Annotated in this window: 95 protein-coding genes and 1 pseudogene; 38 read left to right on the top strand and 58 right to left on the bottom strand. The window is 64.8% G+C overall.

Annotated elements, in window-relative coordinates; all coding sequences use genetic code 11:
• Positions 1-50: 50 nt before the first annotated feature.
• Together AC56KZ_RS17715 and AC56KZ_RS17710 are read left to right on the top strand one after the other, a co-directional pair.
• Positions 51-503, top strand: a complete 453-nt coding sequence (locus tag AC56KZ_RS17715) for a hypothetical protein (RefSeq protein ID WP_497163506.1) — start codon at positions 51-53, stop codon at positions 501-503.
• 86 nt (positions 504-589) lie between these two features.
• On the top strand, positions 590-1,069 hold the full coding sequence (locus tag AC56KZ_RS17710) for a hypothetical protein (RefSeq protein WP_497163505.1): 480 nt from the start codon (positions 590-592) through the stop codon (positions 1,067-1,069).
• 80 nt (positions 1,070-1,149) lie between these two features.
• Here the strand turns inward: AC56KZ_RS17710 and AC56KZ_RS17705 are convergent, their stop codons facing one another.
• Positions 1,150-2,241 carry an alkene reductase gene (locus AC56KZ_RS17705; protein ID WP_497163504.1) on the bottom strand — a complete coding sequence of 364 codons (1,092 nt, stop codon included), beginning with the start codon at positions 2,239-2,241 and terminating at the stop codon, positions 1,150-1,152.
• Positions 2,242-2,414: 173 nt separating this feature from the next.
• Here AC56KZ_RS17705 and AC56KZ_RS17700 point away from each other — a divergent pair, with 173 nt between their 5' ends.
• Complete coding sequence (locus AC56KZ_RS17700) at positions 2,415-3,368, top strand: LysR family transcriptional regulator (RefSeq protein WP_497163503.1); 954 nt, start codon at positions 2,415-2,417, stop codon at positions 3,366-3,368.
• 85 nt (positions 3,369-3,453) lie between these two features.
• A complete protein-coding gene (locus tag AC56KZ_RS17695; RefSeq protein ID WP_497163502.1) occupies positions 3,454-4,305 on the top strand; it encodes a CAP domain-containing protein in 852 nt (283 codons plus the stop codon).
• Between the two features lie 15 nt (positions 4,306-4,320).
• Here AC56KZ_RS17695 and AC56KZ_RS17690 read toward each other — a convergent pair whose 3' ends face one another.
• A complete protein-coding gene (locus AC56KZ_RS17690) occupies positions 4,321-6,357 on the bottom strand; it encodes a M13 family metallopeptidase (protein ID WP_497163501.1) in 2,037 nt (678 codons plus the stop codon).
• Positions 6,358-6,657: 300 nt separating this feature from the next.
• Here AC56KZ_RS17690 and AC56KZ_RS17685 point away from each other — a divergent pair, with 300 nt between their 5' ends.
• The 3 genes and pseudogenes from AC56KZ_RS17685 to AC56KZ_RS17675 all read left to right on the top strand — a co-directional run.
• Entirely contained in the window at positions 6,658-7,182 is a 525-nt protein-coding gene (locus tag AC56KZ_RS17685) for a host attachment protein (RefSeq protein WP_497163500.1), read from the top strand.
• 218 nt (positions 7,183-7,400) lie between these two features.
• On the top strand, positions 7,401-9,032 hold the full coding sequence (locus tag AC56KZ_RS17680; RefSeq protein WP_497163499.1) for a methyl-accepting chemotaxis protein: 1,632 nt from the start codon (positions 7,401-7,403) through the stop codon (positions 9,030-9,032).
• A pseudogene (locus AC56KZ_RS17675) lies at positions 9,029-9,192 on the top strand (alkylphosphonate utilization protein); the annotation flags it as partial. The gene AC56KZ_RS17680 and the pseudogene AC56KZ_RS17675, both read left to right, overlap by 4 nt.
• Before the next feature lie 60 nt (positions 9,193-9,252).
• On the opposite strand, the gene AC56KZ_RS17670 reads toward AC56KZ_RS17675, so the two are convergent.
• Together AC56KZ_RS17670 and AC56KZ_RS17665 are read right to left on the bottom strand one after the other, a co-directional pair.
• Positions 9,253-9,918, bottom strand: coding sequence for a hypothetical protein (locus AC56KZ_RS17670; RefSeq protein ID WP_497163498.1), 666 nt, complete (start codon positions 9,916-9,918; stop codon positions 9,253-9,255).
• A gap of 126 nt (positions 9,919-10,044) precedes the next feature.
• Positions 10,045-11,259: a serine hydrolase domain-containing protein gene (locus AC56KZ_RS17665; RefSeq protein WP_497163497.1), complete on the bottom strand. Its 1,215-nt coding sequence runs from the start codon at positions 11,257-11,259 to the stop codon at positions 10,045-10,047.
• A 124-nt stretch (positions 11,260-11,383) separates the two neighbouring features.
• Between AC56KZ_RS17665 and AC56KZ_RS17660 the strand changes: the two genes are divergently transcribed.
• From AC56KZ_RS17660 to AC56KZ_RS17620, 9 genes are all read left to right on the top strand, one after another.
• Positions 11,384-12,370, top strand: a complete 987-nt coding sequence (locus AC56KZ_RS17660) for an LLM class flavin-dependent oxidoreductase (protein WP_497163564.1) — start codon at positions 11,384-11,386, stop codon at positions 12,368-12,370.
• Positions 12,371-12,608: 238 nt separating this feature from the next.
• Positions 12,609-13,142 (top strand): peptidoglycan L,D-endopeptidase MepK, encoded by a 534-nt coding sequence (mepK, locus tag AC56KZ_RS17655; protein WP_497163496.1) that lies wholly within the window; start codon positions 12,609-12,611, stop codon positions 13,140-13,142.
• Between the two features lie 5 nt (positions 13,143-13,147).
• Positions 13,148-13,978, top strand: a complete 831-nt coding sequence (locus AC56KZ_RS17650; protein WP_497163495.1) for a hypothetical protein — start codon at positions 13,148-13,150, stop codon at positions 13,976-13,978.
• Positions 13,975-14,277: a hypothetical protein gene (locus AC56KZ_RS17645; RefSeq protein WP_497163494.1), complete on the top strand. Its 303-nt coding sequence runs from the start codon at positions 13,975-13,977 to the stop codon at positions 14,275-14,277. The genes AC56KZ_RS17650 and AC56KZ_RS17645 overlap by 4 nt, the downstream gene beginning before the upstream one ends.
• Positions 14,278-14,378: 101 nt before the next feature.
• Entirely contained in the window at positions 14,379-15,830 is a 1,452-nt protein-coding gene (locus AC56KZ_RS17640) for a PQQ-dependent sugar dehydrogenase (protein WP_497163493.1), read from the top strand.
• Between the two features lie 47 nt (positions 15,831-15,877).
• Complete coding sequence (locus tag AC56KZ_RS17635; RefSeq protein ID WP_497163492.1) at positions 15,878-16,321, top strand: thioesterase family protein; 444 nt, start codon at positions 15,878-15,880, stop codon at positions 16,319-16,321.
• Positions 16,322-16,377: 56 nt separating this feature from the next.
• Positions 16,378-16,962 carry an RNA polymerase sigma factor gene (locus tag AC56KZ_RS17630; protein ID WP_497163491.1) on the top strand — a complete coding sequence of 195 codons (585 nt, stop codon included), beginning with the start codon at positions 16,378-16,380 and terminating at the stop codon, positions 16,960-16,962.
• 12 nt (positions 16,963-16,974) lie between these two features.
• Entirely contained in the window at positions 16,975-17,466 is a 492-nt protein-coding gene (locus tag AC56KZ_RS17625; RefSeq protein ID WP_497163490.1) for a hypothetical protein, read from the top strand.
• Between the two features lie 35 nt (positions 17,467-17,501).
• Complete coding sequence (locus tag AC56KZ_RS17620; RefSeq protein ID WP_497163489.1) at positions 17,502-18,608, top strand: hypothetical protein; 1,107 nt, start codon at positions 17,502-17,504, stop codon at positions 18,606-18,608.
• Positions 18,609-18,648: 40 nt separating this feature from the next.
• Here the strand turns inward: AC56KZ_RS17620 and AC56KZ_RS17615 are convergent, their stop codons facing one another.
• Entirely contained in the window at positions 18,649-19,146 is a 498-nt protein-coding gene (locus tag AC56KZ_RS17615) for a DUF3016 domain-containing protein (protein ID WP_497163488.1), read from the bottom strand.
• Positions 19,147-19,346: 200 nt separating this feature from the next.
• On the opposite strand from AC56KZ_RS17615, the gene AC56KZ_RS17610 reads away from it, so the two are divergent.
• The 3 genes from AC56KZ_RS17610 (at position 19,347) to AC56KZ_RS17600 (ending at position 22,188) form a co-directional block, all read left to right on the top strand.
• Positions 19,347-20,069 carry an endonuclease gene (locus tag AC56KZ_RS17610; RefSeq protein WP_497163487.1) on the top strand — a complete coding sequence of 241 codons (723 nt, stop codon included), beginning with the start codon at positions 19,347-19,349 and terminating at the stop codon, positions 20,067-20,069.
• 138 nt (positions 20,070-20,207) lie between these two features.
• Entirely contained in the window at positions 20,208-21,716 is a 1,509-nt protein-coding gene (locus AC56KZ_RS17605; protein WP_497163486.1) for an HD domain-containing phosphohydrolase, read from the top strand.
• Between the two features lie 7 nt (positions 21,717-21,723).
• Positions 21,724-22,188, top strand: a complete 465-nt coding sequence (locus AC56KZ_RS17600) for a DUF4124 domain-containing protein (RefSeq protein ID WP_497163485.1) — start codon at positions 21,724-21,726, stop codon at positions 22,186-22,188.
• A 159-nt stretch (positions 22,189-22,347) separates the two neighbouring features.
• Here the strand turns inward: AC56KZ_RS17600 and AC56KZ_RS17595 are convergent, their stop codons facing one another.
• From AC56KZ_RS17595 to AC56KZ_RS17585, 3 genes are all read right to left on the bottom strand, one after another.
• A complete protein-coding gene (locus AC56KZ_RS17595) occupies positions 22,348-23,730 on the bottom strand; it encodes a GAF domain-containing sensor histidine kinase (RefSeq protein ID WP_497163484.1) in 1,383 nt (460 codons plus the stop codon).
• A gap of 121 nt (positions 23,731-23,851) precedes the next feature.
• Positions 23,852-24,358: a hypothetical protein gene (locus AC56KZ_RS17590; RefSeq protein ID WP_497163483.1), complete on the bottom strand. Its 507-nt coding sequence runs from the start codon at positions 24,356-24,358 to the stop codon at positions 23,852-23,854.
• Between the two features lie 107 nt (positions 24,359-24,465).
• On the bottom strand, positions 24,466-24,651 hold the full coding sequence (locus AC56KZ_RS17585) for a hypothetical protein (RefSeq protein ID WP_497163482.1): 186 nt from the start codon (positions 24,649-24,651) through the stop codon (positions 24,466-24,468).
• 217 nt (positions 24,652-24,868) lie between these two features.
• Between AC56KZ_RS17585 and AC56KZ_RS17580 the strand changes: the two genes are divergently transcribed.
• Positions 24,869-25,246 (top strand): hypothetical protein, encoded by a 378-nt coding sequence (locus AC56KZ_RS17580; protein ID WP_497163481.1) that lies wholly within the window; start codon positions 24,869-24,871, stop codon positions 25,244-25,246.
• On the opposite strand, the gene queC is transcribed toward AC56KZ_RS17580, so the two are convergent.
• A complete protein-coding gene (queC, locus tag AC56KZ_RS17575) occupies positions 25,227-25,943 on the bottom strand; it encodes a 7-cyano-7-deazaguanine synthase QueC (RefSeq protein ID WP_497163480.1) in 717 nt (238 codons plus the stop codon). The two genes, AC56KZ_RS17580 and queC, sit on opposite strands and share 20 nt — an antisense overlap.
• 158 nt (positions 25,944-26,101) lie before the next feature.
• Between queC and AC56KZ_RS17570 the strand changes: the two genes are divergently transcribed.
• Positions 26,102-28,090, top strand: coding sequence for an autotransporter assembly complex protein TamA (locus tag AC56KZ_RS17570; protein WP_497163479.1), 1,989 nt, complete (start codon positions 26,102-26,104; stop codon positions 28,088-28,090).
• A complete protein-coding gene (locus tag AC56KZ_RS17565; RefSeq protein WP_497163478.1) occupies positions 28,090-32,526 on the top strand; it encodes a translocation/assembly module TamB domain-containing protein in 4,437 nt (1,478 codons plus the stop codon). The genes AC56KZ_RS17570 and AC56KZ_RS17565 overlap by 1 nt, the downstream gene beginning before the upstream one ends.
• Positions 32,527-32,679: 153 nt before the next feature.
• On the opposite strand, the gene AC56KZ_RS17560 is transcribed toward AC56KZ_RS17565, so the two are convergent.
• The gene (locus AC56KZ_RS17560) at positions 32,680-32,847 is read right to left on the bottom strand and encodes a hypothetical protein (protein ID WP_497163477.1); all 168 of its coding nucleotides are present in this window, start codon (positions 32,845-32,847) and stop codon (positions 32,680-32,682) included.
• A 107-nt stretch (positions 32,848-32,954) separates the two neighbouring features.
• On the opposite strand from AC56KZ_RS17560, the gene AC56KZ_RS17555 reads away from it, so the two are divergent.
• Complete coding sequence (locus AC56KZ_RS17555) at positions 32,955-33,467, top strand: CcdC protein domain-containing protein (RefSeq protein ID WP_497163476.1); 513 nt, start codon at positions 32,955-32,957, stop codon at positions 33,465-33,467.
• A gap of 189 nt (positions 33,468-33,656) precedes the next feature.
• Here the strand turns inward: AC56KZ_RS17555 and AC56KZ_RS17550 are convergent, their stop codons facing one another.
• The 5 genes from AC56KZ_RS17550 to AC56KZ_RS17530 form a co-directional block, all read right to left on the bottom strand.
• Positions 33,657-36,470 (bottom strand): ATP-binding protein, encoded by a 2,814-nt coding sequence (locus AC56KZ_RS17550; protein ID WP_497163475.1) that lies wholly within the window; start codon positions 36,468-36,470, stop codon positions 33,657-33,659.
• 6 nt (positions 36,471-36,476) lie between these two features.
• Positions 36,477-37,187, bottom strand: coding sequence for a hypothetical protein (locus AC56KZ_RS17545; RefSeq protein ID WP_497163474.1), 711 nt, complete (start codon positions 37,185-37,187; stop codon positions 36,477-36,479).
• Positions 37,180-38,547, bottom strand: a complete 1,368-nt coding sequence (locus tag AC56KZ_RS17540) for a hypothetical protein (protein ID WP_497163473.1) — start codon at positions 38,545-38,547, stop codon at positions 37,180-37,182. Before AC56KZ_RS17540 ends, AC56KZ_RS17545 begins: the two co-directional genes overlap by 8 nt.
• A 124-nt stretch (positions 38,548-38,671) precedes the next feature.
• Positions 38,672-39,415, bottom strand: a complete 744-nt coding sequence (locus AC56KZ_RS17535) for a DUF3108 domain-containing protein (protein ID WP_497163472.1) — start codon at positions 39,413-39,415, stop codon at positions 38,672-38,674.
• Between the two features lies 1 nt (position 39,416).
• Positions 39,417-40,559 (bottom strand): DUF3108 domain-containing protein, encoded by a 1,143-nt coding sequence (locus tag AC56KZ_RS17530; RefSeq protein ID WP_497163471.1) that lies wholly within the window; start codon positions 40,557-40,559, stop codon positions 39,417-39,419.
• A gap of 120 nt (positions 40,560-40,679) precedes the next feature.
• Between AC56KZ_RS17530 and AC56KZ_RS17525 the strand changes: the two genes are divergently transcribed.
• Positions 40,680-41,375: a PhaM family polyhydroxyalkanoate granule multifunctional regulatory protein gene (locus tag AC56KZ_RS17525; protein WP_497163470.1), complete on the top strand. Its 696-nt coding sequence runs from the start codon at positions 40,680-40,682 to the stop codon at positions 41,373-41,375.
• Positions 41,376-41,517: 142 nt separating this feature from the next.
• A complete protein-coding gene (locus tag AC56KZ_RS17520) occupies positions 41,518-44,814 on the top strand; it encodes a patatin-like phospholipase family protein (protein ID WP_497163469.1) in 3,297 nt (1,098 codons plus the stop codon).
• On the opposite strand, the gene AC56KZ_RS17515 is transcribed toward AC56KZ_RS17520, so the two are convergent.
• From AC56KZ_RS17515 to AC56KZ_RS17495, 5 genes are all read right to left on the bottom strand, one after another.
• Positions 44,779-46,500 (bottom strand): tetratricopeptide repeat protein, encoded by a 1,722-nt coding sequence (locus tag AC56KZ_RS17515; RefSeq protein ID WP_497163468.1) that lies wholly within the window; start codon positions 46,498-46,500, stop codon positions 44,779-44,781. The two genes, AC56KZ_RS17520 and AC56KZ_RS17515, sit on opposite strands and share 36 nt — an antisense overlap.
• A complete protein-coding gene (locus tag AC56KZ_RS17510; protein WP_497163467.1) occupies positions 46,497-47,195 on the bottom strand; it encodes a sensor histidine kinase in 699 nt (232 codons plus the stop codon). Before AC56KZ_RS17510 ends, AC56KZ_RS17515 begins: the two co-directional genes overlap by 4 nt.
• Positions 47,196-47,239: 44 nt before the next feature.
• Complete coding sequence (mnmC1, locus tag AC56KZ_RS17505) at positions 47,240-48,913, bottom strand: FAD-dependent 5-carboxymethylaminomethyl-2-thiouridine(34) oxidoreductase MnmC1 (RefSeq protein ID WP_497163466.1); 1,674 nt, start codon at positions 48,911-48,913, stop codon at positions 47,240-47,242.
• A complete protein-coding gene (locus AC56KZ_RS17500) occupies positions 48,910-49,476 on the bottom strand; it encodes a DNA-3-methyladenine glycosylase I (RefSeq protein ID WP_497163465.1) in 567 nt (188 codons plus the stop codon). Before AC56KZ_RS17500 ends, mnmC1 begins: the two co-directional genes overlap by 4 nt.
• A 93-nt stretch (positions 49,477-49,569) precedes the next feature.
• Entirely contained in the window at positions 49,570-50,301 is a 732-nt protein-coding gene (locus AC56KZ_RS17495; RefSeq protein ID WP_497163464.1) for a DUF4142 domain-containing protein, read from the bottom strand.
• Positions 50,302-50,546: 245 nt separating this feature from the next.
• On the opposite strand from AC56KZ_RS17495, the gene AC56KZ_RS17490 reads away from it, so the two are divergent.
• The gene (locus AC56KZ_RS17490; protein WP_497163463.1) at positions 50,547-50,825 is read left to right on the top strand and encodes a hypothetical protein; all 279 of its coding nucleotides are present in this window, start codon (positions 50,547-50,549) and stop codon (positions 50,823-50,825) included.
• Here the strand turns inward: AC56KZ_RS17490 and AC56KZ_RS17485 are convergent.
• Positions 50,822-53,227: a sensor domain-containing protein gene (locus tag AC56KZ_RS17485; RefSeq protein WP_497163462.1), complete on the bottom strand. Its 2,406-nt coding sequence runs from the start codon at positions 53,225-53,227 to the stop codon at positions 50,822-50,824. The genes AC56KZ_RS17490 and AC56KZ_RS17485 overlap by 4 nt on opposite strands.
• A 262-nt stretch (positions 53,228-53,489) precedes the next feature.
• Between AC56KZ_RS17485 and AC56KZ_RS17480 the strand changes: the two genes are divergently transcribed.
• From AC56KZ_RS17480 to AC56KZ_RS17470, 3 genes are all read left to right on the top strand, one after another.
• A complete protein-coding gene (locus tag AC56KZ_RS17480) occupies positions 53,490-53,885 on the top strand; it encodes a hypothetical protein (RefSeq protein ID WP_497163461.1) in 396 nt (131 codons plus the stop codon).
• A gap of 137 nt (positions 53,886-54,022) precedes the next feature.
• Positions 54,023-56,026: an MHYT domain-containing protein gene (locus AC56KZ_RS17475; protein ID WP_497163460.1), complete on the top strand. Its 2,004-nt coding sequence runs from the start codon at positions 54,023-54,025 to the stop codon at positions 56,024-56,026.
• 290 nt (positions 56,027-56,316) lie between these two features.
• Positions 56,317-57,807 carry a PKD domain-containing protein gene (locus AC56KZ_RS17470; RefSeq protein WP_497163459.1) on the top strand — a complete coding sequence of 497 codons (1,491 nt, stop codon included), beginning with the start codon at positions 56,317-56,319 and terminating at the stop codon, positions 57,805-57,807.
• Between the two features lie 51 nt (positions 57,808-57,858).
• Here AC56KZ_RS17470 and AC56KZ_RS17465 read toward each other — a convergent pair whose 3' ends face one another.
• From AC56KZ_RS17465 to ubiE, 19 genes are all read right to left on the bottom strand, one after another.
• Positions 57,859-58,632, bottom strand: coding sequence for an enoyl-CoA hydratase (locus tag AC56KZ_RS17465; RefSeq protein WP_497163458.1), 774 nt, complete (start codon positions 58,630-58,632; stop codon positions 57,859-57,861).
• Positions 58,633-58,807: 175 nt separating this feature from the next.
• Positions 58,808-60,004: an acetyl-CoA C-acyltransferase gene (locus AC56KZ_RS17460; protein WP_497163457.1), complete on the bottom strand. Its 1,197-nt coding sequence runs from the start codon at positions 60,002-60,004 to the stop codon at positions 58,808-58,810.
• Positions 60,005-60,034: 30 nt separating this feature from the next.
• Positions 60,035-62,431: a 3-hydroxyacyl-CoA dehydrogenase/enoyl-CoA hydratase family protein gene (locus AC56KZ_RS17455; RefSeq protein ID WP_497163456.1), complete on the bottom strand. Its 2,397-nt coding sequence runs from the start codon at positions 62,429-62,431 to the stop codon at positions 60,035-60,037.
• Between the two features lie 19 nt (positions 62,432-62,450).
• Positions 62,451-64,241, bottom strand: coding sequence for an acyl-CoA dehydrogenase C-terminal domain-containing protein (locus AC56KZ_RS17450; protein WP_497163455.1), 1,791 nt, complete (start codon positions 64,239-64,241; stop codon positions 62,451-62,453).
• 60 nt (positions 64,242-64,301) lie between these two features.
• Entirely contained in the window at positions 64,302-64,916 is a 615-nt protein-coding gene (locus AC56KZ_RS17445; RefSeq protein WP_497163454.1) for a TetR/AcrR family transcriptional regulator, read from the bottom strand.
• Between the two features lie 174 nt (positions 64,917-65,090).
• Positions 65,091-65,477 carry an RNA-binding S4 domain-containing protein gene (locus AC56KZ_RS17440; protein WP_497163453.1) on the bottom strand — a complete coding sequence of 129 codons (387 nt, stop codon included), beginning with the start codon at positions 65,475-65,477 and terminating at the stop codon, positions 65,091-65,093.
• Positions 65,478-65,490: 13 nt separating this feature from the next.
• A complete protein-coding gene (gene clsB, locus AC56KZ_RS17435; RefSeq protein WP_497163452.1) occupies positions 65,491-66,675 on the bottom strand; it encodes a cardiolipin synthase ClsB in 1,185 nt (394 codons plus the stop codon).
• A 12-nt stretch (positions 66,676-66,687) separates the two neighbouring features.
• Positions 66,688-67,500, bottom strand: coding sequence for an endonuclease/exonuclease/phosphatase family protein (locus AC56KZ_RS17430; protein ID WP_497163451.1), 813 nt, complete (start codon positions 67,498-67,500; stop codon positions 66,688-66,690).
• Positions 67,501-67,600: 100 nt separating this feature from the next.
• Positions 67,601-67,801: a hypothetical protein gene (locus tag AC56KZ_RS17425; RefSeq protein WP_497163450.1), complete on the bottom strand. Its 201-nt coding sequence runs from the start codon at positions 67,799-67,801 to the stop codon at positions 67,601-67,603.
• A 500-nt stretch (positions 67,802-68,301) separates the two neighbouring features.
• Complete coding sequence (epsC, locus tag AC56KZ_RS17420) at positions 68,302-69,219, bottom strand: serine O-acetyltransferase EpsC (RefSeq protein WP_497163449.1); 918 nt, start codon at positions 69,217-69,219, stop codon at positions 68,302-68,304.
• A 52-nt stretch (positions 69,220-69,271) separates the two neighbouring features.
• A complete protein-coding gene (gene nudB / locus AC56KZ_RS17415; protein WP_497163448.1) occupies positions 69,272-69,727 on the bottom strand; it encodes a dihydroneopterin triphosphate diphosphatase in 456 nt (151 codons plus the stop codon).
• A 95-nt stretch (positions 69,728-69,822) separates the two neighbouring features.
• Entirely contained in the window at positions 69,823-71,616 is a 1,794-nt protein-coding gene (gene aspS, locus AC56KZ_RS17410) for an aspartate--tRNA ligase (protein ID WP_497163447.1), read from the bottom strand.
• A 90-nt stretch (positions 71,617-71,706) separates the two neighbouring features.
• Positions 71,707-72,351 (bottom strand): DUF502 domain-containing protein, encoded by a 645-nt coding sequence (locus AC56KZ_RS17405; RefSeq protein ID WP_497163446.1) that lies wholly within the window; start codon positions 72,349-72,351, stop codon positions 71,707-71,709.
• 54 nt (positions 72,352-72,405) lie between these two features.
• On the bottom strand, positions 72,406-72,762 hold the full coding sequence (locus AC56KZ_RS17400; protein WP_497163445.1) for an FmdB family zinc ribbon protein: 357 nt from the start codon (positions 72,760-72,762) through the stop codon (positions 72,406-72,408).
• Between the two features lie 365 nt (positions 72,763-73,127).
• Positions 73,128-73,733 (bottom strand): methyltransferase, encoded by a 606-nt coding sequence (locus AC56KZ_RS17395; protein WP_497163444.1) that lies wholly within the window; start codon positions 73,731-73,733, stop codon positions 73,128-73,130.
• A gap of 2 nt (positions 73,734-73,735) precedes the next feature.
• Positions 73,736-75,304, bottom strand: coding sequence for a ubiquinone biosynthesis regulatory protein kinase UbiB (gene ubiB / locus AC56KZ_RS17390; protein ID WP_497163443.1), 1,569 nt, complete (start codon positions 75,302-75,304; stop codon positions 73,736-73,738).
• Positions 75,304-75,933, bottom strand: a complete 630-nt coding sequence (locus AC56KZ_RS17385; protein WP_497163442.1) for a ubiquinone biosynthesis accessory factor UbiJ — start codon at positions 75,931-75,933, stop codon at positions 75,304-75,306. Before AC56KZ_RS17385 ends, ubiB begins: the two co-directional genes overlap by 1 nt.
• 121 nt (positions 75,934-76,054) lie before the next feature.
• Positions 76,055-77,029, bottom strand: a complete 975-nt coding sequence (locus tag AC56KZ_RS17380; protein ID WP_497163441.1) for a Tim44 domain-containing protein — start codon at positions 77,027-77,029, stop codon at positions 76,055-76,057.
• Positions 77,030-77,065: 36 nt separating this feature from the next.
• Complete coding sequence (gene ubiE, locus AC56KZ_RS17375; RefSeq protein ID WP_497163440.1) at positions 77,066-77,800, bottom strand: bifunctional demethylmenaquinone methyltransferase/2-methoxy-6-polyprenyl-1,4-benzoquinol methylase UbiE; 735 nt, start codon at positions 77,798-77,800, stop codon at positions 77,066-77,068.
• A gap of 172 nt (positions 77,801-77,972) precedes the next feature.
• On the opposite strand from ubiE, the gene AC56KZ_RS17370 reads away from it, so the two are divergent.
• Together AC56KZ_RS17370 and AC56KZ_RS17365 are read left to right on the top strand one after the other, a co-directional pair.
• Positions 77,973-80,210, top strand: a complete 2,238-nt coding sequence (locus AC56KZ_RS17370; RefSeq protein WP_497163439.1) for a hybrid sensor histidine kinase/response regulator — start codon at positions 77,973-77,975, stop codon at positions 80,208-80,210.
• Between the two features lie 244 nt (positions 80,211-80,454).
• A complete protein-coding gene (locus tag AC56KZ_RS17365; protein ID WP_497163438.1) occupies positions 80,455-80,658 on the top strand; it encodes a cold-shock protein in 204 nt (67 codons plus the stop codon).
• 77 nt (positions 80,659-80,735) lie between these two features.
• Here AC56KZ_RS17365 and AC56KZ_RS17360 read toward each other — a convergent pair whose 3' ends face one another.
• From AC56KZ_RS17360 to AC56KZ_RS17345, 4 genes are all read right to left on the bottom strand, one after another.
• On the bottom strand, positions 80,736-81,158 hold the full coding sequence (locus AC56KZ_RS17360; RefSeq protein WP_497163437.1) for a gamma-butyrobetaine hydroxylase family protein: 423 nt from the start codon (positions 81,156-81,158) through the stop codon (positions 80,736-80,738).
• A complete protein-coding gene (locus AC56KZ_RS17355; protein ID WP_497163436.1) occupies positions 81,142-81,609 on the bottom strand; it encodes an HIT family protein in 468 nt (155 codons plus the stop codon). The genes AC56KZ_RS17360 and AC56KZ_RS17355 overlap by 17 nt, the downstream gene beginning before the upstream one ends.
• A complete protein-coding gene (locus tag AC56KZ_RS17350; RefSeq protein ID WP_497163435.1) occupies positions 81,606-85,613 on the bottom strand; it encodes a DUF3683 domain-containing protein in 4,008 nt (1,335 codons plus the stop codon). The genes AC56KZ_RS17355 and AC56KZ_RS17350 overlap by 4 nt, the downstream gene beginning before the upstream one ends.
• A gap of 181 nt (positions 85,614-85,794) precedes the next feature.
• Positions 85,795-86,298 carry a YqaA family protein gene (locus AC56KZ_RS17345; protein WP_497163434.1) on the bottom strand — a complete coding sequence of 168 codons (504 nt, stop codon included), beginning with the start codon at positions 86,296-86,298 and terminating at the stop codon, positions 85,795-85,797.
• Between the two features lie 298 nt (positions 86,299-86,596).
• Between AC56KZ_RS17345 and ilvA the strand changes: the two genes are divergently transcribed.
• The 5 genes from ilvA (at position 86,597) to rapZ (ending at position 91,911) form a co-directional block, all read left to right on the top strand.
• Complete coding sequence (gene ilvA / locus AC56KZ_RS17340) at positions 86,597-88,129, top strand: threonine ammonia-lyase, biosynthetic (RefSeq protein WP_497163433.1); 1,533 nt, start codon at positions 86,597-86,599, stop codon at positions 88,127-88,129.
• A 102-nt stretch (positions 88,130-88,231) separates the two neighbouring features.
• Positions 88,232-89,062, top strand: coding sequence for an NADPH-dependent 7-cyano-7-deazaguanine reductase QueF (gene queF, locus AC56KZ_RS17335; RefSeq protein WP_497163432.1), 831 nt, complete (start codon positions 88,232-88,234; stop codon positions 89,060-89,062).
• 365 nt (positions 89,063-89,427) lie between these two features.
• Entirely contained in the window at positions 89,428-89,910 is a 483-nt protein-coding gene (locus tag AC56KZ_RS17330; protein WP_497163431.1) for a PTS sugar transporter subunit IIA, read from the top strand.
• A 9-nt stretch (positions 89,911-89,919) separates the two neighbouring features.
• Entirely contained in the window at positions 89,920-90,855 is a 936-nt protein-coding gene (hprK, locus tag AC56KZ_RS17325) for an HPr(Ser) kinase/phosphatase (protein ID WP_497163430.1), read from the top strand.
• A 192-nt stretch (positions 90,856-91,047) separates the two neighbouring features.
• Positions 91,048-91,911, top strand: coding sequence for an RNase adapter RapZ (rapZ, locus tag AC56KZ_RS17320; protein WP_497163429.1), 864 nt, complete (start codon positions 91,048-91,050; stop codon positions 91,909-91,911).
• 12 nt (positions 91,912-91,923) lie between these two features.
• On the opposite strand, the gene AC56KZ_RS17315 is transcribed toward rapZ, so the two are convergent.
• The 8 genes from AC56KZ_RS17315 to AC56KZ_RS17280 form a co-directional block, all read right to left on the bottom strand.
• Positions 91,924-93,009, bottom strand: coding sequence for an enoyl-CoA hydratase/isomerase family protein (locus AC56KZ_RS17315; protein ID WP_497163428.1), 1,086 nt, complete (start codon positions 93,007-93,009; stop codon positions 91,924-91,926).
• 87 nt (positions 93,010-93,096) lie between these two features.
• On the bottom strand, positions 93,097-93,450 hold the full coding sequence (gene hpf, locus AC56KZ_RS17310) for a ribosome hibernation-promoting factor, HPF/YfiA family (RefSeq protein WP_497163427.1): 354 nt from the start codon (positions 93,448-93,450) through the stop codon (positions 93,097-93,099).
• 64 nt (positions 93,451-93,514) lie between these two features.
• Positions 93,515-94,987 (bottom strand): RNA polymerase factor sigma-54, encoded by a 1,473-nt coding sequence (locus AC56KZ_RS17305; RefSeq protein ID WP_497163426.1) that lies wholly within the window; start codon positions 94,985-94,987, stop codon positions 93,515-93,517.
• 5 nt (positions 94,988-94,992) lie between these two features.
• Entirely contained in the window at positions 94,993-95,754 is a 762-nt protein-coding gene (lptB, locus tag AC56KZ_RS17300) for an LPS export ABC transporter ATP-binding protein (protein WP_497163425.1), read from the bottom strand.
• On the bottom strand, positions 95,754-96,326 hold the full coding sequence (lptA, locus tag AC56KZ_RS17295) for a lipopolysaccharide transport periplasmic protein LptA (RefSeq protein ID WP_497163424.1): 573 nt from the start codon (positions 96,324-96,326) through the stop codon (positions 95,754-95,756). Before lptA ends, lptB begins: the two co-directional genes overlap by 1 nt.
• Before the next feature lie 15 nt (positions 96,327-96,341).
• Positions 96,342-96,956: an LPS export ABC transporter periplasmic protein LptC gene (gene lptC / locus AC56KZ_RS17290; protein ID WP_497163423.1), complete on the bottom strand. Its 615-nt coding sequence runs from the start codon at positions 96,954-96,956 to the stop codon at positions 96,342-96,344.
• 30 nt (positions 96,957-96,986) lie between these two features.
• Complete coding sequence (locus AC56KZ_RS17285) at positions 96,987-97,472, bottom strand: KdsC family phosphatase (RefSeq protein ID WP_497163422.1); 486 nt, start codon at positions 97,470-97,472, stop codon at positions 96,987-96,989.
• 56 nt (positions 97,473-97,528) lie between these two features.
• On the bottom strand, positions 97,529-98,527 hold the full coding sequence (locus AC56KZ_RS17280) for a KpsF/GutQ family sugar-phosphate isomerase (RefSeq protein ID WP_497163563.1): 999 nt from the start codon (positions 98,525-98,527) through the stop codon (positions 97,529-97,531).
• A gap of 113 nt (positions 98,528-98,640) precedes the next feature.
• Here AC56KZ_RS17280 and AC56KZ_RS17275 point away from each other — a divergent pair, with 113 nt between their 5' ends.
• On the top strand, positions 98,641-100,620 hold the full coding sequence (locus AC56KZ_RS17275) for a monovalent cation:proton antiporter family protein (protein ID WP_497163421.1): 1,980 nt from the start codon (positions 98,641-98,643) through the stop codon (positions 100,618-100,620).
• A 140-nt stretch (positions 100,621-100,760) separates the two neighbouring features.
• Here the strand turns inward: AC56KZ_RS17275 and AC56KZ_RS17270 are convergent, their stop codons facing one another.
• The 3 genes from AC56KZ_RS17270 to AC56KZ_RS17260 all read right to left on the bottom strand — a co-directional run bounded on the left by AC56KZ_RS17270 (position 100,761) and on the right by AC56KZ_RS17260 (position 104,841).
• On the bottom strand, positions 100,761-101,888 hold the full coding sequence (locus tag AC56KZ_RS17270; protein ID WP_497163420.1) for a GGDEF domain-containing protein: 1,128 nt from the start codon (positions 101,886-101,888) through the stop codon (positions 100,761-100,763).
• 78 nt (positions 101,889-101,966) lie between these two features.
• Complete coding sequence (locus tag AC56KZ_RS17265) at positions 101,967-102,809, bottom strand: MOSC domain-containing protein (protein ID WP_497163419.1); 843 nt, start codon at positions 102,807-102,809, stop codon at positions 101,967-101,969.
• 49 nt (positions 102,810-102,858) lie between these two features.
• A complete protein-coding gene (locus AC56KZ_RS17260) occupies positions 102,859-104,841 on the bottom strand; it encodes a PhoX family protein (RefSeq protein WP_497163418.1) in 1,983 nt (660 codons plus the stop codon).
• A 174-nt stretch (positions 104,842-105,015) separates the two neighbouring features.
• On the opposite strand from AC56KZ_RS17260, the gene AC56KZ_RS17255 reads away from it, so the two are divergent.
• Positions 105,016-107,166: a hybrid sensor histidine kinase/response regulator gene (locus AC56KZ_RS17255; RefSeq protein WP_497163417.1), complete on the top strand. Its 2,151-nt coding sequence runs from the start codon at positions 105,016-105,018 to the stop codon at positions 107,164-107,166.
• 85 nt (positions 107,167-107,251) lie between these two features.
• Here the strand turns inward: AC56KZ_RS17255 and AC56KZ_RS17250 are convergent, their stop codons facing one another.
• The 3 genes from AC56KZ_RS17250 to AC56KZ_RS17240 all read right to left on the bottom strand — a co-directional run bounded on the left by AC56KZ_RS17250 (position 107,252) and on the right by AC56KZ_RS17240 (position 114,676).
• Complete coding sequence (locus AC56KZ_RS17250) at positions 107,252-108,607, bottom strand: TolC family outer membrane protein (protein WP_497163416.1); 1,356 nt, start codon at positions 108,605-108,607, stop codon at positions 107,252-107,254.
• Positions 108,608-108,690: 83 nt separating this feature from the next.
• Entirely contained in the window at positions 108,691-109,131 is a 441-nt protein-coding gene (locus AC56KZ_RS17245; protein WP_497163415.1) for a response regulator, read from the bottom strand.
• 97 nt (positions 109,132-109,228) lie between these two features.
• The gene (locus tag AC56KZ_RS17240) at positions 109,229-114,676 is read right to left on the bottom strand and encodes a beta strand repeat-containing protein (RefSeq protein ID WP_497163414.1); all 5,448 of its coding nucleotides are present in this window, start codon (positions 114,674-114,676) and stop codon (positions 109,229-109,231) included.
• Positions 114,677-114,689: the final 13 nt, after the last annotated feature.

Here is a 114,689-nt window from a genome sequence, read left to right as displayed (position 1 = left end):
CCGATTAATGTTATATTTCGGACAATAATTTTCAGCAACTAGGATAGTCGATGAATACCAGGAACATCATGTGCATGGCCAGCCGCCTGGGGAGTGTGCTCATACTGGCCGCCATGGGCGGCTGCGCGTCCATGACTTCCGGCGACGACCAGGTAGTCTCGGTGGAAACCTATTCCGCGGCCGGCCCCGTGACCGGCGCCAACTGCAAACTGCAGAACAAGAAGGGTTTTTATTACCTGACCACGCCCGGCAGCCTGCGCGTGATGCGTGCCGATGGCGACCTGACCGTCACCTGCGACAAAGCGGGCTTGGCGACCAGCATCGTGCGGGTCAAATCGACACTGGGCTACACGGTGGCCGGCAACATCCTGTTTCCGATCGGCGCCATGGTCGATGTCGCCAGCGGCGCCGCTTATGGCTATCCCGCCCTGGTGCGCGTCATGATGAATGCGCCCGGGGCACAGGCGACGGCGATGGCGCCGGCAAAGGCTGGCATAAACTAAATATTTGCAACTATTGGTATTCTTTTGTGCAATAATTTTCCCATAAGAATTAGCCGGCAAAGTCTGGCATTACTAGGGAGATGGAAATGAGCACGAAGAAAATGATCCGTACGAGCGCCTGCCTTGGTGCCATGCTGGCTTTTGCCGGCCTGACCGGCTGTGCATCGATCGTGAACGGCACCAACCAGGTCGTCTCGGTGGAAACCCGCGCGGCGGCAGGCAGCGTCAGCGGCGCCAGCTGCAAGCTGCAGAACGACAAGGGCGTGTACTACGTCACCACGCCGGGCACCGTCACCGTGCACCGCGCCTACGGCGACATGGTCGTCACCTGCGACAAGTCGGGCCTGCCGACCACGAGCGCGACCTTCAAATCCTCGACCAAGGCGATGCTGGCCGGGAATATCATCTTCGGCGGCGCGATCGGCGCCGGTGTCGACATGGCCTCCGGCGCGGCCTACGATTACCCTGCCCTGCTGCAGATCATCATGAAAGACGGCATCAACGACGCGACCGCCACTACCTTGCCTGCGCCGGCCGCAACCGCGCCCGTGGGCGGTTCGAACTAAGGCAAGCAACACCGCGCGACGGCGGTAGCCAAAAAAAATGCCAACCCTCGGGTTGGCATTTTGCGTTCTCGACCGGGCGCTTATGCCGCCTGGTCCAGCGTCGGGTAGTCGGTGTAGCCGACTTCGCCCGGCGTATAAAAAGTCTGCGGGTTCGGCTGGTTCAGCGGCGCATCCTGCTGCAGGCGCTGCACCAGGTCCGGGTTGGCGATGTAGAGGCGGCCGAAGGCCACCGCATCGACCTGACCGGATTCGACCGCGTCGATCGCCATCTCACGCGTGTACCCATTGTTGGCGATGTAGGTACCCTTGAAGGCCTGGCGTGCCCATGCGAAATCGAAACCCGGCACGTCGCGCGGGCCGCCGGTGGCGCCTTCGATGAAGTGGATGAAGGCGATGCCGCGCTTGTTCAATTCCTCGACCAGGTAGGCGAACACGGCTTGCGGATTGCTGTCCGACAGGTCGTTGGCCGGCGTCACCGGCGACAGGCGGATACCGACGCGTCCGGCGCCAATCTCCGCCACTACGGCGTCGACGACTTCCAGGGCGAAGCGGCAGCGGTTTTCGATCGAACCGCCGTATTCGTCGGTGCGCCGGTTGGCGCCGTCGCGCAGGAACTGGTCGATCAGGTAGCCATTCGCGCCATGCAATTCGATGCCGTCGAAACCGGCGCGGATCGCGTTCGCGGCGCCACGGCGAAATTCCTCGACGATGTCCTTGATTTCATCGAGCGCCAGCGCGCGCGGCTCGACCACGTCGACCTTGCCGGCGCGGGTATAGGCGGTCACGTTCGGCGCCACCGCCGACGGGGCGATCGGCTGCGCGCCGCCGGTCAGGTGCGGGTGGGTCACACGGCCGACGTGCCAGATCTGGGCGACGATTTTCGAACCCGCGTCGTGCACGGCCTGGGTGATCGGCTTCCAGCCTTCGACCTGGGCATCCGAATAAATACCGGGCGTGGCCATATAGCCCTTGCCGATTGGCGACACCTGCGTGCCTTCGCTGATGATCAGGCCGGCGTTGCTGCGCTGGCGATAGTATTCGACGTTCATGGGGCTGCCCGGCACGTCGCCGGCCGGCTCGTCGGCGCGGCTGCGCGTCAGGGGAGCCATCACGACACGGTTCGCCACATGGATATCGCCGATACGGGTGGGTTGAAAGAGTTTCTGGGTCATGTGCTGCTCCATTTCCATAAAGTTGCCTGATTCGGGGGCCGCCGGTCGCACAACCCTCTTGGGGGCAAGCGCCGGCGGCCACTACAATGAACAGTATGAGTATTCCTGAGGCAGATAGGTAGGCCGCACGAATGATATGATCTATTCCTGACAGGAATAGATGGAGGCGCTGCATGGATCGGCTGCAACTGATGGAAACTTTCGTGCGGGTCGTCGAAACCGGGAATTTCTCGGCCGTCGCGCGCGAGGGCCGCAGCACCCAGTCCAGCATCAGCAAGCAGGTGCAGGCACTGGAAACCATGCTCGGGGCCAAGCTGCTGGTGCGCTCGACGCGCAGCCACGCCCTGACCGAAGCGGGCAAGCGTTACTACGAGCGCTGCCGCCAGGTGCTCGACACGCTCGAAGAAGCACGGGTCGAGATCCAGCGCACCGAAAACGAGATTTCGGGGGTGCTGCGGGTAGCGGCGCCGGTCTCCTTCGGGCGCCTGCACATCGTGCCGCGCCTGGGCAGCTTTTTTGCGCGCTACCCGAAACTGAAGGTCGACCTGCAGCTGGACGACAGTTTCGTCGACCTGGTCGTCGGCGGCATCGACGTGGCGTTTCGGGTCGGTGAACTGAAGGACAGCCGGCTGATCGCGCGCCGCATCGGCACCGCCCACCGCGCCGCCCTCGCCTCGCCCGCCTATCTTGCGCAGCACGGCGAACCGCAGCATCCGCATGAGCTGCGCGAGCACCAGTGCATCGTCTACACCGGACTGGCCAACCTGAACGAATGGCGTTTCCAGGATGAGGCGGGTAACCAGCACACGGTGCATGTCGCCGGCCACCTGCAGTCGAACAGTTCGGAAGCGATCCGCCAGGCCGTGGTCGAGGGTCTCGGCATCTGCTACACGCCGCAATGGGTATATGGCGACGACATCCGCGCCGGGCGCGTCAAACCGATCCTGACGCGCTACCGGCTGCCGCCGCTGCCGCTGAACGTGGTGTTCCAGCCGGCGCGCCGGCCCTCGCTCAAGATCGGCCACTTCGTTTCCTTCTTTGCCGACGCCTTCTCGCGCGATCCGGACATTTCGCCGATGCTGGCCGGCCAGGAGGGCGACGCACTCGGCGGCTTTGGAGAAGCTTAAGGGGCGCTTGCGCCGATTGTCGGGCACGCCACAGCGCGGTATGCTGGCGGCCAGACCCACTTGCGCCCGCCGATTCGCGATGCCGATGTTCCGCTCGATTTGCACCTCCATGATGGCGCTTGGCGTCCTGGCGCCCGGCATGGCCCACGCCCAGCCCGATGCCGGCCTCGTCGCCCTGATCAACGACTACCGCGCCGCGCCCGCGCGCTGCGAAGGACGGCGCCTGGCGCCGGCGCCGCCCCTGCGTGCGAACGCCGCGCTGGCGCGGGTGCGCATCGGCGCCGGCAGCTTTCCCGAATCGGCCCTCTCGGACCTCGGTTATCATGCGGCCCGTTCCGAGGTGATCCATGTCGGCGGAACGCTCGACCCGGCTGCCGTGATGGACGTGATCCGCCAGCCCTATTGCCGTGCGCTGCTCAATCCCGACGTCAGCGAAATCGGCGCCACCCGCCGCGGCGACCAATGGACGATCGTGCTGGCGCGGCCGATGTCGCCGCTGGCCCTGCCCGGCCAGGAAGCCATGGGCCTGCAGATCCTCGACGCCGTGAACCAGGCACGCGCTGTTCCGCGCAGCTGCGGCGCACGCACCTACGGCGCGGCCCCGCCATTGGCCTGGAACGGCGCACTGGCCGCCGCAGCGATCACGCACAGCCGCGACATGGCGGCGCACCGCCATTTCAGGCACACCGGAACGGATGGCAGCGAAGTCGGTACGCGCGCCGAGCGCGCCGGCTACCGGTGGCGCCTGATCGGAGAAAACATCGCGGCCGGGCAGGTCTCAGGCCAGGAGGCGGTGGCCGGCTGGCTCGACAGCCCGGGCCACTGCGCCAACCTGATGAACCCGGCCTTCGTCGAGATGGGCGCGGGTTACGACATTCGCCGGGCGAAGATGCCCGGGTTTGCCTACTGGACCCAGGTGTTCGGGGTACCGAGGTAAACCCGCGATTTCCCCTTACCAGAAAATGACGCGCTGGTCCGGCGCCAGGTACATCTTGTCGCCCGGTTTCACGTCGTAGACTTCGTAGAAGCCCGGGTGGTTGCGCATGCTGCCGTTGACGCGGAATTCCGACGGCGAGTGCGGATCGGACTTCACTTGCGAGATCAGGGCGGCGTCGCGCGCCTTGCCGCGCCGGGCCTGGGCCAGGCCCATGAACAGGCGCTGCTCGGCCGTGAAGCCGTCGATGACCGGCGCTGGTTTGCCGGCCAGGTAGATTTTATAGGCGCGGCTGGCCATGATGGCGCCGGCGTTGTCGGCGATGTTTTCGCCCAGCGTCAGTTCGCCATTCACCTTGTAGCCGGCCAGCGGGCTGTAGGCGCCGTACTGGGCCACCAGCACCTTGCCGCGCGCCGCGAATTTTTCCGCGTCTTCCTTGGTCCACCAGTTGCGCAGGTTGCCGTCGCCGTCGAACTGCGAACCCTTGTCGTCGAAAGCGTGGCTGATCTCGTGGCCGATCGAGATACCGACCGAGCCGTAGTTGACGGCCGGTTCGGCATCGGCGTCGTACAGCGGATACTGCAGGCGCGCGGCCGGGAACACGACTTCGTTCAGGGTCGGGCTGTAATAGGCGTTGACGGTCTGCGGCGACATGCTCCAGGCGGCGCGGTCGACCGGTTTGCCCAGCTTGGCGATGCTGTACTGGTGGCCGAATTCGCGCGCGCGCAGCACGTTGCCGACCAGGTCGCCCTTGTCGATTGCCAAGCTCGAGTAATCGCGCCACTTGTCCGGGTAGCCGATCTTCGCCTTCATCTTCGACAGTTTCAACTGCGCCTGCTTCTTGGTGTCCTCGCTCATCCAGTCAAGGGTCTGGATGCCTTCGCGGAAGGCGATCACGAAATTCTTCACCATCGCTTCGACCTGCTGCTTGCGCTCCGCCGGGAAGTGCTTCTCGACATAGACCTTGCCGACGATTTCGGCGAGGTCGCGGTTGACCTGGGCAATGGCGAGTTTTTCGATCGTGCGGTTTTCCCTGGCGCCCGACAGCACGGCGCCGCGGAAGGCGAAGCTCTCGTCCACAAAAGGCTGCGACAGGTAGGACGCATAGCTGCTGAGCAGGCGGAATTCGAAATACGGTTTCCACACCTCGAGCGGCGTGCTGGCGATCAGCTTGTCCAGGCCGGCCAGGTAGCTCGGCTGGTTGACGATCAGCGAGTCAACCTTGCCGTGCACGCCCGTTCCCCTGGCAAAGGCAGTCCAGTCGAAATTCGGCATCAAGGCCTTCAACTGCGCGTACGACAGCTTGTTGTAGCGCTTGACCGGGTCGCGGTTTTCGACGGCGCTCCACTGGATGCGCGCGATCTCCGTTTCCAGGGCGACGACCTGCGCAGCCTTGGCAGCAGCATCCGTGTGGCCGGCCAGCGCCAGCATCTTTTCGATGTGGGCCTGGTACTTGCCGGCGATGTCTTTCAGGCGCGCGTCGTCCTGCAGGTAGTAATCGCGGTTCGGCAGGCCCAGGCCCGACTGGCCGATGCCCACGATCAGGCGGGTCGAATCGCGGTTGTCCTGGCCCACATACATGTCGAGCGGCGCGCCGGCGCCGATGCGCGCGAAGTGCGCGCTCAAGGCGGCGATGCCCTGCTTGTCCTTCAGCGCATTCACGCGCGCCAGTTCCTTCTTCAAAGGCGCCAGGCCCAGCGCATCGCGGCGCGCCTGGTCGATGTAGCTGCTGTAGTAGTCGCCCATCTTCTGCGCCTGAGATCCAGGCTTGGCGCCCTTCGCCGCCGCGGCGCCTTCGATGATGGCGCGGACCTGGCCCTCGACCTTGTCCTGGGCGACGTTGAAGGCGCCCCAGCTCGAACGGTCGGACGGGATGTCGACGTCTTTCAGCCATTTGCCCTGGCTGTAACGGAAGAAGTCGTCCTGTGCGCGCACGCCGGTATCGACCGCCGCGACGTCGACGCCGGAGACGGCAGTGGCGGGAGGTGCGGCGACCGCGTGGGAGGCGACGGCGAACAGCCCGGCGATCAGGGTGCTGCACAAAGTGGGCTTCATGGTGTCTCCGGCTTGGAATGGTTGTGAACCGGAGGATGCTAATCCAAATGGCAGAGCCTGCCAAGAGCGGCCGGCGCCGGCGCCGCTTCCCGCGTGCGTCGGGGTTCGATACCCCGATGCTATACTCAAATCACGCGACGATCGGCATGCAGATGCACCGAGGCGCACAGCCGGGTCGCGCTGGTGGAAGCTCGATTCATCCGTATGCGATCGCCGGTCGATATCTGTTGCGCTCGATCTCCAGCCTGTTCGGGCGGGATCGAACATCATTCACGATTCATACTATTGACAGGGGGTAGCATGCCAACAACCTGGATTATCACGGCCAACGCCGGCCGGGCACGATTCTTTTCCGAGAACGATCCAGCAGAACCACTCAAGGAACTGCAAGATATGGTGAACAGCGGCGCGCGCACGCGCACCCAGGAAACCGAGACCGACAGGCTGGGACCGAAGGCGGCGGGCAGTAGCAGCCACAGCATCGGCAGCGCCCAGAGCGGCGCGGCGGTTCACAACAATGCCCCGAGCGGTGGCGCTTCCGGCGCCCCGACCTCGATGTACGAGCCGAACCAGACGCCTGCCGAACACGAAACCGAGCTGTTCGCGAAAGACATCTCGAAATTCCTGATGAAATCCCATCAGGAAGGACTGTTCGACCGCATCGTGCTGTCGGCCTCGCCGCAATTTCTCGGCTCGCTGCGCGCCAACTTCGATCCGCACCTGAAGCCGCTGATCAAGACGGAATTCAACAAGGACTACACGCACGTCGCTCCCCACCAGCTGCGCGACCAGCTACAGGCACAACAGGCCAAGTCGGAAGGCTGACGCCCGGCCAGGCTGTTGTCCATGACGCCAACCGCTGCCGGTTGGCGTTTTTTTTCGCCCGCTTGTTCCGTTGTCCTACCGCCACGTTGAAAACTAAATGCTGGCCAATTGTGTAATTTTTCGCGACCGCGTTCACATTAAATGCAAGAATCAGTGAGATTTCCACACGGAAATACCATTCATTCATTCATCCCATTCCAGGGATTGCAAGGTCGTCCATGAACCTGAACAACTATAAAATCCGCACCCTCCTCATTGCCGGCTTCGGCACGGTCCTGGCATTGATGCTGGTGCTGGTCGGCGTCAGCCTGGCGCAGAACCATAAAATCGGTGCCCTGAATACGCGCCTCCTCGGCGAAAGCACGGCCCATACCGACCGCCTGGATGAGTGGCTGTCGATTATCGAAGTCAATGCCACGCGCACGCTGGCGGTCGCCAAACTGGCCGACCCGGAAACCGAAAAATTATTCATGGATGCAATGGCGGCCTCGTCGAAACGGGCCGACGTGCTGCAGGCGGCCACCAAGGAAACGGTTGCCGGCGACCCGGCCGCCAACGCCTTGTTTGCGGAAATCCTCACCACGCGTGAAGCCTATCGCGACGCGCGCAAGAAGGCATTCAAGCACAAGGCCGATGGCGAGGTCGAGGCCGCCGCGAAGTTCTTCGAGGCGGACATGGTGCCGAAAGTACGCAATTACGTCGACAGCGTGCGCCGCCTGGTGGCTTACCAGAAGACGGCGATGAGCGCCGACGGCGCGGCGATTACCGGCGCCTTCGAGTCGGCGCGCCATATCCAGCTTGGCTTGTCGGCAGTTGCGCTGCTGGCCGGAATTGCGTTCGCCACCTTCATCGGCCGTGCGATTGCGCTGCCGGTGCGCGCGGCACTGGTAGTGGCGCAGACGGTCGCCAAAGGCGACCTGAGCAGCCACATCGAAGCCGGGGGCGCCAGCGAGACCGGCGCACTGATGGGTGCGCTCAAGGAAATGAACGAGAATCTGGTCGGCATCGTCGGCCAGGTCCGCAGCGGCACCGAAACGATCGCCAGGGCGGCCGACGAAATCTCGGCCGGCAATTTGGAACTGTCGGCGCGTACCGAGCAGCAGGCCAGTTCGCTGGAAGAGACCGCTTCCTCGATGGAAGAGCTGACCTCGACCGTCCGCCAGAATGCCGACAATGCCCGCGAGGCCAATGCACTGGCGCAATCGGCGTCCAGCGTGGCCGGCCGCGGCGGCGCCACCGTCGAGCGCGTGGTGCAGACGATGGACGCGATCACCACGTCCTCGAAGAAAATCGTCGACATCATCGCCGTCATCGACGGCATTGCTTTCCAGACGAATATCCTGGCCCTGAATGCGGCCGTCGAAGCGGCGCGCGCCGGCGAGCAGGGCCGCGGCTTTGCCGTCGTCGCCTCCGAAGTGCGCACCCTGGCCGGACGGTCGGCCAGCGCCGCCAAGGAAATCAAGTCCCTGATCGGCGACTCGGTCGACAAGGTGGAAGAAGGCAGCCGCCTCGTGTCGGAAGCCGGCGCGACGATGCAGGAAATCGTCGCGAGCATCAGCCGCGTGACCACGATCATGTCGGACATCGCCTTGGCCAGCCAGGAACAATCGGTCGGCATCGAGCAGGTGAACGAGGCGATCACGCAGATGGACCAGGTCACGCAGCAGAATGCGGCGCTGGTGGAGGAAGCGGCCGCCGCATCGGAAGCGATGCGCGAGCAGGCATATGCACTGTCGCAGGTGGTCTCGACCTTCCGCTTCGACAAACTTGACGCCAGCCCGGCCGCTGCGGGGGCCGGAAAAGCAAGGACCGGCGAACGCGAGAGCCTGGCCCTGCGCTACGCGGCATGACCGTGATCAAGGACCTGAAACCGAAGGCTCCGGCGGCGTCATCAAGCAGGGAACGAAGGTCAGGAATATCCGCCTGGTCGACGGCGACCACGATATCGACTGCAGGATCGACGGCTTCGGGGCGATGAGCCTGAAATCGGAATTCGTTCGCAAGGTGTGAACGGCGGCCTGAGCGAACAAAAACACCAGCCCTCGGCCGGTGTTTTTTTTCCGCGCCGGTTCAGTAGCTGCGGCCGGTAGTGCCGGTGCTGGTGCCGGTGGTGCCGGTGGTGCCCGAGGTGCCGCTGGTGCCAGTAGTGCCGCTGGTGCCGCTGGTGCCAGTCGTGCCCGAGGTGCCGCTGGTGCCAGTCGTGCCCGAGGTGCCGCTGGTGCCGACGCCCTTGGCGCCGCCGCCCGTCCCCGTTGCGCCGCTGCCGCCTGTCTCGGTGCTCGTGCCGGAACTGCCTTCCATGCCGGAGGCGCCGCTGGTGCTGCCGCCCGTGCCTACGCCCTTGGCGCCGCCGGCCGTGCCCATCGCACCGCTACTGCCCATCTCGCCGCTCGTCGCCGCGCCGCCGCTTGTGCCAGTTGTGCCGCTTGTGCCGCTTGTGCCGCTTGTACCACTGGTGCTGCTGTCGGCGCCGCTGGTGGCGCCGGTGCCCGCTGCGCCGCTCGCGCTGCCGGCCGTACCGCTGGAGCCGGTCGCACTGCTGCTGCTCGAGCCGCTCTGGCCGGACTTGCTCTTCTTCTGCTTCTTCTTGCTCTTGCTGGTGTCGCTGGTCCTACTCTGATCGCTTGCCTGCGCACCTGCGCTGCCACTCGTCTGGGCGCTGGCGTTGAACGACAGGCTCAGCGCGGCCGCGACCGAGGCGCCAAGCAGTGTTTTAACTAGTTTATGCATTTTCATGTCTTTCTCCTAATATCCTGGGGGCTAAAAAACTCAACAATATCAATGACATGCGAGACAGGCGAGTGTAGGGAGGTCGACACGGGGGCAGCGCACGCTAGCCCTCTGGAAAGTAAAAACCGGCGTTCAGGGACGCGTTACCGCCTGCGCCGCGAGGGTGCCGAGCTGCGTGTAGAGCGGCAAGACATTGCCCTTGTCGTCAGGATAAACACGGTTCGACAGGAAGACATAAAAGCTGCCCGAGGCGGGATCGATCCACAGCACGCAGCCGGTAAAACCCATGTGGCCGTAACTGCCCAGCGGGAACAGGGTTCCGCGCGGACGCTGTGCGAACGGGGAATCGATGTCCATGCCCATGCCACGCAAGGCGCTCATGCCAGGCGGAGTCTGCCTTGTGGCCAGCAGGCGCACGCTTGCCTGCGACAGCACCCTGACGCCATCGAGCTCGCCCCCTTGCACCAGCATGCGCGCATAGCGGGCAATGTCGTGCACGGTGCTGAACACGCCGGCCGACCCGGCCACGCCGCCCATCCGGCGCACCGTCGGGTCGTGCACCACGCCTTGCAGGGTGGCGCCCGCGGGCACGTCGCCGTGCGGCGCGGCCGGGCCGCCGGCCGGCGCCTGGTGCGTCGGCGCGATGCGCTGCGCGGGCAGGCGCCTTAGCGGCAGGTAACCGGTGTGCGTCATGCCAAGGGGCAGGAAGATACGCTGCCGGGCGAACTCGTCGATCGGCATGCCGGACACACGCCGCACCAGCTCGCCGAGCAGCACGTAATTGACGTCGGAATAGGTAAACAAGCTGCCCGGCGCCTGCTTCAGGGGCTGGGCACAGGCCAGCGCCACGGCGGCGGCAGCGCCGCTCCAGGGCGGGCCATTCGGCTCGATGCTGGCGCGCAGCCCGGCGGGCAGGCCGGAAGTATGCGTCAGCAGGTGGCGGATCGTGATCGCGTCGCGGCCAGCCCCGGCGCACTCGGGGATATACCGGACGACGCTCGCCTCCAGATCGAGCTTGCCGTCCTCGTGCAGCAGCAGGATGGCCGGCGCCGTGGCCAGCACCTTCGACAGCGAGGCCGCATCGAAGACGGTATCGACCATGGTGCGCGGCGCATCGGGCGCATGGGTGAGGCGACCGTAGGCCCGTTGATAGATGGCGCCGCCGCGCTCGAGGTAGAACACGGCGCCCGGGGTCTGGCGATCGGCGATGGCGGCTGCGACGGCGGCGTCGATGCGCGCGAACTGGCTGCCGTCGAGTTTCGCAGGCGGGCTGGCGCAGCCGGTGGCAAGCAGCGCCAGACCGGCGCCGGCGCCGGCGAGAATAAGCTTCCTTGTTTGACGACGCATGGGGAACCCTGGAACGAGCAGACGCCCATCATAGGCAAGCGATTGCCGGTGGTCAATGGTGTGGCCAAGCCGCTTTTTGCGAGCCGGGCAGCGGGAAAAAACCCTTCGGCGTATCATGCGGTTCATGATTCCCTTCTCCATACTCGACCTCTCGCCGATCGCCGAAGGCAGCGATGCGCGCACTTCTTTCCAGCGTTCACTCGACCTTGCCCAGCATGGCGAACGCTGGGGCTATAACCGTTTCTGGCTGGCAGAGCACCATGGCATGCCGGGCATCGCCAGCGCCGCCACCTCGGTCCTGATGGGCTATGTGGCGGCCGGCACCGAGCGTATCCGCGTCGGCGCCGGCGGCATCATGCTGCCGAACCACTCGCCGCTGGTGATCGCCGAGCAGTTCGGCACCCTCGAATCGCTGTTTCCGGGGCGCATAGACCTGGGCCTCGGCCGCGCCCCGGGTTCCGATCACGTCACCGCGCGCGCCCTGCGCCGCAACCTGTCCTCGGACGCCGACGAATTCCCGCAGGACGTCCTCGAGCTGATGGATTATTTTGCCGAATCTCCGCGGCGCCAGGTGACGGCCGTGCCGGGCGCGGGTTTGAACGTGCCGCTGTGGATCCTCGGTTCCAGCCTGTTCGGCGCCCAGCTCGCCGCCCACCTCGGCCTGCCCTACGCTTTTGCCTCGCATTTCGCGCCGCAGATGATGATGCAGGCGGTCGAGATGTACCGCGCCAACTTCAAGCCTTCGAGCCAGCTCGACAAGCCCTATGTCATGCTCGGTTTTAACGTCTTCGCGGCCGACACGGATGAGGAAGCGCAGTTCCAGGCGACCTCGATGCAGCAGGCCTTTGTCAATCTGCGCAGCGGCCGCCCGGCGCGGCTGCAGCCGCCGGTGCGCGGCTATCTCGACATCCTTGCACCGGAAGAACGGGCGATGCTCGACAGCGTGCTGTCGTGCTCGGCAATCGGCGCCCCGGCAACCGTGGCGGCGCAGATGAAAGCCTTCATCGCCCACACCCGGCCCGACGAGCTGATGATCACCTCCCAGATCTTCGACCACGCCGCGCGCCTGCGTTCCTACGAAATCACGGCCCAGCTGCGCGAGCCGGCCTGAGGTGGAGTCGGGACTCCGCCCTGCGAGTGGGCCAGGGCGGGGAATGCCGCGCAGGCGAGCATGGACGAGGTAGCGAAGGAACGGGCGACACATCGGGCGAGCTGGCTGAATTGCATGCAAAGCTCCCTTAAAAGTTGTTAATCTTCCGTCATTGTGGCGCAAAAGCCGTGCATCCACTGCAAAGATGCCGAAATCAGGGTATCATCGATGTTCTTGAACCTGCGTAAGGATGCTCTCAATGAACCAGCGACGCTCTTTCCTCAAAAGCACTGTTGCACTCGCTTCCGTGGTTGCCGTTCCCGGCCTGGCAAATGCTGCCCAGCCCGCGCGAGGCGAACGTATCCTGCGTCTGTACAACACGCATACTGGTGAAAGCCTGAAGAGCGTTTTTTGGGCCGAGGGCCAGTTCATTCCTGACGCACTGCAAGACATCAACAAAGTGCTGCGCGATCATCGCAACAATAAAATCGCGCCCATCGATCCTCAACTGCTGGTGCTGCTCGACGACGTCAGCGGCAAGTTCGGCGACGTCCAGCTGCATGTCATTTCGGGCTACCGCTCGCCGGAATCGAACAGCAAAATGTCGTTCAAGGGCAGCGGTGTTGCCAAGCACAGCATGCACATGGACGGCAAGGCCATCGACATCCGCGTGCCGGGCAAGAACCTGGTGCACGTGCACAAGGCAGCCATGGCCGCGCGCGGCGGCGGCGTCGGGTATTACGCCGACTCGCAGTTCGTGCACATGGACACCGGCCGGGTCCGCTACTGGTGAGCGCCATGCGCTCGCTGCTGCGCGGCTCCCTACTCAGTTTCACCTGCGCCATGGCCGCCGTTTCAACGGCCGCGATGGCGCAGCCGTCTCCGATCGCCACCGTCAAGGTGACCAGCACACGCGACCCGGTTGACAAATCCTACCGCAAGATGATCCAGGGCATGGAACGCTTCGAACGCGAGCGTGCGCTGGCGCCTGGCGCCAGCCTGCGCTTCCGCGTGCTGCCGCGTACCCCGGAGGTCAGGATGGAAGGCATTACCCTGCGCGTGGCCGGGGACACGGTCACGCTGCCGGTGCCCGTTGCCGCCGACAACAGCTTCGTGCTTCCGCGCGACGAGCTGGCGCTGCGCGAAGACGCGGCCGTGCTCGCGAACCGCAAAACCACCAGCATGACCTGGCGCGCCGCCGTCACCACGCCCGGCTTGCAGCCCGGCACTAGGCGCCTGGGCGACCTGCGCCTGGAATGCCGGGTCGGCGTCGAGGCGGGACTGGTGTCGAACAGTTCGCCCCTGCTCAGCTGGATCTCGGATGCCTTGACCAGTCCCGAGCAGGTCTGCACCAGCCCGAATGGCAACTACCTGTTCTTCGCCGAGCGCCCGATTTTCTCGGTGCGCCTGCGCTCCGGCAGCCGGGTCGAGGAACTGCCGTTCAAGATGCTCTGGCACGGCGGCGAAAAAACCCCGGCCGACCTGCCCTTCTGCGATTGCCAGGTACTGCTCGACCGCACCTACTTCGCGCCGCTCTGGGATACCAGCTGGCCCGACGACACGATCCTCGAGTTCGAGTACATGACCGATCCGCCCGCAGCCGCGCCCGCGCCGGAGCTGACTTCATGAAAACTTCCGCCTTCTTGCTGGCCGCCCTGCTGCTCGCCGGCTGCGCCACCGGTCCGGCCCCGCTCGGCACCCAGGTCGCGGCCGAACGGCTTGCCGCCACGGTGCTGACCGGCCGCACCACCAAGGCCGAGTTGCTGGCCGCTTTCGGCCCCACCAAATCGGTCGTCTTCGACAGCCGCTTCGAGGTCTGGGTCTACCAGACGCCCGTGGGCGGCGGCCGTTTTGCCGAGTACGTGGTCCTGATCGATCCCCAGGGCGTGGTCACCAAGACCCGCCAGCGCGCCCCGAGCGCTCCGTAAGCGCAGGCTGCGGCGCTCTTGCCGCGCCGAAGCGTGCGCGGCTCGTTCAAGATCGCTGGCAGTATCGCCACAGGGAGTCTCGAATCCTGTGGAGGCCTGACATGCTGGTCGATCGCGCAAGGATGTTCTTGCTGTCGCTATTGTTTCTGCTCGTCAGTTGCGGCGGCGGAGGCGGCGATCCGGGCAGCCCGGCACCGCCGGCGCCGCCGGGCGCCACTACCGGCTCCCTGCAAATCGTCGTCAGTGCGCTGCCGGCCGGTACGAATGGCGCCGTGCGCGTCACTGGTCCGAACAATTTCGCGCAGGATGTCACCGCCACCCAAGTCCTGAACAACCTGGCGCCCGGCTCCTACAGTGTAGCGGCCACCAGCGTCAGCGTCGGCAACGCCGTCTACACCCCCGCCCCGGCCACCCAGAGCGTCCTCGTCAGCGCCGGCGCCACGGCCAGCGCCACCGTCGCCTACGGCGCCCCGGCCCTGACCCTGGCCTTGCAGGATATCGGCCCTGCCTTCACCAACCCGACTTTCGTCACCGCCCCGCCGGGCGACGAGCGCCTGTTCGTCGTCGAGCGGCGCGGCGCGATTCGCATCGTGCGCGGCGGCGCCACCCTCACCCAGCCCTGGCTCGACATCAGCGCGAATGTCTTCACCGGGGGCGAAGGCGGCCTGCTGTCGATGGCCTTCGATCCGAATTTCGCCAGCAACGGTTATTTCTATGTGTATTACACGGACCTGGCCCAGAATATCGTGGTCGAGCGCTACGGCGCGTCGCCGTCGCCGAACCTGGCCGACCCGACTTCAGGCTTGACCATCCTGCGCATTCCGCACCCGCAGTTCCAGAACCATTTCGGCGGCCTGGTCAGCTTCGGGCCCGACGGCTTGCTGTACGCCGCGACGGGCGACGGCGGCGGCGCGGGCGACCCCTTCAACAACGCCCAGAACCCCGCTTCGCTGCTCGGCAAGATGCTGCGGGTCGACGTGCGCGGCGCCACCCTGGCCCGGCCCTACACCATCCCGCCCGATAATCCCTTCGTGAACCAGGCCGGACGGCGCGCCGAGATCTGGGCTGCCGGCCTGCGCAACCCCTGGCGTTTCGCCTTCGACGGCGAGCAACTGTATCTGGCAGACGTTGGCCAGGACGCACGCGAGGAAGTGAACATCGCCGCGCTGTCCCAGGGCGGCCTGAACTACGGCTGGGACATCATGGAAGGCACAACCTGTTTCGGCGCCGCCACCTGCGACCGCACCGGCTTGACCCTGCCCGCGTTCGAGTACGAGCATGGCGCGAATGAGGTCAACGGTTGCTCGATTACCGGCGGCTATGTGTACCGCGGCACGGCCATCCCCGAACTAACGGGACGCTATTTCTATTCCGATTTTTGCCGCGGGTTCATCAAGAGTTTCCTGGCCACCGGCGCCGGCGTCGTCGAACAGCGCGACTGGGGCTTGAGCGGAGCCGGCCAGGTGGTCTCGTTCGGGCGCGACGGCGCGGGTGAATTGCTGGTGGTAAGCGCGGGTGGCCAGGTTTTCCGGATTGTGCGCGGCGCCCGATAGCGGCGCCCGTTAGCGGTGCGGGGCCCCAAGCTTGGTAGAATTGGCGCATGGCCCGCCTACACCTCGACTTCCCCGAAGACCAGTACTGCTACTCCACGCCGCTGACGGTGCGCGTGACCGACATCAACGCCGCCAACCACCTCGGCAACGACTCGATGATCTCGATGATCTCCGAGGCGCGCGCGCTGTTCCTGTTCGAGTTCGGCGTCGCCGAAACCGAGCGCGACGGCACCGGCATCATCGTCACCGATCTGGCCACCACCTATCGCGCCGAGGCGCACGCACGCGACGAGCTGCTGTTCGAAGTCGGCGTGATGGACTTCAACAAGTACGGCGGCGACATTACCTTCCGCGTCACCCGCCCGCGCGACAAGACCCTGGTCGCCATGGCCAAGTCCGGCTTCGTGTTTTACAACTACAAGAGCAGCCAGGTGGTCGCGATGCCGGAGGACTTCCGTGGGAAGTTTGAACGCGTCAACTGGATCGACTGAGAGCGCCTAAAAAAATAGCTGGAACTTAATCGTCATCTCGGCGGAATATGCTTGAGATGACGACCATGACCCTCACGCCGACCACCCCTGACGACGAACTGCTGCGCCTGATGCGCAGCGGCGATGCGCACGCCTTTGCCGCGCTCTACCGGCGCCACCAGGGACCGCTCTACCGCTTCGCCCTGCTGCGCTGCGGTTCCGGCGACACGGCCGCTGACATCGTGCAGGAAGCGTTCATGGGCCTGCTGAGCGGGCGCCTTGCCTTCGACCCCTTGCGCGGCTCCCTGCCGAATTTCCTGTTCGGTGTGGCGCGCCTCCTGATCCTCAAGCACGAAGCGCCGCGGCGGCGCGAAACCGCACTGCCCGACCCGGACGAAGACGGCGAACTGGACGAGCCCGATCTTGACGCCTGTCCACTGGCGCAGGTGTTGGCCGACGAGACGGCCGAAGCGGTCCGGCGCGCGCTGGCACGCCTGGCGCCGCATTACCGCGACGCCGTCATCCTCTACGAAATGCAGGGCCTGTCCTATCTCGAGATCGCCGCGATCTGCGCGGTCGACATCGGCACCGTGCGCTCGCGCCTGGCGCGCGGCCGCGCCCTGCTCGCAAAAATCCTGCATGCCCACGCCTCGGCTGCCTGACAAGGAATGACCATGACCACCGATTATCCCGACCTCGATGCCCGCCTGGGCGCCCTGCGCAGTGCGCTCGCCGGCCTCGACACCCCGCGCTGCGTCGAAAAGGAACTGATGCAGGCCTTTGCCGCCAGCAAGGCACGCAAGCCCTGGTACCGGCGCCTGAACCTGCCGGAGTGGCTGGCCGCCGGGGCCGGCTCTTTCGCCGCCGCCGCCGTGCTGGGGCTGCTGCTGTTGCCGCCACGCCTGGCCGGCGACCTGAACGGGGCGCAGCCTCTGCTGCGTTTCGACGACGGCGCCGCCTTTGTCGCGCTCGACGGGCTTGACGGATTTGACCGCCTTGACCGTGAAGCCGAGCCACGCCTGGTCGAAGCCGAAGTGCCGCGCACGATGCTGGCCGCGCTCGGGGTGCCGGTGACGCCGGAAAACGCCGGCGAGCGGGTGCTTGCCGAAATACTGGTCGGCGCCAGCGGGGAACCGCTTGCACTGCGCCTGAGTTCGACCGATTGATTCATCCAGACCACTGTCACCCTAACGAGGACCACATGAAAACCAACCATTTGCTGCTGACCGCCCTGCTTGCCTGCTTCCTGTCGCCGGCGCTTGCCGGGGACGAATTCGCCGCACCGGAAGCGGCGGCGCGTGCCGGCCTGGAAGCCGATGCGCCCCATCCGCGCGAAGGTTTGCGCATCATGCACCGTCGTCATGCCCAGCCGGTCAAGAACGCGCCCTACAGCGCCCAGGCCGTGTCCGAGCGCCTGCAGCAACTGCCCGACGGTAACCAGATCGAGCGTCGCACCAGCAGCGCCAGCTTCCGCGACAGCGCGGGCCGCACCCGTACCGAAGTGCGCAGCACGAGCGGCGAGGTGCAGCTGGTGACGATCAACGACCCGGTGGCGAACTCGACCTGGATCCTGACGCCGCGCACCCGCAGCGCGCAAAAGCTGCCGTCGCACGCCGACATCGCACGCACCGCCGACATGGCGCGCAGCGCAGGCGCCGCCGCGCGCGTGCGGGTCGAAGAACTGCGCAAGGAAGGCCGCCTGCCGCGCCTCGAGCGCGAGCTCATCGTCGAACGCAAGGCGCGCGAGCAGGCCGACGTCCATGTCGAACGCGACAGCGACGGCCGCCACGAAACCGTGCGCGTGATCCGCCTCCCGCGCGGCGCCGGACCCGGTGCAGCCGGGCCCGGCGTGCACCCGGCGCCGCATGCCGGTCCCCACATCGGAGCGCATTTTGGCCCGCAGCTGGGCGCCATCGTTGCAAATGCGGTGGGCGACTTGAAATGGGCGGCCAAGGCGGTCAAGCGCGACCTGGGCACGCGCGACTTCGATGGCGTGCGCGCCGAGGGCAAGATGCGCAGCTACGAAATCCCGGCCGGCGAAGTCGGCAACCGCAATCCGATCGTGGTCGCGGACGAGAGCTGGTACTCGCCGGAACTGCAGGTGACCGTGTATTCGAAGCACAGCGACCCGCGCAGCGGCGACTATGTCTACCGCCTCGAAGGCCTGAAGCGCGGCGAACCCGACGCCGCGCTGTTCAAGGTGCCGTCGGATTACAAGGTCAACGAGATTGGTGCAATGCGGGGCGAAATGCGCCGTGAACTGCGCCGCGAATTGGGCGCGCCCGGCAAGAACGACGAGCAGAAATAAACCATGCCGCCCTCGGGCGGCATGGTATTAGCGCTGCTTGCTAGCGCCGCGCGGCGCGCTCGCGCGGCAGGATCGCCGAATAGAACCAGTCGTCGATCATGCGTTTTTCGTGACGCAGCGAATCGCTGTCGGTATGGCGGCTGATGCGGTCCAGGAAGCCCATGTCGCTCAGCTGCACCTCACCGCTGCGCAACACCTGGCCGTTCTGTTCGACGGCGAAGCGCAGGTCGACGCGCGGCCAGTCGACGCCATTGCTCTTGATGATGCGCAGGTCGCGCGGCCCACCCGGATACTCGCGCCCGGCAAGGTCGACGTCCAGCACCTCGATGCGCAGATTCTGGCCTGGCGGCAATTGCGCGCCCAGCTTGGCGAAGTGCCTGGTCAAATCCTTCAGTACATCTTCCCGGTCCCAGGTTGCGAACGGCAAGTCCGAGAAACGTTCGGGCTGGACATAATTCACGGTCACATCGGCCGAGGCGGCGCCCGCCGCCAGTGCCAGCAGGCCACCCAGGGCCAGTTTTTGAAGCACGTTGTTCATGGCGATTCCTTCTCTCTGGCTATCCATCTCTGCGTCGAACATGGTGTCCACGCCCATGTGGTGAATATACGCGCGTTTACAAGGTGCTGCTGTCTCCGCCAGGTAAATCCTGTATCGCTTTGTTAGTCCTCGCACAGCCGCGCTCACCCGCTCAGCCCAGAATGGCGGAAAGGAGGTGTCTCGTGCCAGAAGGACCGTCGTTGTTTATCTTGAAGGAAGAAACCGCCCGCTTTGTCGGCCAGCAGATCGTCGAAGCCGGTGGCAACACAGGCACGCTCGACCCGACGCGCCTGCTGGGCCAGAGCATCGTTTCGCTGCGCACCTGGGGCAAGCATTTCCTCATCGAATTGCCGAACATGGCGATCCGCATCCATTTTTTACTCTTCGGCACCTACCGCATCAACGAGCAGCGCGATGGCAAGCCGCCGCGTCTCTACCTGCGCACCGCCGAAGGCGACGAGCTGAATTTCTATGCCTGCTCGGTGCGCGAAGTGGAAGGCGATCTCGACATCGTGTACGACTTCAGCGCCGACGTCATGAGCGAGACCTGGGATCCGGTGCGCGCGCGCAAGAAACTGCGCGCCCAGCCTGACTTGCTGGCCTGCGACGCCCTGCTCGACCAGAACATTTTTTCCGGCGTGGGCAACATCATCAAGAACGAGGTGCTGTTCCGGATCCGCGTGCACCCCGCCTCGACGATGGGCGCGCTGCCGGCGCCGAAACTGCGGGCACTGGTCGACGAGGCACGCCAGTACAGCTTCGACTTCCTGAAATGGAAAAGGCAGTACGTGCTCAAGCAGCATTGGCTGGCCCATGCAAAGAAAATCTGTCCGCGCTGCGACCTCCCTTTCAGTAAAGCCCACCTGGGCCATACCAATCGCCGCAGTTTTTTCTGCGAAAACTGCCAGAAACGCTACGATTGAGTCATTCCCCCAACACTTATTTAACAGTTGCTGGATGAGGGGCTCTGTTGCTTGTTGTTAATGCAGGGATGCCGTACTACAATGAATTTTCCTACAGGAATCGTAGGAATTTTCCTCTTTTACGGTAACGGAAACAACATGTCCTTCCTGTCCCCTGCCACGCCCAAGCTCGCTCCATGGAAAGTCCTACTTGTCGACGACGAGCCGGACATCCACCACATCACGAAGCTGACGCTGACCCGCTTCCGCCTCGATGGCCGCGCGCTGAGCTTCCTGCATGCCTACAGCGGGGCCGAGGCAAAGGAAATCCTGAGCCGCGAGAGCGACATCGCACTGGTATTCCTGGACGTGGTGATGGAACGCGAAGACAGTGGCCTGGAAGTGGCGCGCTGGATGCGCCAGGAGCTGGGCAACAGCGTGAGCCGCATCGTGCTGCGTACCGGGCAGCCGGGCCAGGCGCCGGAAGAGCGCGTGATCGTCGACTACGACATCAACGATTACAAGGAAAAGACCGAACTCGACCGTACCAAGCTGTTCACCACCACCTTCGCCGCGCTGCGCGCCTACCGCGACATCATGAAGGTCGAGGAAGCCCGCCGCGTCCAGCAGAACTACCGCGAAGGCCTCGAGCGCGTGCTGGCCGCCTCCTCGCACCTGTTCAAGCAGCGCAACCTGAAGGACTTCGCCAGCGGCCTGCTGCAGCAAGTCGTGGCCCTGCTGCGCCTCGAGCAAAGCATGCTGCTGCGCCTGAAAGGCGCAAGCATGATCACCGGCGAGAGCCAGTACGAAGTGCTGGCAAAGATCGGCGACTTCGGCGGCCAGGGCATCGAGGCCGGCCTGTTGGCGCAGCTGGACGAAGCGCGCCATAACCGCATCTCCAAGCTCTACGGCGACACCTATGTCGGCTATTTCCCGAACAACCACAGCGGCAAGGCCTCGCTGCTGGTGCTGCAGGGTGTCGAGGAAATCTCCGACATCGATGCGCAACTGCTGGAAGTGTTCTGTTCGGGCGTGGCGATCGCTTTCGATAACATCCTGCTGAACCAGGAAATCACCGACACCCAGGCCGAACTGATCCTGCGCCTGGGCGATGTGGTCGAATCGCGCTCGAACGAAGCGGGCAACCACGTGCGCCGCATGTCCCAGGTCTGCCACCTGCTGGCCGAGGCCTCCGGCATGCCGGAATGCGAAACCGCGACCCTGGTGCACGCCGCGCCGATGCACGACATCGGCAAGATCGCCACCCCCGACGCCGTGCTCCTGAAACCGGGCCGCCTGACGCCCGAGGAATGGGAAATCATGAAGCAGCACCCGACGGTGGGCCTGCAGATCCTGGACGGCTCGAGCCGCCCGATTCTGAAAGCCGCCGCCGTGATCGCGCACCAGCACCACGAAAAATACGACGGCACCGGCTATCCGCAAGGGCTGAAGGGCGAAGCGATCCACCCGTATGCGCGCATCGTCGCCGTCGCGGACGTGTTCGACGCCCTCAGCCACGCCCGCTGCTACAAGGAAGCCTGGCCGGTGGACCAGGTCACCGACTACATGCGCGAAATCGCCGGCCACCACCTCGACCCGCTCTACGTCAACCTGCTCATCCAGAACATGGACAAGGCGCTGGAGATCAACCGGCAATGGCCGGACTGAACCGGTCATGCGGCACATCGCGCTTTTCGCTACGCTGATCGCGTGCGCGGTGCCTGCTCTTGGGCAACAGCTCCCCGTGCCCTCCCGCACGATGTACAAGTGCACGAATGGCAAGCTTGTCTCTTACTCGGACAAGCCTTGCCTGGGTGCGGAGCGACTGGTTGTGGTACCGACACGTGGGGTCAGCAAGCTGAGTGGTCAGGACCGGATCGGGCGCGACGTGCGCGAAGAGTATCGGCCGGAGGGCTTTGCCGAGGCGCTCAGGCCGATCAGCGGCATGAGCAACGCGCAGTTCGAAGTCTATCGCCGCCGGAGCCGTCTCAGTTCGGGCTCCCAAAGCGAATGCCGTCAGCTCGATCCGATGCTGCTACAGACCGAGGCAATAGAAGCGGCGGCAGACAAAACCAGCAAGCCAGCGGTTCAGCAACACTTGTTCATGCTGCGCAAACGCTACGTCGAGCTGGGCTGTTAAGAGCGTTTAACACCCTTTTGACGACCTCCGACCGGTGACGGTAGAAATGGTATCGCGTCCGCTTCGGACCGGCCGGAAGCGGACGATTAGAATAGTTCAGCGTACGAGCTTGTTACTTCTAAAAAAAGTAAGAGTTTTCAAGCGTTCTAAGCCCGGGGATTACGCCGCCGCCTTTTCCGGCCGCCGGCTGCGCGGGAAGCTCAGGTCGTAGCGTAGTCCCTGCCCCGGCGCACTGGTGGCGCGCACCGTGCCGCCCAGCGCTCCGGTCACCAGGTTGTAGAGGATGTGCGCCCCCAGCCCGCTGCCGCCGCTGCCGCGCTTGGTCGTGAAGAAGGGGTCGAACAGTTTCTCCAGGGTGTCCTGGTCCATGCCGGCGCCATCGTCGGCGTAGGTCAGCGTCACGATCTCGTTCGCCACCTCAGCCCGGATCGTGATCCTGCCCGCCTGCTCGTGCTCGAAGCCGTGCACCAGCGAGTTCATCACCATGTTGGTGACGATCTGCGATAAGGCGCCCGGATAGCTTTCCATCTGCACGTCCACCCCGCAATCGACCTCGACCTTCACCGGGCGGCCCTTGAGTTTCGGCTGCAGCGACAGCAGCACTTCCTTCAGGTAGCCGCACAGGTCGAAGCGGCGGATGTCGTCCGAGGACTGGTCCACCGCCACCTGCTTGAAGCTGCGTACCAGGGCCGCGGCGCGCTGGGTATTCGTGGTCATGATGCGCAGCGACTGGTCGACGATGTCGAGGAAACTGTCGAGGCTATCCTGGGTCATCTCGCCAGCAGCGAGCTCGGCGCGGGTCAGGCGCAGCTCTTCCACCAGGTGGCTGGTGGCGGTCACGCAGATGCCGAGCGGGGTGTTGATTTCGTGGGCGACGCCGGCCACCAGGCGGCCGAGCGAGGCCAGCTTTTCCTGGCGCACCAGTTCGCCCTGGGCCTGTTGCAGCTGGGTCAGCGCGCTGTTCAGGGCCGTGTTCTGCTGCTCCAGGCGCACGGTCCGCTCCTGCACCGCGCGTTCCAGGCGGTCCATGCTCTGCAGGCTTTGCAGCGCCACCGAGACGTGGTTGGCAATGACCGAGAACAGCGCCTGGTCTTCGTCGCTGTAGGTATGTTCGGGGGTGTAGCTCTGGATCACGATCGCGCCCAGCGGCAGGTGCTGCTGGTCGAGCAGCGGGCAACCCATCCAGTGCTCGGCCGCGCTGCCGGTACCGAAATTGCTATTCGCCGCGAAATCGGCGGCGGTCACGACCAGCGACCGGCGGTTGTGCAGGACCCAGGCCGTGGGCGATTGTTCGGGGGCGCCGAGATGCACCGGCTGGTTCAGGGCCGGGCTCTCATCGGATTCGTCGACGAAATACACGAAGCGCACCGCACCGGCGTCGCGGTCCCACAGCACTACGAAAAAATTCGCCGCATACATGATGCGGCCGAGCGCGCGGTGCACGGCGCGGATGAATTCGGTGATGTCGCTGCAGCTGGTCGAGGTCTGCCCGATTTCGAGCAGCAGCGACTGGACGGCTTCCAGCCGGTCGAGACGTTCCATGATTTCCCCAAGCATTAAATGCTAATTTAATTCCAAGGGGAAATACTAGCAGGCTAATTGCCGGAAAGCACGTGCCGTGCATGGGATTGTGGCGCGGGCGTCGCACCATGGTTGTGAAGGCTCAGCGCGGCGCCTTGAAACCGTTCTCGACCCAGGTCTCGGCCGAGCCGGGTGTCAGCTTGAAGGTCGGCGCCACGCGCACCTGGGCCAATTGCTCGCCCATCTGGTCGATCGCGGTCAACAGCGCATACGGATCGTCGTCATCGGGAACGATGTCGAGCGTCACTTTCAGTTCGCCTTCCTCGGTCGACACCACCGTGCTTTTATGCAGCATCGCGTGCAGGTGCTGCTCATGGCGGCGGATCACTTCCGAAGCCGTCTTGATCAGCGTATTGAAAGCGTTGACGTCGAGCGGTTTCGGGTTCTTCTTGTCGCGGCCCATGGTCCACGGACCGACCAGGGCCGGTTCCGCATGGCCGGCCTTGTACATCGCGACCGCCCAGCCCTCGTCGTCGTCGTTCTTGATCACGCGTGCGGTCCAGCCATTGCCTTGCCACAAGCGTGGTTCCTGGACCTCGGTGTCTGCAGCATCGTCACCCGTATCCAGGTCACCTGTTTCTTCGTTCATCGCTCGCTTCTTTTATCCGCCGGGCTTGCCGCCCAAAGAACAGATGATATTTGAAATTGCGCGTGCAAAGCGATAGCAAACAAATAATAAAATGAATTCGGCCGGCCTTACACCCGCATGTTGGGCATCCCCGGCGGAAGCACGGGCGGCGGCAAGGGCGTGCGCAGCGGATCGATGTTCGACTGCCTTGGCGCCTGGCGATTGAACGGATTGATGATGATCGGCGGAATGGTTGGCGGCGCCGATGGCGGACCCTTCGGGCCACCGCCGGCCAGGGACGATGATCCATGCATGGGAAGCCTCCTGATGACAGAGCAGGCTGTCAGTATAGGCGGCGAACTGCGCATTACAAGGTCGAAAACACAGCAGTGAGGGGCCACATCCGGCGCGCATTCGTCGGCCCCGGCTCCACTCCGGCCCGCCAAACACGCCGCCCGTCGCATGCGGCTGGCCCGGCGCAATGCTGCGGCCTACAGTGGCGGCATCCACCCACCACCTTCGGAACCTGCCATGAAAAAGATCGCGCCCTACCTCATCCTGATCCTCTGCGCCCTGCTGCTGTGGGACATGCTGTTCACCTTCGGCGACGCCAGCTTCCACGTCGATGGCGAAGAGTTCGACGGCCCGTTCGGGGCCATGCTGGGCCTGCTGTTAGGGGGCGGCGGCCTGCTGATCGGCCTCCTGGTGACGATCGTGGTGGGGGCGGTGCTGGCGGTGGTGTTCGCGGGCGTCGGTATCGTCGTGATCGGCGCGCTGGGCATTGCCGCGTTGGCGGTGGCAGCGGCGCTGGTGCCGATCCTGTTGCCGCTGCTGCTGCCGCTGGCGCTGGTGTGGTACCTGGTCAGCCGCTCGCGCAGGAATCGGGTGGTCAGCCAGCAGGCCGTTTAAGCGCCGCGAACTGCGCATACCCGCGGGCGCGCAGTTCGCAGGCCGGGCAGCTGCCGCAGCCATAGCCCCAGTCGTGGCGGGCGCCGCGTTCGCCCAGGTAGCAGGTATGGGTCTCGAAGCGCACCAGGTCGACCAGCGCCTCGCCGCCCGTTGCCTGCGCCAGTTCCCAGGTCTGCTTCTTGTCGATCCACATCAGCGGCGTCTCGACCTTCAGGCGCGTCGCCATGCCCAGGTTCAGGGCCACCTGCAAGGCCTTCATCGTGTCGTCGCGGCAATCGGGATAGCCCGAGAAATCGGTTTCGCACATCCCGCCCACCAGCACCGTCAGGCCACGCCGGTAGGCCACGGTAGCGGCCACGGTCATGAACAGCAGGTTACGGCCGGGTACGAAGGTATTCGGCAAGCCGTTCGACTGCATTTCGATGGCAACATTGCTGGTAAGCGCCGTATCGGAAATGCGGGCGATCAGCGACAGGTCGACCATGTGGTCTTCCCCAAGGCGCGCATCCCACCGTGGGGACAGCGCGCGCAGCCTGTCCAGCACCGTCGGGCGCACTTCCAGCTCGATCGCATGGCGCTGGCCATAGTCGAACCCGATCGTTTCCACACGCTCGTAACGCTCCAGGGCCCAGGCCAGGCAAGTGGTCGAATCTTGTCCGCCACTGAAGAGGACGAGGGCGGTATCGGGAGCGTACATGTGTTGTTTTCCAAAGTTAATCGTTCGCCATCAATTTTGCAGTTCCGCTAAGATGCGCTCAGCATTTACATCTGATACTGAGACGGAGAGACATGGTTCGCGCGACACCACACCAGACCGCAAGGGCGGCAAGCCAATTGCGGATTTTGGCACAAATCATGTTGTCCGTGTATGCGGCGCTGGGCGCACAAGCGGCCCATGCCCAGGCGACAAGCGAACCGGCGCCGGGCGCGCCGGCGGTCCAGACGCCGGCCGAGCCAGTGCCGACGCCGCAAGCGCCGGCCGCGCCATTGCCGATGGAGCGCGCCCCGAACGGGCAGGTACTGAACTACACCGTGCGCATCGACGCGCCCGGGCGGCTCGACAATCTGCTGGAAGATAACCTGGAGCTGCTGCGCTGGCGCGGCAACCCGCGGATCGACCTCGACCAGCTGCAACGCCTGATCAAGGACACCCCCGAAGAAGCGAAAACCCTGATCGCCACCGAAGGCTATTATTCGCCGACGGTCACGGCCACCCTCGACACCAGCGGCGCCACGCCGGTCGCGCGCGTGGCCGTCGATCCGGGAACGCCGACCCTGGTCAGCGATCTCGACCTGGTGCTGCAGGGCTTCGTGATCTTCGAGGGCGGCGGCACACCCTACGATGCGGGCGCACTGCGCAACCGCTGGGCGCTGCCGGTGGGCGCGCGTTTCCGCATGGCCGACTGGGAAGGCGCCAAGCGCGATTTGCTGCGCGAAGTGACGCGCTCGCGCTTCCCGCGCGCGCAGCTGGTCGAAACGGCGGCAACCGTCGACCCCGATGCCTACAAGGCGTCCCTGCGCGTGGTCATCGACAGCGGTCCGGAAATGCGTTTCGGCGCACTGCGTATTCGCGGCCTGAAGCGCTATCCGGAAACCATCGTCACCAACCTCAACAAGATCCAGCCAGGCGACATGTACAGCGAAGTGGCCTTGCAGGCCCTCCAGTCGCGCCTGCAGGAGACCGGCTATTTCGCCAGCGTCGAGGTCAGCGCCGACATGCGCGCCGTGCTCAACGCCGAACTCAAGGATTTGAAGGAAGACGGCGACCTCGACGGCGCCTCGCCCGCACCCGCACCGGCCCAGGCCGATCCGGATGCACCCGCGGTGCCGCAGCCGGCGCCGGGCCAGGCCGCGAGCGGCATCACACCCCCTGCCGCCACCGGCCCGACCGTGCTGCCGGTGCTGGTGCGCGTGACCGAAAACAAGCAGAAGAACATCGAAGTCGGCGTCGGCATCTCGAGCAATACCGGCGCCCGCGCCCAGCTCAGCTACGACGACCTGAACGTGTTCGGCAAGCGCATGAAGAGCGACCTGATCTACGAACAGAAGCGCCAGACGGCGCGCGTCGACTTTTATTGGCCGACCACGCCCAAGGGCTACAACGACAGCGTCGGCGCCGGCATCGAACGCACCGACGTGCGCGGCGAACTGCTCACCGTCGGCACCGTGGCCGGGCGCCGTGCCTGGGGCACGCCGGAACTGGAACGCAGCCTGACACTCGAGGCACTGTACGAGCAGCGCGAAATCCCCGGCCGCGAAGCCACGCGCAGCCGCAGCGTTCCGCTTACCTATGCCGTCACCCAACGCAAGCTCGACAACCTGCTGCAGCCGACCGTCGGCTACGCCCTCAACTGGCAACTGAGCGTAGCGCCGCTGCCGCTATTTACCGACGAAAAATTCGTCCGCGGCTATACGCGCGGCGTCATGTATCGCCCAATGGGCCCGACCGGCACCCTGATCCTGCGCGGCGAGCTCGGCGCCGTGGTATCGAAGGAAAAACTGGGCGTGCCGAGCACCCTGCTGTTCCGCGCCGGCGGCGACCAGTCGGTGCGCGGCTACGGCTACCAGGAACTCGGGGTGCGCGAAAACGGGGCCGTCGTCGGCGGGCGCTACCTGCTCACGGCGGGCGCCGAATACCAGTACTGGTTCCGTCCACCATGGGGCGTGGCCTTCTTCGTCGATGCGGGTAACGCCGCCGACAAATTCGGCGACCTGAAACCCGAAGTCGGCGTCGGCGTCGGTGCGCGCTGGCGCAGCCCGGTCGGTCCGATCAATGTCGATCTCGCCTATGGCGAGGCCGTGAAAAAAGCACGTCTGCACTTCTCACTTGGATTCACGTTCTGATGAACGAGCACACTACCACCCCACCCTCCCCCGATTCCCCGGCTGCGGTGAAGAAGCGGCGCTGGCCGCGCCGCGTCGCCATCGGCGTCGCCATCACCGGCGTCATCGTCGGCGGTACGCTCTGGTACCTGGGGCGTGAAACGACGCTGCAGATGGTTGCCGAGCGTGTTTCGCGTTCCACTGGCGGCAAGCTGACCATGCAGGGCGTCAGCGGCTCGCTGTATGGCGCGATGCACATCGACCGCATCGTCTGGCGCACCGAGGCGCAGCTGGCGATCGCCACGAATATCGACCTGCAATGGTCGCCGCGCCAGCTGCTCTCGCGCGGCATCGAGATCAACAAGCTGCATGCGGCCGACGTGCGCATGGAGACCCTGAAGGAGACCGAGGAGGTCTCGACAATGCCGGCCTCGCTGGCAGCGCCCTACAAGATCATGCTCGATGACGCGCGCGTGAAGAAGCTCACCTTCGTGAACAAGGGCGCCAGTACCGAAATCACGGACGTGCGCATGCGCCTGTACGGCGACAAGACCGAATGGCAGCTGCGCGACGCCGCCGCCAGTACGCCCTGGGGCCAGCTGGCGGCCACTGGCAAAATTGCCGCCAGCCGCCCGTTCAAGCTCGATGCGAACGCCAGCCTGTCCGGATCGCAGGTCGGCGTCGGGAAAACCCCGGCAGCCCTGAAACTGCGCGCCACCGGCGACCTGAACCTGACCACGCTCGACATCAACGGCCAGGCCGGCCGCGCCGGGGGCGAAGCGCGCATGGGGATTTCACCGTTCGCCGAGATCCCGCTGCGCACGATGACTCTCAACGCGCGCAACATCGACCCCGGTTTCTTCAATCCCTCGCTGCCGACCGCCGACCTGACGCTGGCGATCGCGGCCAAGCTGGACGACAAGCGCGCCATCTCCGGCAGCCTCGATCTCGTCAACGACGGCCCGGCCGGCACCATCGACCAGCAGCGCCTGCCGCTGCGCGCCTTCCGCGGCCAGCTCGGCGGCGACCTGGCGGCGATGCGCCTGTCCGACGTGCTGCTCGATTTCGGCACGGCCGGGCGCTTTACGGGCAGTGGCACGGTCGAGCGCGGCGAAAAGGAAGAAGGTCCCGGCACCGCCAGATTCGCGCTGCACACCGACCGCTTCGATTTGAAGGGCATCCACGGCAGCATGAAGCCGACCAGGATCGCCGGCGACATCGCCGTGGCCAACGTCGGCAAGGTGCAGACGCTCGACATCGACCTGCTTGACAACGGCCTGCGCCTGGCCGCCCGTGCCCGACTCGAAAACAATGTCGTCGATGTGCCCGAGGCGCGCCTGTCGGCCGGCAAGGGCAGGATCGCCCTCACCGGCCGCGCCAACCTGCTGGAAGACAAGGCGTTCAAAGTCACCGCCAACGCCAGCCGCTTCAATCCGGCCGACCTCGGCGACTATCCGGTGGCGGACATCAACGCCGTGGTGAATGCCACGGGCGTGATGGCGCCGGCGTGGAAAGTCACGACCGACTTCGCGCTGCGCCCAAGCCGCCTGTTCGACCAGCCGCTGTCGGGCAAGGGCAAGCTGACCGCCGACGCGAAACACGTCACGGGCGTGGACGCCAGCGTCGCCCTCGGCCAGAACTCGGTGAAGCTGAACGGAAGCTTCGGCGCGCCCGGCGAACGCATGAACTGGCGCCTCGACGGCCGCCAGCTGGCCAGCCTGCGCAGCGACCTGTACGGCGCGATTGCCGCCAGCGGCGTCATCACCGGCAGCATGGCCAATCCGCGCACCAGCTTTGTCGCCGACGCCAATGGCCTCGGCTGGGTTGCGGCGCAGCGCAAAGCAAACACCAGCAACCTGCACGTCAGCGGCGACGCCTGGCTGGCCGGCAAGGAAGGCGCACGGTTCGTCGAGGCCAAGGGAAGCGGCAACATGGCGCGCTTCAATCCCGCCGCTTTTGGCAGCCCGCTGCCGGGCAGCATCAACGGCGTTTTTGATGCCAGCGGCCGTTCCGGCGACAACTGGCGCGGCGCCCTGAACCTGAAACTGCAGGACTCGACCCTGTCGAAATCGCCGCTCTGGGGCCATGCGCGCCTGGCGGCGGACGCCCGCCACGTCTCCGGCGCCGACGTCGACCTGCATGTCGGCGCCAACCTGCTGACGGCAAAAGGCAGCTTCGGCGCCGGCGGCGACCGTCTCGACTGGCGCATCGACGCGCCCCAGCTGGCGGCCGTCGGTCCCGACTTCAGCGGCGTCCTGCGCGGCAGCGGCACGGTCAGCGGCACCATGGACACGCCATCGCTCACCGCCAGCCTCGAAGGCCAGAACCTGCGCCTGCTGACCCACAACCTGAAGTCGCTGCGCGCGACCGCCAACCTCGGCTCCGGCCGCGGCGGCGCCGACCCGCTGGTGAGCGACATCCAGGTGCTCGACTACAGCAGCGGCGATACCCGTGTCGCCGCCGCCAGCCTGCAGACCAGCGGCACCCGCGCCGCGCACACAGTGAGGGCAAGCGGTCGCGGCCAGGACTTCGACGCCCTGCTCGACGTGCGCGGCGGCTGGAGCGGCAATGCCTGGGCCGGCACCCTGGCAACCCTGCAGAACAAGGGCCGCTTTGCGATGACGCTGGCCCAGCCGGTGCCCTTGAGGATCGGTGTCGCGCCCGGCGCCGGCATCGCCGGCCTGGCCAAGCCGCAGTCGCTTGCCTTCAACGGCGCCCTGATCCGCCTGCCGGCCGGCAGCGTGCGTATCGACACGCTCAGCAAGACCGGCTCGCGCTGGAACAGTACTGGCGCGGCCGCCGGCGTACCGCTGAATTACCTGGCCCAGTTCTCGGAGGCGCTGCGCGAAAACGTGCGCGGCAACCTGACGCTCGGTGCAAACTGGGCGCTGGACCTGCGCACCGCCACGGCCACCGGCGGCGCCCCTGTCCTGGCGGGCAATGCGCGCGTGTTCCGCGAAAGCGGCGATGCGGCCGTTGGCGGCAACATGCCGGTGCCGCTCGGCCTGCGCACCTTCGAGGCGCGCGCCGACGTGCAGGGCAGCGCCCTGCGCACCCAGCTGACGATCGACGGCGCCCGCACCGGCACCGTGCGCGCCGACGGCACCGTGCAGATGATCCGTGGACGCGTCGACCGCGACAGCCCGCTGCGCATGACGGCCAACGCCGACATGCCTTCGATTGCCTGGATCGCGCCCTTCGCCGGCCAGCGTGACCTCGAGCTCGACGGCAGCGTCAAGCTGGCGGTCACGGCCGGCGGCACGATCGGCACCCCGGTCCTGAACGGCAGCATCAATGGCGACGCCATGGCGGTGCGCTGGCCCGAGCAGGGCGTACGCCTGCGTAACGGCCAGCTGCGTTCGCAACTGGCGGGCGACCGCCTGGTGCTGCAGCGCCTCTACCTGGAAGGCATGAGCGGCAACGCCACGGCCGACGGCTCGATCCGCTTCGGCGCTGGCGACCCGGCAATGACGCTGAAGCTGGTCGCCAACAAGCTCGAAGTCCTGTCGCGGCCCGACCGCACCGTCGTCGTTTCCGGCGATGCCGCGCTGGTACGCGACGCGACTACCTTCACGCTCGACGGCAACTTCAAGGCCGACCGCGCGCTGATCGAATTCGCGCCGGCGGGCCGGCCGACGATTTCGAACGACGTCATCGTGCTGGGCCGCGGCAAGCCGGTGCCGCCGGCCCCGAAGGAAACCGAGGTGCCGCTGAGCGTCAACCTGTCGGCCGACCTGGGCGACAACTTCCACATGCGCGGCCTGGGCCTGGACGCCATGCTCGAAGGACGAGTCAGGGTGCGCAAGACCGGCGCCCGCCCGCCTCGCGTCAACGGCAACATCCGCGTCGCCAGCGGCAGGTATGCCGCCTACGGCCAGAAGCTGGAGATCGAGCGCGGCGTGATCACCTTCAGCGGAGCGATGGACAACCCGGCGCTGGACGTGCTGGCGGTGCGCAAGCGTCCGGAAGGCGAGCAGCTCAGCGAAACCAACGTCGAAGCCGGCGTGCAGGTGCGCGGCACCGCCCAGTCGCCGCAGGCGCGGCTGGTGTCGACGCCGAACGTGCCCGACAGCGAAAAGCTGGCCTGGCTGGTGCTGGGACATGGCATGGAAGGCACCAGCGGCAACGAGAAGGACGTGCTGAGCGCAGCTGCGGGCGCCCTGCTGGGCGGCAAAGGCGGCACCGGCGGCTTCCAGAGCAAGATGGCGAATGCCCTCGGCGTGGACGAACTCGGTATCGGCCAGGGCCGCAACGGCGACGCCGAGGGACTGGCGAATACCGTGGTCACGGTCGGCAAGCGCATTTCCTCGCGTGCCTACCTGAGCTTCGAGCAGGGTGCGACAACGGCTTCGAGCCTGGTGCGCCTGCGCTACAAGCTGACGCCGAAGGTGTCGCTGCAGTTCCAGACCGGTACGAATACGGCGCTCGATGTGCTGTACGCCTGGGCGTTTGACTAAGAGCGCCTAACAAAACCTCCATAGCTGCGTTGCAGCTCCTCGCCGTACAGTCGTACTGTCTTCGTCGCCGCGCCTTGCTCTGAAGGTTTTGTTAGACGCTCTAAAGCGATCGATCCGATTCCGGATTATTTTTACTCCGGAGTCGGATCGTTTTTAATGCAGGCTTGGCTTCGGATCCGGGACCGGATCGTCGTCGTGTGGGGTATGGACGGGGGTGTGGTGCGGATGCGGCGTGTCGAAAGGGTCGGGCATCGGCTCTTCCATCGGGACGGGGTCCGGCGCGCGGTGAAAGCGCAGCGGCACGGGCGAAATGGGGATCATGTTGCGGCTCTCCTGATTCTGGTGAGTTAACACCTTATCATGGCCGGCACAGCGCCAAGCGCTCGATTACAATGCGCCTTCGGCTCAACCTTGGCACCAGAAACCGCATGAACATCACCACCCTCGCCCTGCTCGCCCTGACGCCCATCCTGGTCTGGCGCATCTACACCCGCCTGAAAACCCAGATGGCGCGCCAGCGCTCGATCGTGTCGCGCCACTACACGGGCGTGCTGGTGTTTGGCGGGATGATCCTGGTGTCGCTGTCGGCCACCCTGGCGCGGCCGATGGAACTCGGTGCGCTGGCCGCCGGCAGCGCGCTCGGTATTTTCTGGGGCGTGTTCGGCCTGCGCCGCACCGTCTACGAAGATACCCAAGGCGGTTATTTCTTCACGCCGCCGATGCGCCTCGGGATCGTCATCGCGATGATCCTGGTCGCGCGCCTGCTCTACATCGGCTTCGAGATCTACGCCAACCAGGGCAGCGGCCAGCCGGCGCCCCGCTTGAGCGAAAGCCCCCTGACCATGCTGTGCGTGGGCCTCACGGCCGGGTATTTCGCGGCCTACTCGGTTGGCTTGCTGCTGTGGCGGCGCAAGCTGCGCCAAGTGCTCGACAAGGTTTGATCGGATTTCGATCACGCATATGATTCGAACGGAGGGACGTAGGGTGGGCCTAGGCGGCCCCGCGGTATGCCGCTCACGCGTTCAAATCACGTTCGAACGGCCTGCTCGATTGCGCTTGCGCTGGTTGAACGCGTGAGCGGCGAAGCCGCCCGCCCTACGTAAAAGGGGCCCAGCGGGCCCCTTCACTTATCACGCGGCTTCCTTCCTTCGCTGCAGCACGAAAATCGGCTGCGCCCACTGGGCATCCTTCTTCTTCTTGCTCGTGATGAGCGTCAGTTCGGACGGGTCGTAGACGTCGGTGTTGTGCGTCAGCGGCGTCGTCATCAGGTACTGGGCGTCGGTGTTTTTCAGGAACTCGCCGACCAGCTGGATGTTGCGGATGTCGAGGTGGGCGAAGGGCTCGTCGATGAAGACGAAGCCGCCGGAACCTTCTTCCGACTTCAACAGGCCGATCAGGAGCACCAGCGACTTCATCACCTGCTGGCCGCCGGAGGCTTCGCCGTCGTTCATCCCGATCTGGTCCTTGCCGTCGAATTTGAAGCGCACGTGCAGGCCCGCTTGCGCCAGTTGCACGTCGTCGTTCTCGAGGCGCACCGGGTCGGCCTGGACGTCGATGCCGGCCAGCGAACCGAGTTCCTTGATGTTCTTCGAATAGGCCTTGATCGTGTAGCGCAGGCGCTCGATATAGGCGCCCCTGGCATTGCCGGTCGCTTCGATCGCGCGGTTGTTCTGGTAGCGGCGTTCCTCGGTCTCGACCTGGCGTCCCTGCAACTGGTCGTTCAGGCGCGCGTACTGGTCGATCACGGTGGCGTCGAGTTCCCAGTCGTCCCGGGCCAGCGCGTGTTCCAGCGTCGACACACGCAAGTTGACCTGGTGCGCGTTCTGGTGCTGCGCGACCAGGGCGGCGCGGCGCGCTGGGCGGCGCCAACTCTGCGGGATGCTGCGCCAGCCGCGGCGCAGGGCCAGCAGCGCCTTGGCGTGTTCGGCGCGCTGCTCGATCTGGCGCCGGCTGTTCAGGCGCAAGCCCGCTTCCGCTTCCGACAGCGCCATGCGGGCGTTCTGCCAGACGGTGTCGGCACGGGTGCGCGCCACGGTCGCGTTCTTGGTCAGGGTTTGCAGTTCGCCCAGGCGCGCGCCCACTTCCAGGCGTTCGGTCTTGATCGGAGCGATGGAACGCGCCGCTTCCTCGAACTCGGCCTGGCGCGCGGCCAGTTCCTTGGCGGCGTCGACGCCGGCGATGCGCGCCTTCAAGCCGCCCACTTCGGCGGCCAGCTTGCTGATCGCCAGCGTGAGCGCGTCTTCTTTTGCCTCCAGGCCTGGCAAGGACTTCTGGATCGCTTCCAGGCGCTGGGTCTTGCCGGCGGCGCCGAACCGATAACGCGAGGGCTCCACGAACAGGGAGCGCCCGCCGCGGCGTTCGCGGTGGTAGGCGTCGGGCGTGATCCATTCTTCGGTGCTCGACTTGAAACCGGCGTCGACCGATTCGACGCGGTCGATGCGCGCCAGCTGGTCGATCAGCCAGCCGGGGGCCGGCGCCGAGAAATTCACCACCGACAGCAGGCTGGCGTCCTTCTTTTTTGGCGCCTCGATGCAGTCGGGGACGATGAAATGGCGGTAGCGTTCCTTCTCCGCCAGGCGGTAGGCCGCCGGCGCATCTTTCGCACGTTCGAGCAGCACCACCGAGGCGTAACCGCCGAGCACACCTTCCACTGCTCCCTGCCATTTCGGGTCCGTCACTTCGACGATATCCGACAGCATCGCGTGTGCGATGCCTTCGTCGCGCAGGGCGCGCCGCATCTGGCGCTGGGCTTCCGGTTCCGGCATCGCGCTCTTGCCCTGCAAGGCCGAGATGGTGGCCATTTCGCCGGCGATTTTGGCGGCGATCGATTCGCGCGCGGCGCGCTGGCGCGCCAGCTCCGCTTCCTTCTCTTCCAGCTGCGCCGCCACTTCGGCCAGGTCGGCGCCGGCTTCCGCCGCCAGCTTTTGCAGGCGTTCCTTCTGTTCGAGCAGGTTCTCGATCGGCTTGATGCGGCCATTGAGTTGCGTCAGGCGGCTGGCCAGGGCCGTGCCTTCCTGCTCGAGCAGGGTTTCCTGCTGCTGGGCCTCGCTCAATGCGCGCTGCTGGGCGGCCAGCGCCTGGCGTTTTTCCAGCAGGATGGCGTCGACCTGGGCCAGGGGTTTCCTCTGCTCGTGCAGCGTGCGGCTGATGGCGCCGGCCTTTTCGCGCGCTTCGTGGTACTCCAGGCTCGGCAGCACTTCTTCCTTCAGGTCGCGCCGCTCCTTGTGCAGGTCTTCCCACTGGTGGAAGTTGGCCACGCGCAGACGCAGGCCTTCGAGGTTGATGCGCGAAGTTTCCAGTTCGGCCTCGAAACGCTTGAGTTCCGTTTCGGTGTCGCGCTGGTGGCGCTTGGCTTCGTCGTAGGCATCCAGCACTTCCTTGTCGCCGAAGACCTGGAACACCAGGTCCAGCAGCTGGCGCGGCGCGTATTCGCACAATTTATCGGTCTCGCCCTGCTCGAGCGCCAGCACTTTCGACATCGCCGGCGACAAGCCGGCCGCGCTCAGGCGTTTGCGGTAGTTCTCGACGCCCATCCAGTCGGTCGCTTCCGTCACTTCCTCGATGTCGACATTCCCGGGGCGCATCAGGTACTGGCGCTTCCAGTCGCCGCCGTTCTTCTGCACCTGGCAAAACAGCGTGACTTCGTCGTCGCTGAAGAAACCCGACTGGCGGAACGGCCGGTTCGACAGCTGGCGCCCGACCGGCTTGTTATCGACCACGGCGCGGATCCAGGCGCTTTGCTGGCCGGAGTGGCGCGCATAGTGTTTATAGGTGCGGCCCATCGAGCAATCGAGGCCGAACAGGGTGCGCAGCGCGTCGAGCAGGGTCGTCTTGCCGGAGCCGTTCTGGCCGGCGATGGTGATGATCTTGGCGTCGAGCGGGATGTTCTTGATCCGCTGCCAGTAATCCCAGTGGACCAGTTCGAGTGATTTAATGTGGAACATGCTGTCTCAATTCGGGGTGTCTAAAGGCTCGACGGTGTCGGCGTCGTTCGCGGCGTCGCTGGAGGCCGCCGCGCGGCGCGGCGCGGCTGCCAGCGGTGCGCGCTTGAACACGTCGGTCAGGGCGCCGTTGATGATGCGTTCCTTGAGCACGTCGGTGTCCATCATCAGGTCGAGCAGCGGGCCTTCCAGGATCACGTCGCCGCGCCGTTCGATGAAGCCGAGCTTGGAGAGCACGCCGAGGTTCATATCCATGCGCGTCTTCTTGCCCAGCTTGTCGCCGAAGTCCGACAGCAGCGCCGTGTAGGAGATGCCGATCGAGGTATCCTCGGCGCGCGGGATCGGGCTGTCCTTGTCGAACAGGTCGTTCTGGTCGTCGTTCACCGTGACATGGGTTTCCTGGCGCTCGCGCTTCGGCAGGATGATCTGCGCCCACAGCACCACCAGCAGGGCCACGCCGTCGCGCGTCAGGCCGAAATTATTGTTTTGCCAGATGTCCTTGGCGCCGAAAATCTTCGGCTCGACATTGCGGTGCAGGGCGATCGTCACGTGGTCGGCATACACGTTATCGAGCAGTTTCATGCCGCATTCCAGCAGCCGCTTGTCGACTTCGATGCGGAACTGCTCGTCCGACAGCGCGCGCTTGACCAGCTTGTCGTCGCGGCGCAGCGTCTGGTGCGTCAGCAGGCGGGCGATCAGGATTTGTGCGTCGTCATTCATTATCCGGGGTGCTTTCTGGATTCAGTGAGAGGGTGGCAAACGACATGGCGGCCACTTCCGGGTCGTCAAGCTGGACCATTTCATCGGTCGGTTCGAAGCGGATCGGCAGGCGCGCCAGTTCGGCCGTCGCGCCCTGCAGGCTCGCTTCGGCGGCGTCGCCCAGCAGCGGCAGCAGCGAGGCGCGGTAGGAGGCCAGGGCAAATCCCGCCGGCAGCAGCGACTCGAGCAGCTGCACTTTCTTGGGACCGGTCTCGGAAAACTCGGGGAAGTTGCCGAGGTTGGCGAAGTCGGCCAGCTTGTTGATCCAGTCGTTCAGTTCGGCCTGCATCGCCGGGTTGTCGTTGATGGTGAGCGGCGCGTCAGTACCGGACGGCAGGCCGCGCGGGACGACGACCGTGCGCTCGGCCAGCAATTCGGTTTCGGCGACGTCGATCATCTCGGCCGGCGTGCCGAACAGCGGCACCACCGGACGGTCGATCGCGTTTTCGGCCAGGCTGGCCAGGTCCTCGTGCGCCAGCAGCCAGCGTTTCACGTCGGTGGTGGACAGGCCGGACTGGCCCAGGTGCACGCGCTGGCGCTCGATTTGATTCAAGGCTCTGGAGAACATGCCCTGCATATTCAGCAAGGCGCTCTGCGCCCTGCCGATCGCCTGCGCCGCCTTGTGGGTGGCGGCGTCGGCGCGTTCGTCGGCGGTGATCGCGCGCAGGATCACGGAACCCTTTTCGACCCAGTCGCAGGCCATGTGCCACTTCGCCTGCGAGGTGCGCAGCTTGAATTCGGAACCCGAGGCGATCGCATCGCGGAACTCTTCGGTCAACTCGACCAGGCGCCCCAGCAGGTGGCGCAGCTGTTCGACGGTGATGCCGCCGACCGCCTGGGCGCCGGCCACCTGCGACAGCAGGTAGCCCATCTCGGCGTCGTCGTCCTCGGGCTTGCCGAGCGCGAGCAAGGCGTCGAGGGCGGACAGGACGTTGCGCGCCAGCGGCGTGATGCGGTAGACGGCGCCCGGCGCGTCCCAGGCCAGCAGGCCGTGCGTGCGCAGGCGGTTGAGCACCGTTTCCAGGCTCTCCGGAATCAGGTAGGCGAGTTTGGTGTTGATGTCGGCGCGCGAGAAGGCCGAACTGGCGGTGTCGGCGGCCAGTTCGCGCAGCACCAGCAGGCGCACCAGCACGCCGTCCTGGCCGCCGTGGAACAGGGCCGTGAACGCGGACAGCATCGGCTGCGCACGCTTGAGGTGGAAGACCTGCTCGATTTCGTCGGGCGCGACGCCGTGCTGGAAATGCGCGGCGAGCGGATCGTCCTCGAGGGCCATGCCATGGGGTTCGGCGGCGAGGGCCGCGCCTGCCTGTATGTCGATCATGTGGGATACCAGTTTGCGAGCGCGGAATGTGAGAGCTTGTTGCCAGCCCTGCTTTTCCGCGGGGCGACAAGTATAACAGTTAAGCGTGGGCAACTAGGAGGGGAAAGGGTATCCCCGCCAACGCTTATTTGCGCGTGATGCGCGTCACGGTCTGCTCGATCGTGTCGCGCTCGCCGTCCCGGAAACGCAGCTTGACCGGATACCATTCCTGGCCGGGCGCGAGCCAGATGTCGACGCCCTCGTTCTTGCCGCCTGCACGCGGCTCGCGGCTCACGAGCAGGGTATCGAGCTGGCCCACGCCGGTCTGGATCTTTTCGCGCTTGATTACCTTGAAGGTCCAGGGCTCGACGTCGCGCCGGCCGGCGACCAGGAAACGCCATTCGCTGCCCGGTTTGAAGCGGGCTTCCCCTGCCGCCCTGGCGACGGAGGCCAGCTGCCAGGTCACCGAGGCGCGGTCCTGCTCGCCGCCCTTGAGCGCCACCGGCGCCTCGGCCTCGGGCAGGGTCACCGTTTTGGCCTTGTGGTCGAAGACGGTCGTGGTGGGATCCTTGCGGTAGCGCTTTTCGTAGAATTCGGCCGGGGCCAGCCCAATGCCGTCGACCGCGCCCTGGCTGCGGTATTCGGTGAGCTTGCCGATCAGCGGCACGCGCGCTTCGACGCTGAGCTCGTATGTGCCGTCGCCAGCGCGCCAGGCGATGCTCGCCTCGCCCTTCAGGCCGAAGCCGCGCTGCTCGGTGGCCAGGCCGTAGGCCAGGTCGGCCGAGGGCGGCAGCGCGACCGCGGGTTTTGCCGGCGCGGCGGCCTGGGCGGCCACGCCGTGGCCAAGCAGGGCGGCCAGGATGGCGGTCTCGATGAACTTGCTTCGCATATCATTTTCCTGTCGCGGTAAGGGCTATATTATTCACGGTTTGGGTGGTCACCGCACCGTTGGCTTCCGTCGTACGAAGCTGGACCGGATACCAACCGCGCGCCGGCGCCAGCCAGATATCGAGCCGTGTGCGGTAGGAACCCTCTTTCGGCGGGCGCGACAGGTGCACGGCCTGCAGCTTGCCCAGTTTCGTGTCGATCTCTTCCTGCCCCACCACCACGAAACGGTAGACGGTGGCGTCGCGCTCGTCGCCGACCTGGATGTCGATCTCGCCGGTCAGCTGGGCCGGGTCGCCCCGCGCAATCGCTGTCAGCTGCAGCGGCACGCTGGCCTTGTCCTGGGCGCCCGCCAGCAGCGCGACCTTCTTTTGCGAGGCGGAGAAGGTAATTTGTTTGTTATCGCTGTCGAAATGGGTCGCCGTCAAGGCGCGGCCGCGGCGCTTTTCCGTCATTTTCACGGGCGCGAAGCCGGTGCCGGCGACCCGGCCTTCGCTGGTGAGCACGGCCAGGTTGACGCGGGTGAAGACGACGCGGATGCCGGCTTCGAAGTCGATCCGGTAGCTGTCGCCCGTCTGCTGCCACGACAACTGCGCTTCGCCGCTCCAGCGCGTGCCGTCGGCATCGACCCGGGCGACATCCATCGTCATCGCGCCCGGCGGCGGCAGGCTGACCTTGTACTGGCGCTGCTCGGGCTGCGGCGGCGCCGGCTCCGGGGCCGGCTCCGGGGTCGCCGCGGGCGCCGGCTGGGGCACGGCCTTGCCCGACAGGATAGCCGTGGCGTCGCGCAGGACCGTCATGTCGCCCATGTCCTCATCGCCGCCCCCGCTGCCCGGATCGGCCTCGGGACCGACGGCGTCTTCGGCCAGCACCGGCGCCGGTTCCGGCACCGGCGCGGGCGCAAACGCGGGCAAGGGCGGCGGCGGCAAGGGCGCGGGCGCCGGGATGGGCTGGGGCGGCGCCAGCTCCGGCGCGGGCGCCGATAGCAGCTCGGCCTGGACGAAACGCGTGTCAGCCAGAGCGCCAGGCAGGCGCGGCAAGGCAACGCTGCTTCCGACCAGGGAAAACAGCGCGAGGTGCAACAGGACGATCAGCGTGCCCAGCACCACGGCGCGGCGCTGGTTTCGGATGGCGGAAAAAAGACCCATGTCCTAGTGTACCTGCCCACGTCGGTGCTTGCTGTACGGCAGTACCGCGCCGGGCCGCGCCGCCTTTGTACGCTTGTTATTTATCTGCTACGCTAGAACTCCAACTAACGGAGACCAAACATGCTCAAACCTCCCGCGCAGACCATGCCCGGCATGACGGATACGCTCGAGTTCGTGAAGAATTTGTGGGGCGGCATGGGCGTGCCCGGCGTCGGCATGCCCGGACTCGGCGCACCCCAGATGTCGACCGAAGATCTCGACAAGCGCATCACCGACCTGAAAGCCGTCGAAAGCTGGCTCAACCTGAACCTGACGATGCTGCGCACCTCGATCCAGGCGCTGGAAGTGCAGCGCGGCACCCTGGCCGCCCTGAAATCGATGACCGAAAGCATGACCCAGGCCATGGGCAAGGCTGGCGACCAGACCGCCTCGCTGCCGCCCTTCGCCTCCTTCTTCACGGCGGCCGGCACCCCGCAGGCCGGCACCGCAAGCGCCTCCTCGGTTACGCCGCAAGCAGCCTCTCCCGGTGCAGCCCAGCCTGGCGCCGACGGTGCCTTCGATGCGTCGATGGCCCCGGCCGTGGCCTGGTGGAACCTGTTGCAGGACCAGTTTCGCCAGGCAGTAGCGAGCGCCGTCCCGGCCGATGGCGCGCCCGCGCAGGGCGCCGCCGCCAGCCCTGCCACGTCCTCTTCCGCTTCCGCGGCACCGGATGACGGGGCCGGCAGCGCGCCGCGCGCCACATCCGGCGGCGACGTCGGCGGTACTCCGGGCACGGCTTCGCCCAAGCCGGCGCGTCAGAAATCCGACAAATCCTGATCGATTTGGCAAGATAATCGACCTGTTCCGCCCGTCATTTGATTTGACGGGCATCACGTCTTGCCTGGTCGTGCTGAACTCGTTCTGAACTTGACAGCACGGCCCGGGCATCCCGGCTGCCGTCTTCCTGTTGGAGAACGGCATGTCCACCATCGATTCTTCCCGTACCGGGGTTTCCGGCCTCGACTTCTCGGCTTTTACGGCCGAGCAGGTAGCCGACCTACGCCGCAAACTCGAAAGCGCGGGCTGCCCGGTGCCGCCGCACGCCCACCGGCTCGAGGAGCTCGGCAGCGCGATCGCCGCGTTTCGCAAGGCCCAGGGCTTGCTGGCGACCGGCCCGCTCGACACGACCACCTGGCGCCGCCTGAACGAGCACAGCGGCAGCGTCTTCGGCGAAGTCTTCCAGAACGAACTCGACCTGCTGCGCCCGCGTCCGGGCGGCGCGACTTCGGCCGACGACGTGCGGCCGGCCGCCAGCGCCGCCCTGCTGTCGCGCGCCCACCGCGAGCAGCTGGCCGGACTGGCCTTGTCCGGCGGCGGCGTGCGCAGCGCCACCTTCAACCTCGGCGCACTGCAGGCGCTGGCGGAAGCGCGCCTGCTGCGCGACTTCGATTACCTGTCGACCGTTTCCGGCGGCGGCTTCATCGGCGGCTGGCTGTCGAAATGCATCCGCGAGCGGCGCGGCGACGTGCCCGCGGTCGAGGCGCTGCTGACGCCCGGGATGGCCGGCCAGGCGGTCAGCGCCGAACCGGTCGAAATCCAGTTCCTGCGCCAGTACAGTAATTACCTGTCGCCAAGGAGCGGCACCTTCAGCGCCGATACCTGGACCCTGATCGGCACCTATGTGCGCAACACCTGCCTGAACCTGGCGATGCTGGTGGCCTGGCTGTGCGCGCTCCTGATCCTGCCGCGCTTCGCAGTCTGGGCGGTGCACCGGGTCGTCAAGCCGGGCGGGCCATGGGCGCAGTGGTCGGATGCCATCTGGCTGGCCGGCACCATCCTGTTCCTGGTCGCCGTCTTTTTTATCGCGCTGAGCATTTCGAGCAAGCCGCAGCACTCGCGCGGCGTACGCCGCTTCCCCCTGGAGCAAGGCGCGGTACTGCGCTACGTCAACCTGCCGCTGCTGGCGGCGGGATTTTTGGTCAGTATCGGGCTGTGGCGCCACGGCGGCGCAGTGCCGGCCATCTGGCAAGTCGGGCTGCCGCCGCGTTTCCATGGCTGGGGCGCGGCCTGGCTGCTGGTGCCGGGCCTGGTCTATTTCATCGTCTGGGCCAGCGGCTGGTACCTGGCGCACGACCGCATCAGTCCCTACCGCAAGGCCGGCTACGTGATCTGCCTCGCCGGCGCGGCTGCCGGGGCCGGGATGTCGCTGGCGGCGGCGCTGGAATTCGTGCCCGGCGCCCTCGCCCATTTCATGGCGGCGCCTGTCGCGCGGCTGCTTGCCTGGTGGATTTGCCCCTTGGCGGTGGCGGCGCTGCTCGCCTATGCCGCCGGCCTGGCGCTGGAGCAGCGCATGCGGGCGCACCGGCCGGCGCCCGACCTGTCACGCCGCGAACTGATCGAAGGCGCCGGCCACTTCCTGTGTGCGATCGGCGCGCTGGCCGCCGGCACGCTGTTGCTGCTGGTGGGCCTGGCGCTGCTGCCGAATCCCGAAAAACATCCGATCCTGAACAATGCCATTGCGCTGGCCAGCTTCGGCATGCCGCTCATGATGACGCTGTTTTCGGTGACGATGACGCTGATGATCGGCCTGATCGGTGGCTTGTACAGCGATGCCAGCCGCGAGTGGTGGAGCCGGCAAGGCGCCTGGTCGTCGATCTTTTCGCTGGCCTGGCTGATCATGTTCGGCGTCGCCTTTTTCTGCGCGCCGCTCCTGCACTGGGCCTGGCTGACCTACGATCCGATCGCCAACGCCGGCACCGCGATCGGCTGGCTGGTGATGACCTGGATCGGCCTCAAGGCGGGCAGCGGCAGCAGCACCGGCTCGCGCGACAAGAACTGCGGCAAGCGCGAACTGGCCGCCCGCCTGGCGCCGTATTTTTTCACGGTCGGCATCTTCGCGCTGCTTTCGAGCCTGGTGCAAGCCGTGGTCGCCGATACCGTGGTGCGCTGCCCGGCGCCGGCGAGCCTGCCCTGCGTCTACGCGGCGCACGCGAACGCCACGCTGGCGGTCGAGGGCCGCACGCTGTTGACGGCCTTCTGCTGCTTCCTGGGCGCGGCGCTGCTGCTCGGCTGGCGCGTCGACATCAACAAGTTCTCGCTCTACATGCTGTACCGCAACCGCCTGGTGCGGGCCTATTTCGGGGCCAGCAGCACGGCCCGCAAACCGCATCCGTTCACCGGCTTCGACCCGAACGACGACCCGCAACTGACCGACTTCGCCGACCAGCGCCCCTACCACATCGTCAACACTTCGCTCAACCTGGTCAGCGGCGAGGAGCTGGCCTGGCAGACCCGCAAGGCCGCCTCGTTCGCCTTCACGCCGCGTTTTTGCGGCTTCGAGATGCCGCGCATGCCGCCCCAGGGCGCGGCCGGTGGCCTGCGCGACGCCCAGCGCGGCATCTATCGCCCGACGCGCGACTATGCGTCGCGCTCCGGAACCGGCGACGAGGACAGCAAGGTCGGCCTGGGGATGGCGGTGGCGCTGTCGGGGGCGGCGGCCAGTCCGAACATGGGCACGCACTCGTCGCCGCCGCTGAACTTCCTGATGACCATGTTCAACGTGCGCCTGGGGCGCTGGTGCCCGAACCCGCGCAAAGCCGCCTGGACCCAGTCCTCGCCCGGCATTGGCCTGTTCAGCCTGATCGCCGAACTGTTCGGCATGACCAATGCCGACGCCAATTACGTCTACCTGTCGGACGGCGGCCATTTCGAAAATCTCGGCATCTACGAACTGGTGCGGCGGCGCTGCCGGCTGATCGTGGCCGTCGATGTCGCCAGCGACAAGGACATGGCCTTCGAGGACCTCGGCAACGCAATCCGCAAGTGCGCGACCGATCTCCACGTCAGCATCGACGTGGACGTGTCAAAGATGGACGTGGTCAAGGAGACGGGCCTGTGCGGTGGCAGCTGCGCGGTCGGGACGATCCGCTACAGCCATGTCGACCCCGAGGGCCTGGACGGCACCCTGCTCTACATCAAGCCGGCGATCGTCGGCCTCGAGAACGCCGACGTCCTGAATTACCGCAAGGCGAACCCGGACTATCCGCACCAGAGCACGGCCGACCAATGGTTCGACGAGGCCCAGTTCGAAAGCTACCGCGCGCTCGGCTACCACATCACCAAGGCGGCGCTGTGCGCGGCCGCCACGGCCTCGGCGCGGCCCGGCGGCGGCCACGATATCGATACGCTGTGCGCACACCTGATGCGCCAGCATGGATTGACGCCGGCGGCGCCGGCGCCGTCATGCGCGGCCGATGTCCGCGGCCAGTTCCGGTAATGCAGGGTCACGTGCGTCCTCCGGCCCGGCCGCAGCCGGCGCCAGCGCCGCCAGCTGCTCCATCAGCTGCGCAAAGCGCTGCTGGCCCGGCTGCAGGCGGTCGACATGCGCCAGCACTTCGTGCGCTTCGAGCGACAGCGCCTCCTCATACCCTTGTTCGCGCATGTGCGACACCAGCACCTGGGCCGCGTTGAACAGGATGCGCTGGTTGTTCGGCAGCCTGGCGCGCGCGCCGCGCATCCAGTCGACGGCTTCCGGCAGCTTGCCTGTCTTCCACAGCAACACGCCCTGGTTCATCAGGTCGGCGGCTTCCTTTTTCGAAGCGCGGATCAGGTCGATACCTTCATCGAGCATGCGCGCCTTTTCAAAAATCGCCTGCACCTCTTCCAGCAGCACCGGGTTGTCGTGGTTGTTGCGCGCCACGTAGCACAGCAGCTCCACCGGCGCGTCCTTGACGCCGACGGCGAACAGCAGCGTGGCCATGTCGAGGCAGGCCGGCACGTCGGGCCGCTCGGGGCGCGCTTCCAGCAGGGCTTCGAGTTCGTCGCCGGCCTTGCGCGCACGGCGGTAGTCGCCGCTCTCGTGGTAGACCAGCCCTTCGGTGATCTTGGCGCGCAGTTCGATGTCGGGATAGAACTCGCCAAAGTCGCGCTGGGCCAGCGCCAGCAGCGCCTGCGCCTCCTTCGGCTCGTTTTTCAGGCCGTGCACGCGCGCCAGGCCCAGGTAGGCGTCGGGCGTGCGCAGCACCGAGTATTCGCCGATGGCGATGCATTTGCGGAAGGCCTTCTCGGCCATGCCGACATGGCCCAGTTTCAGGCAGACCTGCCCCAGGCTGCGCTGGCGCTGCACCGAATTGGGCGACAGTTTGGCGGCGCGCTCGAGGATCGAACAGGCTTCTTCGAGCTTGCCCATGCCCTGCCAGGCCAGCGCCAGGCCGTCGTAGGCATCGATGTAATAGCGGTTCTCGGCGATCACGCCCTGGAACATCTGGCGCGCCTGTTCGAAGTCGCCGTTGGCCAGGCGCAGCCTGGCCAGTCCGCTGCGCGCCCACTGGTATTCGCGCTGGGCCAGGACGCGCTCGTAGGTTTCGCGCGCCCGTTCCGGCTCGCCGCTCTTCTCCATCAGGCGCGCCTTCATGCGCAGCAGCTCCAGCAAATGCGCCCCGTGCACGGTATTGGCGGCGATCTGCTCGTCGCACAGGCGGGCCGCGCGCAGATAATCCTTTTCGGCATAGGCCTGGTCGATCGGGCGAAACACCTGCTTGCGGTGCCAGGCGCGGTTCAGGCGCGTGAGCAGCACGCCTTCGGTGATCGGCTTCACCAGGTAGGCGTCGGGCTGGTGCTCGGCCGCGCCCATCACCGATTCGACACTTTTTTCGGCCGACACCATCATCCAGATGCTCGACGGCAGCAGCAGGTTGCGCAGGCGCGCTTCTTCCAGCACCTGCTGGCCGTTCTTGCCGTCGCCCAGGTTGAAGTCGCACAGCACCACGTCGTAGCGTGTGCGCGCCAGCAGGTTGACCGCTTCGCCGCCACTGGCGGCCTGGTCGATGTTGCGCCCGCCCAGGCTGCGCAGGCTTTCGCGCAGCAGCTGGCGCACGCCGACGAAATCGTCCACGACCAGGTAGTTCTTGCCGGCCCAGTCGATCGGGTCGGCCTTGGGGCCCTGCGGCTTGGGGAGGCTCATGGCAAACTCAGGATGAAGCAGCCGCCGCCAAAGGCGCCGCCGTTTTCCAGGCGCACGCTGCCCTCGCGGCCGCGGTGGCGGTGCATGCGGGCCACCTCGCGCGAGAAGTACAGCCCGAGGCCGGCGCTGTTGGTCTGGAAGTCGATGCCGGCGGCGGGGTGGCCGCCGTCGTTCATCCTGAGCAGCGCCTGCGGATAGCCCTCGCCATTGTCCTCGACGCGGATTTCCAGCAGCTCGCCATGGCGGCGCAGCGCCAGGCGGATGCGGTCGCGCGTGTAGTGGACGGCGTTGTTGACGGCGTGCGACACCACGCCCACCACCAGGTCCTCGTCGAGGTGCCAGGTCAGGCCCGGCTCGACGTCGACATCCAGCGTGATGCCGCGTGCATCGACCAGCACCCGGCCCAGGGCCTCGACCTGCGCGGCCAGCTCGCCCGCTTCGATCGGCTGCACGTCGAACGGATCGGCCGGCGTGCCGACCTGCTTGTACAGGGCCAGCAACTGCATCAGGCTGTCGTTCAGGCGGCGCGTCTGGTACAGCATCTGGGCCATCTGCAGGTGGGCGCCGCCGCGCGCCTCGTCCTCGCCCAGCAGCCGCTCCAGTGTCCCGGAAAGGACGCTGATCGAATTCTTCATGTCGTGGGCGGTCGAGGCCAGGAACATCAGCAATTCCGGCGCGTGTCGGGTGTCGTCCATGTGACGGCGCCCTCCAGTGGCGCGAAAAAGTTGCCTTGCGTTAATTATACGCTGATCGGCCTCACCGCGCGTCTCGCACGCAACACGAAGCGCGCTGGATCAAGCGCATCCACCAGGCTCGACTCGAGCGGCAACGGTTCATTCTCCAGGCGCGCGGCAAGCAGCTCGGCGCACAGCGGGGCCCAGATCAGGCCGCGCGAGGCGTAACCGAGCAGGCCGTGCAGGCCGGAATGGCGCGGCAGGTCGCGCAGGCGTTCGGTGCCGCCGGCGGCGTCGACATCGGGCAGGCTGCCCACCAGCGGCAGGCGGTCGGGCGCCACGCTGCGAAAACCGACGCGCCCCGCCAGCGGCGCGTGCTCGCCCACCGCCGGATCCGAGACCAGCGCGCGCAGGCGGTCGATGTTTTCACGCTGGCTCGCCTCCCGCAATGCCGGGTCGGCATCGAGGTCATAGGTGGCGCCGGCGCAGGCGATGCCGCCGGCGGCCGGCGTCAGGTAGGCTTCGCGGCAGAGCACGAAGGGCAGGTTTGGGACCGTCGCCGCATCGAGGTGCGTGACCTGCCCGCGCAGGGCCGCCAGCGGCAGGTGCGCCGCCTGGGCCAGGCCGATCGCGCCGGCGCCGCCGGCCAGCACCACGGTCGCCGCGCGCGCCAGCGGCCTGCCCTCGCCGTCGCTCACTTTCCACAGGACGCCATCGCCATCGCCATCGTCACGTGCGAGGCTGACGCTGCCGGCGCCGAAGCGGGTCGTCAGCCGCGCGCCGCAGGCGGCAAGCATCGCCTCGCAGACGCTGCCGGGACGCGCCCAGCCGCCCTGCCGGAACAGCCAGGCGCCATCCGGCGCGGGCAGGCCAAGCAGGGCTTGCGCCTGCGGCGCCTCCAGCCACTCGGCGAACTCGCGCGGATAGTGGCCGGCGGCGGCGATGGCGCGCGCGGCCTGCGCATGCCCGGCGTCGCGCGCCAGCTGCATCACCCCGCAGGCCGCGCCTTCGATCGCGCCGCCGACGCCCCCCAACGTTTCCCAATAGCGCAGCGCGTACAGGTAGGCCGCGCGCGTGAGCCGGGTCGGGATGTTGTCGTCCTTTGACAGCAGCGGCATGAAGATGCCGGCCAGGTTGCCCGAGGCCCCGCGCGCCGCGCCGGCGTGACGGTCCACCAGCGTCACCTGCCAGCCGCGCGCGCACAGGCGCTCGGCGGCCGCGCATCCGGCCAGCCCGGCGCCGATCACGATGGCCTGGCGCGCGGGAGTCGCAGTCAAGGGGGGGCGCGGCTTGCGGCTGGCGAAGTGCGCCGCTGTCCTGGTTTCGTTGAACACGAAACCCTGCGCCGCCAGGGCGTCAAGCTGCTCAGGCTCCAGGCTGTCGCAGGCCAGCTGCGCATCGCCGGCGGCCAGGCGCGCCAGGCCGCGCGCAAAGCCCGTCCCTTCCACCCCGTGCAGGCAGGCGAAATCGATGCGGCAGGCGAGCTGGGACAAGGCCGTCTCCAGGGGCGCGGCCAGCAGGTCGAGCGTGAGGCCCTGCTCCTGCTGCGGGATGCGGTGAAATCCGGGCAGCAGGCCATCGGCCAGCGCATCGGCAACAGCAAGGATGTGCAGGCGCGCCGGCCGCGCCGGGTCGCTGCGCCAGGCTGCAATCAGGGCGGCGACGCCGGCGCCGTTGCCGTAGTGCGTGTCGAACACCGTATAGCGCGCGCGGCCCTGCCAGAAGCGTCCAGGATTCACTTCGCTCCCGCATGGCGGAAGCAGCCGGGATCGTGGTCGTCGACCATGCCGATACCCTGCATGTAGGCATACACGATGGTCGAGCCGACGAACTTGAAGCCCCGTTTGGCCAGGTCTTTCGAGATGCGGTCGGAGAGTGCGGTTTTGGTCGGCCGTACGCCGTCCGTCCAGTCCATCACGATCGGTTCGCCGCCGACGTAGTCCCACAAAAAGGCGTCGAGCGTGAGCCCCTCGGCGCGCAGCTGCAGGTAGGCGCGCGCATTGGTGATGGCGGCCGCCACTTTCAGGCGGTTGCGCACGATCCCGGGGTTGGCCAGCAGTTCGGCGACCTTGGCCTCGTCGTAGCGGGCGATGCGGTCCGCGTCCCAATCGTCGAAGGCGGCGCGGTAACTGGCGCGCTTGTTGAGGATGGTTTCCCAGGACAGGCCGGCCTGCGCCCCTTCCAGGTTGAGCATCTCGAACAGGCGGTTTTCGTCATGACAGGGAATGCCCCACTCGTGGTCGTGGTAGTCGAGGTAGCGGGGATTGGCCATGTTGGCCCAGCTGCAGCGTGGCGTCGTCATGGATGGCAGTATATTCCACCCAGCCGAGGAAACAAAAACGCGCAAGGCGGGGCTACCGACTTGCGCGAATGATCCAACCGGGGCTACGTGGGTTTACTTGCCCGAAGTCGTACCGGCTTTGGCCATTGGCATCTGCTGGGCCGATTTCAGGTGCTGCTCGACGACCGGCATCATCTTGGTCGCGAGGGCCTTGACCTCAGGATCCTTGGCAGCCTTTTCGTTCTTTTTCAGCAGGGCATGCGCTTCCTTGTGCGAGGCCACGCCGCCGACCTTCATGTATTCGCGGTCGAATTTCTCGCCGCTCAGCTTGGCCAGGCGGTTCGACATGGCCTTGTGCTTGGCGTCGAGTTCGGTCGGCAGGGTGACGCCCTTGGACTGGGCCACGCCCTGCACTTCCGCCAGACCCTTGGTGTGGTCGTCGATCATTTGCTGGGCATAGGTCTTGACCTCGGCACTCTGGCTCTTGCTCTGCGCCAGCTTGCCCATTTCGATCTCGGCCATGTTTACCATCGCCATGTCCATAATGCCCTTGCTGTCGGCCTTGCTCATTTTGGCGGTGCTCGATGCAGTGGCGCCGCTGGTGCCGGACTGGCCCGAGGTTTGATCCGACATGCCGGTGGCGCCGCTGCCGCTGCTGCCGCTCATGCCGCTATGGCCGGCGTGACCGGCGCTACCCATGCTGGCCTTGCCCTGGTCGGTCTGCTTCTGCATTTGCGTCGTGCTTGGGGTGGAGCTGGTGGTTTGTGCCTGGACGCCGAAGGCGCTGAACATGGCTGCTGCGGCCGATACGGCGAGCAGTCCTTTCAAAGCTTTGTTTTTTTGCATAATGCTCTCCTGGGGTTGGGGAAGGAGCCGGCATCATGTCTCCGATGCGCCGCTCCAGTTCAGATTGACATGGCATATGTGCACAGCGGCAAGCCGCGCATCCTGAGCCAACCTGGAGTCTAGCGCCGCGTTGACGGGGCCAGCGCGCGGTAGCCTTTTAGCAATATCGCAGCGTGCGCCAGCAGTAGGCGAATCGGCGTAGCGTACTTGTGCGGGTGGGCTAACCGCTACGCCAGGAGGGCCATATGATCGAGTCGCAACCGGGCACCGCGTTTCGCGGCCTGCCCCTGAGCGTTCAGCAGGAACGCGAAATCACCCATTTCATCGAGGCGCGCCAGCGCGCCGGCCAGGACTGGGATACGCCGGAGCTGGCCGCGCTCATCCGCGACATGCTCGATCCGCCCGAGCTCGGCGATGAATCGCGCCTCGACCTCGACGACAGCATCACGACGGAACGGTTCACCGCGGTCCACGAAGAATCCACCGACGATGGCCACGAACGCGACCTCGGCGGTGCTCCTTAGCCCCTGGACACGCTTTCGTTCGCCAGCAGCAGGCGCAGTTCGTCCAGCGGCATCGGCCGCGCAAAATAATAGCCTTGCGCCTCGTCGCAGGCGGCCGAGCGCAGGAACTCGACGACATCGAGCGTCTCGACGCCTTCGGCCACCACCGACATGTTGAGCGCGTGCGCCATGTCGACGAAGGCTTTCACGAAATCGAAGGCGCTGATGCGCTCGTCGTCTTGCAGCACGAACGAGCGGTCGAGCTTGAGCACGTCGATCGGGAAGCTGCGCAGATAGGCCAGCCCCGAATAACCGGTGCCGAAATCGTCGACCGCCAGCTTGACGCCGAGTTCGTGCAGCTCGCGCAGCATGCGGGCGGTGCGCTCGATGTCGACGATCAGCGCGCTCTCGGTCAGTTCCAGCTCGAGGCAGGCCGGCGCCAGGCCGGTGTCGAACAACACCTGCCTGACCTCGTCGACGAAACTTTGATGCGCCAGCTGGCGCGCCGAGACGTTGACCGACACGCAGATCGTGCGTCCCAGTTCATCGATCAGGCGGCGCGTCTGCACGCAAGCCTCGTGCAGCACCCAGCGCCCGATCTGGACGATCAGGCCGGTTTCCTCGGCAATCGGGATGAACTGCGCCGGCGACACGCGGCCGCGCTCCGGATGGTTCCAGCGGATCAGCGCCTCCATGCCGAGGATCGACATGTCTTTCAGGTCGATCCTCGGCTGGTAGTGCAGCTCGAACTCGCCGCGCGCCAGCGCCGGGCGCAGCGAGGTTTCCAGCACCATGCGTTCGCGCGTGGCGACCGCCATTTCCGGCTCGAAGAAGCTCGAGCGGTTGCGCCCTGCCGCCTTGGCCCGGTACATGGCGGTATCGGCGGCCTGGAACAAGTGCTCCTTGGTGAGGGCGTCCAAGGGGAACATGCTGATGCCGATCGACGCGCCGATGATCACGTCCTGGCCGGCGATATGGATCGGCGTGGTCAGGACGTCGAGCAGCTTGTCGGCGATGCGGGCGGCGGCGGCCCGGCCAGCCGGGCAATGGGCCGCGATCACGAATTCGTCGCCACCGAGGCGGGCGACGACGTCGGCCGGACGAATCACCCGGCGCAGGCGCGCCGCGACCTCGCACAGCAGCACGTCGCCGAATTCGTGGCCGAAGGAATCGTTGACCTCCTTGAAGCGGTCGAGGTCGAGGAACATCGCCACCACGGCGCCGCCGGGCGGGCAGGAATCGAACAGGCCCTGGACGCGGTCGCCCAGCAGGGCCCGGTTCGGCAGACCGGTGAGCGTATCGTGGGTGGCCAGTTCACGCAGCCGGTCCTGCGCTTCCTCGCGCTCGGTCACGTCGCGGATGATGGCCTGGTAAAACTCCTTGCCGCCATCCTCGAAACGCGAAATGTGGACATCGGCCGGGAACGTGCTGCCGTCCTTGCGCCGCTTCTGGATGCGCAGCAGCTGGGTCTGGCCTTCGCCCAGCGCCGCTGCCAGTTCGGTGTCGTAGGTAAAGTCGCTGTCGATGTCGTGCGCGTTCAGGCGCAGGAATTCTTCTTCGGTGTAGCCGAAGTTGGTGCAAGCGCGGCCGTTGGCGGCGATGATGCGCAGTTCGCTGTCGGCGATGACAATGCTGTCGGCTGCCTGCTGGAACAGGTTGCGGAAGCGCTGCTCGCTTTTTTTCAGCGCCTGTTCGGCCTGGTACTTGAAGGTGATGTCATGGAAATACACCGACAAGCCATCCTCGCTCGGATAGGCATGCACCTCGACCCAGGTGGAGGACGGCTCCCAGTAGGATTCGAAGGAACAGGCCACGCCGCTTTCCATGGCCTTGAGGTAATAACTCATCGATTCGGAATCGTGCAGGTCGGGCGCTACCTCGAGCAGGTTACGGCCGATCGCGGCGTCCGCGTTGACGTTCACGAAGGCGCCGGCCTTGCGGTTGGCGTAGGTGACGCGCCACGCGCGGTCGACCGCGAAAAAGGCGTCACCAATGCTCTCGAGCATGACATGCAATTGCTGCTGCGACTTGTGCAGCAGCTCGCGCGCCTGGTGCTGCGCCGTGATGTCGCGCGCCGTTGCATAGGTGACCTGGTTCAGGGCGCACCAGCGCACCGAGACCGACATGATGACCGTGCTGCCGTCCTTGCGCAGCCAACGGTGCTCGAGGCCGCTTCGGGTGGCAGTGCCGGCGCGCAGTTCCGCCCGTACGACCTGGAATTTCTCGCGGTCTTCGGCGCTCAGCAGCTCGCCATAGTTGCGCCCGACCAGTTCCTCGGGACGATAGCCCAGGATCTCGAAGGCCGCTCTGTTCACGCGAAGAAAAACACCGTCGGCATCGGTCAGGGCGATCAGATCGAGCGAGTTTTCGATCAGGGCAGTATTTTCTTCAGCCAGCCTTGCGAGGCGTGCTGCGTTGGTCATGTCGGTCAATGGGGGGCTCGTTTCTGCGTCGCTGGCGAAGGTAAAGCTCGATCAGGCCGAACGCGGCAAGCGTGGCAAGCTGAATGGCAAGATCGTCATCTGTCTGAAGATAATTTGCCTTAGGGAAATTTTAGACCCTTTTAGGGTACGATGAGACTTTTAACGGGGCCGCCTGTAACAATTCCTTGCCAAGTGTGTTGGCAACGATACAGACCCCGACGTAGACTTGCCATCTATACAGCGATACCAAGAGAGACAGCACGTGCAAACCGACAGACGCAGCGTCGAGCGACCCCGAATCGTTCTTCCCGTCATTACGCGTGAAAGCGTACGCGACCTGGTCGAAAAGGAAGCGGCGCACCTGCGCAGCGCCGTGGCCGCCGGCCGCAACCACTACCAGGTGCGGCTCGACCAGCACGACCAGATCGTGGCCTTCATGGCGACCCTGAATCCCCCCGACCTGGAACGCTTCTCGACCTTCTACGAGACTGAAGCGGCCGCTGCACGCGCCGCCGCCGCCGAGCATGACGGCTGGCGTCCGGCCTCCGGGCCATTGGCGCTGCCAGCCGGACAGGGCGGCGACATCCGCCTCGGCCCATGGGCGCTGGCCGCCGCCGGTGCGGTCGCGGCAATGGCGGCGATCATCCTGAAGCGCTGAGCTGTTGCAGCCGCACGCCAGGCGTAAGTTGCGCCACGGAAAGTTACTGCCAAGCTGAGCGCTCTTGTGTAGACTGGGCTTTCCAGCCCTTTCTTTCCACAGCACCGGGCGATTCCCGGTGAGCTAGCGAACTTACCATGTCTCTTGGGCATTACGAACCGACGCTTGTCGTGGTATCGATCCTGGTGGCGATCTACGCTTCCTATACCGCATTGAGCCTGGCCGAACGGGTCCGCCACTCGCATGGCAACGCCACCTGGTGGTGGATGGGCGGCGGCGCCTTCGCCATGGGCAGCGGCATCTGGGCCATGCACTTCATCGGCATGCAGGCCTTCCGCCTGCCCTTCCCGGTCGGCTACGACGGCCCGATTACCTTCGTCTCCTGGCTGCTGCCGGTACTCGCTTCGCTGCTGGCCATGTCGCTCATCAGCCGCCCGGCGCCAACGGCATCCCACTTCGCCATCAGCGCCGTGCTGATGGGAATGGGCATCAATGCGATGCATTACACCGGCATGGCGGCAATGCGCATGCGTCCCGGCATCGAATACGACCCGCTGCTGTTCGCCGCCTCGGTCCTGATCGCGATCGCCGCCTCGGCCGGCGCGCTGTGGATCGCCTTTTACATGCGCGAGCGGCTGCTGGGCGGCAGGCTGGCGCAGCTGGCCGCCTCGGTCGTGATGGGCGGCGCCATCGTCGGCATGCACTACACCGGCATGGAAGCGGCGCATTTCCAGCCAGGCGCCATCTGCCTCGTCGCCGACGTAGGCATCAGCCAGGATTTGCTGGCCGGGATGGTGACGGTGACGGCCCTGCTGCTGCTGACCATCGCGACCCTGATCGCCGTCTACGATTCGCGCCTGGAAGACCGTTCGCGCATCCTGGCCGCCTCGCTAGCGACCTCGGCCGAACGCGAAACCCTGTACTTGCACGAGCAGAAGGCGCGGGTCGAGGCCGAGCGCCTGTCCGAGATGAAGGACGAATTCCTGTCGACGCTGTCGCACGAGCTGCGCACCCCGCTCAATGCGATGCTCGGCTGGGCGCAGCTGCTGATGGACGGCGGCAAGGACGACAAGATGCTCAAGCGCGGCCTGCAGACGATCGAGCGCAATGCGCGCGCGCAGGCGCAGCTGATCGAGGACATGCTCGACATGAGCCGCCTGATCGCTGGCAAGATCCGCATCGAGGTCGACCGCACCTGGCCGTCGGACTTCATCGCCGCCGCCGTCGAGACGGTGCGCCCGGCCGCCATCGCCAAGGGCGTGCGTTTGGAGGTCAGGATCGAAAGCCATGCCGGCCCGCTCGCGGCCGATGCCGGCCGCCTGCAGCAGGTGATGAGCAACCTGCTGTCGAACGCCATCAAATTCACCCCCGGCGGCGGCCTGGTCCGGGTCAGTTCGAAACGCCAGGGCGACGCCATCGTGATCGAAGTCGCCGACACCGGCATCGGCATCCGCCCCGACTTCCTGCCTTATGTGTTCGACCGTTTCCGCCAGGCCGACTCCTCGTCCACGCGGCGCCACGGCGGCCTCGGGCTGGGCCTGTCGATCGCCCAGCAACTCGTCGAACTGCAGGGCGGCCAGTTGCGCGCCGCCAGCGCCGGCGAAGACAAGGGCGCCACCTTCACCCTGCGCATGCCGCTCGTCGGCGCGACCGACACCGTGCCGGCGCCCGATTGCCTGGTCAAGGCGCACGACCAGGGCGCGGTGCGCGCCAGCAGCGGCGCCCTGACCGGATTGACCATCCTGGTGGTCGACGACGAACGCGATTCGCTCGACATCGTCCACTACGTGCTGGCCGACATGGGCGCAGCCATCGTCACCGCGGTCACCGCCTATGAAGCCCTGCAGACGATCGACCAGCTCAAGCCGGACCTCATGATCAGCGACATCGGCATGCCGGAAATGGATGGCCCGGAACTGATCCGCCGCGTGCGCGCCTCCGGCAACCCGCGCATTGCCGGGGTGCGCGCCCTTGCCCTGACGGCGTTCTCGCGCCGCGAAGACCGCCTGCGCGCGCTCGAGGCGGGTTTCGACGAATACCTGGCCAAGCCGATCGCGCCGGCCGAACTGGTGCGCGCGGTGCTGACGATGTGCGACAGCCTGCTCGAGAAACCAGCCGGGGCCGCGCCCAACCGCGTGTAATCCAGGCCCTTTGTCACACGGTGGTCAAACGCCGGTCACATTCGCGCGCCAAGATAGGCCTGTTCGCAAGAACGCGGGAGCACGCCTCCCCTACCGGCGTCGGCGGTCGGGAAATATACCGGCACCAAATTCTTCACGACCCTTCTTGGCGCCATCAGCGTTACCGTTGACCTTGCCCAGTACGAACTCAGCCATCGTATTTATGCTGGCGGCAGCGCGCTCATCTACCACCAATTTCTGTGTGGAATCTTGATTGAGCGCACGAACTAGCCCAGGAGGAACAAATGCACATGAGAACTGCAACAGGCGCGCAGTACAGGAGCGGCTGGACGCGCTGGTGGCCGGGCGCGGCAGGGATAGTCGTCGCGCTCTCCGCCTCCGCCACGGCGGCGCCGGCCCCCACCACTTATCGCATCGTTCAGCTGGGCACGGTCTGGGCCTATGGGGCGGACATCAATGCCAAAGGCCAGGTCGCGTTCAACGAATACGACCCGACCAGGGCGCCGAGCCTGAACTGGAGTTCGGAGCGGGCCAAATTTTACGACGGCAGCATGGTGCGCGATCTCGGCACCCTCGGTGGCCCGGTCGCCACGGTGGCGGCGCTGAACGACGCCGGGCAGGTTGCGGGCACCTCCTCGATCAGCGCCACCGGCACCGACACGCACGCATTCCGCTGGAGCGCCGCGACGGGCATGGTCAAGCTGGCCCCGCCGGGAGCCATCAGCTCGTCCGCTTCCGACATCAACAACCGCGGCTGGGTGACCGGCGCCGTGCGCTTCCCCAACGGCTGGGGACATGCGTTTCGCTGGACGCCGCGCAGCGGCATGGTCGACCAGGGCGCGCTCGACAACGGTTCCTACGGCGCCGCACTGAACGACGCCGGCACCGTCGTCGGCGAATCGGCGGGAACCAATCGCGAGCCGCGCGTTGCGGTGGCCTGGCCAGGGGCAAGGCCGATTGCGCTGGAAACCCTCGGCACCACCTACTCGGCAGCGTCCGACATCAACAACGCCGGCCAGGTCGTCGGCTTCGGCGTGGCGCCCAACTCGGCGGAAATGGCCTTGCTGTGGGCGCCGAACAAGGGCGTGCTCGACCTCGGCCTGCCGCGCGCCAACGCCTCGTTTGCCGAAAAAATCAACGACAACGGCCTCGTGATCGGCTTTACCCGCGGCCGCGGCAGTCCTACCCGGGGTTTCATCTGGAGCCGCGAACACGGACCGGTCCTTATCCACCCGAGCGACCCGAATACCGAAACGCGCACGCGCGACCTGAACAAGCTGGGCCAGGTCGTGGGCAGCCTCGAGGGCCGCGCTTTCGTCTGGACCCGCGCGCAGGGTGTCGTCGACCTGAATACCCGGCTGCGCGGCGCCCCGCCGGGGCTGCTGCTGCACGAGGCGAGCGCAATCTCGGACAACGGATCGATTGTCGCCGAGGGCAATACCGGCCTGGTGCTGCTGGTGCCGGGCAGCGCCGAGGCCCAGCCGCCGGTCGCCGGTCCGGTGGAGGTCACCGGCACGCCGCGCGCCAAAGGCCTGCTCTCGTTTTCCGCGAGCTTTCGCGACCTGGACGCGGGCGACCGTCACCAGGCCGTCTGGTCCTGGGGCGACGGCAGCCAGAGCGTCGGCACGCTCAGCACAGCGCGCCATGGCGGCAGCGTCAGCGCCCAGCACGCCTATGCGAAGGAAGGGAGCTACATGGTCAGGCTGACCGTCACCGACAGCAGTGGCAAGTGCACCACGGTGGCGCACCTGGTCGTCGTGGGGGCGCAGGTGACGCCCTAGTGACAGCGGTGGCGGACCAGGCGGGCCGTGAAGCCTGCCTGGCCGCACCTCTCAATCGAACTTCGAAAAGTCCGGCTTGCGCTTCTGGAAGAAGGCGGTAAACGCTTCCTTGGCCTCGGCGCCGGCCAGCATGGCGCTGAACTGCTTGCTCTCGACGGCGATGGCATCGGCGACGAGGGCGGCGCGCGGGCGCTTCATGAGGGCCTTGGTGGCGCGGATCGAGGCGGCCGGCAGCGCCACCAGTTTGGCGGCCTGGGCCTGGGCGAAGGGCAGCAGTTCGGCCGCCGGCAGGACTTTCGCCACGATGCCCATCTCGAAGGCTTCCTGGGCCAGGAAGGCTTCGCCCAGCATCAGCTTTTCGGCGGCGCGGGTATAGCCGGCCGCTTGCGCCACCAGCAGGGACGAAGCGAATTCCGGGCACAGGCCGAGCTGGGTAAACGGCATCGAGAACTTGGCGTTGTCGGCGCAGTAGACCAGGTCGCAGTGCATCAGCAGCGTGGTGCCGATACCGACCGCGGCGCCGGCGACGGCCGCCACGATCGGCTTGGTGCAGCCTTCCAGCGCGCGCATGAAGCGAAACACCGGGCGCTCCTCGGTCATGGCGCCTTCGCCGGCATTGTTCAGGAAGTCGTCGAGGTCGTTACCTGCGGTGAAGATCTCCGGCTTGCCGGCGATCAGGACGGCGCGCACGGCCGGGTCCTGCTCGGCGTTCAGCAGCGCCTCGGCCATGGTGGTGTACATGGCGCCGGTGATCGCGTTCTTGCGCTCGAGGCGGTCGAATTCGATGGTGAGGATGCCGTTTTGTTTGGTCGTCTGGATGCTCATTGTTCAGGTCTCCGATGATTCTTGGGCCGGTTGGACGCGTGGGCGGGAGACCCGCCCACCCTACGGGTCACCGGCACAGTGTGCAGCAACTCGTAGGGTGGGCGGGTCTCCCGCCCACGCGGTGATAGTCGCAGCTCGCATCAGCGTGCAGGCCGATGCGGCTACTTTCGAAAAATCAAACGCGCTCGATGATACCGGCCGCGCCCATGCCGGCGCCGACGCACATCGTCACCATGCCGTACTTCAGGTTGTTGCGGCGCAGTGCGTGCACGACGGTCGCGGCGCGGATCGCGCCGGTGGCGCCCAGCGGGTGGCCGAGGGCGATCGCGCCGCCCATCGGGTTGACCTTGCTGGTGTCCAGGCCCAGGTCGCGAATCACGGCCAGGGCTTGCGCCGCAAAGGCTTCGTTCAGCTCGATCCAGTCGAGTTGGTCCTGGGTGATGCCGGCGGCGGCCAGCGCAGCAGGAATCGCGAACTTCGGACCGATGCCCATGATTTCCGGCGGCACGCCGCGCACGGCGAACGAGGAGAACTTGGCCAGCGGGGTCAGGTTGTGCTCGCGCAGGATCTTTTCGCTGACCACGATCAGCGCACCGGCGCCGTCCGACATCTGCGACGACGTGGCGGCCGTGACCGTGCCCTTGGCCGCGAACACCGGTTTCAGCTTGGCCATGCCTTCCATGCTGGCGTCGGCACGCGGGCCTTCGTCGGTGTCGACGGTACGGCGCTTGACATCGATTTCGCCGGTAGCCAGGTTCGGCGTGCGGGTGATGATCTCGACCGGGGTGATCTCGTCCTTGAAGTAGCCCGCCTGCTGGGCGGCAATCGCCCGGCGATGCGATTCCAGGCCAAAGGCGTCCTGGTCTTCGCGCGACACTTTCCACTGCGTCGCCACTTTTTCCGCCGTCAGGCCCATGCCGTAGGCCAGGCCCACGTTCTCGTCCCTGAAGGTCTCCATGTTGATCGATGGGTGGTGGCCCATCATCGGCACCATCGACATCGACTCGATGCCGCCGGCCAGCATCACGTCGGCTTCGCCGACGCGGATGCGGTCCGCCGCCATGGCCAGGGCGGTGATGCCCGAGGCGCAGTAACGGTTGACGGTCACGCCGCCGACCGTGTTCGGCAGGCCGGCCAGGATCACCGAGTTACGGGCGATATTAAAACCCTGTTCGGCTTCCGGGAAGGAGCAGCCGACGATGGCGTCGATGATCAGCGCCGGGTCCAGGTTCGGCACGGCGGCCATGGCGCCGCGGATGGCGGCCACCAGCAGGTCGTCCGGGCGGGTCGTCTTGAACATGCCGCGCGGCGCCTTGCCGATCGGAGTGCGGGTCGCTGCGACGATGTATGCGTCTTGAAGTTGTTTGCTCATGTCATTCGTCCTTGGTTAGTTCCGCACCGCTTAGTTACGAACCGGCTTGCCGGTCTGCATCATGCCCATGATCCGCTCTTGCGTCTTCGGGTTGTTCAGCAGTTCGAGGAAGGCTTTACGCTCCATGTCGAGCAGCCACTGCTCGGATACCACGCTGCCCTGGTCGACGTCGCCGCCGGTCACGATCTCGGCGATCATGTCGCCCAGCTTGTAGTCGTGGGCAGAGATGAAGCCGCCGTCACGCATGTTGACCAGCTGGCCGCGGATCGTCGCCCAGCCGTAGCGGCCGGTTACGGTCACCGGGCGCTGTGCCGGGGCGCGATAGCCGGCGTCGAACATGGCGCGCGCCGTGACTTTCGCCACGTGCAGCAGCTCATAGGTGTTGAAGACGATGATGTCGTCTTCCTTCAGGTAGCCCATGGCCTTCGCTTCCAGCGCCGACTTCGACACCTGCGCCGTGGCCGCATTGGTGAAACCGGTCTTCAGGAATTGCAGGATGTCGTTGCCCTTGGCTTCGGTAAAGGCGCGCACTGCCGCTTCCTTCAGGCCGCCGCCGGCCGGCACCAGGCCGACGCCGACTTCGACCAGGCCGATATACGACTCGATCGAGGCGACGCGCTTCGACGCGTGCAGCGCCATTTCGCAGCCGCCGCCCAGCGCCAGGCCCGCCACCGCGGCGACCACCGGCACGTTCGAGTACTTCATCTGCATGAACACGTCCTGCAGCTGGCGCACCATCGGGTCCATCGCTTTCGCGCCGCCGGCCATGAAGGCAGGCAGGGCCGATTGCAGGTCGGCGCCGGCCGAGAAGGCGCCGCCTTCGGTCGCGTCCGTGTTCCAGATGACCAGGCCCTTGAAGTTGGCTTCCGCTTCCGCCATGGCGCGCTGCAGGCCCTTGACGACGCCTTCGCCGATCACGTGCATCTTGGTTTTCAGCGAGATGATCAGGACTTCGTCGCCGGTATGCCAGAGGCGCACCGATTCGTCTTCGAAGACGGTGGTGCCGGCGGTTTTGGCGTCCGTTGCGCCGGCGCCCAGCACCGGCGCGCGGAAGGCCTGGCGCTCGTACACGGCCAGGTTCGAGGCCGGCACATAGCTGTTCGAAGCGGCCGACCAGGAACCCTCGGCGGTGTGCACGCCTTTTTCAGCGACCGGGCCTTCGAACACCCAGGCTGGCAGCGGCGTGTTGGTCAGCGCTTTGCCGCTGTCGATGTCGTCCTTGACCCACTCGGCGATCTGCTTCCAGCCTGCGGCCTGCCAGGTTTCGAAGGGGCCGACGCTCCAGCCGAAGCCCCAGCGCATGGCGAAGTCGATGTCGCGCGCGTTGTCGGCGATGGTGTCGAGGTGGACGGCGATGTAATGGAAGGCGTCGCGGAAGATCGCCCACAGGAACTGCGCCTGCGGGTTGGTCGAGTCGCGCATGGCCTTGAACTTCTTGACCGGGTCCTTCTCTTTGAGGATGCGCGCGACGATGTCGGCCGCTTTCCCGCCGCCGGCGACGTATTCACCGGTCGCAAAGTCGAGGCGCTGGATGTCCTTGCCGACCTTCTTGTAGAAGCCGGCGCCGGTCTTCTGGCCCAGGGCGCCCTTCTCGACCAGTTTCGACAGCACGTCCGGCGTCTTGTAGAGCGCGAAGAACGGGTCGTCCTGCAGCGTGTCCTGCATCGTCTTGATGACGTGGCCCATGGTGTCCAGGCCGACGACGTCGGCGGTACGGAAGGTGCCCGACTTGGCGCGACCCAGCTTGGCGCCGGTCAGGTCGTCGACCACGTCCACCGACAGGCCGAATTTTTCTGCTTCATGGATCGTGGCCAGCATGCCGAAGATGCCGACGCGGTTGGCGATGAAGTTCGGCGTGTCTTTTGCGCGCACGACGCCCTTGCCCAGCACGGAGGTCAGGAAGGTCTCGAGCTGGTCGAGGATCTGGGGACGGGTGCCCGCGGTCGGGATCAGCTCGACCAGGTGCATGTAGCGCGGCGGATTGAAGAAGTGCACGCCGCAGAAGCGCGCCTTGAGTTCCTCGTCAAAACCTTCGGCCAAGGTATTGATCGACAGGCCCGAGGTGTTCGAGGCGAAGATGGCGTTCGGCGCGATGTGCGGCGCAACCTTCTTGTACAGGTCGTGCTTCCAGTCCATGCGCTCGGCGATCGCTTCGATGATCAGGTCGCAGCCAGCGAGCAGCTCGAGGTTGTCTTCGTAATTCGCCACTTCGATCAGGGAGGCGTCGTCCTTGTTGCCCAGCGGGGCCGGCGACAGCTTTTTCAAGCCTTCGATCGCCTTCAGCACGATCCCGTTCTTGTTACCTTCCTTGGCAGGCAGGTCGAACAGCACGACAGGCACCCGGGCGTTGATGCAGTGCGCGGCGATCTGCGCGCCCATCACGCCGGCGCCCAGCACGGCGACTTTCTTGACGGTGAAATTGGTCATGGTCGGTATCCTCTCGTTTTTAGAACAGGTCGGCGTCGAGCGCCAGCAGGTTGTCCGCGCCCGAGCGTGCCTGGCGGATCAGCATCGCCGTTTCCGGGTACAGGCGGGCAAAGTAGAAGCGTGCCGTGGCCAGCTTCGAGGTGTAGAAACCGTCGCCCGAGCCCTGCTTTTCCAGCGCGATCTTGGCCATCTGCGCGAAGAAATAGCTGAACACGAGGTGGCCGACCACACGCAGGTAAGGCACGGCGGCGGCGCCCACTTCGTCCTGGTTGGTAAAGGCCTTCATGCCGATTTCCATAGTCAGCTTGCCGACCTTTTCGCCCAGTTCTCCCAGCGGCGTCACGAATTCGGACATCGATTCATCCAGACCGTTTTCTTCGACGAAGGCCTTGATCTTCTCGCCAAAGGCGCGCAGTTTGGCGCCATTGTCCATCAGGATCTTGCGGCCCAGCAGGTCGAGCGACTGGATGGTGTTGGTGCCTTCGTAGATCATGTTGATGCGCGCGTCGCGCACATACTGCTCCATGCCCCACTCGCTGATGTAGCCGTGGCCGCCGTAGACCTGCATCGCTTCCGAGGTCGCGATCCAGCCGTTGTCGGTAATGAAGGCCTTGACGATCGGGGTCAGCAGCGAGATTTCGCCGGCCGCTTCCTTGCGCACTTCCTCGTCCGGGTGGTTCAGTTCGCGGTCGATCTGCAGCGCGACATACGAGCAGACGGCGCGCCCGCCTTCGGCATAGGCCTTGGCCGTCAACAGCATCCGGCGCACGTCCGGGTGCACGATGATCGGGTCGGCCGGCTTGTCCGGCGCCTTCGGGCCCGACAGCGAACGCATCTGGATGCGGTCTTTCGCGTACACCAGCGCGTTCTGGTAAGCCACTTCGGTCAGGCCGAGCGACTGCATGCCGACGCCGAGGCGGGCGGCGTTCATGAACACGAACATCGCGTTCAGGCCTTTATGGGGCTGGCCGATCAGGGTACCGACGGCGCCGTCCAGGTTCATCTGGCAGGTGGCGTTGCCGTGGATGCCCATCTTTTCTTCGATGGCGCCGCAGAAGATCGGGTTGCGTTCGCCCAGCGAGCCGTCCGCGTTCGGCATGAACTTCGGCACCAGGAACAGCGAAATGCCTTTCGAGCCTTCCGGTGCGTCCGGCAGGCGCGCCAGCACCAGGTGGATGATGTTTTCGGCGACGTCGTGCTCGCCGGCCGAGATGAAGATCTTCGAGCCGGTAATCTTGTAGGTACCGTCGGCTTGCGGCTCGGCTTTCGAGCGCAGCAGGCCAAGGTCGGTGCCGCAATGGGCTTCGGTCAGGCACATGGTGCCGGTCCACTCGCCCGAGACCAGCTTCGGCAGGTAGAACTTCTTCTGCTCGTCGCTGCCGTGTTCCTTCAGGCACTCGTAAGCGCCGTGCGACAGGCCCGGGTACATGGTCCAGGCCTGGTTGGCCGAGTTCAGCATTTCGTAGAACGAATTGTTCAGGGAAATAGGCAGGCCCTGGCCGCCGTATTCCGGATCGCAGCCGAGCGACGCCCAGCCGCCTTCGACGTACTGCTTGTACGCTTCCTTGAAACCCTTCGGTGTCGTCACGGTCTTGGTGGCGGCGTCGTAATGGCAGCCTTCGCGGTCGCCCGAATGGTTCAGCGGGAACAGCACTTCCTGCGTGAATTTCGCACCCTCTTCCAGCACCTGGTTGATGATGTCGGCGTCGATCTCCTGGTACGCAGGCAAGCTCTTGAACTCTTCGGTGACGTTGAGGAATTCGTGCAGCACAAACTGCATATCCCGAAGTGGCGCGACGTACTGACCCATGGTTTTCTCCTGACGAAGGTAAGTTTATTTTGTGACTGAAGGGCAGGCGATGAGGCCGGCTCAGTTGCTCTGATGATTGCTGTGAACGGGGTTACGGTAGTTCTCGATCAGCCGCGCGAAGCCGCGGTTGGCGCGCTCGACCGCGCCGGGGTTGCGCAGGAAACGCGCATCGTGGTGCAAGGCCAGGATCAGCCCGTAGCATTCGTAGACCAGCTGCTCGGGGTCGGTGCCGGGTTTCAGATCCTGGCAATCGATCGCCTGCTGCACGCAGCGCAGCAAGGCGCCCTGCCAGGCTCCCACCATCGCCACCAGCGATTCGCGGATCGGGCCCGGCCGGTCATCGTACTCCACCGCGCCGCTGATATAAATACAACCCGACGCGATTTCGACCGACACCCGCTTGACCCAGCGTGCAAACATCGACTCCAGGCGCGGCAAGCCGCGTGGCTCCTTGACGCTGGGGAAAAAAACTTCCTGCTCGAAACGGTGGTGATACAGCTTCAGCACTTCCATCTGCAGGTCTTCGCGCGAACCGAAGTGCGCGAACACGCCCGACTTGCTCATGCTCATGCGATCGGCCAGCAGGCCGATGGTAAGGCCCTCCAGGCCATTCCGGCTGGCCAGCTCGAGCGCGACGTCGAGGATCGCGGCCCGCGTCTGCTCGCCCTTGCGCATGAATTTGGCTGAAGTGTTGATGACTATCCCCCGGGTGAATCGAAAAATCCGAACGCTCGTACTATTATCTATCGGGCTCCGAATGTCAAACGGGAACTTAGAGGTGGGGTTCTATTGCCGATCGCGCCGCCGATGACATCACGTTCCGCGTGGGCACGGGGTGCCCACCCTGGGTCAATCGGCCCCGCCCGCCTTTGAAATCGCGCGCCGGTCGCGCTTGGTCGGCCGCCCCTTGATCGCGCTGCCCGGCTCCGGGAACAATCTCTTCGCCTCGGAATCATTTTCGCGGCGCTGGATGCTCTCCTCGGTTTCGCTGTAGAGCGTACGCGCGATCGGCGCGGCGCCGCGTTTGTCCGAAATGCCGAGCACCACGATTTCCCAACGGTCCGAGCCGTTATCGATGGAAATCTTGTCGCTGAGTTTCACCGCGCGCGCCGGCTTTACCGGTTCGCCCGCAATGCGGACCCGGCCACGGTCGACCGCGTCCGACGCCATCGAACGGGTCTTGAAAAAGCGTGCGGCCCACAGCCACTTGTCGATGCGTACGTTATTGTCTTCCATAGCCTGCTCTTCCTTATGCGTATCCAATCGCAAAAATGCGCATCGTCAGCTTGTACAGGAGGTAGGCCAGCCCGTACGAAGCCCGACGCAGCCATCCCACGCCTTCGAATTCCCTGGGGCACACGACGACGCCGTCGGCGATGCCCCTCTTGATATGGGTACGCACGGCCTGGGCAAAAGAGGCGTTTCTCACAACAATGTTCGCTTCCTGGTTCAGGAACAGCGACAGGCCGTCGCAGTTGCTCGATCCGACCGTGGCCCAGTCGTCGTCGACCACGGCGATCTTCGCGTGCAGCTGGGTCTTGCGGTACTCGACCACCTGGATGCCGGCGTCGAGCAGTTTCGGATAGAACGAGCGCGCCACGGCGTCCTGCATCCGGAATTCGCCGACGCCGATCAACAGCGTGACCTCGACACCGCGGCTCGCCGCCTGCGCCAGGGCGTCGCGGAATTTTCGCCCCGGCGCGAAATACGGATTGGCCAGCAGCACGCTCTTGCGGGCCTGGCCGATGGCTTGCAGGTAGGCGCGCTGGATCGTGCGCCGGTTGCGCAGGTTGTCGCGCACCACGAAACCGGCGCGCATCAATCCCGCCCCTGCGCCGCTGCTCTGGCGGACGGTCGCGCGGCGCGCCTCGCGCTGCGATTCGAGAAACAGTTCCATGCGGTGGATCAGTTTCAGGTGGCCGGCGCGCATCCACTGGGCCTGGGCCTCGAAGTGGATCTGCGCCACCAGCGGCCCGCGCACGCGCACCGCGAAATCCCAGCGCGGCGCCGGCAGCGCGCGTTCGGGATCGTAGTCGCACACCATGTCGTCGTTGGTATTGATGCCGCCGACAAAGGCCACGCTGCGGTCGACGACCGTGATCTTGCGGTGGGTACGCGCGATGCCGCGCCTGAACCAGCGGTTGAACACGCGGTAATGCACGCCGGCGGCGGCGAAGGCTGCGCCTAGGCGGCGGCAGGTGCGGTCGCCGGTGCCGAACCAGTCGACCAGCACGCGCACCTTGACGCCGCGGCTGGCCGCGCGCATCAGCGCGGCGGCGATGTCGCGCGCGACCGCGTCTTCGGCAAAGATATAGGTTTCGAACAGGATTTCATGGTGCGCAGCGTCGATCGCGGCGATCATCGCCGGGAACAGCTGCTGCCCGGTTTCCAGCAGGGTGACATCGTTGCCCGCTACGTAAGGAAGGCTGCGCATGCGATACGCTGACTACGCCAGTTGCAGTTCGGCGACGATCGGCGCGTGGTCGGACAGTTTGGCCCAGATCGGCCCCGCCATCACCTGGGCATTGTCGACCTTGAAGCCGCGTACATAGATGCGGTCGAGCCGGAACCAGGGCAGTGCGGCCGGGAAGGTCCGCGCTGGCGCCAGGCGCGGCTGGCGGCCGGCCCAGCTGCGCACCATGTCGCCCAGCGCCGATTTCGGGCCGAGCTCGTCGAACACCTCGGTCACGCCCAGCGCCTGGCGCAAGCGGTCGCTGAGGGTATTGCGCCAGTCGTTGAAGTCGCCGGCAATGATGACCGGCTCGCCGTCCGGCGCCGAGTGCCGGACGGCTTCGATCAGCTGCAGCGTCTGGCGTCCACGCCCGCCCTCGAACAGGCCGAGGTGGACCACATAGCAATGCACCTTGCCGGCCGGCGTTTCCAGCACACAGTGCAGGATGCCGCGCTGTTCGTAGGCATGGTCGGAAACGTCGTGGTTATGGGTGTTCGCGATCGGGAAACTGCTGAGCAAGGCATTGCCGTGGTGGCCGTGGTCGTAGACCGCGTTCATGCCATAGGCGGAATGGTGCGAGTCGCCGGCGAAATATTCGTACTGGGCTGCTTCGGGCCAGTGGTGGTGGCTCGGCGCATGCTCGCCATAACGCACCTGATGGCGGTCATGGCGCCCCTGCACTTCCTGCAGGAACACGATATCGGCGTGGAACTCGGAGATCGCCTTTTTCAGTGCCAGTACCCGCGGGGTACTGCGCAAGGAGGAGACGCCTTTGTGGATATTGTAGGTTGCGACACGAATCTTCATGGGAACATTCTAACCCCATCAGTCCGTGTTCTTTTTTATAAGCTTTCCAATCGTGCGGACACGGGGCGCCGTCTCTGGGAACCGCTACCCCGCTGCAAGATCATTCAAACGCCGGTGCCGCTTCCCAATTCGCGCGCAATGCAGCATTGCGGGGCGGTGCCAGGCGTTCTGCTTCGGACAAGCGCACGGAAATCAGACGCGGGCCAGCGAGGCGCAACCCGCATTGCAGGTCGATATAAAAACAATCGTCGTCCATGCTGACTGCTTTCACTTTCTCGTGCTTCGATTCGAAATCTTCCATGCGTTCTCTCCCAGAATCCGTTTGTTGGATTTGTGTTGCAGTTCAAAAATTCGCTGTGCGCGAATTACTGACGATATGCGACCTGTTTCCGATTGTCAAACGCCGATTCTATTGTGCGATTACTAACACAACAAATTTCCCATCACTAATTTTTCCTTAAAGACACATAAATTCATGTAATTAGGAAAGTTTCCTAAGATAATTTGTTAGCCCATACAGCATATTTGTATCAAATTGTAGAAGAATTTAGCTGTTTTATCCCTGACTTAACGTTTTTCCTACTCATCCAATTGAAACATTCACTTACAAATTAGTAACTTTTTTGTTGTCATTTGGAAAATAATATCGGCCTGGAGCCGATATTCTTGTAGGAATTTTGGAAGGCCGCCGTTGTATTTGCGCCTACAAAAGAAAAACGCTTGACTGAACAAAGGAACTGCGATTTGGTCAATTTGACGATCAAAGCGCGTATATTCTTTCTTCGTTGAAACTTCCCGCCTTTATACGTTGCGCATCTGGGCCTGCGTGACGTTGCAGCCCGGCGCGACATCCTGCGTCACCCAGACGTTGCCGCCAATGGTGGAGCCGGCCCCGATCGTGATCCGGCCGAGGACGGTCGCGCCGGCGTAGATGACGACGTCGTCTTCGACGATCGGATGGCGCGGCGCCCCTTTGACCAGCGCCCCGCTGGCGTCGAGCGGGAAGCGCCGTGCCCCGAGCGTGACGGCCTGGTATAGGCGCACGCGCTGGCCGATGATCGCAGTTTCGCCGATCACGACGCCGGTGCCGTGGTCGATAAAGAAGCTGGCGCCGATGCGCGCGCCTGGGTGGATGTCGATCCCGGTCAGCGTGTGGGCAATGTCCGCCGCCAGGCGCGCCAGGAAGGGTACGCCGAGGCGATGCAGGCAATGCGCCAGCCGGTGGTAGAGCACCGCAATGGTGCCGGGATAGCAGAGCATGATCTCGGCCACGGAACTGGCGGCCGGGTCGCCGGCCAACGCCGCATGCACGTCCGACACCAGCAAGGCGCGAATTTCCGGCAAGCTGCCGGCAAAGGCCCGGGTGATGTTGCGCGCACGTTCGAACAGCTCGGCGTCGCCCGCCTCTTCCAGGCCGGGATTGAAGCGCAGCGCGCGCCGCACCTGGCCGACCAGGCGGTCGAGGGCAATGTTCAGCGTGTCGCCGACAAAGTAATCGATGCTCTCGTCGTTCAGGTCGGGGCGGCCGTAGTGCGTCGGAAACAGCGCCGCCGACACGCCCTCGATGACTTGCTGCAGCACCGCGCGCGAAGGCAACTGGCGCACGCGCCCCTGGTGGCGGATGTTGTGGGTCGACTCGCGCGAAGTGCGCAGCGCGTCGATGATGGGGCCGAGCTGCCAATGGCTGGCGCCGGCCGGATCGCTGTGGTCATTGTTCATTTGACCAGATTACTCCAGGGCGAGCGCGAAATGAAGGATTTAAATCACACTTCTATATATGCGAATGCACATGGCGCGGCAGTTGCAATACCGCTTCCGCATTCGATGACGAAAAGCAGCGGTCCGCCGCTTCCAGCCAGGGCAGCCATGCGTATTCGAGGTGCTCGCGCGGGCTCAGGGTGATCGGGATGTCGCGCGGCACGCAGACCGAAAACACGTGCTCGGTGTTGTGGGTGACGCCCGGCGCATAGCGGTGGCGCCAGGTCGGGTAGATTTCGTAGACGTTCGACAGGCCCCAGTCAAGCAGGCGGATGGCTTGGCCATCGGCGACGATGCCGGTTTCCTCGAACAGTTCGCGCGCGGCCGTTTCCAACAGCGGCTCGTCGGGCGCATCGAGCGACCCGGTGACCGATTGCCAGAACCCGGGCCGGTCGGCGCGCTCGATCAGCAATACCTCCAGCGCGAACGTATGGATGACGACGAGGACCGATTCGGGGATCTTGTGCACTGACTGTCTCCATAGGGCAAACAAAAAAGGCCGGAGCGCATCGTCAGACGATGCGCTCCGGCCCCTATTCTACCCAGCCGTCAGGCCGCGCGTGCTTAAGCTACCTTGGTCTCGTTACGCAGGCGGATATGCAGCTCCTTGAGCTGCTTCTCGTCGACTTCCGATGGCGCGTTTGTCAGCAGGCACTGGGCGCGCTGGGTCTTCGGGAAGGCGATCACGTCGCGGATCGATTCCGAACCGGTCATCAGCGTCACCAGGCGGTCCAGGCCGAAGGCCAGGCCACCGTGCGGCGGCGCGCCGTACTGCAGGGCGTCGAGCAGGAAGCCGAACTTCAGTTGCGCTTCCTCGGCATCGATCTTCAGCGCGCGGAACACCTTGCTCTGCACTTCTTCGCGGTGGATACGGATCGAACCGCCGCCCAGTTCCCAGCCGTTCAGGACCATGTCGTAGGCCTTGGCGATGCAGGCGCCCGGATCGGTTTCCAGCATGTCTTCGTGGCCGTCTTTTGGTGCGGTGAACGGGTGGTGAGTCGCGGTCCAGCGGTTGTTTTCTTCGTCGTGCTCGAACATCGGGAAGTCGATCACCCACAACGGTGCCCAGGTTTCTTCGAACAGGCCGGCCTTCTTCGCAAATTCCGAGTGGCCGATTTTTACACGCAAGGCGCCGATGGCGTCGTTGACCACCTTGGCCTTGTCGGCGCCGAAGAAGATCAGGTCGCCGTCTTCGGCCTTGGTCAGTTCAAGGATTTTGGCGAGGACTTCGTCCGAGATGTTCTTAACGATCGGCGACTGCAGGCCGTCACGGCCTTTGGCCTTTTCGTTGACCTTGATGTAGGCCAGGCCCTTGGCGCCGTAGATGGCGACGAACTGGGTGTAGGCGTCGATTTCCGAACGCGGCATCGAACCGCCCTGCGGCACGCGCATGCCGACCACACGCCCGCCGGTCATGTTGGCGGCGCTGTTGAAGACCTTGAACTCGACCGACTTCATCAGCTCGGTCAGTTCGGTGAACTCGAGTTTCACGCGCATGTCCGGCTTGTCCGAACCATACATGCCCATGGCGGTGGCGAAATCCATCACCGGGAACGGCTTCGGCAGGTCGATGCCGGCGGCGTTCTTGAACACGACGCGCATCATGTCCTCGAACAGGTCGCGGATTTCCTGTTCGGTCAGGAACGAAGTTTCGCAGTCGATCTGGGTAAATTCCGGCTGGCGGTCGGCGCGCAGGTCTTCGTCGCGGAAGCACTTGGTGATCTGGTAGTAACGGTCGAAGTTGGCGACCATCAAGAGCTGCTTGAACAGCTGCGGCGACTGCGGCAGTGCGAAGAAGCTGCCCGCGTTGACGCGCGACGGCACCAGGTAGTCGCGTGCGCCTTCCGGGGTCGACTTGGTCAGCATCGGAGTCTCGATGTCGATGAAGCCCAGGTTGTCGAGGTACTTGCGCACTTCCATCGACACTTTGTAGCGCAGGCGCAGGTTGTGCTGCATCTGGCCGCGGCGCAGGTCGAGCACGCGGTGCGTCAGGCGCGTCGTTTCCGACAGGTTGTCGTCGTCCAGCTGGAAGGGCACCGGTACCGAGGCGTTCAGCACTTCGACCGAAGTGGCGTTCAGTTCGATCTTGCCCGACTTCAGGTTGGCGTTGACCGTGCCATCGAGGCGGTTGGTGACGGTGCCGGTGATGCGCAGGCAGTACTCGTTGCGCACATGCTCGGCGGCCTTGAACACGTCGGCATTGTCCGGATGGCAGACCACCTGCACCAGGCCTTCACGGTCGCGCAGGTCGATGAAGATCACGCCGCCGTGGTCGCGGCGACGATGGACCCAGCCGCACAGGCTGACGGTTTGGCCCAGCAGTTCTTCGGTAACGAGGCCGCAGTAGTGAGTACGCATGGAGGACATATTTTTCTCTATTCCAGGTTGGTGTATCGGTTGCCGCCGCGGCGGCCTTGATTGCTTGTCTTGTCGGTCAGGGCGTGAGGATCAGGGGGTGAGGATCAGGCCAGGGGCTTCGCCCTGCCTGACGAGGCCGGGGACGGTATCGCCCGGCGCCACGACGCCCATCGACACGATGTATTTCAGCGCCGCGTCGACCGTCATGTCCAGCTCGACGACCTTGCTGCGTTCCATCATCAGGAAAAAGCCGGAGGTCGGGTTCGGGGTCGTCGGCACGTAGACGCTCAGGTAGTCGCCGACCAGGTGGTTCTTCACGTCGCCGCCGGGCACGCCGGTCAGGAAAGCGATGGTGTACGAATCGGCATGCGGGTAAGGAATCAGCACCGCCTGGCGAAACGCGTTGCCGGAAGACGAAAACAGGGTGTCGGACACCTGCTTCACGCTGCCGTAGAGCGAGCTGACGACCGGAATGCGCTTGAGCAGGCGCTCGCCCACGCGCACCACCCATTTGCCGACCAGGTTATTCGTCAGCAAACCGGTCACGAAGACGATGGCGATCGTCAGGATCGCGCCGATGCCGGGCACGTCCATGCCGATCAGGTTGCGCGGCTGCCAGCGCTCGGGCACGAACAGCAGCGACTGGTCGAGCATGCCGATGACCAGGTTCAGGACCCAGCCGGTGATCGCCAGGGGAACCAGGATCAGGAGGCCGGTAAGGAAGTATTTGCGCATTGCTTTCTCGTTGTTCTTATTGCTGCGGCCAGGTGGCCGCAGGCCGTGATCGCATCAGGACGCGCTCTTGGCGCCGCTTGCCGGGGAAGCCGGCGCGGCGGCTGGCGTTGCGCTCTTGCCGGCGTCGCCCGAGGAGGCAGCGGCCGCAGGCGCACCGTCGGACGAGCTTGCGACTGCCGGCGCAGCGGCAGGCGCCGCTGCTGCAGCCGGAGCGCCGGCCGGAGTTTTCCCGCCACGGAAATCGGTCACATACCAGCCGCTGCCCTTGAGCTGGAAACCGGCGGCGGTGACCTGCTTCTTGAACGCGCTCTTGCCGCATGACAGGCATTCGGTCAGGACCGGGTCGGACATTTTTTGCAGTACATCTTTGGAAAAACCGCATTCGTCGCAACGGTAAGCATAAATCGGCATGTGATACTCCGCAAAAATCTTCAAAACCCTGAATTATAAAGCTTTTGTGGCAGCCGTTGCCCTTTCCCGGGAAAGGCCGGCGAGACGATGCGCCACGGATGAGAGTGCCGTGCCGCGCCAAGCGGGAATGGCCGTGGATTGTGTTGTTTTTCGCCAGCATCGGGCAAGGTTCGGTTTGCCCGGCATCAACTATGTGATTAAATAGCATCCCTAACAGCATACTGCCGGCGGGGTTGGGCCTTCCGGTTGAATGATCAAGAAACAGAAGTTTGCGCGATCGTCGTATCGCCGCATGGCCGTACAAGAACGCTGTATTTGCCGAGCCCGCGCATGCGGGCATTTTTTTTGCCCGCTTATTTGCTCGCTTATTGGCTCGCCTGGCGGCGCCAGACCATCCAGCGCTCCCTGCCCTCGAAGACGGGCAGCGAATCGGCGACCGCGGCGTCCTCGACCAGGTCGAAATGCGGCGCCAGCAGCGCCTCGAGGGCTGGCCTGGCAATGCCGAAGGGCGGCCCTTGTTTTGATTCGCCAAAGAAAAAGAACCCGGCCAATAAGGCGCCCGGCCCCAGCAGCGCCGCCCAGCGCGCCACCACCTGCGGCCGCATGGCCGGCGGCATCGCACACAGGAAAGCGCGTTCGTAGACCAGGTCGAGCGGACGCGGCGGCTCCCAGGTGAAGAAATCGGCTTCGACCACATGCGCGGCCCAGCGGCCGACGGCCTGCCGGGCGCCGCTCACCGCGGCCGGGGAAAAGTCGATGGCGAGCGCGTCCCAGCCGGCATCCAGCAGCCAGGCCAGTTCATAGCCATTGCCGCAGCCCGGGATCAAGACCGTTTTCGGCCCCGCTACCTTGACCGTGAATTCGCGCAAGGCGGCCGGCACGCCACCCAGGTCCCAGGGCGTGAAACCGCGCTCGAAGCGCTCGTCCCAGAAAGCGGGACTCAGCGGATCGCGGCTGGCGAATTCGGGCATGACTAAAGATGGCCGTAGCGTGTCAGCAAGGCCGCGAAGATGATGCCCGAGGCGACGCCGCCGGCCAGCCAGGCCACGAAGCCGATCAGCCGGTTGGTGCGGCGCTGCTCGAGCACGAGCATGCTGAGCAGCTCCTGGGTATGCAGGTGCGGGTGTGCCTGCTGCTCGAGTGCACGGTGCACAAGGCGCGGCAGCTGCGGGAAGATGTGGGCGTAGCGCGGCGCTTCGTCCTTGAGCTTCTCAACCAGGCCGCGCCAGCCGAGCTGCTCGCCCATCCAGCGCTCGAGGTAGGGCCTGGCGGTCTTCCACAGGTCGAGATCCGGGTCGAGCTGGCGCCCGAGGCCCTCGATGTTGAGCAGGGTCTTTTGCAGCAGCACGAGTTGCGGCTGGACTTCGACATTGAAGCGGCGCGAGGTCTGGAACAGGCGCAACAGGATCTGGCCGAACGAGATGTCTTTCAGCGGCCGGTCGAAGATCGGTTCGCAGCAGGCACGCACCGCCGATTCGAGTTCGTCGACGCGGGTGTTTTTCGGCGCCCAGCCCGATTCGATATGGGCTTCGGCCACGCGCTTGTAGTCGCGCCGGAAGAAGGCCAGGAAGTTTTGCGACAGGTAATCCTTGTCGAAATCGTTCAGGGTGCCGACGATGCCAAAATCGAGCGCGATATAGCGGCCAAAGGTTTCCGGCTCGACCGACACCAGGATGTTACCGGGGTGCATATCGGCGTGGAAGAAACCGTCGCGGAACACTTGAGTAAAGAAGATCTCGACGCCATCGCTCGACAGTTTTTTCAGGTCGACGCCCTCGGCCGCCAGGCGGTCGATCTGCGACACCGGGATGCCGTTCATGCGTTCCATGACGATCACACTGCTGGAGCAATAATCCCAATACATCTCGGGCACCATCAGCAAATCGGAATCCGCAAAATTCCGGCGCAGCTGGGCGGCATTCGCCGCTTCGCGCATCAGGTCCAGTTCGTCGTGCAGGTATTTGTCGAATTCGGCGACGACTTCGCGCGGCTTCAGGCGCCGGCTTTCCTTCCACACCCGCTCGACCAGGCGCGAGGCCATGTCCATCAGGGCCACGTCTTCGTCGATGGTTTTCTTCATGCCCGGACGCAGCACCTTGACCGCCACTTCCTTGCCGTTTTTCAGGGTCGCGAAATGGACCTGGGCGATCGAGGCCGAGGCCACCGGCACCGGGTCGAAACTGGCGAACAGCTGGTCGGGGTGGGCGCCGAGCGAGGCGGTAATCTGGGCGATTGCCAGCGCGGAATCGAAGGGCGGGACCTGGTCTTGCAGCCGCGACAGTTCGTCGGCGATATCCGGCGGCATCAGGTCACGCCGGGTCGACAGCACCTGGCCGAACTTGATGAAGATCGGTCCGAGCTCTTCGAGTGCCATCCGCAGGCGGATTCCACGTGGACTCGTCATGCTCCTGCGCCAGAAAAACATGCCGCTGACGATACGTGCAGTACGCGGTGCGTCGAAACCAGACATTGCAATTTCATCGAGGCCGTACTTGGTAACGACCGTGAAGATTTTCAGCAGGCGCAGGAATTTCAATATCATCAGCTATCCAGGTGTTGGGCCAGCAGCGCCTCGAGGCGGGCGACGCGCTTGGCGGTGCGTTCGATGTCGTCGCGCAGGCGCACCACGTCGGCGCCGAACTCGTCCACCGCGCCCGGGCGCGCCAGCACGGGGCGTTCTTCGACCAGGAATTCGGCCAGGTTTTCCGCCAGGCGACGCCCGCTGTCACGCAGGTTGGCCACGGCGCCGCGGGCGCCGCCGGCAAGGCGGGTGGCGACGATCGGGCCGAACAGGCGCTCGAGGTCGTGCTCGGGCTCCCAGCGCAGGCCGCGGCTGAGCGTCGATATCGTGTTGGCGAACTCGGCGTCGCCCTCGATGCGCACATAGGAAAACGCGCGCTCGCGGTTTTGCGCGATCAGCGGCAGGTCGGCCAGCTTGACGTGGATGGTGACGGTCGGCAGCGCTGCCGGATCGCCCGCTTCCAGCAGACCGTCAGCCGCGACGCGCAAGCGCAATTGCAGCTGCCCGGTATCGATGCAGGCCAGCTTGCCGGCATGGCGCCGCAGCGACGCACGCGCCCAGTCCTCCCCAGCCAGCAGGTGGTTGATCGTGGCGACGGCGGAGGCAGTCAGAGCACGTTGCGGCGACAGTAAAGAAGGGCTCGGGAACATGGCATGGGTCGCTAAAAAACAAAACCGCCCGTTGTGACGCGGGCGGCGTTGATCTTACCAGTTTGCCCGGCACAAACCCGAGCGCACAGGAAACTTTGCTAAAAATTATTGCTGCTGCTGCTTATTGCTGCTGTTGAATACCGGCCAACAACCAACCGGTATTTCCGGCCAGCGGCTTTTCCATGTTCCAGACTTCCGAGAACGGCTCGGGCTGCGCGCCCGGCGCGGTGCGGATCATGCCGTCGAACTGGACGCTGGCCAGGTAATCGCTGGCCGTCGTTTCGATGCCGAGCAGCTGGGCGTCGATCGAGACGACATCGGTGAAGTCGGCATTGCCGCCGCGTTCGGTGATCTGCATCTTCAGTTCGGCAAACACCTCGGGCGTGGTGAACTCGCGCAGGTCGGCGACATCGCCCTTGTCCCAGGCCGCCTGCATGCGGATGAACGAGGACTTGGCATGGCGCAGGAAGGCGTCGGTATCGAAGTCGCCCGGCACGCCCCACGGAGTGTGCGAACCGGCGGCGGGCGCCGGAACGCCGCCCTTGTTCAGCGACACGCCGCCAGCACTGCCCTGGAAGGCGCTCGGCTGGCTGCCGAGACCGGAACCGATGGCCGGCGTGCCGCCAGCCGGGACCGGCTGGCCGCCATAGCCGCCCTGGAAGGCCGGGTTGGCCGGCGTGTCCTTGCGGCGGAACATGCGCACGATGAACATCACGGCCAGCGCCAGCAGCGCGATCATCAAGACCGCCGACAGGAAGGACGCCATGGCGCCGCCGATGCCGAGCGACGAGAACAGCGCGCCCAGGCCGAGGCCGAGCAGCGCGCCGCCCAGCAGGCCCTTCCACATGCTCGGCTTGGCTGCGGCGCGTGCGCCCGCGGCGCCGGCAGCCGCGCCGGCAACGGGAGCCGCCGGCGCGGGAGCGGCCTGCTGGCGATTCATTGGCGCGGCCGGCGCAGGCGCCGGCATCTGGCGCACCGACTGCGACTGGCGGCCGATCGAACGCTTGCCGCCCATCGGACGCGCGGTGGCTTCGGCGATCATGGCGGTGGCGGTCAACGCCAGCATCGCCGTAGCCAGGAATTTTTTCATTTTCATCGAAGTCCCCTTAAAGTTTGCTACTAGAGTTTGATACTAGAGTTTGATACCGGTATGCAAAGCAGCCACGCCCGCCGTCAGGTTGAAGTACTGCACCCGCTCGAGGCCCGCGTCCTGCATCATGCCTTTCAGTGTTTCCTGGTCCGGGTGCATGCGGATCGACTCGGCCAGGTAACGGTAACTTTCCGCGTCCCCGGCGATGCGCTGGCCCAGCCACGGCAGCACCGAGAACGAATACACGTCATACGGCTTTTGCAGCGGCGTCGCCACCTTCGAGAACTCCAGCACCAGCAGCTTGCCGCCGGGCTTTAGTACCCGGCGCATTTCCGCCAGCGCCTGGTCCTTGTGCGTCATGTTGCGCAGGCCGAAGGCGACGCTGACCCGGTCAAAATAATTGTCCGGAAACGGTAGCTTTTCGGCATCGCACAACAAAGTTGGGGTCACCAGGCCTTTATTCAATAGACGGTCGCGGCCGACCCGCAGCATCGATTCGTTGATATCGGTAAGCCACACCTCCCCGCTCGGCCCGGCCTGCCTGGCAAAGGCCTTCGACAGGTCGCCCGTGCCGCCGGCAATGTCGAGCACCTTGAAACCGGGACGCACACCGGCTTGCGCGATGGTAAAAGTCTTCCAGATGCGGTGCAGCCCACCGGACATCAGGTCGTTCATGACGTCGTACTTCGCCGCCACCGAATGGAAAACCTTGGCGACCTCATGGACCTTGTCGTCCTCGGAAACCGTCTTGTAGCCGAAATGGGTGGTATTGGTCATAAAGTAGGTGGCTGTTTAGTCTTGTTGCATTATACAAGTGCCATGGTTCGGGGCGCTCCCTGTACGCCTTACGACAGTCGCCACGACAGCCGCGCAGCAGTGCAAGCCTCAAGTATTGACTCTTGTATAATTACTGACCCTCCCCAATTTTCGTATTGGCAACATTCCTTCCATGCGTACCAGGAACCGCTTCCTGCTCCTAGTCCTATCCGTCCTGGTTCCCTCGTTTATCGCAGCGGCGCTGGCCGTTACCTACGTTTACCGCGACGCCCAGGAGGCGCAGAACCGCAGCATGGCCGAAACTGCCCGGGCCATGGCCTTGCTGGTCGATAACGAGCTGCAAAAGAAGGAAGAAGTGCTGCGCGTGCTGGCGGCCTCGCCCGCCCTGGCGGAGAATCGCCTGCCCGTCTTTTACGCTTATGCGCGCGAAGTAGTGCCTTCACCTGCGTCGCATATTGTCCTGTTTGACCTGGCATCGCGCCAGTTAATGAATACCACGCGCCCCTATGGCAGCGTCCTGCCGACGCGGAATGCCTCGAACCTGGCGCAGCTGATGGCCAGGCGCGGTAACTGCGGCATGCTGGTTTCGGATCTGTTCACCGGCCAGGTAGTCAAGCGCCATGTCTTCGCCATCCAGGTGCCGGTCAAGGAAAACGGCGCAGTGCGCAGGCTGCTCGCCATGGCTGTCAGCGCCGGTTCGCTCCAGGATCTGCTGGCGCGCCAGCATTTGCCAGCTGCCTGGCTGGCGACCGTGATCGACCGCAGTGGTGTCATCGTGGCCCGGACCCGCGAGCCGGAGCGCTACGTCGGCAAGCCGATACTTGCATCGTCGCGCAAGCTGATCGGCAATGCCAGGGAAACGATGTACGAGTCGCGCACGCTCGATGGGGTCTACTCGCGCGTGTTCGTCAGCACGGTTCCGGGAGCGGAATGGAAAGTGCTGCTGAGCCTGCCTGTTGAGGAGCTGCGCCAGGCGCCGCTGCGCGCTGCCGCCCTGCTCGGCGCCTTGATGGCCCTGCTGCTCCTGATGGGCCTGGCCGCGGCGCACCGTTTCGCCAACCGCGCAATCGCCCCGATTGAAGCGCTTGGCCATAGCGCGCAAGCGGTGGGCGACGGCGTCGAAGTAATTTACCAGCCGCTCGGCTGGGCCGAGCTCGACAGCGTGGCATTGCGCCTGGCCGAGGCCAGTACCCGCATCCGCCATGCGCAAAGCGACATGGAGGCGCGTGTCGCCACCGCGATCGCCGCCACCGAACGGGCGCAGAGCGCCCTGCTGAAAAACCAGAAGCTCGAAGCCCTGGGCCGCCTGACCGGCGGCATTGCGCACGAATACAACAATCTGCTGCAAACCCTGACCACGGCGCTGCAGCTGGCCGCCTTTAGCACGCGCGAGGACAAGGTCAAGACCCTGATCCAGACTTGCCAGCGAACGGTGACGCGCGCCACCGTTCTGACCGGTCAGCTCGGGTCGTTCGGACGCCAGCAGGAAGCGCGCGTGACGACGGTCGACATCTGCGACCAGTTGAACAGCGCGGTACAGTTGATGAAAGGTTCGCTGCGTAACGAGGTCGCGATCGAGGTGCATTGCGAGAAAGACGTGTGGTCGGTGGCGATGGAACCGTTGCAGTTCGACGTCGCCCTGCTCAACCTCGCCCTGAACGGGCGCGACGCGATGCCGGGCGGCGGCACCCTGCGCCTGCAAGCGATCAATGTCGCGCACGACGGCATGGGCGAGATTGGTGAGATTGGCGCCACCCTGCCGCGCGGCGACTACGTATTGATCAGCATGACCGACACCGGCAGCGGCATGAAGCCCGAGGTCATGCCGCGCGCGCTCGATCCCTTCTTCACCACCAAGCCGCCCGGGCAGGGAACGGGCCTCGGCCTGCCCCAGGCCTATGCGTTCGCGGCGCAGGCCGGCGGCACGCTGGTACTCGACAGCATTCCGGGCATCGGCACCCGGGTTGACATGTACCTGGCGCGCGGACAGGCCGTAGAACCCGTGCCGTCCGCCGCCGGCCCCAGCTCCGACGTTGCGCCCGCTTTGCCGGCCAGCGGCACCGTGCTGTTCGTGGAAGACGACCCCCTGGTGCGCGAAGCGGTCGTGCGGGCGCTTGCCGACAGCGGCTTCGAAGTGCTGGTGGCCGACAGCGGCGAGGCCGCGCTGCGCCTGCTCGACAGCGAAGGCTGCCGTCCCGATGTCGTGTTCTCGGACATCGTGATGCCGGGCTCGGTCAGCGGCATCGACCTCGCCACCATCCTGAAAAGTCGCTATCCGGGCCTGCCGATCGTGCTGGCGACCGGCTACACCGAACAGCAGGCGGCGCTGCCCGGGATCAAGATCATCGCCAAACCCTACCGGATCGAGGAAGTGGTGAGTTTGTTGTCGGCCGCCGCTGCCACCTGCTGAGACACCCATTTTCGCGTATTTACAATGCACTAGGGCAACGCTTCTTGCCTGCTTTCCACGGGGCGTCAGGCCTGGCGTCGCAGCGGCCCAACTCAACAATAAAATTGCGCACAATTGTGCTTCATTGTTGTTCAGTTATGCCTATAATCAATTTGCTTTGTTGGGCCCGGTACTGGCGTTATACGTTTCATCACCGCAAGCACAGGCAAGGCATACAACAAATAATCTTTAGGGGAGCAACAACATGACGAGCGGTACTGTTAAATGGTTCAACGATGCGAAGGGTTTTGGCTTCATTACCCCGGACGGCGGTGGTGAAGACGTATTCGCGCACTTTTCGGCTATCAACTCCAACGGCTTCAAGTCGCTGGCCGAGAACCAGCGCGTGAACTTCGAGATCACGACCGGCCCAAAGGGCAAGCAGGCTGCCAACATCCAGCCGGAGTAATGGTTGGGCCGCCCAGCGCGGCTTGCATCCATGAAAAAAGCGCCCTGTCGGGCGCTTTTCTTTTACCTGAATTCGACTCAATGGCTGTGGCTGCCACAACCACCGGTACGTACCGGTGCTCCCGGCAGCACCGTACCCGGTTCGCGGCCGCTGTCGCCCTCGAAGCCGGCCGCGTGCAGGCGCGCCAGGTAGTCCTGCCACAGGGCCTCATGTTCATTGCCGAGCTTGTACAGGTAATCCCAGGTATAGATGCCGCTTTCGTGGCCGTCAGTGAACAGCGGTTTCACCGCGTAATTGCCGACCGGCTCGACGCCGCGAATGCCGACTTCGCGCTTGCCTACTTGCAGCACTTCCTGGCCGGGGCCATGGCCCTTGACTTCGGCCGAGGGCGAATACACGCGCATCAGCTCGAACGGGATCGAAAAGGCGCTGCCGTCATCGAAAGCGATGTCGAACAGGCGGGACTTCTGGTGGACGGTGAGATCAGTCGGGTTTGGCATGGGAATATTTCATGAGTTGCAGGCGTTGCGCAATCGCTTCGGCCAGGTGCGGCAGCTGGGCGCGGCGCGCCGCCAGCACGGATTCATCGCTCTGGCGCACGGCGGCGGCCCAGACCGGCGCCGGGAAATGGGCATCGTCCGCATAGCGCGGAATGACGTGCCAGTGCAGGTGCGGCACGACATTGCCGAGGCTCGCCACGTTCATTTTCGTCGGCGCCATCGTGTCGCGCACGGCTTGTTCGACCTGGTAGACCACCTCGTTGAGCAAGAGGCGGTCTTCTTCGGCCAAGTCGCTCATCTCGCGCACGTGGTCGCGCCAGATCACGCGGCAAAAGCCGGGATAGTTGGCGTCTTCGACGATGGTGACCGACAGCTTGTCGTCGGCGTACACCGTCGGAACCTCGAGGACGCACAGTTCGCAGACCGCGTCCTGGATGGGCAGATCATTCACACTAAAACCCTTTCGATGCCGCCGTTGTTGGCGCGTGCCACATAGTCCGGCAACCAGTTCTCGCCCAGCAGATGGCGCGCGATTTCGACCACGATGTAGTCGGCCGTGGTGTTGGCATCCTTATTGTAGCGCGACAGGCCCTGCAGGCAGGACGGGCAGCTGGTCAGCACTTTGACTTCGCCCTCGAAACCGTCTTCGCGCAGCCTGGCCGCGCCCTTCTCGACTTCGCTTTCCTTGCGGTAGCGTACCTGGGTCGCGATGTCCGGCCGCGTCACGGCGAAGGTGCCGGATTCGCCGCAGCAGCGGTCGTTCTTTTCGATTTTCACGTTGTCGAAAGTCTGCACCAGCGCATTCACCGTCTTGATCGAATCCTGCAGCTTCATCGGCGTGTGGCAGGGGTCGTGGTACATGTAGCGCGTGCCCGATACACCCTCGAGCTTGACGCCCTTCTCGAGCAGGTATTCGTGGATGTCCATGATGCGGCAGCCGGGGAAGATCTTCTCGAACTCATAGGTGGCAAGCTGGTCGTAGCAGGTGCCGCAGGACACCAGCACCGTCTTGATGTCGAGGTAGTTCAGGGTGTTCGCCATGCGGTGGAACAGCACCCGGTTGTCCGTCATCATCTTGTCGGCCTTGTCGTACTGGCCGGCGCCGCGCTGCGGGTAGCCGCAGCACAGGTAGCCCGGCGGCAGCACGGTTTGCACGCCGACTTCCCACAGCATCGCCTGGGTCGCCAGGCCCACCTGCGAGAACAGGCGCTCGGAGCCGCAGCCGGGGAAGTAGAACACCGCTTCGCTGTCGGCATTGGTCGCCTTCGGGTTGCGGATGATCGGGATGACCTTGTCGTCCTCGATGTCGAGCAGCGCGCGCGCCGTCTTCTTCGGCAGGTTGCCCGGCATCTTCTTGTTAATGAAGTGGATCACCTGCTCGCGTACCGGCGGCTTGCCGGTGGTCGGCGGCGGCGCCGCGGTCTGCTCTTTCGCGAAGTTCTTCAGCAGCCGTGCGCCCAGGCGCTGGGCCTTGAAGCCGATGCCGACCATCGCCGCGCGGGTAGCGTTGATGGTGGTCGGGTCGGTCGCGTTCAGGAAGAACATCGCCGCGCGGTTGACCGGCTTGAAACTGCGCTTGTCCATCTTGCGCAGCAAATTGCGCATGTTCATCGAGACGTCGCCGAAGTCGATGTTCACCGGGCACGGGGTCACGCACTTGTGGCAGACGGTGCAGTGATCCGACACGTCCTCGAACTCTTCCCAGTGGCGGATCGAGACGCCCCTCCGGGTCTGCTCTTCATATAAAAAGGCTTCGATCAGGGCCGAGGTGGCGAGGATCTTGTCGCGCGGCGAATACAGCAGGTTCGCCTGCGGCACGTGGGTCGTGCACACCGGTTTGCACTTGCCGCAGCGCAGGCAGTCCTTGATGGAATTGGCGATCTCGCCGATATCGCTTTGCTGCATGATCAGCGATTCGTGGCCCATCAGCCCGAACGAGGGCGTGTACGCGTTGCGCAGGTCGGCATGCGCGTCCGGCAGGTTGAGCAGCTTGCCCTTGTTGAAGCGCCCTTCCGGATCGACCCGCAGTTTGTAGTCGCGAAATTCCTGGATTTCCTCATCGTGCAGGAATTCCAGCTTGGTGATGCCGATGCCGTGCTCGCCCGAGATCACGCCGTCCAGCGAGCGCGCCAGCTTCATGATGCGCTCGACCGCCTGGTGGGCGTCCTGCAGCATGGCGTAGTCGTCGGAATTGACCGGCAAGTTGGTGTGGACGTTGCCGTCGCCGGCGTGCATGTGCAGGGCCACGAACACGCGCGAACGCAGCACGCGTTTATGGATCGCCGTGCATTCGTCGAGAATGCACTGGTAGGCGGCGCCATTGAACACCTGGCGCAGCGGCGCGCGCAGGTCCTGCTTCCAGGACACGCGCACGGTATGGTCTTGCACCACATCGAACACGGTGGCGCCCGGCTGGGTGCCGATCCGGTTGTCGAGCTCGCTTGAAAGATGGGTCAGGCCGAGCGCATCGAGCTGATGGTGGGCGTCGACCAGCGGCTGGTCGAGGTTGGCCAGCAGGTAGGTCCAGCGCGCACGCGCCGCTTCCACCAGTGCCAGCGCCTGCTCGGGGCGGTCGCCCATGATCTCGTCACGCGCGGCCATGTCGCTGCTGGCGTCGTCGCTCTTGGCCAGGGGCAGGTGGCCGTTCGACAGGTAAGCCTGGAGTTCGGCGGCCAGCTGCAGCTTGTTGCGGATCGACAGCTCGATATTGATCCGTTCGATGCCGTCGGTGTACTCGCCCATCCGGTTCAGCGGAATGACGACGTCTTCGTTGATTTTAAAGGCGTTGGTGTGGCGCGCGATGGCCGCGGTGCGGGCGCGGTCGAGCCAGAAGGTCTTGCGCGCTTCCGGGCTGACGGCGACAAAACCCTCGCCCACGCGGGTGTTCGCGATGCGCACCACTTCGGAGGCGGCAATGGCGACGGCATTCTCGTCGTCGCCGACGATATCGCCGAACAGCGCCATTTTGGGGAGCGTGCCGCGCTTCGATTTGGTGGCGTAGCCGACCGCGCGCAGGTAGCGCTCATCGAGGTGTTCGAGGCCCGCCAGGCGCAGCGATTCGAATTCGGGCTTGCCGTTCTTCTGCAGGCCGTTGAGGTAATCGGTGATTTCGACGATCGACGGGATCGCATCGCGCGCCTGGCCGAAGAATTCCAGCGCCACGGTGCGGGTGAACTTCGGCATCTTGTGCAGGATCCAGCGCGCCGAGGTAATCAGGCCATCGGTGCCTTCTTTCTGGATGCCGGGCAGGCCGGAGAGGAATTTGTCGGTGACGTCCTTGCCCAGGCCTTCCTTGCGGAACTTGCTGCCGGCGATCGTCAGGGTCTCGGTGCGGAAAGGCTGGCCTTTAGCCGCGCCTTTCACCGCCGGATGGGTCCATTCGAGCAGGAACTCGGCCTTGGGAGCGTCGTGGATCTTGGACAAATTATGGCTCAGGCGCGTGACTTCCAGCCAGTCGCCGTTCGGGTCGACCATGCGCCAGGAGGCCAGGTTATCGAGCGCCGTGCCCCACAACACGGCCTTCTTGCCGCCCGCGTTCATCGCGATATTCCCGCCGATGCAGGAGGCGTGCGCCGAGGTCGGATCCACCGCGAACACGAAGCCGGCCTTTTCGGCGGCCTGCGAGACGCTGTGGGTGACGACGCCGGCGCCGGTGTGGATGGTGGCGTAATCGCGGTCCAGGCCGGGCAGGCGCGTCATCTCGACTTCGCCCAGGCCGATCAGCTTTTCCGTGTTGATCACGGCCGACATGCTGGTGAGCGGAATCGCCCCGCCCGTGTAGCCGGTACCGCCGCCGCGCGGGATGATGGTGAGACCGAGTTCGATGCAGCCCTTGACCAGGCCCGCCATTTCTTCCTCGCTGTCGGGCACCAGTACCAGGAAGGGGTATTCGACGCGCCAGTCGGTGGCGTCGGTCACGTGCGCAACCCGATGGAAGCCGTCGAAGCGGATATTGCGTTTATCGGTGTAGGCGCCGAGCACGGCGCGGGCGCGCTTGCGCAGGTCGTACATCTCGCGGAACTCGCGGCCGAAGTCGTCCACGGCGCGGCGTGCGGCGGCCAGTAGCTGTTCGACGGCGCTGCTGCGCGAGGCGGCCAGCACCGCGTCGCCTTCGTTGGCATCAACCGTCAGGCGCCGCTTGTCGACTTCGCCCAGCCGATGGTGCAAGGCGTCGATCAGTTTCTGGCGCCGCTTCGGGTTGTCCAGCATGTCGTCTTGCAGGTAGGGATTGCGCCGCACCACCCAGATGTCGCCCAGCACCTCGTACAGCATGCGCGCCGAGCGGCCGGTCTGGCGCGCGCCGCGCAACTCGTCCAATAGCTGCCATGAGGATTCACCGAGCAGGCGGATCACGATTTCGCGGTCCGAGAACGAGGTGTAGTTGTAGGGGATTTCGCGCAGGCGCGCCTCGGCGTTGTCGGCCAGGAGGGTGTGGATGTGTGCTGGGGCGTTCATGGTGAGATCAACTATCGTCTGGCCCGAAGAACAACCATTCTAGCGTAGTGCGCCGCACCATGCTGGGCAGGCCCAAATCCCGGAATCACGCCTACAGCAACAAAATGCCGGAAAGCATGGCTCCCTGCAAATTACGTTTGCACAGGGGCCTGCCGAGGCATCGAAAATATGCCGACGGCCCTTAGCCCGTGATCCGCGTGAGCATGTCGCCCAGGCTGCGCCAGAAGCCGTCCGGCACATACAGCAGCACCAGGGTCATGGTGAGGTAGCGTCCGAATTTACCGATCATCATGTACATGACGCTCGGCCAGAACGGCATGCGCAGCCAGCCTGCCAGCGTGCAGAGCGGGTCGCCGATGCCCGGCACCCAGGACAGCAGCATGGTTTTCGCGCCGTATTTCGCCAGCCAGCCGAACCAGCGGCTCTGGCGCTCCTTGGCAAACGCGATCTTCGCGCGGTAGCCGAGGTAGTAGTCGACCGCTCCGCCGAGCGTGTTGCCGATGGTGGCGACGATGATCGCCGGCCAGAACATCGCCTCGTTGGCCTTGACGACCGCGAACACGGCCGGCTCGGAGCCGAGCGGCACCAGCGTCGCGGAGACGAAGCTGATGAAGAATACCGATGTGAGCCCGACTGTGGGTGCGGCGAGGACCTTGAGCAGCCAGAGGACAGCGGTTTCGATCATCGGTGGAATGGTAAGTAGGAGGTGTTTTATTATAATGAGGAAAACCCATCGCCCCGACACGATACGACGAGCCTGCAAACCAGGCGTCGTATTGCACTGCAAGTCCCGGTCATCCACCGGGGAAAACAGTTTCGTCTTAGAGCGTGTGAAAAAATCCTCCATGGCTGCGTTGCATCGTCTCGCCGTACTATCGTACTGTCTTCGCCGACGCGCCTTGCCCTGAAGGTTTTTTCACACGCTCTCGAGAACCAGGACACTGGCCGACCGACTTCCGTTTTTCTCTGTGATTGGCCCGACCATGAGCATCGACTACCTAAAAAAAATCCTGACTGCCCGCGTCTACGACGTCGCCGTCGAAACCCCGCTCGAACTGGCGCCGACCCTGTCCCAGCGCTTTAACAACCGCATCTGGTTCAAGCGCGAAGACATGCAGAGCGTGTTCAGTTTCAAACTGCGCGGCGCGTACAACAAGATGGCGCACCTGTCCCCGGAGGCCCTGCAGCGCGGCGTCATCTGCGCCTCGGCCGGCAACCACGCGCAGGGCGTGGCCCTGTCGGCGGCCCGCCTCGGCTGCCGCGCCCTGATCGTGATGCCGACCACCACGCCGCAACTCAAGATCGACGCCGTCCGCGCGCGCGGCGCCCTGCACGTCGAAGTGGTGCTGCATGGCGACTCCTATACCGACGCCTACCAGCACGCCCTGACCCTGGAGGGCGAGCAGGGACTCACCTTCGTCCACCCCTTCGACGATCCGGACGTGATCGCGGGCCAGGGCACGATTGGCATGGAAATCCTGCGCCAGCATGCGGGGCCGATCCACGCGATTTTTATCGCCATCGGCGGCGGCGGACTGATTGCGGGCATCGGCGCCTATGTCAAGGCGGTGCGGCCGGAGATCCGCATCATCGGCGTGCAGACCGTCGATTCGGACGCGATGGCGCAGAGCCTGAAGGCAGGCCAGCGCGTTACCCTGCCCGACGTCGGCCTGTTCTCGGACGGTACCGCAGTGCGCCTGGTGGGCGAAGAAACCTTTCGCGTGGCGCGCGAGGTCGTCGACGAAATCATCCTGGTCGACACCGACGCCATCTGCGCCGCGATCCAGGACGTGTTCCAGGACACGCGCAGCATCCTGGAGCCGGCCGGCGCGCTGGCCGTGGCCGGCGCCAAGGCCTATGTGGAGCGCTCGCAGATGAGGCGCCAGCCGATCCAGGGCGAGACCCTGGTGGCGGTGGCCTGCGGCGCCAACATGAATTTCGACCGCCTGCGCTTCGTTGCCGAACGCGCCGAACTGGGAGAAGCGCGCGAAGCCGTGTTCGCGGTGACCATCCCCGAGCAGCGCGGCAGCTTTCGCCGCTTCTGTTCGCTCGTCGGCCCGCGCAATGTCACCGAGTTCAATTACCGCATCAGCGACGCCAGCCAGGCCCACATCTTCGTCGGCGTGCAGGTAGGCAGCCGCGGCGAATCGGCCCTGCTGGCACGCACCTTCGAACAGCACGATTTCGCCACGCTCGACCTGACCCACGACGAACTGGCCAAGCTGCACATCCGCCATCTGGTCGGCGGCAAAAGCGCGCTGGCCCGCGACGAGCTGCTGTACCGCTTCGAATTCCCCGAGCGCCCCGGCGCGCTGATGCGTTTCCTCGACAGCATGGCGCCGAACTGGAACATTTCCCTGTTTCACTACCGCAACCAGGGCGGCGATGTGGGGCGCATCCTGGTCGGCTTGCAGGTGCCAGGCGGGGAGATGGACGAATTCCGGCAGTTCCTGGCGACGCTGGGCTACCGCTACTGGGATGAGAGCAGCAATCCGGTCTATAAGCTGTTCTTGTAGGTTCACGGCAAGCGAGCGGGACGCGCAGGCCGATCCGAAAAAGGTGTACGATACGCCGCTTTGCCGCCCCCAAGGGCGGCTGCGGTGCATCGAGACTAGATCATGACCAATACTCCAGATCAATCGCCACTTGGCAAATCATCCGCCTACCAGACCCAGTACGCACCGGACTTGCTGTTCCCGATTCCGCGCCAGCACAAGCGCGACGAACTGGCCATTACCGGCACCCTGCCCTTCTTCGGCATGGACATCTGGAATGCCTACGAATTGTCGTGGCTGAACATGCGCGGCAAGCCGCAGGTGGCGATTGCGACCATCAGCGCGCCGGCCGATTCGCCGAACATTGTCGAGTCGAAGTCGTTCAAGCTCTACCTCAATTCGTTCAACCAGACCCGCGTGGCCGGCCCCGAGGCCCTGCTGGCGCTGCTGCGCGAGGATCTTTCCGGCGCCTTTGGCGCGCCGGTGCACATTACGCTGACGGAACCGGAACAATTCGGCAAGCTGAAGATGGGTGAGCTCGAGGGCTATTGCCTCGACCGCCTCGACATCGAGATCGACGACTATTCGCCGGCGCCGCATCTGCTCCACGCTAGCCTGAACGAGGCGCCGGTCGAGGAAACGCTGGTGTCGCACCTGCTCAAATCGAACTGCCTGGTGACCGGCCAGCCGGACTGGGGGAGCGTGCAGATCCATTACGTGGGGCCGCAAATCGAGCAGGAAGGCCTGCTGCGCTACCTGATCGGTTTCCGCGAGCACAACGAGTTTCATGAACAATGTGTCGAGCGGATCTTTATCGACATCCTGCGCCAGTGCCGGCCGACCAAGCTAGCGGTGTACGCGCGCTATACGCGTCGTGGCGGGCTTGACATCAATCCCTGGCGCACCAACTTCAGCACCGGACGTCCGGATAACCTGCGCGGCGCGCGCCAATAAACAAAAGGCAGGCGAAAAACAAGGAAAAGGCAGCTGGATGTACCTTTACAGCCACATATCCTGACAGTCAGACAAGGATTAGTAGCTTCTTTCGAATTGCAATTTTTTTGTGCAAGGACGGGGAAACGATGGTGAATCAGCCCTCTTGCCCCCAAATATTCATCCTGCATTCATTTCTGTAATAGAAATTGCGTGAACCCTTGTGAAAACGCAAAGGGCCGTCACTGCATTACTGAGTGCGGCCTCGAAAGCAGCCAATGACAGGGGTAGGATACCGACGCGAAAGCGAATTACACAGCCAGGAAAACAGGCCTATAATTCCGCTCGGCAAGTCGGCTATGTTGCCGCAACATTAGAAGCGTGTTATGACCAACCTCAGCAAAATTTTGTCGCTTGAAAACGTCCAGCTCGACATCGAAGTGTCGAGTAAAAAGCGCGCCTTCGAACAGGCCGGACTGATTTTCGAGAACAACTGCGGCATCGCACGGTCGACCGTGTCGGAAAACCTGTTCGCGCGCGAGCGCCTCGGTTCGACTGGCCTCGGCCATGGTGTGGCCGTGCCGCATGGCCGCATCAAGGGCAGTAAAAGCCTGAAGCAGCCGATCGCCGCCTTCGTCCGCCTGGCCGACCCGATTCCTTTCGAGTCGCCCGACGGCCAGCCGGTCAGCCTGCTGTTCTTCCTGCTAATCCCGGACCATGTCACCCAGCAGCACCTGGAAATCCTGTCCGAAATCGCCGAGCTGTTTTCGGACGAGGCGATCCGCACGGCGCTGGCGCACGACCCCGACCCGCGCTCGGTGCACGAACGCATTATCAACTGGCAACCCAGCTTGCAGGCCATGGGGTAAGATCGCAGCATGCTGCAAACTCCGCTTACCATCCAACGGCTGTACGACGATAACCGCGATAGCCTGCAACTTGGCTGGTTCGCCGGCTTTCCCGGCGGCGAACGCCTGATCTCGGGTGACGTCGCCTCGGCCGCCGACCAGGTCGGCCACCTGAACCTGATCCACCCGGGCCGCATCCAGGTCTTCGGGCACCAGGAACTGAATTACTACCACCGCCTGAAATCGAGTTCGCGCAGCCACGTCATCGGCGAACTGATCGGCGGCGGCCCGCCGGCGCTGATCATCGCGCAAGGCCTGGAAACCCCGCCCGACATCCTCGCCATCTGCGACGAGCAGAACATCCCGCTGTTCTCGACCCCGCTGCCGGCGGCGCAGGTGATCGACTTCCTGCGCGTCTACCTGTCCAAGAAACTGGCGAACCGCGTCATCATGCACGGCGTGTTCATGGACGTGCTGGGCGTGGGCGTGTTGATCACCGGCGACTCGGGCCTCGGCAAAAGCGAGCTGGGCCTGGAACTGATTTCGCGCTCGCACGGCCTGGTGGCCGACGACGCCGTGGAGTTCTCGCGCATCGCGCCGAACATGATCGAGGGCCGCTGCCCGCCGCTGCTGCAAAACCTGCTCGAGGTGCGCGGCCTGGGCCTGCTCGACATCAAGGCGATCTTCGGCGAGACCGCCGTGCGCCGCAAGATGCGCCTGAAACTCATCGTCCACCTGGTCAAGCGCGGCGTGCTCGACGAAGAAGTCGAGCGCCTGCCCTTCCACTTCCCCACCGAGGAAGTGCTGGGCCTGCCGATCCGGAAAGTCGTCATTCCGGTCGCCGCCGGCCGCAACATCGCCGTGCTGCTCGAAGCCGCGGTGCGCAACACCATCCTGCAACTGCGCGGAATCGATACGCTGCAGGAGTTCATGGAACGGCAACGTCAAGCGATGAGCGCGGATTGAATGTTGCCAAGGAGTCTGCCCTTGCAAGGGCAGACCGTTCCGCAGGCGCGGGACATGTCCCGCGAATTCCCTGCTACACCAACGTCAGGCCATGAGCGCGGATTAGCCTCCTCCGCATTCTTGTCCTGATTCTGTCCCTCTACAAGGAAGCCCGCTTCGACAAAGGACATGCTGTTGCGGTATCATCATGCCATGCACATCGTCCTTATTACCGGCATCTCCGGCTCGGGTAAATCTGTCGCCCTGAACGTCCTGGAAGACGCGGGCTATTACTGCGTCGACAACCTACCGCCGGGTTTGCTGCCGCACCTGGTCAATTCCGTTTCCGGCCAGGGAACGGAAAAGCTGGCCGTCGCCGTCGACGCCCGCTCCTCAGACTCCCTGACCGAACTGCCGCTCACGGTGAGCAGGCTGAAGAACGATGGGCATGAAGTAAAAGTCATGTTCCTCACCGCCAGCACCCATTCACTGGTGGCGCGCTTTTCGGAAACGCGCCGCAGCCATCCGCTGTCGCATGCCGTGCGTCCCGGCGAAAACCCGGCTTCGCGCCGCACCCTGATCGAGTGCATCGCCGAAGAACGCGAGCGGCTGGACCCGATCGAGCAGCTGGGCCACGTGATCGACACCTCGGAAGTGTCGGCCAACAAGCTGCGCGGCTGGATCAAGGTGCTGGCCGAGGTCAAGCATGCACCGCTGACGCTGTTCTTCGAATCCTTCGCCTTCAAGGTCGGCGTGCCGCTCGACGCCGACTTCGTGTTCGACGTGCGCGCCATCCCGAATCCGTATTACGACCATACCCTGCGCCCGCTGACGGGCAAGGACGCGCCCGTGATCGCCTTCCTCGACGCCCAGCCGAGCGCCGGCGAAATGCTCAATGATATCCGCCAGTTCGTCGAGAAATGGCTGCCTTCGTTCAAGACCGACAACCGCAGCTACCTGACGGTGGCGGTCGGCTGCACCGGCGGCCAGCATCGCTCGGTGTACATGGCCGAGCGCCTGGCGGCGTATTTCGGCGAGTCCGAGCGGGTCGTGCTGCGGCATCGCGAGCAGTCGTAGGCCCGTTACCGGTCAGTCCAGGTAGCGCAGCGGATGCGCATACTCCGGCCATACCGGTTCAAAAAAGCGCGCCACCATCTCCGGCGTCACGTCCTCGATCGCCGGCGGATTCCATTTTGGTGCGTTGTCCTTGTCGATCACCAGCGCGCGCACGCCTTCGAGTACTTCGCCGTGCTCGAAATTGCGGCGCACCAGTGCGCGTTCCATGCGCAGGCAATCGGCCACGCCCAGCCCGGCGCCGCGCAGCAGCATCTCGCGCGTCACGCACATCAGGAGCGGCGAGCGCTGGCGCATCGCGGCCAGTGCCTTCTGCGCGAACGGGGCGGCGTCGCCCTCGAGTGAGCGCATGATCGCCGCCACCGAGTCGGCACCGAAGTGCGCATCGATCGTGCTGCGCGCCGCCTCCAAAGCGCTCGGCCCAAGGGCATCGAAGAAGCGCGCGCCGAATGCGCGGATGGCGCCCGCCAGCTCGGCCCCGGGCGTCGTCTCGATCAGCGCGTTCAGTTCAGCCAGCTGGGCGCCCGGCACGAACACGTCGGCCAGCCCCACATATACAGCGTCGGCGGCGCCGATCGTGAGGCCGGTGAGGCCCAGGTAGTTGCCCAGTTGCCCAGGCGCGTGCGACAGGAAATGGCTGCCGCCGACGTCCGGGAACAAACCGATGTTCACTTCCGGCATCGCCATTTTCGTGCGGTCGGTGACGATGCGCAGGCCGGTGGCGGGTCCGCCCTGGGCTATGCCCATGCCGCCGCCCATCACCACCCCGTCCATCAGCGCGATATACGGCTTCGGATAAAAATGAACCAGGTGGTTCAGCGCGTATTCTTCCGTAAAAAAGTCTTCCAGCAGTGCGCTGCCGCCGGTCGGCGCCGCGTGGCCCGCCTCGTGGAAGAAGCGGATGTCGCCGCCGGCACACAAGGCTTTTTCGCTGCTGCTGGTGATCACGACGGCCTCGACCGCGGCGTCGTCGCGCCAGGCAAGCAGGGTTGCGCTCAGGCGCCGCACCATGGCGAGCGACAGCGAGTTGAGGGCCTTGGGGCGGTCGAGGGTAATCACGCCGGTGCCGTTGGCAACGCGGGTCAGGACATGGTCGGTCATGGTGGTTGGGCTTGTGGGAAAATCACCATTCTACCAACTGAAAAGGGCGCCTTCCGGCGCCCTTATTAGACGGTGCTTCGTTGCCGATCAGGCAGCAACAGCCTCTCCGCCTTCAGGTCGTCGCTTGAGCGACTCGTGACTATGGTTTTGCATGATGCTCTTGTACTTCATGACTTGGCGATCGAGCCTGTCCATCAGCAAGTCGATCGCGGCATACAGATCTTGCGCCACACTTTCCACGTGCACCATCTTCCCCGAGACGCGCAGGTTGATTTCGGCTTTTTGCCTTTTGTCTTTTTCGGTGAGGTTGTCGATGGCGAGGATGACGTGGGAGTCAATCACTTGATCGAAATGGCGGGTGATGCGTTCCAGCTTGTTCTGTACGTATTCACGGATGGCGGGTGTAACGTCGAGGTGGTGACCGCTGATAGTGAGATTCATACACACTCCTTTGAAAAAGAAACGGCTCACACAGCGCGCTTGGGTCGCGCGTGGCTGGCCGCTGTTACAAGGATTTGCGGAGACTGACTGGAGGAATTTTAAGTGCCTCGCGGTATTTCGCAACCGTTCGGCGCGCGATGACCATTCCTTGTTCACCGAGCATTTCCGCGATCTTGCTGTCGGATAATGGGTTCCTTGGGTCTTCTGCTCCTGTCAGTTGCGCGATGAGCGCCCGGATCGCCGTCGAAGAGGCTTCGCCCCCCGCTTCGGTGGCGACATGGCTTCCGAAGAAATACTTCAGCTCAAACATGCCGTGCGGGGTTAGCATGAATTTCTGAGTGGTTACGCGAGAAATGGTGCTCTCGTGCAGACCTAGTGTATCAGCAATCTCGCGCAGCACAAGGGGACGCATGGCAACCGCGCCATGGCTGAAAAAGTTGCGCTGACGCTCGACGATGGCCTGCGAAACACGCAGGATCGTGTCGAAACGCTGGCGCATATTTTTGATCAGCCACTTCGCTTCCTGCAACTGCGCGCTCATCTGTCCTTCGCCCTTGCCCTGCTTCAGCAGTGCCGCGTAGACATTGTTCACGCGCAGGCGCGGCATCACTTCGCCATTCAGCGTCACGCTCCAGCCGGTGCCCGTCTTGCGCACAATGACGTCCGGCACCACGTAGTCCGAGGTGCTCGACGCAAAAGCCGCACCCGGATGCGGATTGCACTGGCGAATCACGGCTTGCGCTTCGCGCAGGTCTTCGTCATCGCAATCGAGCGCCTTTTTCAGCTTGTTGAATTCGCGCTGGGCGAACCAGGTCAGGTAGCCCTCGACGATCTTCAGGGCCATGCGCCGCGTGACCATCGGCACGCCCGGCATTTGCCGGATCTGCAGCGCCAGGCACTCGCTGGCGCTGCGCGCGCCGACGCCGACCGGATCGAGGCTTTGCACCAGCGCCAGCGCGCAGCGCATTTCGTCCATGTCCACTTCCAGCTCTTCGGGCAGGCGCGCCAGGATTTCGTCGAGCGGTTCGTCGAGATAGCCGTTGTCGTCGATGGCGTCGATCACCAGTTCGGCCAGCGCGCGGTCGCGCACGCTCGCGCCCGTGACCCGGATCTGCTCCGACAGGTGCTCGCGCAGCGTGACGCCGATAGCGCCCAGCTGGGGGCGGCCATCGTCGTCGCCGTCGCTGCCCGGCGCGCGCGGCGCGTCGCCCCAGTCGGCATCGGCCTCGCCGCGCTCGACCTCGCCGCCGCCCTCCGCCGCATCGGCGCCCTCTGCCGGGGCCGCGGGTTCTTCTCCGCCTGGCGCCGGCGCATCCGGCGGCTGGGCGGGCGCGTCGTTGATGGCGCCGTCGGACAACAGGCGCACGGAATTGTCGAGCGGGTCGTCGATCCGCTCGAGCAAGGGATTATCCGACAGGATCTGCTCGAGCTCCTGCTGCAGTTCGATCGTGGACAGCTGCAGCAGGCGGATCGACTGCTGTAGCTGCGGCGTGAGCGCCAGGTGCTGCGAAGTCCGTAGTTGCAGGGATTGTTTCATGATACCTACATGCGGAAGTGTTCGCCGAGGTAGACACGTCGTACCGATTCGTCGGCGATGATGTCGTCAGGGCGGCCCGAGGCCAGCACGGCGCCCTGGTTGATGATGTAGGCGCGGTCGCAGATGCCGAGCGTTTCGCGCACATTGTGGTCGGTGATCAGGACGCCGATGCCGCGCTCCTTCAGGAAGCGCACGATGCGCTGGATCTCGATCACAGCGATCGGGTCGACGCCGGCAAAGGGTTCGTCGAGCAGCACGAAGCGGGGATTGGTGGCCAGCGCGCGTGCGATCTCGACGCGCCGCCGCTCGCCGCCCGACAAGGACAGCGCCTGGTTCTCGCGCAGCTTCTCGATCTGCAGTTCGGCCAACAGCGAATCGAGCCGCTCGTTGATCGCCGCCTTGGTCAGCGGCTTGCCCTCATCGGTGCGCTGCAGTTCCAGCACGGCGCGGATGTTGTCTTCCACGGTCAGCTTGCGAAACACCGACGCTTCCTGCGGCAGGTAGGACAGGCCCATCACCGCGCGCCGGTGGATCGGCAGGCTGGAAATGTCGGCGCCGTTGATTTCGATGGTGCCGGCGTCGGACGGCACCAGGCCGACGATCATGTAGAACGAGGTCGTCTTGCCGGCGCCGTTCGGCCCGAGCAGGCCGACGACTTCGCCGCAGCCCACTTCGAGCGACACGTCGCGCACGACCAGGCGCTTGCCGTAGCTTTTCTGCAGGCCCCGTACGACCAGGGTGCTGCGCGTGTCGCGGTCATCCTTCATTATTTTTTTCCTGCCGCTACCGCGGGCGCTGCCGTACGGCGCGGCGCGATGATCAGGGTGCCGCGCCCGCCGCCGGCCTTGGTCTGGCCGCTGGCGTCGTTGCGCACGGCGGCCACTTCGCGCCGGTTGTCGTAAGAGATGAAGGGGCCGACGAGTTCATTCGTCATGCGCCCGCCTTCGAGTTCCTTGACGACCGCTTTCGAGAACAGCTTGACCACCTCTTCGCGCTCTTCATATTCGATGCGCTCGGCCTGGCCTTCCATCCACAGGTCCGGCCCGCCGTCGCGCTTCTGGCGGAAGGTCGCCACGCGCCCCGGATTCGACGTCAGCGTCACGCTCATATAGCCTTCCGGCGTTTCCCGTACCAGCGCGCGGTCCGATTTCAGGGTCAGCGTGCCGCGCGTGACGATCACATTCCCGGTCAGGATGCGCGTCTGCGTCACTTCATCGACGTCGAGCGAATCGAATTCGACCACGGCCTGCTTGAGCGAGTCCGCCTTCTCGGCCGATACCGACAGCGACACCAGCGAAAGGAAAGCGGCGGCGAGCACATTGCGGAGGATGTTCTTCATATGTTCTTGTTCCTGTTATGGGGTAGGTGCGGAGCGGGAAGCGGCCGCGCGGCGCGGCGGATAGACGATCCTGCCGCGTCCGCCGAGGTGCATCTTCTGGGTCGGATTCTCGGCATGCATGCCCACCGCGTCCACCTGCGACGCGCCCAGCGTCATGCGTACCGGGAGCCTGGTCTTGATGATTTCGTCGTCGGCCAGCACGGTCAGCGCCTCGGTCCGGGCATGCAGCGCTTCGCTGGTCGGCGTGGCCGGGCGCCTGACGTCGACCTTGCCCATCAGTTCGACGCGGTTCTCGCCATGGAAAACCTGGCCGCGCTCGGCCCGCACCGTCATGTTCGGGCGGCCCGGGGCCATGCTCTGCACCACGGGCCGCGTCACTTCGGACACATCATTTTTCGGATGGTGCACCAGGCGCGCGCCGGACATCACGTAGCGCGGCGAGCCGGCCTCGGTCATGCGCACGAAACTGAAGTTCTCGACGATGTAATCGGGCTCGTCGAGTCCGGGGCCTTTGGCGACCTGGTCTTCCGACTGGATCGCCTGCAGCAGCCAGAAGCTGCCGAACGCGAAAAACACCGCGGTGAGCATCAGCCCCAGCGTGCGCCAGCGGTGCGCGGTGCGTTTGTTCACGTAAGTCGCCATACGAATCGAAGATGAGCTTTACGCAAAATACGGGGCCAGGGCCTGTTCATAGCTGCCCTGGGCGCGCATCACGAGGTCGCACACCTCGCGCACGGCGCCGCGGCCGCCGCCGGCGCGGGTCACGTAATGGGCGCGGTGCTGCACTTCGGGGTGGCCGCTCGGAACCGTCACCGCGAAGCCGACCTTGCTCAAGAGCGGCAGGTCGATCACGTCGTCGCCGATATAGCCGCATTGCTCGCTGGTGAGGCCGGTCTTGGCCAGCAGTTCCGTGAACGCGATGCGCTTGTCGTGGAAGCCCTGCCAGACATGGGTGATGCCCAGGTCCCGGGCACGGGCATTGACGATGGGCGAAGTACGCGCGCTGATGATGGCGGTGGCGACGCCCGTCTTTTGCAGCAGCTGGATGCCCAGGCCATCGAGCACGTTGAAGGTCTTGGTTATTTCACCGTCCGCGCCGTAAGTCAGGCTGCCGTCGGTCAGGATGCCGTCTACGTCGAAGATCATGACCTTCACACGCGCGGCGCGTTTGATATGTTCAAGCTCAGTGATCAACACACTCATCAGATTACCTTTGCCCGGGTCAGGTCGTGGATGTGCAGCGCGCCGACCAGCACGCCGTCGCTGTCGACCACCAGCATCTGGTTGATGCGGAATTCTTCCATGATCGCCACCGCGTCCACCGCCAGCTGGTCGGGATGGACGGTGCGCGCGCCGGCATGCATGACGTCGCGAATCAGGAGTTTGCTGAAATCCTGCTCGCGTTCGATCAGGCGGCGCAGGTCGCCGTCGGTGAAGACGCCCAGCGGATGCATGGCGCCATCGACGACGGCGGTCATGCCCATGCCCTTCTGGCTCACTTCGAGCAGCGCCCGGGCCAGCGGCAGCTCGGGGGCGACGGCGGGAATCGCCTCGCCGCTGCGCATCACGTCGCGCACATGGGTAAGCAAGCGCCGGCCCAGCGCGCCGCCCGGATGCGAACGCGCGAAATCTTCTTCCCGAAAGCCGCGCACGTCGAGCAGGGCCACGGCCAGCGCGTCGCCCAGGGCCAGGGTGACGGTGGTGCTGGCGGTCGGCGCCAGGTTCATCGGGCAGGCTTCTTTCGCCACCGAGATGTCGAGGTGGACGTCGGCAAGCTGCGCCAGGCGCGATTGCGGCTTGCCGGTCATGGCGATCAGGGGCGCGCCCATGCGCTTGACGACCGGCAGGATATCCATCAGTTCCGACGATTCGCCCGAATTCGAGATGGCGATGAACACGTCTTGCGCCGTCACCATGCCCAGGTCGCCATGGGCGGCTTCGGCCGGATGCACGAACATGGCGGGGGTACCGGTCGACGCCAGCGTGGCGGCGATCTTGCGCGCGATGTGGCCCGATTTGCCCATGCCCGAGACCACCACGCGGCCGGTGCAGGCATACAGTACGCCAACGGCGCGCACCAGGCTGTCGTCGGCGTCGAGCCGATCATGCATGGCGGAAATGGCCTCGGCTTCGATCGCCAGGGTCTCGCGCGCCAGTGCCATCACGCGTCGGGATTGGTTCTCGTCAAAACTGTTCAGCATTGTTTTTTTCATCGGTTACACTCATCACCGAAGTATAAACGAATTGAGAAAGCAAAAAACTTGCCAGACGAAACAAACTACGCAGACCGGGCAAAAATCCTGGGAATCAGCGCATGGCATCCGGCCTCGAACTGACCCTGCTCCTGCTCGGCAGCGCCGTGCTCGGCGTGGTCGTGTTCCGCTCGCTGCACCTGCCGCCGATGCTGGGCTATCTGGCCGTCGGCGTGCTGATCGGGCCGCATGCGCTCGGCCTCGCGGCGGAAACGCATTCCACCCACGCGCTGGCCGAATTCGGCATCGTGTTCCTGATGTTTTCGATCGGGCTCGAGTTTTCGCTGGCCCAGTTGCGCGCCATGCGCCGCATCGTGTTCGGCCTCGGGCTGGCGCAGGTGATGCTGACGATCGTCGCCGCCATGCTCGGCGCCTTTGCCCTGGCGATGGCGGTGCCGCAGCTGACCGTGAGCTGGCAGGCCGCCTTTGCCCTGGGCGGGGCGCTGGCCATGTCCTCCACCGCGATCGTCGTCAAACTCCTGAACGAACGGCTGGAACTGGAAAGCGAACATGGCCGGCGCATCATCGGTATCCTGCTGTTCCAGGACCTGGCCGTGGTGCCGCTCATCATCCTGATTCCGGCATTGGCGAAAAACCCCGACAACCTGGCGCCGACACTGGCCTGGGCCGCCGTGAAAGCGGCCGCGGTGCTGGCCCTGCTGCTGTTCTTCGGCCAGAAGCTCATGCGCAGCTGGTTCACGATGGTCGCCAAGCGCCGCTCGCAGGAGCTGTTCATGCTGAACCTGCTGCTGGTGACGCTGGGCGCGGCCTGGATCACCGAGCGCGCCGGGCTCTCGCTGGCGCTGGGCGCTTTCGTGGCGGGCATGCTCATTTCCGAAACCCAGTTCAAGCATCAAGTGGAAGAGGACATCAAGCCCTTCCGCGACGTGCTGCTGGGGCTGTTCTTCATCACCATCGGCATGCTGCTCAACGTCGGCCTGGTGCTCCAGCATTGGTGGCTGGTGCTCCTTTTGCTTGTAATTCCAGTCCTGCTGAAATTCGCGCTGATCGCGGCGCTGGCGAAAGCCTTTGGATCGACCGACGGGGTGGCGATGCGCACCGGTCTGGCGCTGGCGCAGGCCGGCGAGTTCGGCTTCGTGCTGCTGAACCTGGCCTCGGGATCGAAGCTGATCGACCCCTTCCTGATGCAGCTGGTGCTGGCCTCGATGGTGCTGTCGATGCTGATCGCGCCCTTCATCATCGAAAAATCCGACCGCATCGTCATGAAGATGGCATCCAACGAATGGATGATGCAGTCGCTCCAGCTCACGCAACTGGCAAGCCGCACGATGGCCGCCCAAAAGCACGTGATCCTGGCCGGCTTCGGGCGCAGCGGCCAGAGCGTCGCCACCCTGCTGTCCGACGAAAAGCTGCCGTGGTACGCGCTCGACCTGGATCCGGAACGGGTGCAGGAAGCACAGGCGGCCGGCTCCAGCGTCTCCTACGGCGACGCCGGCCGGCGCGAAGCGCTGATCGCGGCCGGCATCAACCGCGCCAGTGCATTGGTGATCACCTTCGCCGACACGCGCGCGGCATTGAAAGTGCTGCACCTGGTGCACGAGCTGGCGCCGGCGCTGCCGGTGATCGTGCGCAGCCACGACGACAGCGACCTCGATATCCTGCGTGCGGCCGGCGCCACCGAGGTGGTGCCGGAAGCGCTCGAGAGCAGCCTGATGCTTGCTTCGCACGCGCTGGTGGTGGTCGGCGTGCCGCTGCGGCGCGTGGTGCACCGCGTGCAGAGCGCGCGCGACGAACGCTATGCCGCCCTGCGCGGCTACTTCCACGGTTCGAGCGACGTCACCGACGACGCCGAGCACATGTACGTGCGCCTGCATTCGGTGGTGCTCAATGAAACGGCGCAAGCCGTCGGCCGGCGCATCGGCGAACTGGGGCTGGACGAACTGGGTGCGGAAGTGAGCGGCATCCGGCGCGATCGCAAGCGCGTCGAGCCGGCGCCGGAGACGGAGCTGCGCGCCGGGGATGTGGTGGTGCTGCGCGGGTCGGCCGACGCGGTGACGCGTGCCGAAGAACGCCTGGTATAGGGTGCAGGTGATTATCCGCCGATGACGCCGGAGACACGTAGGGTGGGCGGCTCTGCCGCTCGCGCGTTCAACCGACGCATGATCGTCCGAGCCGGTGTTTCACACGTGATCTGAACGCGTGAGCGGCGCAGCCGCCCACCCTACGCCCTGACCACGCGGTTGCGTCCCGCTTCCTTGGCCTGGTACAAGGCGCCATCGGCCAGCGCCACCAGCTGCTGCGCCACCGCCTCGATCGGCAGCTCGCAGGGCGCCTCGTCCAGCGCCGACACGCCGATCGACACCGAGACATCGATGCCCTGCCCGCCCGCCAGGTCGAAGGGCTTGCCGGCCATGCTGGCGCGGATGCGCTCGGCCACCATCGCCGCCGCGGCCAGGTCGGCATTGATCAAGAGGACCACGAATTCCTCGCCGCCGTAACGCGCGAGCGCGTCCGACACCCGCAGTTCCATCTTGATGCGCGCCGCCACTTCGCGCAGCACGTCGTCGCCGGCCTGGTGTCCGACGCGGTCATTGACGGATTTAAAATGGTCGACGTCGATGAACATCACCGATATCCGGTAACCCTGGCGCCGTGCCCGCGACACTTCTTCCATCAGGCGGCGGTCGATGTAGCGCCGGTTGTAGACGCCGGTGAGCGCATCGGTCAGCCCCATGTACTTGAGCATCTCGTTGCTGATCACGTTTTCCAGGCAGATCGCGATGATCGAGGCCATGTGCTCGACGAAGTCGGTCCCGAGCGCGGCCGTGAAGCGCTGGATATCGGTGCTGCCCAGGTTCAGGCTGCCGATCAGGCGCTTGTTGCGCAGCAGCGGCACCAGCGCCACGCTCTGTAGCCCGGCCGGCGGATGGGGGAAAGCGGCATGGTGCTCGGCGCGCGTGTACATCCCGAGGCGCGGGCGCAGGCGCTCGCCCTCGTAGGTCTCGAAACCGAGCGCCACCGCATGCTCGCAGAACAGCAGGTTCGGCAGCGCTTCGAAATCGACGCCCAGCTTGTGCATCACGGTATAAATGTCGGCATCCGGGTCGACCAGCGACAGGGTGACGCTGTCGAGTTCGGAAATGATGGGCAGCATCCGGAAGATGGTGCCGACCAGCTCCGTAAACGTGGCCGCGCCGACGATTTCCAGGTCGAAGGCCTGGTGGCGCGACATGATCTCGTGGTTGCGCCGCGCCTGCTCCATGACGTAGCTCATCTGGGCGCGCAGCGCTTCGTTCTCGGCAATCAGGTCGCGCGACTGGGTGGCTGACTGAGCATCCGGCAGGTGCATGGGCATTCCTTTTAGCAATACCCGTTACATTACGCGATCCGCATCGGCTTGGATACGGTCTTGCTGCGTTGCGCGGCCTTAAAACGACAGGCTGGCGTCGAAGGCCTGCCCCAGCCGCAGGGTGGCGCCGGCGCCTGCCGCCAGGATGCAGTTCATGCCGACACAGACGGCACCGTCCAGCACGGCTTTCGTGCGCCAGCTGTTCAAGATGTCGAGCGGATCCGGACCGGGAATGCCGGTGGCCTGGTCGATCGCCGGGATCGGGCAGCGCGCGCAGGGTTTCACGGGCCGGATGACGATGTCGCCCGATTCCAGCGCTGCGGTGTAGTCCTCCTCGAAAGCGTCGAGGCCGGCGACCACCAGGTTCGGACGGAAGCGGTCCATCGGCAGCGCCGCGCGGCCGGCCTGGCGCATGCGATGGTTGATTTCGTCGAGCGAGGCCTGGCCGATCAGCAGCAGCGGGTAGGCGTCGGCGAAGCGCGCACTCGATGGCGCACCGCCGGTCCATGTGGTGCTGGTCGGGCGCGCCAGTTCCGGCTTGCAGCGCACCAGCCGGCAAACAGTGCCGAGCGCCCGGCCGAACCAGGCGGCGGCCGCGTCGCCGCAGTCGTCGGCCTCGACCATGTCGTCCCAGATCTGCACGCGCAGGCTGGCGCTGTTTTCGTGGGCCAATGGCAGGCCCAGCGGCGGCATGCCGGGCGTGCTGACGACCAGCGAGCCCTCTTCCACGCGCGGCACGATGGTCGCCATGCGCGGGAATTCGCGCTGGGTCAGGAACAGGCCCTCATTCGTGACCAGCATCCATTCGCGGTCGTGGATGCCGTGGGCTTGCAGGCCGGAGACGGTAACCACGGCCTCGTCGACTGCCAGGCCGGCGCAGGACTTGATCGGATAAAGGATGAGTTGGGAAAGGATGGCCATGCTTGCCCCGCGGTTCGAAGGGCAGCAGTATCGCATCAATCAGCGCACATCACCCCTTCGCCAGCCGCGTCTGGCTCAACTCCCCCGTCAGGTAACCGACCGCCGCGCCAAACTTGTCCTTGTAGTTCGCGCGCAGCAGCGGGTCGAGCGTGCCCTTGACCACATTGTGGATGCCGCCCCAGTCGCCCGCATGCTGGAAGTTGCTCATGATGTAGGTCCAGCCATTGAGCTCATCGACCGCATGCAGGCCGGTCGATTCGCCGCCGGCCGGAATCGACATCACGCGCGACAGCTCCCTGGTATCGATGTTGTACGCCCACAGGAAGTTGTTCACGTGCTGGCCGCTGTCTTCGCCGATGAACAGGGTGCGCATCTTTTCCGAGAATTTCAGGTTGTCCGGGTTGCCGATGCGGTTAGGATTGGCGGTGTTGCCGAGGACGTCGGCGGCGATGTCTTCGCCAACCAGCAAGGCCCGCAAGTCGACCGGCATCCATTCGCTGGCGATCGCGGCGCCGCCCGTATCGGTCTGGCCGCCTTTCAAATTCAAGGCCATCACCGCGCCCGCGTTCAGCGCCTTCGGGATCGACACGCCATTGCCCGGCACGTTCAGCGCGTTCCCCGCCACCATCGAACTCTGGCAATTCTGCAGCGCCGAGTAGGCCACCTTGTTGGCGGCGTTGACGGTGGTGCCTTCCATCTTGGTAAAGCCCATCGAGGCGCCGACCAGGCCCGCATAGCGGTGGGTCTCGAGGAAGGCGGCCGCCTTCTCCATGCCCGGGTTCAAGCGGATCCATTCGATGGCGCCATTCGCCGCAACCTTTTTATACGACGCGTCCTGCGGGTCCGTCGTGCGCACGTCCATGATCTGGGCCGGCTTGATGCTGGCGGCCAGCGCCCGGATTTCCGCGCTGGTGGCCGAACCGAGCCGGATCCAGGTGAGCGAGGCGCCGGCCGCTTGCGGGTCGAGCGAAAAACCGGCGCCGACCCTGGCCACGTACAGGGTCCCGCTGGACAAGTCTTTCGCCTTGTCGGCGATGAACACGAAGTAGCCGCTGTTGGTGGCGTCGTCGCCCATCAGCACCGTACGCTCGTCCGGCATCACCTGTACCAGCTCGTGCGAGATGCGGCCCATGCAGTAGTGCTTCTTGATCGAGGCGCTGCCGTCCGGGTTGACGGTCACTTCCGGCATGTGGCCGTAGTTGTAGGGATTGGCGGCGCTCTCGCTGCCGTACAAATTCTGGCTGAAGGCGCGGAACTGCGGGTCGGTGGCGGCAGTAAACGCGTTCGGCTCGTATTCCTCGCTCGACAGGTGGGTGCCCCAGGGCGACAGGCTGGCGCCGCAGGTGATCCACAGGCCCTCCACGCTTGATGTGTCGACGTTGTGGTATTTGACGAGGGTGAGCTTGCCGGTGGCCTGGTCCTGGTCGAGCGTCAGCACCCCGATCGGCGACGGCAGGCGGCCGTACATGCCGGTCTTGCCGTCCTGGGCGAAGGTCGCGTATTCGAACTGCACGACCGCGAACACGGGTTTTCCTTTTACGCCGGGAACGCTGGCGTTCGGCACGGACAGCAGCGAAGTGCCGTCCGGCGCGTCGGAGAAGAACTGGCGTTCGCGGCCGGGCACGCTGGTGTCGATGATCGGCTGGTTGCGGATGTTGTAGTAGCCGCCCGCCAGCGTCGTGCCGCCGGCGCCATTGGAGACCATGTCGCCGGTGATGAAGAAGGGCTGGTAAGCGAGCTTGAAATCGAGCTTGCTGGTGTCGCTGAAGTTGACCGTCATGGTCGAGCCGACAGTGGTTGTCGCCATGGCGGCGGGGTTGGCCAGCGTTGGCGCGGGCATCGAGCTGAAGCTGATGGTGCCGAGGGTGGCGACCGGAGCGCCCGATGCGGTCGCCAGCGTGGCGTCGCCATCGTCGTCGCCACCGCAGGCGCTCAAGAGCGACGCACCGGCGACGCTTGCCAGCGGCAGCATCGGGACGGCGCCAAGCAGGCGCAGCAAGCGGCGGCGGGAAAGTTCAGGGGTAGTGGTCATGCGGTTTCTCCAGGGGTTGCATGCGGCGGTGGCCGCATCCATGGAGGGGCAGAATAGTGGGCGCGTGTGTCACGCTGATGACAGCAGCGCCACCGGCAGTCCCTGACAGCGGAGTCAAACAAATGCTATTGTTTCGCTATTCCACATCAGGCAGCTCATCTGCCCTTCTCTACCATGCACGATTCAGCAGGTGTCAGCCCGCCTGGCGCAAGCCTCGGCTTTCTTTCAGGCGGCGGCGAGATGGGAGCGGTGTTCCGCAGCTTCGATTGGGCTTCCACAGCGCTTGGCGGCCTGGGGACATGGCCGCAATCGCTGCGCACGGCGGTCAGCATGATGCTCACGGCGCACCACGCCATGTATATCGCCTGGGGACCGGACCTGCTGCTGCTTCACAACGATGCCTATCGCGAGATCCTCGGCGCCAGGGCCGCCGAACCGCGGCGCCTTCTGGGCAAGCCTTTCCGGGAAGTCTGGCCGGAGATATGGGAAATCGTCGCTCCCATGCTGGCGGCAACCCTGGAAGGTGAAACCCTGTGGTTCGAAGACCAGGAATTTACGCTGACGCGAAATGGCTTCGCGGAGCAGGTGTTCGCCAGTTTTTCGACGAGTCCGATTCGTGCGGAAGCCGGCGAGATCGCCGGGGTGCTCTGCGTCTGCACCGAGACCACCGGGAAGATCCGTTCCCAGCAGGAGCGTCTGCGCCTGCTCGACGTCATCGGCGAAGCGACCCGCCTCGCCGACGAGCCGGGCGCCGTCATGGAGCACAGCACGCGCCTGCTGGGCGAGTACCTGAACGTGACCCGCGTTGCCTATGCCAATGTGGAACCGGATAACGACCGCTTCACGATCCGCCACGACTGGCGTGTCGAAGGCGCGATCAGCACCGTCGGCGAGTATTCGCTCAACCTCTTCGGCTCGCGCGCCGCGTCGAACATGCGCATCGGCCGCACCCTCCTGATCAACGATGTCGACCGCGAGTTGACACCGCAAGACGGCGCCGACATGTTCAATGCGATCGGCGTCAAGGCCATCATCTGCTGTCCCCTGGTCAAACAGGGCCAGCTGGTGGCGATGATGGCGGTGCACCAGCAGCAGCCGCGTGCCTGGAGCGCGGATGACATCGCGCTGGTGGAGGCTGTCGTCGACCGGTGCTGGGCTCATATCGAACGCGTGCGCTCGATGGACGCGCTGCTCGAAGCCGACCGCCGCAAGTCCGAATTTCTCGCCACGCTCGCGCATGAACTGCGCAATCCCCTGGCGCCCATTCGCAGTGCGCTGGAATTGCTGCGCCTGAGCGGGGACAAGCCGGCGATGGTGGAACGCGTGCGCGGGACGATGGACCGGCAAGTCAACCATATGGTCCATCTCATCAACGACTTGCTGGACATTGCGCGTATTTCGAACGGCAAGATGGACCTGCGGATGCAGCGCGTCGATGTGCAGTCGGTCATCGCAAGCGCAGTCGAAACCAGCCTGCCCCAGGTAGAGGCTGGACGGCATCAGCTCACGCTGGATGTGCCGAACGAAGCGATCTGGATGGAGGCCGATACGGTGCGCCTGAGCCAGGTGCTCAGCAACCTGCTGTCGAATGCGAGCAAGTACACGCCGGCACACGGCCGGATCACTGTCTCCGCCCGCGCCAGCGATGACAAGGTGGTCATCGAGGTCGCCGATACCGGGATCGGGATCGCAAAACAGGAGCTGGGGCGCGTATTCGACATGTTCTCGCAGGCGCCGCACAGTATCGCCATCTCCAAGGGTGGCCTGGGCATCGGCCTGTCGCTGGTGCGCCACCTGGTTACCCAGCATGGGGGAACCGTCACCGCCGCCAGTGACGGCCCCGGGTGCGGCAGCACCTTCACCATTCGCCTGCCGCTTGCACCGGAGACCGGCGCCGGCCCGGCCGTGCCGATTCTCGAAGAGCCGATTACCGCGCCTGCCGAGCAGCCCCGCCTGCGCGTGCTGGTCGCCGACGACAATGTCGATGCGGCAGACACCCTGTCCTGCTTGTTGCGCGAAAAAGGGCACGAAGTACGCGTTGCCTATGACGGGCAGGAAGCCGTGCAGGTCGGCGCCTTGTTTGTGCCCGAGCTGGCCTTTCTCGACCTGGGCATGCCGCGCATGGACGGCTACCAGGTGGCACGCGCCCTGCGCTCGCTGCCGGGACTCGGCGACCTTGTCCTGGTCGCCTTGAGTGGCTGGGGTACACAGGAGGACCGGGCTAGAACACGCATTGCCGGCTTCGACGACCACCTGGTCAAGCCGGCTACCCTGGAGAGCCTGAATGGCGTGCTGGCATCGGCCGCGCGGCGAGCGCTCGGATAGACGAAAACAAGCCCCGACTCCAGAGAAGAGTCGGGGCTTTTCTTTGGGCGCCGCATGCAGCGCTGCGCTTTGGCGCTTGCGTGACCTAACGGCCTAGCCGTTCGCTTACCTTGACCGTATCGATTGGCAAGGCAATTTGCATCTGGCTGAGCAGCTGGCCCATGCCGGCCAAAATCCGATACGCGCTCACGAGCTGCGCGTACTGTCCCGTTGTATAGGCCAGCCGTGCATTGAAGTACTCGTTTTCGGCATTGAGCAGGTCCAGCAAACTGCGTTGGCCGATACTAAATTGTTTCGCATACGATTCACGGGTAGCCGCGCTTGCGCTGGCATATTGGCGCAGCAGCTCAAGCCGCTCGCGAGCGGTAACGTTCGCGTTAAATGCCAGCGATACGTCTTCCTGGACCTGGCGGCGAGTTTGATCCAGCACTTCCCTGGCTTCCTGAATCTGGAAGCCGGTTTCCCGGACGCGTGCGAGATCGGCGCCTCCGCGCGAAAAATTATAGCGAAGACGCAGCATGACGCTGAGATCGCTGGTGGGCCGCCGCACGATATCGTTGGCATGCCTGTTGACCAGTTCGAGGTCAACCCGGGGGAAGATGCCCGCTTTTGCGCCCGCATTCGCGGCGCTGACAAGCTCGACGTCGGCCTGTGCCGATTTCACCGATGGGTGACCGCTCAACGCGGCGTCGACCGCTGCCGTCTCGCTCTTGGGCAGGTCCCTGTCGGGTAACACCGGCATCCGGAGCGTCTGCGGGGCGCTGCCAACCAGGCGACGGTAACTTGCTTCAGCGTCTTTGAGACTGCTTTGTTCCTGCCGGAGATTTGCTTTCGCCAGCGCGAGCCGGCTTTCAGCCTGATCAAGGTCGGCGCGGCGGCCAACACCGCCTTCAGTGAGTAACCTGATCTGCTGATGGATGCGTCCGTGCGCATCGAGGTTGTCCTGTGCAGCGGCGATGTTTTCCCGGCGTCGCAGTATCTCCAGGTAAACGGCAATAGTACGCAGGGCAAGCTCTTCCGCGATCGCGGCAACGCCATAGGCAGACGAATCGACGCGCGCAGTCTGGCGCGCCACTTCGCTGCGCACTGCGAAGCCGTCGAACAGCATCTGCGACAAGGTAACGAGGGTGTCGCGCTGGGTGAACGTGGCATCGTCCAAACCACGCAAGCGCGACTCCAGTGTGTCAAGCCGTTCGCGACCGATGCCCGTGCTGATATCAATGCGCGGGAAGTAGCCGGCGCGCGCCTGTTTGACACCTTCATCAGCGGCAAACCGGCGATTGGCGGCGGCCAAGGTCTCGGGATTGGTGAGGACTGCCTGCGTGACAGCTTCCTGGAGCGTCTGGGCCAGTGCGCAAGGAGATGCGGCAAGGAACCACACCAGCGTGAGCGTTGGCCCGACAATGCTTCGTTTCATGTCACTCCAGAGGATGGTCGCCATGCTCTCTTCCTGATCTTGATGTCAGGAAAATAATACCGCAGGCAGTGAGCTGGTTCAATGTGCACTTTCCGGTCAACGCGTGTTCAGGCCAAACATCTTGCCGAGGCCATTGTCATGATCGTGCCCAGCATTTTGCGCGGCACCCAGGCCTCCCCTTGGTCTATCCCACGCACTGCTTTGGCAAGAAGGTACTCGAGATCCTCCTGTTCAAGGTAGCCGCGGACGCCAACAACAACTGCATTAGCAAGCTGGTCATCGCAAAGAGCATCGCGTGCCACCAGCACCACACGCGTTTCCGGGCACGCAAGGCGCAGCGCTTGAAGGACGGTGCACTCCGTGTCCGCAGACAGGCCAGCGTCCAGCAGCAGGATGCGGGGTTTGAGGCGCGCAATTTCCGTCACCAGGTCTTCGCTGCTTGCCACCTGCCGCAACATGGTGACGTGATCTTCATGGCCCAGCATCAGCCTGCACTGTTCGATAGTTCCCCCGTCGTGCGCGGCGATTGCCACAGTGATCGGCTTCATGGTCGAGCTCCCTATCCTGGTGGTCAAGTGCGATGGCATGCAAGGCACTGGACTTGCGTCCAGGCCTCCTGCATCACTCCTTTGATGCTCGGCATGCTCAGATGAAGAGATTGGGCGTACTCGTATGGTCAATCAAGACATTGTTCAATGTGACCAGTGTGATGAAAGAATCGCCGCCGCCGTTGCTGTCGACTTGCACCACTGTGTTCGCGCCATCATAGGTAAATTTTAAATACCCGCCCGAGATTGCGTTGGTGCCGTCGTATCCGGCAAAACCTTGCAACAGGTCATGCAAATCAAGCACGTCCGTGCCGCCGGCGCCCGAGATGCTGAAATCGGTGATCACATCCCCTGCGCTACCGGCGTCCGATATCAGGTTGAAGTCGAATGTATCGTTGCCGATGCCCCCGGCAAGGATGTCGTCGCCCGCTCCACCGACCAGGATATCGTTTCCGGTGCCGCCATCGACGATGTCTGCACCTGCTGTGCCGTACTTGAGCTGGTCATTGGCATTGGCCGTGTAGTTGACAATACTCACATTGCCCTGGCCAAGCATGTCCTGGAATCCGGCAGAGGTGTAGTGGCCGCTCAGGGCGATGCTGGCGGTATGAACGCCATCGTTGAGGATCAGCGTGCCGCCTGTTCCGGCAGCATTCGCAGAGTAGGCGAGCCTTACATCGTCGCCAAAAATGTCGCCGAATACCAGCGAATCGCCCGCATTGAATCCAGCGACGGTGCCGGTGAAGGCCGCCGACTGGCCGAGTACCAGCGTACCGTCGCCGTTTTCGGCGAAGGTCGTATGTCCGTTCGAGGCACCGCCGAATTGCAGTGTCGCCGTACCGCTGATCGTTGCAGTGCCGTTGCCGCTGACATTGCCCTGGACGGTGATGTTGCCACCGTTGGCCCACAGGCTACCGGAATTATCGAGCGCGCCCTGGATAACCAGGCCGCCGCTGCCGGTTGCTTCCAGCGTGCCAGAGTTGGTGACGGCGCGGCTGCCCGTGTCGATGACAAGCGCATTGGCGCCGTTCGCGACGATGGTGCCCGCGTTGGCCAGCGCCATCTGTCCGCTGCCTAGCTGGCCGGCGCCGGAGATCGTGTTGTCGACGTTGATGAGCGTGGCGGCGGCGGTGCCGCCGAAAATGACGTTACCGCTGCGGTCGGACATGGTCAGCCGCCCACCCCCTTGCAGGGTGACGCTGTCCACCAGAATTTGCAAGCTGGTGTCGCTGCCGGTGGAAGCGAGCGCGATGGTGCCGCTGTTCTCGATGATGCCGCTGAATGGCATGATGGCGCCGTCGCTGATCGTCAGGGTGCCGCTGTTGATTGTCACCGGCTCCTGGTTGAAGACGAAGTTGCTCGCGCTGAGTGCCGAGGCAGAAACGCCCCGCACCGTGATCGTCGCGCCGTTGTTGAGCGTGAGCACCGCATTGCCGTTGGCGTCGTTGGCCAGATTGGACTGGACGGCGGCGAAGCTGGTGAAGCCGTCAAATCCGATCAGGTCGATCTTGTCGGCGGCGACGTCAAAATTGTGCACGACGTCCCTGGCGATTGGCTGGGCGAAGACGAACAAGTCGGCGCCGGAGGAACCGGTGAGGTTGTCATCCGTTGAAACCGCGAAGATCGCGGAGCCTGGGGCGTAGGCCTCGACGTTGTTGGCAATTAAGTCCGTGTGGACAGCGCCGTTCTGGTCGGTCCAGGTTTGGGTGACCGTGAGGACCATCGCACCGGCATAGGTGGATGGCGTCGTGACGGTCAAGATGCTTGGATCGGTTGTTTGCACAATCCAGCTGCCATCTGCCTGGCGAGTGCCGGCATTCAGGGTCCAATCTGGTGGAAGCCCGGCGACTATGAGGGAGACTGAACCGTTCAATTCTTCGGACGGAATGGTCAGGCCAAGGTTAATGGGTTCACCGGCGATGCCTGCAGGTTTAATGGACATGCTGTCACTTGCACCACCACCGTTTCCTGCGTTGTCGGTCCAAAATGGTCCCGACGTCGCGGACCCGCTTGCCAAAATCTTGAAGGTTGGATTGCTTCCGGTAACGCCGCTTATGGCCACCGTCCAATTCATTCCCGAGCTGTCGTCAGCCGTAACGGAATTCACCGTACCTGTCGTTTGTATGTCTGTGGCGTTGAATCCGGTAACAGCTTCAGTGAACGTGATCTTCGCGAGCCATTTGTTACCAGTATCTTTTACAAAGTTGATAGTGTCTGCCATCGGCGCCTTCGTATCGATTGGCTGGCTTCCCAGGGTCCTTGGTGTGGCGGCATTTCCTGCGGTATCGGTCACGCCAGCCGTCAAGCTCAGGGCCACCGTACCGGAGGCCACGCCGGCCGTCGGGCTCACCTCGACCGTGTAATCATTGCTAGTGCCAACCCGTGCCACGCTCGCTACCGTGCCGTTGGTCGCAGTAAAGCTGTTAGTGGTCACGCCTGTGACCGTTTCGTCGAAGCTGACGGTGAAGGTGATCGCCTGGCCGGCCTTAGCTGTGCCGGCGATGTTGTCGGTTACCGCCGTGATGACCGGTGCGCTGTAGTCGGCGATGAGCGTCGGGTTGCCCGATGTGCTCGTCGTCACATTGCCTGCGGCGTCGAAGAGCTTGACGCTGACCACACCGCCGGTCGCAATCTTGGCCTGGAGCTCGGCATTGGTCGGGCTACCGTCACTGGTGGTGAAGGTCACCGAGGTGTCACCGCTGGCGATGCTGGTATCGGTGGCGATCAGAGTGTTTCCTATATACAGTGCGGCGCTTCCTCCGGTAGCCTGGCCGGCGACGATCGTTGCCGATGCGTTCAAGAACGTGTTGGTGCCATTCACGGTATTTGCGACAACGGTGCCGCCCACTGGCGTCAGCGTGATAGCTGTGGGCGCGTTCGGCGCCAGGGTGTCGATTGGCTGGCTATCGAAGCCGGCCAGGCTGCCCGGAGCGGCGGCGTTTCCTGCCATGTCTGTTACCCCGGCTGCAAGGCTGAGGGCGACCGTGCCCGCAGCCACGCCGAACGTCGAGTTCACCAGTACCGTATAGTTATTGCTGGTGCCGACCTGCGCCACGCTGCCTATGGTGCCATTGGTCGCGGTGAAGCTGCCTGCGTTCACGCCCGTGACGGCTTCGCTGAAGCTGACGGTGAAGATGATGGGCTGGCCCGTCGTCGCCGTACCGCCCACGTTGTCGGTCACCGCCGTGACGACCGGGGCGACCTCATCGACGTCATTGATGGCAAGGCCGACCGTTTGCTCGCTGTGGTTTCCCGCGGCATCGGTTGCCACTACTGTGAACGTGTAAGCGGACTTCGTTTCAAAGTCGGGGTTGCCCATCAGGGTCACCGCACCGCTGGCGCTGTTGATACTAAATGCTGCCGCATCGCCTCCCGCTTTCAGGCTGTAGCCAAGGCCGCCACTGATGTCGCCGGTGTCGGTGGCGGCCACCGTGTACACCACCCGGCCGGCGCCGCTGTTTTCGTTGATCGCCGTGGCCGTTGCTCCCGACGTGATGGTTGGCGCTACCTCGTCGAGGTTGTTGACCGCCACGCTGAAGGTCTGGCTCTTGCTTGGCGAGCCATCAGTGCTGCTGGCCACGATGGTAATGCTGTGGCTGGCCGCCGTCTCGTAATCGAGCACGGCGCCGTTGGCGACGGTGACGACGCCGGTTGAGGCATCGATGGCGAAGCGTCCGCCGGCGTTGTCGCTCAGGCTGTACGTAACGACGGCGCCGGCATCCGCGTCGGTCGCAAAGGCGGTCAGGCCGATGACAGTTCCGGGCGCGGCATTTTCCGTAACGCTGTTGGTAGCGATGTTGGTGTCAATAACAGCACTGATCGCGTTGTCGTTGACGTTGGTAAGGTTGATCGTGAAGCTTTGGCTGTTGCTGGGTGAGCCGTCGGAGCTGCTGGCGACGATGGTGATCGTGTGGCTGGTAGCGGCTTCGTAATCGAGCACGGCGCCATTAGCGACGGTGACGACGCCGGTAGCGGCATCGATGGCGAAACGGCCGCCGGCGTTGTCGCTCAGGCTGTAGGTGACAAGTGCGCCGACATCGGCATCGTTGGCCAAGCCGGTAATACCTACGACAGTACCAGTCGCCGCATTTTCTGTCACGCTGTCGGCACTAGCATCGCTGTCGGCGACCGCGCTCACGGCGTTATCGTTGACGTTCGTGAGGTTGATCGTGAAGCTCCGGGTGCTGTTGGGTGAGCCGTCGGAGCTACTGGCGACGATGGTGATCGTGTGGCTGGTAGCGGCTTCGTAATCGAGCACGGCGCTATTGGCGACGGTGACGACGCCGGTAGCCGCATCGATGGCGAAGCGTCCGCCGGCGTTGTCGCTCAGGCTGTAGGTGACAGCTGCACCGGCATCGGCATCGGTCGCCATGGCGGTCAGGCCCACCACCGTGCCGGGTGCGGCGTTCTCGGCCACGCTGTTGGCGGCAGCATCGCTGTCGGAGACCGCGCTGACGGCGTTGTCGTTGACGTTCGTGACATTGATGGTGAAGTTCTGGCTGGCTGCAGGCGAGCCGTCGGAGCTGCTGGCGACGATGGTGATGCTGTGACTGGTAGCCGACTCGTAGTCGAGTACGGCGCCAGCGGCGACGGTGACGATGCCGGTCGTAGCATCGATGGCAAAGCGTCCGCCCGCGCTGTCAGCCAAGCTGTAACTAACGGCGGCGCCACGGTCGGCGTCGGTCGCAAAGCCAGTCAAGCCAACCACCGTTCCCGCCGCCGCATTTTCGGCCACGCTGTTGACGCTGGCGTCGCTGTCGGAGACTGCGCTGACGGCGTTGTCATTGACGTTGGCAAGATTGATCGTGAAGCTCTGGGTGCTGTTGGGCGAGCCGTCGGAGCTGCTGGCCACAACGGCGATGGTATGGCTGGTTGCTGACTCGTAATCGAGCCGGGTTCCGTCCGCAACGGTGACGACGCCCGTTGACGAATTGATGGCGAAGCGTCCACCAGCGTTGTCACTCAGGCTGTAAGTAACGACGGCACCACTATCAGCATCTGTGGCGACAGCGGTCACTCCGACGAGGGCACCGGTCGCTGCATTCTCAGCGATGCTATTTGTGCCAGCATCATTGTCAGATACGGCGCTGACAGCGTTGTCGTTAAGGTTGGTGACACCGATTGTGAAGAGCTGGCTGTTGCTCGAACCGTCCGAGCTGCTCGCCAGGACCGTGATGGTGTGGCTGGTCGCCGTTTCGTGGTCGAGCAGCGTGCCGTTGGCAACGGTCACGACACCGGTCGTGGCATTGATGGCGAAGCGGCCGCCGGCGTCGTCGCTCAGGCTGTAGGTGACGACAGCGCCGGAGTCGGCATCGGTGGCAAAAGCGGTCACGCCGACGACGGTACTAACTGCCGCGTTTTCCGCTACGCTGTCGAGGCCTGCATTGCTATCAGTGACGGCGCTGACCGCATTGTCGTTGACGTTGGTGACACCGATCGTAAAGACCTGGCTGTTGCTCGAGCCGTCCGAGCTGCTCGCCAGGACCGTGATGGTGTGGCTGGTCGCCGTTTCGTAGTCGAGCAGCGTGCCGTTGGCAACGGTCACGACACCGGTCGTG

The sequence above is a fragment of the Telluria sp. LT2P34 genome (genome assembly GCF_059685915.1).
This window is presented reverse-complemented; position numbering and strand designations above follow the sequence as displayed.

What these genes read in the sequence shown, in the direction of transcription:
- AC56KZ_RS17585 (WP_497163482.1), bottom strand. Translation starts at nt 24,651, where the DNA reads ATGCATGGATCATCGTCCCTGGCCGGCGGTGGCCCGAAGGGTCCGCCA.
- AC56KZ_RS17475 (WP_497163460.1), top strand. Translation starts at nt 54,023, where the DNA reads ATGTCTCTTGGGCATTACGAACCGACGCTTGTCGTGGTATCGATCCTG.
- hpf (WP_497163427.1), bottom strand. Translation starts at nt 93,450, where the DNA reads ATGAATCTCACTATCAGCGGTCACCACCTCGACGTTACACCCGCCATC.
- queC (WP_497163480.1), bottom strand. Translation starts at nt 25,943, where the DNA reads ATGTACGCTCCCGATACCGCCCTCGTCCTCTTCAGTGGCGGACAAGAT.
- AC56KZ_RS17405 (WP_497163446.1), bottom strand. Translation starts at nt 72,351, where the DNA reads ATGCGCAAATACTTCCTTACCGGCCTCCTGATCCTGGTTCCCCTGGCG.
- ubiE (WP_497163440.1), bottom strand. Translation starts at nt 77,800, where the DNA reads ATGACCAATACCACCCATTTCGGCTACAAGACGGTTTCCGAGGACGAC.
- AC56KZ_RS17500 (WP_497163465.1), bottom strand. Translation starts at nt 49,476, where the DNA reads ATGACGACGCCACGCTGCAGCTGGGCCAACATGGCCAATCCCCGCTAC.
- clsB (WP_497163452.1), bottom strand. Translation starts at nt 66,675, where the DNA reads ATGCGCAGCCTTCCTTACGTAGCGGGCAACGATGTCACCCTGCTGGAA.
- AC56KZ_RS17535 (WP_497163472.1), bottom strand. Translation starts at nt 39,415, where the DNA reads ATGCGAAGCAAGTTCATCGAGACCGCCATCCTGGCCGCCCTGCTTGGC.
- AC56KZ_RS17630 (WP_497163491.1), top strand. Translation starts at nt 16,378, where the DNA reads ATGACGACCATGACCCTCACGCCGACCACCCCTGACGACGAACTGCTG.
- AC56KZ_RS17665 (WP_497163497.1), bottom strand. Translation starts at nt 11,259, where the DNA reads ATGCGTCGTCAAACAAGGAAGCTTATTCTCGCCGGCGCCGGCGCCGGT.
- AC56KZ_RS17270 (WP_497163420.1), bottom strand. Translation starts at nt 101,888, where the DNA reads ATGCACCTGCCGGATGCTCAGTCAGCCACCCAGTCGCGCGACCTGATT.
- AC56KZ_RS17455 (WP_497163456.1), bottom strand. Translation starts at nt 62,431, where the DNA reads ATGACCAATTTCACCGTCAAGAAAGTCGCCGTGCTGGGCGCCGGCGTG.
- AC56KZ_RS17580 (WP_497163481.1), top strand. Translation starts at nt 24,869, where the DNA reads ATGAAAAAGATCGCGCCCTACCTCATCCTGATCCTCTGCGCCCTGCTG.
- AC56KZ_RS17370 (WP_497163439.1), top strand. Translation starts at nt 77,973, where the DNA reads ATGCGTACCAGGAACCGCTTCCTGCTCCTAGTCCTATCCGTCCTGGTT.
- AC56KZ_RS17350 (WP_497163435.1), bottom strand. Translation starts at nt 85,613, where the DNA reads ATGAACGCCCCAGCACACATCCACACCCTCCTGGCCGACAACGCCGAG.
- AC56KZ_RS17425 (WP_497163450.1), bottom strand. Translation starts at nt 67,801, where the DNA reads ATGGAAGATTTCGAATCGAAGCACGAGAAAGTGAAAGCAGTCAGCATG.
- AC56KZ_RS17670 (WP_497163498.1), bottom strand. Translation starts at nt 9,918, where the DNA reads ATGAAAATGCATAAACTAGTTAAAACACTGCTTGGCGCCTCGGTCGCG.
- AC56KZ_RS17620 (WP_497163489.1), top strand. Translation starts at nt 17,502, where the DNA reads ATGAAAACCAACCATTTGCTGCTGACCGCCCTGCTTGCCTGCTTCCTG.
- AC56KZ_RS17255 (WP_497163417.1), top strand. Translation starts at nt 105,016, where the DNA reads ATGCACGATTCAGCAGGTGTCAGCCCGCCTGGCGCAAGCCTCGGCTTT.
- AC56KZ_RS17650 (WP_497163495.1), top strand. Translation starts at nt 13,148, where the DNA reads ATGCGCTCGCTGCTGCGCGGCTCCCTACTCAGTTTCACCTGCGCCATG.
- AC56KZ_RS17265 (WP_497163419.1), bottom strand. Translation starts at nt 102,809, where the DNA reads ATGGCCATCCTTTCCCAACTCATCCTTTATCCGATCAAGTCCTGCGCC.
- AC56KZ_RS17710 (WP_497163505.1), top strand. Translation starts at nt 590, where the DNA reads ATGAGCACGAAGAAAATGATCCGTACGAGCGCCTGCCTTGGTGCCATG.
- AC56KZ_RS17695 (WP_497163502.1), top strand. Translation starts at nt 3,454, where the DNA reads ATGTTCCGCTCGATTTGCACCTCCATGATGGCGCTTGGCGTCCTGGCG.
- rapZ (WP_497163429.1), top strand. Translation starts at nt 91,048, where the DNA reads ATGCACATCGTCCTTATTACCGGCATCTCCGGCTCGGGTAAATCTGTC.
- AC56KZ_RS17560 (WP_497163477.1), bottom strand. Translation starts at nt 32,847, where the DNA reads ATGATCCCCATTTCGCCCGTGCCGCTGCGCTTTCACCGCGCGCCGGAC.
- AC56KZ_RS17515 (WP_497163468.1), bottom strand. Translation starts at nt 46,500, where the DNA reads ATGAGCCTCCCCAAGCCGCAGGGCCCCAAGGCCGACCCGATCGACTGG.
- AC56KZ_RS17690 (WP_497163501.1), bottom strand. Translation starts at nt 6,357, where the DNA reads ATGAAGCCCACTTTGTGCAGCACCCTGATCGCCGGGCTGTTCGCCGTC.
- AC56KZ_RS17700 (WP_497163503.1), top strand. Translation starts at nt 2,415, where the DNA reads ATGGATCGGCTGCAACTGATGGAAACTTTCGTGCGGGTCGTCGAAACC.
- hprK (WP_497163430.1), top strand. Translation starts at nt 89,920, where the DNA reads ATGCTGCAAACTCCGCTTACCATCCAACGGCTGTACGACGATAACCGC.
- AC56KZ_RS17490 (WP_497163463.1), top strand. Translation starts at nt 50,547, where the DNA reads ATGATCGAGTCGCAACCGGGCACCGCGTTTCGCGGCCTGCCCCTGAGC.
- ilvA (WP_497163433.1), top strand. Translation starts at nt 86,597, where the DNA reads ATGAGCATCGACTACCTAAAAAAAATCCTGACTGCCCGCGTCTACGAC.
- AC56KZ_RS17590 (WP_497163483.1), bottom strand. Translation starts at nt 24,358, where the DNA reads ATGAACGAAGAAACAGGTGACCTGGATACGGGTGACGATGCTGCAGAC.
- AC56KZ_RS17495 (WP_497163464.1), bottom strand. Translation starts at nt 50,301, where the DNA reads ATGCAAAAAAACAAAGCTTTGAAAGGACTGCTCGCCGTATCGGCCGCA.
- AC56KZ_RS17450 (WP_497163455.1), bottom strand. Translation starts at nt 64,241, where the DNA reads ATGGGTCAGTACGTCGCGCCACTTCGGGATATGCAGTTTGTGCTGCAC.
- AC56KZ_RS17570 (WP_497163479.1), top strand. Translation starts at nt 26,102, where the DNA reads ATGTTGTCCGTGTATGCGGCGCTGGGCGCACAAGCGGCCCATGCCCAG.
- AC56KZ_RS17315 (WP_497163428.1), bottom strand. Translation starts at nt 93,009, where the DNA reads ATGACCGACCATGTCCTGACCCGCGTTGCCAACGGCACCGGCGTGATT.
- AC56KZ_RS17660 (WP_497163564.1), top strand. Translation starts at nt 11,384, where the DNA reads ATGATTCCCTTCTCCATACTCGACCTCTCGCCGATCGCCGAAGGCAGC.
- AC56KZ_RS17530 (WP_497163471.1), bottom strand. Translation starts at nt 40,559, where the DNA reads ATGGGTCTTTTTTCCGCCATCCGAAACCAGCGCCGCGCCGTGGTGCTG.
- AC56KZ_RS17470 (WP_497163459.1), top strand. Translation starts at nt 56,317, where the DNA reads ATGAGAACTGCAACAGGCGCGCAGTACAGGAGCGGCTGGACGCGCTGG.
- AC56KZ_RS17605 (WP_497163486.1), top strand. Translation starts at nt 20,208, where the DNA reads ATGTCCTTCCTGTCCCCTGCCACGCCCAAGCTCGCTCCATGGAAAGTC.
- AC56KZ_RS17715 (WP_497163506.1), top strand. Translation starts at nt 51, where the DNA reads ATGAATACCAGGAACATCATGTGCATGGCCAGCCGCCTGGGGAGTGTG.
- AC56KZ_RS17465 (WP_497163458.1), bottom strand. Translation starts at nt 58,632, where the DNA reads ATGAGCATCCAGACGACCAAACAAAACGGCATCCTCACCATCGAATTC.
- AC56KZ_RS17685 (WP_497163500.1), top strand. Translation starts at nt 6,658, where the DNA reads ATGCCAACAACCTGGATTATCACGGCCAACGCCGGCCGGGCACGATTC.
- queF (WP_497163432.1), top strand. Translation starts at nt 88,232, where the DNA reads ATGACCAATACTCCAGATCAATCGCCACTTGGCAAATCATCCGCCTAC.
- AC56KZ_RS17380 (WP_497163441.1), bottom strand. Translation starts at nt 77,029, where the DNA reads ATGAAAATGAAAAAATTCCTGGCTACGGCGATGCTGGCGTTGACCGCC.
- AC56KZ_RS17485 (WP_497163462.1), bottom strand. Translation starts at nt 53,227, where the DNA reads ATGACCAACGCAGCACGCCTCGCAAGGCTGGCTGAAGAAAATACTGCC.
- AC56KZ_RS17330 (WP_497163431.1), top strand. Translation starts at nt 89,428, where the DNA reads ATGACCAACCTCAGCAAAATTTTGTCGCTTGAAAACGTCCAGCTCGAC.
- AC56KZ_RS17460 (WP_497163457.1), bottom strand. Translation starts at nt 60,004, where the DNA reads ATGAGCAAACAACTTCAAGACGCATACATCGTCGCAGCGACCCGCACT.
- AC56KZ_RS17430 (WP_497163451.1), bottom strand. Translation starts at nt 67,500, where the DNA reads ATGAAGATTCGTGTCGCAACCTACAATATCCACAAAGGCGTCTCCTCC.
- AC56KZ_RS17525 (WP_497163470.1), top strand. Translation starts at nt 40,680, where the DNA reads ATGCTCAAACCTCCCGCGCAGACCATGCCCGGCATGACGGATACGCTC.
- AC56KZ_RS17250 (WP_497163416.1), bottom strand. Translation starts at nt 108,607, where the DNA reads ATGGCGACCATCCTCTGGAGTGACATGAAACGAAGCATTGTCGGGCCA.
- AC56KZ_RS17600 (WP_497163485.1), top strand. Translation starts at nt 21,724, where the DNA reads ATGCGGCACATCGCGCTTTTCGCTACGCTGATCGCGTGCGCGGTGCCT.
- AC56KZ_RS17615 (WP_497163488.1), bottom strand. Translation starts at nt 19,146, where the DNA reads ATGAACAACGTGCTTCAAAAACTGGCCCTGGGTGGCCTGCTGGCACTG.
- AC56KZ_RS17520 (WP_497163469.1), top strand. Translation starts at nt 41,518, where the DNA reads ATGTCCACCATCGATTCTTCCCGTACCGGGGTTTCCGGCCTCGACTTC.
- AC56KZ_RS17345 (WP_497163434.1), bottom strand. Translation starts at nt 86,298, where the DNA reads ATGATCGAAACCGCTGTCCTCTGGCTGCTCAAGGTCCTCGCCGCACCC.
- mepK (WP_497163496.1), top strand. Translation starts at nt 12,609, where the DNA reads ATGAACCAGCGACGCTCTTTCCTCAAAAGCACTGTTGCACTCGCTTCC.
- AC56KZ_RS17400 (WP_497163445.1), bottom strand. Translation starts at nt 72,762, where the DNA reads ATGCCGATTTATGCTTACCGTTGCGACGAATGCGGTTTTTCCAAAGAT.
- AC56KZ_RS17395 (WP_497163444.1), bottom strand. Translation starts at nt 73,733, where the DNA reads ATGCCCGAATTCGCCAGCCGCGATCCGCTGAGTCCCGCTTTCTGGGAC.
- AC56KZ_RS17245 (WP_497163415.1), bottom strand. Translation starts at nt 109,131, where the DNA reads ATGAAGCCGATCACTGTGGCAATCGCCGCGCACGACGGGGGAACTATC.
- AC56KZ_RS17565 (WP_497163478.1), top strand. Translation starts at nt 28,090, where the DNA reads ATGAACGAGCACACTACCACCCCACCCTCCCCCGATTCCCCGGCTGCG.
- AC56KZ_RS17540 (WP_497163473.1), bottom strand. Translation starts at nt 38,547, where the DNA reads ATGATCGACATACAGGCAGGCGCGGCCCTCGCCGCCGAACCCCATGGC.
- ubiB (WP_497163443.1), bottom strand. Translation starts at nt 75,304, where the DNA reads ATGATATTGAAATTCCTGCGCCTGCTGAAAATCTTCACGGTCGTTACC.
- AC56KZ_RS17280 (WP_497163563.1), bottom strand. Translation starts at nt 98,527, where the DNA reads ATGCTGAACAGTTTTGACGAGAACCAATCCCGACGCGTGATGGCACTG.
- AC56KZ_RS17275 (WP_497163421.1), top strand. Translation starts at nt 98,641, where the DNA reads ATGGCATCCGGCCTCGAACTGACCCTGCTCCTGCTCGGCAGCGCCGTG.
- AC56KZ_RS17385 (WP_497163442.1), bottom strand. Translation starts at nt 75,933, where the DNA reads ATGTTCCCGAGCCCTTCTTTACTGTCGCCGCAACGTGCTCTGACTGCC.
- AC56KZ_RS17305 (WP_497163426.1), bottom strand. Translation starts at nt 94,987, where the DNA reads ATGAAACAATCCCTGCAACTACGGACTTCGCAGCACCTGGCGCTCACG.
- AC56KZ_RS17440 (WP_497163453.1), bottom strand. Translation starts at nt 65,477, where the DNA reads ATGGAAGACAATAACGTACGCATCGACAAGTGGCTGTGGGCCGCACGC.
- AC56KZ_RS17680 (WP_497163499.1), top strand. Translation starts at nt 7,401, where the DNA reads ATGAACCTGAACAACTATAAAATCCGCACCCTCCTCATTGCCGGCTTC.
- AC56KZ_RS17510 (WP_497163467.1), bottom strand. Translation starts at nt 47,195, where the DNA reads ATGGACGACACCCGACACGCGCCGGAATTGCTGATGTTCCTGGCCTCG.
- AC56KZ_RS17555 (WP_497163476.1), top strand. Translation starts at nt 32,955, where the DNA reads ATGAACATCACCACCCTCGCCCTGCTCGCCCTGACGCCCATCCTGGTC.
- AC56KZ_RS17550 (WP_497163475.1), bottom strand. Translation starts at nt 36,470, where the DNA reads ATGTTCCACATTAAATCACTCGAACTGGTCCACTGGGATTACTGGCAG.
- AC56KZ_RS17545 (WP_497163474.1), bottom strand. Translation starts at nt 37,187, where the DNA reads ATGAATGACGACGCACAAATCCTGATCGCCCGCCTGCTGACGCACCAG.
- aspS (WP_497163447.1), bottom strand. Translation starts at nt 71,616, where the DNA reads ATGCGTACTCACTACTGCGGCCTCGTTACCGAAGAACTGCTGGGCCAA.
- AC56KZ_RS17640 (WP_497163493.1), top strand. Translation starts at nt 14,379, where the DNA reads ATGCTGGTCGATCGCGCAAGGATGTTCTTGCTGTCGCTATTGTTTCTG.
- AC56KZ_RS17365 (WP_497163438.1), top strand. Translation starts at nt 80,455, where the DNA reads ATGACGAGCGGTACTGTTAAATGGTTCAACGATGCGAAGGGTTTTGGC.
- AC56KZ_RS17645 (WP_497163494.1), top strand. Translation starts at nt 13,975, where the DNA reads ATGAAAACTTCCGCCTTCTTGCTGGCCGCCCTGCTGCTCGCCGGCTGC.
- AC56KZ_RS17285 (WP_497163422.1), bottom strand. Translation starts at nt 97,472, where the DNA reads ATGATCTTCGACGTAGACGGCATCCTGACCGACGGCAGCCTGACTTAC.
- AC56KZ_RS17445 (WP_497163454.1), bottom strand. Translation starts at nt 64,916, where the DNA reads ATGCGCAAGGGCGAGCAGACGCGGGCCGCGATCCTCGACGTCGCGCTC.
- AC56KZ_RS17625 (WP_497163490.1), top strand. Translation starts at nt 16,975, where the DNA reads ATGACCACCGATTATCCCGACCTCGATGCCCGCCTGGGCGCCCTGCGC.
- lptB (WP_497163425.1), bottom strand. Translation starts at nt 95,754, where the DNA reads ATGAAGGATGACCGCGACACGCGCAGCACCCTGGTCGTACGGGGCCTG.
- epsC (WP_497163449.1), bottom strand. Translation starts at nt 69,219, where the DNA reads ATGAACAATGACCACAGCGATCCGGCCGGCGCCAGCCATTGGCAGCTC.
- AC56KZ_RS17260 (WP_497163418.1), bottom strand. Translation starts at nt 104,841, where the DNA reads ATGACCACTACCCCTGAACTTTCCCGCCGCCGCTTGCTGCGCCTGCTT.
- AC56KZ_RS17635 (WP_497163492.1), top strand. Translation starts at nt 15,878, where the DNA reads ATGGCCCGCCTACACCTCGACTTCCCCGAAGACCAGTACTGCTACTCC.
- AC56KZ_RS17360 (WP_497163437.1), bottom strand. Translation starts at nt 81,158, where the DNA reads ATGCCAAACCCGACTGATCTCACCGTCCACCAGAAGTCCCGCCTGTTC.
- AC56KZ_RS17705 (WP_497163504.1), bottom strand. Translation starts at nt 2,241, where the DNA reads ATGACCCAGAAACTCTTTCAACCCACCCGTATCGGCGATATCCATGTG.
- lptA (WP_497163424.1), bottom strand. Translation starts at nt 96,326, where the DNA reads ATGAAGAACATCCTCCGCAATGTGCTCGCCGCCGCTTTCCTTTCGCTG.
- AC56KZ_RS17595 (WP_497163484.1), bottom strand. Translation starts at nt 23,730, where the DNA reads ATGGAACGTCTCGACCGGCTGGAAGCCGTCCAGTCGCTGCTGCTCGAA.